The organism is Planotetraspora silvatica, assembly GCF_016863315.1.
In the GTDB taxonomy this organism is placed as follows: Bacteria; Actinomycetota; Actinomycetes; order Streptosporangiales; family Streptosporangiaceae; genus Planotetraspora; species Planotetraspora silvatica.
Genome location: NZ_BOOQ01000030.1, coordinates 114968 through 213292, shown reverse-complemented (window position 1 = coordinate 213292; position 98325 = coordinate 114968). Strand labels below are relative to the sequence as shown.

The following is a 98325-nucleotide window of genomic DNA, read 5'->3' as shown; positions in this document are numbered from 1 at the left end:
ACTAGCAAGGTAACCGACACCCGGGCTATCGGTTCCGATCATGGCCCTTGACGCAGCCGCAGCCCAGGCGGCGGCGCGGCCCCGGGGCTGTGTCACGCCACCGGGAGACGTGACGCGGCGATCCGCACATTGAGGTCTTGTCAGCGATCTGTGCTGATGTTACGTTGCCGAAATCGAATCAGTTCGAAAGCGGGAGACGGCCTTGACGGTGACCATCGCCGACGTCGCGCGGCACGCGGGCGTGTCACGTAGCACGGTCTCGTACGTGTTGAGCGGCAAGCGGTCGATCTCCGCCGAGACCATCAAACGAGTCGAGCGCAGCATCGAGGAACTCCAGTTCCGGCCGCACGCGGGCGCCCAGTCGATCCGGACCCGCCGCACCGGGGTCATCGCGATGGCGCTGCCCCTCGTCCACGGCCCGCACAACCAGGTGCAGATGCCGTACGTGTGGGCGGCCCTGGCGGCGGCGCGGCAGGCCGGCCTCAAGCTGCTGATGTTGCCCGACGACGACGGCGAGACCGCCATCAGGGACGCGGTCGGCACGGCGCTGGTCGACGGCGTCATGGTGATGGAGGTGCAGCAGCGCGATCAGCGGGCGAAGCTGCTGCGCTCGCTGAAGTGCCCGGCGGTCCTGGTCGGCACCCCCGACAACCCGCAGGGCCTGCCGTACGTCGACTTCGACTTCGCCGCCTGCGGCCGATTGTGCGCCGAGCACCTGCTGGAACTCGGGCACTCCCACATCGGCTTCCTGGGCCAGCCGCCCGAGACCTACCGGCGGGGCGTCGCGTACGCCGCCCACGCCCGCGACGGCGCCATGACGGCGCTGCGTGAGCAGGGCGCCCAGGCCACGTGGACCGCGTGCGACCCCTCCTCCGGCGGTGTGGTCGCCGCGCTCGAGGAACTGCTCGCGAAAGACCCCGAGATGAGCGGCCTGATCGTCTACAACGAGTGGGCGCTCCCCCTCGTCGTCGACCGTCTCGCCTCGCTCGGCCATCGGGTGCCCGACGACATCTCGGTCATCGCGATCTGCCCCGACGACGCGGCCGAACGCCTGGCCCATCCGCTGACCACGGTCTCCCTGCCCGTGGAGGACCTGGCCCGGATCTCCGTACAGCGCCTGGCGGACCTGATCAACGGCGAGCGGCCGCCGTCGGTCACCATGCTGGCACCTGAGCTGAAGGTCAGGGAGAGCACCGGCCGGCGCCGCGACGCCGCCGCCGGCACCCGCCGCCCCACGACGAATTAACCCCCTCCGCTCCACAACAAGGCGAACGTTCAATCGCCGTTCGTCGAATCAGTTCGAAAGGCAGTCCACGATGACACGCATATCGGGTCCCTCCGTCCGGTTAGCGCGCCGCGCCGCGGCCGTCACCGTCGTCACCGTCACCGCGCTGTCCGCGACCGCGTGCGGCGACAGCGTCGGGGACACCTCCGGGACCGGCTCGGGCAGTGCCTCGACGCTGACCGAGATCGACTACTACGAGGCCGCGCCGCAGAACACCCAGCTGCCGAAGCTGCTGGACGAGTGCGGCGCCCAGGTGGGCGTCAAGATCGAGCATCAGCAGGTGCCGCGCGCCCAGTTCATGCCCAAGCTGCTGCAGCAGGCGTCGTCGCGCGCGATGCCCGACCTGGCGCTCATCGACAACCCGGACCTGCCCCAGCTGGCCGCGACGGGGGGCCTGCTGCCGCTGTCCGACGCGGGGCTGACCACGGAGGGGCTCTACCCCTCGATCGTCGAGGCGGGCCAGTTCCAGGGCAAGACATATGGGATCGCGCCGGGCGTCAACGGCCTGGCGCTCTACTACAACAAGGACGCCTTCACCGAAGCGGGCCTGACGCCGCCGAAGACCTGGGACGACCTGACGAAGGCCGCCCGCGCCCTGACCAAGGGCCCCCGGTACGGCATCGCGTTCTCCGCGGTGGGGACCGAGGAAGGCAGCTTCCAGTTCGAGCCGTTCTTCTGGACGGCCGGAGCCAGTCTCAAGCAGCTGGACTCGCCGCAGGCCGTCCAGGCGCTGACGTTGTGGAAGGACCTGGTGGACGGCAAGTCGGCGTCCAAGTCGGTGGTCACCTGGACCCAGGCGGACGTCAACGACCAGTTCATGGCGGGCAACGCCGCGATGATGGTCAACGGTCCGTGGCAGCTCCCCACGCTGAACGAGAACAAGGACCTGCACTTCGGCATCGTCCCGATCCCGATCCCGTCACCTGAGGCCAAGCCGGTCACCCCGCTCGGCGGCGAGGTGTGGACCGTGGGCCACAGCGACCCCGCCCGGGAGAAGAACGCGGTCGCGGTCCTGAAGTGCCTGCTGAGCCAGGACAAGAGCCTGGAGTGGTCGACCAACGCCGGATACATCCCGAGCAACCAGGCGGCGGCCGAGCAGATGTCCGCCTCCAATCCGCAGTTGGCCGCGTTCGTCGAGGAGGTGGCCACCGCCCGGGCACGCACCGCCGAGCTGGGAACCGCGTATCCGAAGGCCAGCGAGGCGCTGTTCAACGCGATCCAGGCGTCCCTGGCCGGCGGAACGCCGCCGCAGGAGGCCCTGACCGCGGCGCAGGACGCCGCGGCCTGAGAGGACCCCTCTGATGATGGCCGACATCACCCACAGCCAGGCCGCGCCGGCCGACGTCCGCGTGCGCCCCATCGGAAAGCCGATGGGGCGGAGCGCGGGCGTTCGCGGAGGCCGGGGCGGCACCGGCTGGGCCGCCTTCGGTTTCATCGCGCCGGCCTGGCTGTACGTCGCCGCCTTCTACGTTTACCCGCTGGCGGGCAACGTGCGGATGAGCTTCCAGGACTACACGGTGACCTCGTTCTTCACCGGACGGGCGCCGTTCGTCGGCTGGCGGAACTACGAGGCGGTCTGGCGGGACCCCGCGTTCGCCAAGACCGTGGTGAACACGGTGGCGTTCACGGTGGGTTCGCTGCTCTTCCAGTTCGGCATCGGCCTGGCGCTGGCGGTGTTCTTCCAGCGCCGGTTCCCCCTCGGCGGCGTGCTGCGCTCACTGCTGCTGGTGCCGTGGCTGCTGCCGCTGGTCGTGTCCGGCACGGCCTGGCGGTGGATCATGGAGACCGACTCGGGGGTGCTCAACCAGGCGCTGATGCAGGTCCACCTCATCGACCAGCCGATCCCGTGGCTGGCCAGCACGAGCGTGAGCCTGCTGTCGGTGACGCTGGTCAACATCTGGGTCGGCATCCCCTTCAACATGGTGATCCTCTACGGCGGTCTGCAGGGCATACCCGTCCACCTCTACGAGGCCGCCGCACTGGACGGGGCCGGCGCCTGGCAGCGGTTCCGGCACATCACCCTTCCGCTGCTGCGCCCGGTGACCGCGGTGGTGCTCACCCTCGGGCTCATCTACACCCTGAAGGTATTCGACGTGATCATGGTGCTCACCCAGGGCGGGCCGGCGAACTCCTCGCAGACCCTGACGACCTTCGCCTACGACCTGTCGTTCCAGCGGCTGACGTTCGGTCACGGAGCCGTCGTGGGCAACCTGCTCATCGTCGTCGCCGTGGTCTTCGCCTTCGTCTATCTCCGCGCCACCCGCGACGGCGAGGGGCGGGCCGCCGCATGACGACCGTCCGGCGGTTCGCCACGACGGCGGCAGGGGTGCTGATCCTGGCGGTCATGCTCTTCCCGCTGTACTGGATGGTGAACGCGTCCCTGCTGCCCTCCACCGAACTGGTCGGCAGCGAGCCCGCCTGGCTGCCGATCCACGCCACCTTCGACGGGTACCGCAACGCCCTGTCCAGTCAGGGCGGTCACCTGCTCACGAGCCTGTACGTGTCGCTGGGCACGGTGGCCGTGACGCTGCTGATCGCCGTCCCCGCGGCGTACGGGCTCGCCCAGCTTCGCGCGGCCGGGGGCAGGCTGCTGGTGTTCGCGCTGCTGATCGCGCAGATGATCCCGGGCATCGTGATGGCCAACGCCCTCTACGTCGCCGCGGACGCCCTGCACCTGATCAACTCGCCGCTCGCGCTCGTCCTGGCCGACTCGACGCTTTCGGTGCCGTTCGCCGTCCTGATCCTGCACGCGTTCATGCGCACGGTGCCCGCCGAGGTGCGGGAAGCCGCCGCGATCGACGGCGCGTCACGGCTGCGGACGCTGGTGTCGATCATCCTGCCGGTCAGCCGCAACGCCGTGATCACGGCCGGCCTGTTCTCGTTCCTGTTCGCCTGGGCCGACTTCCTGTTCGGCGTGACCCTCACCTCACGCGACGAGCGGGCGCCGATCACGGTCGGCATCTACCGGTTCATCGGTGCGCACATGAGCGACTGGAACAGCGTGATGGCCACCGGCGTCATGGCGTCCGTGCCGGTCGCGGTGCTGCTGGTGGTGGCCCAGCGCTACGTCGCCGCCGGCATCACCGCCGGCAGCGTGAAGGACTGACCCTCCCGTGGACCCGCCCCTCACCCCACTGACTGCCCCGGACCCACCTCCACGCGTCCACACCGCTGACCGTCGTGGACCGCCCCCACGCATCCACACCTGCGAATCCTCTGATCTTCCTTGACAGGAGAACCCTTGCCTCGTCCGTTCACCGAGTCCGCGCACCAGCTCATCTGGCGGCGCGGACACGAGGTGCTCGCCATCCAGCCGTGGGGCCGCGACAGCGTGCGGGTGCGCGCCGGCGTCCACCACATCCTCGACGGCCTGCCCGGCGCGCTCGACGCGGAACCCCCCGCGCCGGACGGCGCACGCGTCGAGATCGGCGCGGATCAGGCCACGCTGACCTGCGGCATGCTGACGGTCACGGTCACCGCCGAGGGACTGCTGACCGCCACTCGATCCGACACCGGGGCCGAGTTGCTGCGCGAGGAACCGGCCCATTTCTGGTGGCCGGGGTCGCGCCACTTCGAGGCGGCGGGCGGCGGTCACCACCGCATCGAACAGCGGTTCGCCGCCTACGACGACGAGAGGATCTACGGGCTCGGGCAGCACGGGCACGGCCGGTTCGACCAGAAGGGCATGGTGCTGGAGCTGCGGCAGCGCAACGGCGAGGTGACGATCCCGTTCGCCGTGTCCAGCCGGGGCTACGGCCTGCTGTGGAACAGCCCGGCGGTCGGCCGGGTGGAGTTCGCCGCCAACGGCACCCGCTGGGTGGCCGATCAGGCCCGGCAGCTCGACTACTGGCTCACCGCGGGCACGACGCCCGCCGAGATCCTGTCCAACTACGCCGACGCCACCGGGCACGCTCCCCGGCTGCCGTCGTGGGCGTCGGGGTTCTGGCAGAGCAAGCTGCGCTACGAGAGCCAGGAGGAACTGCTGGGCGTGGCCCGCGAGTACGCCCGCCGCGGCCTGCCGTTGTCCGTCATCGTCGTCGACTACCTGCACTGGCGGCACATCGGCGACTGGGAGTTCGACCACGACGCCTGGCCCGACCCCCACGCGATGGTGGACGAGTTGCGACGCCTCGGGGTGGAGCCGGCCGTTTCCGTGTGGCCCTCGGTGAGCCCGCTGTCGGCCAACTACGGCCCGATGCGCGAGGCCGGACTGCTGATCGCCACCGAGAGCGGCGCGGCCGTGCACGCCGAATGGCCCGACGGCGAGTCGGACTCCGACATCGGCGTGGCGTTCTACGACGCGACCGACGAGCGGGCCAGGGACTGGTTGTGGGACCAGTTGTACGAGCACTACTACAAGGCCGGGGTCCGCATCTGGTGGCTCGACGCCTGCGAGCCGGAGACGCGGCCCGGGCACGCGCACAACCTCAGCTTCGCCGCCGGACCGGGCAGCGAGGTGGCCAACCTCTACCCGCGGGAGCACGCGCGCGGCGTCTACGAGCACATGCAGGCGCTGGGCGAGACCGAGGTGCTCTCGCTGTCCCGCTCGGCCTGGGCGGGCTCGCAGCGCTACGGCGTGGCCCTGTGGTCGGGCGACATCCCGGCCACGTTCGACGCCCTCGCGTCCTCCGTACGGGCCGGGCTGAACGTCGCGATGAGCGGGATGCCGTGGTGGACGACCGACATCGGCGGTTTCCACGGCGGCGACCCCGGCGATCCGGCGTACCGCGAGCTGATCGTCCGATGGTTCCAGTTCGGCGCCTTCTGCCCGCTGTTCCGCCTGCACGGCCACCGCGAGCCGCGGGTCAACCGCAGCTTCGTCGGCGTGTCCGGCGGTCCGAACGAGGTCTGGTCCTTCGGCGACGAGGCGCTAGATGCGATCACGGACGTGATGGCCCTGCGCGAGCGGCTGCGGCCGTACCTGCACGATCAGCTGCGCGACGGCGAGCGCACCGGGCTGCCCCTGATGCGCCCGCTGCTGCTGGAGTTCCCCGGCGACTCCGCCGCCTGGTCCGTCGACGACCAGTTCATGTTCGGCCGCGACCTGCTGGTGGCCCCGGTTACCGTCCCCGGCGCCCGCAGCCGCGAGATCTACCTGCCCGCCGGAGCCGCCTGGACGCACACCGACACGGGTGTGGTCCATCGCGGGGGCACCCGGGTCACGGTCGACGCCCCTCTCGACCGGATCCCCCTGTTCGTCCGGGACGACGCCCGGCTTCCCGTCCATCCCTGACCCCACCGTCCACCCTTCCATCCCTGACCCACCCGTCCTCCCGCTCCCCCGGCGCGTCCCCGGTCCGCCCGCCTCTACCCACCCCCCAGGAGGAGTGATGACCCCCCACGCCCGCCTCCACGTCCTCGTCCGCCGATGGCTCGCGCCGGTGCTCGCCGTCGCCGCCATGATGGTGATGACTCCGCTGTTCGCGGCGCTCGACAGCGCCGACGTCACCCGCTGACCCGTCTTCCCCGGTGTGCCGGGCCGTACGGCGCACCGGGGAAGGCCCAGACGCGGCCACGAGCGCGACATCGGTGTGGTGGATCCTCCCGGACTGCGAATCCTGGAGAGATCGTCCGGACAGTGGCTCCCGATGAGATCGGTCGCCTAGCCTCGAGGTCGTGACCGTCCATGAGCTCTCCCGTACCGACGCGCGCCGCATCGCCGTGCAGGCGCAGCTCCTGGACGGCTCTCGGCCTGCCGAGCTGCTCGATGTGGTGCGCCATCTGACTCTGCTGCAGATCGACCCGACCGCCGCCGTGGCACCGAACGCCGACCTCGTCGCGTGGAGTCGCCTCGGATCGTCGTACGCGCCGACCGGCTTGACCACGGCGCTTGAGAACCGGACGCTGCTCGAACTCCGGGCGATGATCCGGCCCAGCGAGGACCTCGCGCTGTACCGCGCCGAGATGGCCGAATGGCCCGGGAGCGGGAAGCTGACCACATGGCGGGAGTACAACCGCGACTGGGTGCGCGCCAACGACGCGTGCCGTCTGGACATCCTCGATCGGCTTCGTTCCTCGGGGCCGCTCCCGTCACGCGATCTGCCGGACACCTGCAAGACGCCGTGGAAGTCGACCGGGTGGACCGACAACCGCAACGTCACACAACTGCTGGAGTTCATGGTGGCGCGAGGTGAGGTCGCCATCGCCGGACGCAGCGGTCGCGAGCGGCTCTGGGACCTGGCGACGCGGGTCTACCCCGACGACCCGGTGGTCCCCGCCGGTGAGGCGCTGCGCATCCGCGACGAGCGGCGGCTGCGGGCTCTGGGCATCGCCCGCGCCCGAGGACCGGCTTATCCCGGTGAGCCCGCGGACGTGGGCGAGGCCGGTGAACCGGCCGTGGTCGAGGGGGTCAAAGGCAGGTGGCGAGTCAATCCGTCCCTGCTGGGCCGGCCGTTCTCGGGGCGAGCGGCGTTGCTTTCGCCCTTCGACCGGCTGTTACACGACCGCAAGCGCGCCGTCGAGCTCTTCGAGTTCGACTACCAGCTGGAGATGTACAAGCCCGCCGCCAAGCGCCGGTGGGGATACTTCGCGTTGCCGATCCTCTACGGCGACCGGCTGGTGGGCAAGCTCGACGCCACCGCCGACCGCGCGGCCGGGGTGCTGCGGGTCGACGCGATCCACCAGGACGTCGCCTTCACCGAGACCATGACCGCGGAGATCGGTCATGAGATCGAGGACCTGGCCCGCTGGCTCGGCCTGGACCTCACACTGCCCCGCTGAACGCGCCCCACGGCTTGTGTGGCCTGAATCACATTCGGCGTCTGTCACATGAGAGCCCGTCCGCCCGTCCTGTCGCCGCAATCGAACTTCCCCGGCCGGCGGCCGGGGCGGAGACATGGAGTGATCATGCGAGTTCTCCTCGCCGGAGCCACCGGAGCGATCGGCCGCAGGATGGTGGCCGGCGGGCCCGGCGGGAACCGGAAGACACAGTCAGAGGAGGAGGGGCAGGACATGCGGACGTCCGCGGAGGTGTTCGAGGAGCACAGGCAGTTACTCCTCGGCCTCGGATACCGGCTGCTGGGCAGCATGTGGGACGCCGAGGACGTGGTCCAGGACGCGTACCTGCGCTGGACTCAGACGGACAGGTCCGAGGTGCGCGAGCCGCGGTCCTTCCTCGTGACGATCGTGTCGCGGCTCGCTCTCGACCAGTTGCGCTCGGCGCGGGTGACCCGTGAGGCCTACACCGGTCCCTGGCTGCCCGAACCGGTGGACGGCCAGGCGTTCGGCCCGCTCGACACGGCGGAACTCCGCGACACCCTCTCGTACGCGACCCTGCATCTGATGGAGCGGCTGTCCCCTCCCGAGCGCGCGGTGTTCGTGCTCCGGGAGGCGTTCGACCTGCCGTACGACGACATCGCCGAGATCGTCGGCAGCTCGGCCGCGACGTGCAGGCAGTGGCACCACCGTGCGGCCGGGCGACTGGCGGACGGCCGGGACAGATTCCACCCGTCGGCCTCGGACCACGACGAGTTGCTCGGCCGGTTCCTGGCCGCCGCGCGGGGCGGAGACCTGGCCACGCTGACCGACCTGCTGGCCGAGGACGTCGTCGCCTACAACGACGGCGGCGGCAAGGTACGCGCCGCGCTGCGCCCGGTCGTCGGCCGCGCCAACGTACTGGCGTTCGTCGCCGGGCTGATGTCCCGCTATCCGATCGAGGACGTGCGCGCGGTCGAGGCCAACGGCGAGCCGGCGATCTGGACGGTGATCGGCGGTCAGCGGCAGCTCGTCACGTTCGACATCCGGGCCGGCCGCATCCACGCTATTTACGCCGTCCTCAACCCCGACAAGCTCTCCCACATTAATCAGGACATCAGCTGATTTATCCATATATCGGCCGAATGTAGTAATACGACCTATTTCTCGCCACCACTGGAATCGATTCACCCAACGGGCAATCTCAATTCATCTGAAATTCAGATCGCACGTCTTACGGTAAGGGGCAATCGTCTCCGATCTTGGAGGGCCCTGTGGCGAACCCTTCTCCCCGAAGGATGCTCCCGCTGTTATCCGCTCCACGCGCAGGCGGGCGCGATGCGATGACATGCCGCTTCCGTTGTGGTGATGCCTGTGCACACGAAGTTCCCAATACCAGTGACAATCCCTATTTCGGCGACATCCTCTCCGGCACGTTCTCCCGACGTGGCGCGCTCCGGGCAGGAGCCCTCGGCACCCTGGTCGCGACCGTCGGCGTCACCGGTGCGGCCGTGCCCGCCGCGGCCGACAGCGGTCGCGGCTCGTCCTCCGGGCACGGGTACCGGGACGGCCTCGGATTCACCCCCGTGGCGCCGAACTCCGCGGACGCGCTGACCGTGGCGGCCGGCTACGTGTCGTCGGTGGTGGTCCGCTGGGGTGACCCGGTCCTCCCCGACGCGCCCACGTTCGACTTCGACAGGCAGACGGCCGCGGCGCAGGCGAAGCAGTTCGGCTACAACTGCGACTTCGTGACCTTCTTCCCGCTGGGACGCGATCGCGGCCTGCTGTGGGTCAACCACGAGTACACCGACGAGAACCTCATGTTCCGCGGGTGGACCACCGGCGACACCGCGCCGCTGGAGCAGATCAAGATCGGGCTGGCCGCGCACGGCGGCTCGATCGTGGAGGTCGAACGGGTCGGGCACAGCGGGCAGTGGAAGCTCGTGACCCGTGGCCGCCGCCGCTACAACCGCCGCATCACCGCGCAGACCCGGATGGCCTTCTCGGGTCCGGCGGCCGGCTCGGCACTGCTGACGACCGCGGCCGACAGGCGTGGAACCACGGTGTACGGCACGCTCAACAACTGCGCGGGAGGCACGACGCCGTGGCAGACGGTCCTCACCGGTGAGGAGAACTGGAACCAGTATTTCGTCGGCGGCAACGGGGTCCCCGAGGCGCAGAAGACCTACCTGACCCGGTACGGCATCAGCACCACCACCGCGATCCCCAGCGGCAACCGCCGCTTCGACCGGGTCGAGGAGCGGTTCGACCTCGCCAAGCATCCGCAGGAGATCAACCGGTTCGGCTGGATCGTGGAGGTCGACCCGTTCGACCCCGACTCCACACCGGTCAAGCGCACCGCCCTGGGCAGGTTCGCGCACGAGGCCGCCACCACCACGCTCACCCGGGACGGCCGCGTGGCCGTCTACATGGGCGACGACGGCCGGTTCGAGTACATCTACAAGTTCGTCTCCAAGGACCGCTACATCCCGGGCTTCGACCGGCACAACCGGGATCTGCTGGACGAGGGCACGCTGTACGTGGCCACGTTCACCGGCGACAGCCCCGCGGCCGAGATCGACGGCTCGGGCACGCTGCCGAAGGACGGCGCGTTCGACGGGGCGGGCACCTGGATCCCGCTGGTCAGCGGTGACAAGTCCTTCGTCCCCGGCATGACGGCCCAAGAGGTCCTCGTCTACACCCGCGTGGCCGCGGACAAGGTCGGCGCGACCAAGATGGACCGCCCCGAGGACATCGAGCGCAACCCGGTCAACGGCGCCGTCTACGTCGCGCTGACCAACAACACCAACCGGACCGCGGCCCAGGTCGACGAGGTCAACCCGCGGACGGCGAACAGGCACGGCCACATCCTGGAGATCGTGGAGAGGAAGAACGACGCGGGCGCGACGTCGTTCGGCTGGTCGCTCCCCCTCGTCTGCGGCGACCCCGCCGATCCCTCGACGTACTTCGGCGGATACGACAAGACGAAGGTCTCGCCGATCTCCTGCCCGGACAACGTCACCTTCGACGCCCAGGGAAACCTGTGGATCTCCACGGACGGCAACGCTCTGGGCAAGAACGACGGCCTGTTCGCGATGCCGCTCGCCGGTTCCGAGCGCGGCCACGTGCGGCAGTTCCTGACGGTTCCCTTCGGCGCCGAGACCTGCGGCCCGCTCATCACCGGAGACCAGCTCAGCGTGTTCGTCGCCGTACAGCATCCGGGTGAGATCACCGGTGCGACGCCCGACAACCCGTCCAGCCACTGGCCCGACGGCGGGGCCGCCCAGCCTCGGCCGTCCGTCGCGGTGGCCTGGCACAAGCAGGGCAAGAAGATCGGCTCCTGAATCCGGCCGGCCGCTCACGATGAGGACCGTGACCCGCCCGGGCCGCGGTCCTCATCCGGTCGTCCAGCCGGCAGGGCCCTGACCTGTCGGCTGAGACGACCGGATCGTTCCGCATCGAGCCTCGATGGTGTCTTATGCCGACCCCCTGCCCGGCGACAGGCTTGGCGGTATGAAACGTGCACTCGTCGTCATCGACGTCCAGGAGTCCTTCCGGCGGCGTCCCATCTGGCAGGCCGTGTCCAACCCCGGCATCGTGGGCCAGGTGAACCGCCTGGTGACCTGGGCCAGGGACCGGGGCGACCTCGTCGTCTGGGTCCTGCACACCGAGCCGGGCACGGGGAACGTCTTCGATCCGGACTCGGGCCACGTCCGGATGATGGACGGGCTGAAGCCGGAGGAGGGCGAGCCCGTGCTGACCAAGACCTCACGCAACGCGTTCACCACCACCAACCTGCAGCAGATCCTCACGACGGAGGGCATCCGCGATCTGGTGGTCTGCGGGATCCAGACCGAGCAGTGTTGCGAGACGACCACGCGCCTGGCGGCCGACCTCGGCTTCGACGTCACGTTCGTCACCGACGCGACCGCGACCTTCCCGATCCCGCACCGCGACGCGCCGCAGGACCGTGAGCTCGAGGAGATCATCGCCGACCCCCGGACCCTGCAGGTGGCCGAGATCATCACCAGGACGGAGTACGCCCTGGCCGGCCGCTTCGCCGCCATCACCAGCACGACGGCATTGGTAGGCTGACCAGATCGTGCCCCGAGTCGTCTTCCTGCTCCTCCCCCGGCTGCACCTGCTGGACCTCGCCGGTCCGGCCCAGGTGTTCTCGACGGCCGCCGATCTCGGGTACGGCTACGAGCTGAGCTACGTGGGTGAGCGGGAGGACGTCCCCACCGCCCAGGGCCTGCCGATCCGGGCCCAGGTCACCTGGCCCGAGCTGGACACGGGCGACCTGGTCGTGGTGCCGGGCTGGCGGGGGCCGACATTCCACGACAGCCCGAGGCTCGACCCGGACAGCTCCCGCAGGCTCGCCGAGCATCACGCGGCGGGCGGCACCGTGGCCAGCGTCTGCGCGGGAGCGGACGCGCTCGGCCGGGCCGGGCTGCTCGACGGCAGGCGCTGCACCACCCACCACGGCCTGCAGGACGAACTGGCCCGCCGGTATCCGCGGGCGACCGTGGTCCGCAACGTGCTGTTCGTCGTCGACGACCGGGTGGTGACCTCGGCCGGAATCGCCAGCGGCATCGACCTCGCGCTGCACCTGGTCGCGGTACGGCACGGGCCGGGGGCCGCCGCGAGGATCGCCCGCGAGATGGTGGTCTACACCCGGCGCAACGGCGACGAGCGGCAGGCGGGGGCCCTGCGCTACCGCTCGCACCTCAGCGACGTGGTCCACCGGGTGCAGGACCTGATCGACTCCCGCTTCACCGAGCCGCTGCCGCTGGGCGGCCTCGCCACCGCCTCCGGGGTCAGCCCGCGCACCCTGACCAGGATCTTCGGCGAGGCGACCGGGATGACCCCGCTGCGCTACCAGCAGACGCTCCGGGTGGAACGCGCGGAGCACCTGATCGGTCGGGGCGCGTCGGTGGAGTCGGCCGCCCGCGCGGTCGGCTTCCAGGACGCCCGCATGCTCCGCCGCCTCAGAGCCCGTACGAACGTCCCCTCTGCCGGAAGCTCTGGAGGGGGCCCGGCCGGGAGCGCGTCCAGCACCTACGACGCCTGACCCCGGCGGAGCCGGCTCCGTCTCTCAGTCGAGCCGGATGTGCTTCACCCCGGTCCAGGCCCGGCGCAGCCGGCCCCGCAGCGCACTGTCCGTGTTCGAGGCGAGGGTGAGCCCGGTGGCGCCGGCGATGTGCTCGGCGACCTGCGAGACCGTCAGCCGATCCGTCCAGATCTGCTCGGCGAACTCGGCGTCGTTCAGGCGCCGCAGGCAGTGGTCGAGCTTCGCGACGGCGAAGCTCTCGCGGCGCAGCGAGGCGTTCTCCCCGGCCACGAACCGCACGACGTGTCCGAAGCCGCGCTCGCGCAGGCGTCGCAGCACCGTGCGGCGGTCGGCCAGGAGTGCGAAGTGCCGGACGTCATGACCTCGCTCCCGAAGCCGGCCGACGGTCTCCCCGAAGTACGCCGGCTCCACGACCGTCATCGGAACGATCACCGTGCCGCTGTGCCGGGTGAGGGCCAGGTCCAGCACCTCGAACACACCCTGTCGCCAGGCCGGCAGGTCCTGGAAGTCTCCGCGCAGACGCGGAGGCATCATCCGGTGCAGGCCGAATCCGACGTGTTCCGGGTCGCAGATGACGCTGCCGGGAAGCCGCCGCCGGATCTCGTGGGCGGTCTGCGTCTTGCCGCCGCCGAAGGGGCCGTTGATCCACAAGAGCATGGGCAGACCCTAACTCTCAGCCGGTCCGCCTCGCCCACGTTGCTGCCGCTCGATGAGGCGGGCGAAGCCGTCGAGCAGGGTCCGCAGGCCGAGCTCGAAGAGCTTGTCGAAGTCGAGGTCGTAGCCGCCGTCCTCGGCGAAGGCGTCAATGAGCCTGGCGAAGGCCGGGTAGCGGCCGGTGGCGGCGATGGAGCCCATGGCCGGGCCGTGGAGCTCCATCCACTGGTCCTCGGACAGACCGGTGACGGCCTGGGCGTGGGTCTCCCGTTCGAGGTGGACGGCCAGTCCCTGGACGTGGCTGTAGAGCAGCACCTGCAGATCGAGCCTGGTGGTCGGGTCGAAGCCCTGCTCGTCCAGCGCGGTGAGGATCCGCTCGCCGTGGACCAGCAGGTTCTGCAGCGGCAGCGGCCTGGTGAGGGCGTTGAACTGGGCGAGCCAGGGATGGCGGCGGTACAGCGTCCACATCGCGCGCGCGCTGTCTTCCAGTTGGGCCCGCCAGCCGGCCGGGGGCGGCTGCGCGTAAGTGTGCTCACCGAACGCCGCGTCCGCCATCAGGAGGATGAGGTCGTCCTTGTCGGCGACGTGACGATAGGTCGACATGGTGGCCACGCCGAGCCGGGCCGCGACACCGCGCATCGACAACGCGTTCAGCCCCTCGGCGTCGGCGATCTCGATCGCGGCACGCACGATGCGCTCGCGCGTCAGTTCCTGTTCGGCCACCGGCGCCGGGCGTGCCCTGCGACGCGGCTCGCCCTGCGCCGGGCGGGCCTCCGCACCGGCGTCCCGTGGTGCCACGACCGTGCCGACGCGGGGCTGGGCTCGCACGAGCCCCTCCTGACGCAGGGTGGCCAGCGCCTTCGTGGCGGTCGCGAGCGCGACGCCCCAGTCCCTGGCGATCTGACGAGTCGACGGCACCCGATCCCCCGGTGCCAGCCGGCCGTCCTCGATCCGCCGGCGGATGTCGGCGACGATGCGCCGGTAGGGCGGTTCGATGGTCTCTGTCACCGGCTCGGCTCCTCCCGCCTGTTCTAGTACAGACCCTACATCAAGCTCATAAGAATCGCCCTGTACTAGGGCAGACTCGCAGGTCAACGCGTTTTCTTATGGATGCGTACGATGTACATTCAGATCTCGCGTACATCGTAGGAGGAGAACAGATGAAAACCGTGCTCATCTCTGGAGCGAGCGTCGCCGGACCGGCCCTCGCCTACTGGCTGCACCACCACGGCTTCGCGCCGACCGTGGTGGAGCGGGCGCCCGCACCGCGTGCCGGCGGCCAGGCGATCGACATTCGCGGAGTCGCGCTCGACGTGGTCGACCGGATGGACATGCTGACCCCGTTGCGGGAGTCGCGCACCCGCATGCGTGGAATGTCCATGCTGGACGGCGACGGCAACGAGATCATGCGCTCGACCGAGTACACGGCGAGCAGCGGCCGCCTGGACAGCGACGACATCGAGGTGCTCCGCGAGGACCTCACCCGGATGCTGTACGAGCGCACGGCCGCGGGCACCGAGTACGTGTTCGGCGATTCCATGGCCGCGATCGAACAGGACGAGGACGGCGTGCGGGTGGAGTTCGAGCGCGGCCGGCCGCGCACGTTCGACCTCGTGGTGGGCGCCGACGGGCTGCATTCGACGGTGCGGCGACTGGCATTCGGCCCCGAGGCCGAGTTCATCCACCACCTCGGCACCTATGTGTCGGTGTTCACCACCGAGAACATCCTGAACCTGGACGACTGGCAGGTCTGGATCCGCGACGGCGACCTCGGCGGCGGCATCTACCCGGCACGGGACAACACCGAACTTCGGGTCAACCTCGGCTTCATGTCCGAGCCCCTGGACTTCGACCACCGTGACCTGGACGCCCAGCGCCGCCTGGTCGCCGACCGGCTCGCCGGAATGCGCTGGGAGATACCGCGACTGCTCAAGGCCATGTGGCAGGCGCCCGACTTCTACTTCGACGCGATGGCCCAGATCCGGATCGACTCGTGGTCGCGCGGACGGGTGACCCTGCTCGGTGACGCGGGCTACTGCGCCTCGCCGCTGTCCGGCCAGGGCACCAGCCTCGCGCTGGTCGGCGCGTACGTGCTGGCCGCCGAACTGGCCGCGGCCGGCGGTGACCACCGGTCCGCGCTGGCCCGGTACGAGCGGCGCATGCGCCCGTTCGCCGAGCTCAACCAGGCCCTGGCCACGGAGAACCCGGGCGGCCCCGCCTCCGAGGAGTCGATCGAACGGGCGAAGAACGCGATCTCCCTGGATGCCTGACCGGCCTGCCCGCGGGTCAGGCCGCGTATCCGCCGTCGACGTTGATGGTGGCACCGGTGATGTAGGCGGCGTCGGGACCGGCGAGATACACGACGAGGCCGGCCACCTCGTCGACGGTGCCATACCGGTCCACGGCGATGTAGGGCTTGGTGATCGCCGCGAACGGCCCGTCCTCCGGGTTCATCTCGGTGTCCACGGGCCCTGGCTGAATGGTGTTCACGGTGATGCCGCGGCCGCCGATCTCCCGCGCCAGTCCCCGTGCGAAGCCCGCCACCCCGGCCTTGGTCAGGGCGTACACGCTTCCCCCGCCGAAGTGAATGCGGTCGGCGTTGATGCTGCCGATGGTGATGATGCGGCCCCCGCTGCCCATGTGCGCCAGGGCCGCCTGGGAGGCGAAGAAGACGCTGTGCAGATTGACCGCGACCGTGTGGTCGTATCCCTCCGCCGTGATCTCCCCGATCGGGCCGACCCCGCCCACGGCGAAGGGTTACGACGGGACCACGATGGCCGACCTGTCCTCGGCGATGAACCTGAAGCCGGGCAGCATCTACGCCGCCAATCGGACGGCGCCCGGCTGGAAACCGCCCGACGGCGCGTGGCCGGGGAGGCGGTGCTCCGCAAGCGGTTCGAGCAGGCGAGAGACGACGGATCGCTGCCCGAGGGGGTCGAGCCGAGAGTCCTGGCCACATACGTCACCGCGCTCTCCCAGGGAATCGCCGTCGAGGCGGCGTCCGGAACTCCCCGAGCCGATCTCGACGCGATGATCGACCTGGCCCTGGAGCGACTACCCTGGGAGTAGGCTCTCCTGAACCTTGGCGCGGCCTGTACGCGAACGGCACCAGTCCCCCGCTGACGCCCGGCCGCCGAACGACGATCCGTCCCCCATGGGCTGGGGACCGCAGAGAGGTGGTGCGGATGCGGCAGGCGGCTGTCCTGGACGTCGGCTGTCACAGCGCTCTGCTGACCGTGGTCCGCCGGCCGCACGGCCAGGCCGGCCTGGAGACGGTGCTGTCCCACAAGGTACGGCTGAGCCTGCACCAGATGCTCGCCCCGGACGGGCAGTTGGACGAGCAGGGGATACGCAGCGTCCAGCAGGCGGTGGCCGAGACGATGGACGCCAACCCGGCCGCGCAGTCCCGCGTCTTCGCCTTCGCCACCTCCGTCATCCGGGACGCGCCCAACCGCGACGAGGTCATCGCCCGGATCGCCGGGGCCACGGGCACCCGGCTCCGGGTGCTGCCCGGCCGGGAAGAGGCGCGGCTGGCCTACGTCGCGGCCCGCCAATGGGCCGGGCACACGTCGGACCCACTGCTGGTCCTGGACATCGGCGGCGGCACCATAGAGATCGCCTCCGGCACCGGCCGGGAACCGCACACCGTGCATTCGCTGCCGCTGGGCGCCAGGACGATCACCCGCAGATGGCTGCCGGGCGGGGCCGCCTCCTCCTCGCGGCAACTGCGCAGGGTCCGGCATCACCTCCGGCGGGCGCTGAGCCGGCAACCCGGTCTGCCGACGCCCCAGCCCGGCGGACATGTCCTCGCCAGTTCGAAGACCTTCACCCAGCTCGCCCGGCTCGCCTTCGCCCAGGGCGAGCCGCCCTGCTCGCGCAGCCGTCTGTCGCTGACCGGCGTACAGGCGTCACTCGCCCTGCTGGCCGACATGGACCCGGCCCACCGTGGAGAGCTGCCGGGCATCAGCACACACCGCGCCGAGCAGTCCCTCGCCGGAGCGCTGATAGCCGAGGCCCTCATGGAGGCCTGCGAGGCCACGAGCGTGGAGATCTGCCCCTGGTCCACCCGGGAGGGGCTCCTGCTCGAACGCCTCGGATCGACCCACTGACGGAGAGCGATGCGTGCCATAAGCCAGGACGCCCTCGGCGGTCCAGAAGTCCTGCGGGAAATACAAGTGGAGCGGCCGGCGCCGGGTCCGACCGAGGTGCTGGTGCGCGTGCACGCCGCCGGGGTCAATCCGACCGACTGGAAGCATCGCGCCACGGGCGGCTTGCTGGGAAAGCCGCCGTTCGTTCTCGGATGGGATGTCTCCGGGGTCGTCGAGTCGGTCGGCCTCGGAACGACACTGTACAAACCGGGTGACGAAGTGTTCGGCATGCTGCGCTACCCGTACGGGCACGGCGCCTTCGCCGAGTACGTGGCGGCGCCGGCCCGCACCTTCGCCCGTAAACCCCGGAACATCGACCATGTGCACGCGGCGGCACTCCCGCTGGCGGCGCTGACCGCATGGCAGGCCCTGAAGGACACCGCGGGGGTGACGGCCGGGCAGCGGGTGCTCGTCCATGCCGCCGCCGGCGGAGTGGGCCACCTCGCGGTGCAGATCGCCAAGGCCCGGGGTGCGTACGTCATCGGCACCGCGAGCGCCGCCAAACACGCGTTCCTGCGCGGTCTGGGAGCGGACGAACCCGTCGACTACCGGAGCGTGGACTTCGCCGAGGTGGTCGAGGACGTCGACGTGGTGATCGACACCATGGGCGGCGACCACGGGCCGCGCTCTCTGCGCACCATGCGCCGAGGCGGCGTCATCGTCTCGCTCGTGTTGTCCAACACGGACGAGGGGCTCCGGGCACAGGCCGAGGCACTGGGCATCCGGGCGGAGTCCATGCTCGTGGAGCCGGACCTCGCCTCCCTGAAGGCGATCGCCGCGTTGGTGGAGGCGGGCAGACTCCGGGTCGAGATCGACACCGTGCTGCCCCTGGAACAGGCGGCCAAGGCGCACGAACGCGGCGAGACAGGCCGTACGACCGGCAAGATCGTGCTCACCGTGAACGACTCCGCGGGAGCCTAGAACCCGGCTGCGCCGCCCACCTGCGCATCCTTTCCGTCGTCGGCGCTCCGGCCCGCACCGCGCCCGCACCGAGCCCGCCCCGCGCCCGCCCCGCGCCCGCCCCGATGCCGGCGCCGATCCGAGGCCACGGACAATGGAGCTCTTCATCGTGTCGAAGCACCCTCGGCTCGGGGCGTCCAAAGTGCCGGGACGAGGGCCAGTAAGATCAAGAATCTCGGTGCTTCCCTGCACCGCCCTACCGGGACGAGGTAACCGTGGTCGCGGAAGACACCGAGCAGGCCGACGAGGGGCGCAAGGGCAGGAAGGGCTCGTTCTTCCGGGAGCTTCCGATCCTCGTCGTCGTCGCCCTGGGTCTGGCGTTACTGATCAAGTCCTTCGTGGTCCAGGCCTTCTACATCCCGTCGGAATCGATGGAGAACACTCTCCTGATCAACGACCGGGTCCTGGTGAACAAGCTCGTCTACCATGTCCGCGACATCGAACGCGGCGACATCGTCGTCTTCTCCGGCGTCGACTCCTGGGATCCCGAGGTCCCGTACGAGGATCCCGGCAATCCCATCGCCCGCGCCCTCCACTGGACGGGCATCCAGTTCGGCCTCGTCCCCGGCGACAAGGACTACATCAAGCGGGTCATCGGCAAGCCCGGCGACACGGTGAAGTGCTGCGACTCCAAGGGGAGGGTCACCGTCAACGGCACCGCGATCGACGAACCCTACCTGTATCCCGGCGACGTGCCGTCCGATCAGCCCTTCTCGGTCACCGTGCCGAAGGACCGCCTGTGGGTCATGGGCGACCACCGATCCGTCTCGTACGACTCCAGGCGCCATACGGGCGACACGGGCGGAGGCACGATCCCCGTGGACAAAGTGGTCGGTCGAGCCTTCGTCATAGCGTGGCCGTTCGATCGCGCGAAGGTGCTTTCGATACCCGACACGTTCGCCCAGCCGGCGCTGAACGCCGCTTCATCGGTCGTGGGGTCGCCGTTGCTGCCGGCTATCGCAGGAACCGTGCCGCTGGCGTTGTGGCGTCACCGCCGGTTCGCCCGGCGTTCCCGGATCCGGCGAAGGACGCAGGACCGGCCCTCGTAGCGTCTACTCGGCGTCCAGCCCGACCGGAACGGAACTCCGCAACGCCTCGGTGATCGCCGCCACGGCCGGATGCCCACCTCCGCCGCTCCGGAAGGCGACCTTGGTGCGCCGCCGGATCGGCACCCGCGTCAGGACCGTGCCCGGCGGGGCGTCGAACGTCCCGATGTGGGGAACGAGCGCGACCCCTTGCCCCGCCGCCACCAGGGCCAGCACCGTGGAGAACTCGTCGATGCGGTGCCGGACCCGCGGGGTGTAACCGGCGGCCTGACAAGCACGGATCGTCATCTGGTGGCACGCCGTACCCGGCGAAGCCGTGATCCAGTCGGCCGCCTCGCACCGGGCGATGACCTGGTCCGGCGGCGCGTCCAGCGGGGACGCGGAGGCCAGATACATCGACTCGGCGCACAGCGGTGCCACGGTCAGGCCCGGTGTGGATGCCTGGGGGACGAAGTCGTAGTCGTGGATCAGCGCCACGTCCAGCTCACCGGCTCTCAGCGCGTCGCCGATCGCGGCCGGGTCGATCTCCGACACCATCGGCTCCAGCGCCGGGTGCCGGCGGCTCAGCTCGATCAGCGCGGCCGGCAGGATCGCCCGGGCCGCGGTCGGGAAGGTGCCGATCCGCAGTGGCCCGGCGAGGCCCCGGCGGGCGTCGATCAACTCCGCGGACGCCAGTTCGAGGCGTTCCAGCAACGCTTCGGCGTGCCGGGCGAGGTTGCGGCCGGCCGGCGTGAGGCGCACGCGGCGGCCGGTACGTTCCAGCAAGGGCACACCGGCTTCCCGCTCCAGAACCGCCAACTGCTGCGACACGGCCGACGGGCTGAAGGCCAAGGCCTGGGCGACCGCCGCGATGGTGCCGCGATGGTCGAGTTCCCGGAGCAGGCGGAGGCGGCGAAGCTCGAGCATCGGCTCAGCTTACGCTTTGAGCCGGAAAAGGTAACTGGACCTGGGCAATTCCACCGGGCCACCATCGATCCCATGAGCCCTGCGACTTTGAGCCCCGACGCCCTGAGCACCGACGCCCCCGGTAACGACACCCTGGCCGGGATCCACGTCCCGCTCATCACGCCCTTCGCCGCCGACGGCACGGTCGCGGCCACCAGCCTCGAAGGCCTCGCCCACGCCGTGCTCGACGCGGGCACGCGCGGCATCGTCGCCCTCGGGACGACCGCGGAGCCGGCCTCGCTCACCGCGGACGAGAAGCACACCGTCATCGAGGTCTGCGTCCGCGTCTGCCGGGAACGCGGCGCCACGCTCATCCTCGGCGCGGGATCCCACGACACCCGCGCGACCGCGGCGGCGCTGGCGGAGCTCGCGCACCTGCCGCACGTGACGGCCGCCCTGGTGCCCGTCCCGTACTTCACCCGGCCGCAGGCGGCCGGCGTCCTCGCGCACTTCACCAGCCTCGCCGCCGCCAGCCCGGTGCCGCTGATCGTCTACCACGTCCCCTACCGCACCGCGCAGCCGCTCAGCGCGGCCTGCCTGCGCGCACTCGGCGCGCTGCCCGGCGTCGTCGGCATGAAGTACGCGGCCGGCGGCGTCGACGAACAGGCCGTCGAACTCCTCGGCGACCTCCCGGAGGACTTCGCGGTCCTGGCCGGCGACGACCTGTTCGTCTCCCCGCTCCTCGCGCTCGGCGCCGCCGGGGGCATCCTGGCCTCGGCCCACCTGGCCATCGAGTCGTTCGTGGAGCTCGCCGCCGCCTGGCACGCCGGGGAGGCGACCCGCGCCCGGAACCTCGGCCACCGGCTGACCGCGCTGTCGGCCGCCCTGTTCAGCGAGCCCAACCCCACGGTGCTCAAGGGCGTCCTCCACGCCCAGGGCCGAATCCCGACGGCCGACGTCCGGCTCCCCCTGGTCCCCGCGTCCCGGGCCACCGTCGACGCGGCGCTGGACCGGCTCGCGGAACTCTGATCAGACGATCCCGCGAGGCCAGGAGCCGAGACCGTGATCATGCACAGGTTCGCTCGTACACGTACTGGCCAGGCCCGACAGGTTTCGTGATCATGCACAGGTTCGCTCGTACACGTACTGGCCAGACCCGATGAGTTTCGTGATCATGCACAGATTCGACGATTGATGTGTTGTTCAGGCCTTATGTGCGCGGTGATCATGCAGATCTGTTCGATTGCATGATCACCACACGTGTAGTGCCAGGTCGCGGCAGCTTTCTCCGAAAGTGTGCATGATCACGGTTGGGAAACCGGCTGCTCAGGGCGGCTGTTTCCGAACCTGTGCATGATCACGCTCAATGGAGCGGCTGGTCAGGGTGCCGCACGCCGCGAGGAGACGGGCAGCGTGAGGATCATGGTGAGGCCGCCGCCCGGTGTCTCGCCGGGAGTCAGCGTGCCGCCCATGGCCTCGATCAGACCCCGTGACAGAGCCAGGCCGAGACCGACGCCGGCGTGGTCATCGCGGTCGCCGAGACGCTCGAAGGGCAGGAAGACCCGGTCGTGCGCCTCCGGCGGGATGCCCGGGCCCCGGTCGACGACACGGATCTCCACGTGGTCGCCGTACCGGCTCGCGGTGATCAGCACCTTCTCCTCGGGCGGGTTGTAGCGGACCGCGTTGGACAGGAGGTTGACCAGGACCCGTTCCAGCAGGGCCGGGTCGGCGACGACTTCGGGCAGGCCTGCCGAGACGTCGCCTTCGACCTGATCTCCCGGCGGCCCGAAATCGTCGATCGCACGGGGGACGATCTCCTCCAGCGAGACCGGCTCGACGGACACTCCCAGGACGCCGGCCTGCAGCCGGCTCATGTCGAGCAGGTTGACGACCAGCCGCTCCAGCCTGGCCAGCGATTCTTCGGCGGTGGCCAGCAACCCCACGCGTTCCTCCTCACTCCACGCGACGTCGGTGGCGCGCAGGCTCTCCACCGCCGCCCTGGCCGACGCGAGCGGGGACCGCAGGTCATGGCCGACCGCGGCGAGCAGCGCCGTACGCATCCTGTCGGCCTCGGCGAGGGGCCGGACCTGTTCGGCCTCCTCGGCGAGCCGCTCCTGGCGGAGCGCGACCACGGCCTCGGCTGCGAACGCCTCGAGCACCCGGCGGTCGGCGGCGTCGAGCAGTCCGCGCGCCGCGAGCACGTGAGTGTCGTCGATGACCACACCGGTGTCGGCCGCATCCGGGCACGCACTCGGTTCGTCCCCGGAGGTGGCGGCGACGTGCCAGGCATCGGGATCGGACTGGTCGCCGGGATTGGGCTCGGTCCCGGGCCGGCGTTCGAGCAGGGTGACCGACGCCAGCCCGAATGTCTCGCGGAGCCGCGCGAGCAGGGACGGCAGAGCCGCCTCTCCCCGGAGCACGTGCCCCGCGAGAGTGGACAGCACCTCTGCGTCCGCGCCGGCCCGGGCGGCCTCGCGGGTACGGCGAGCCGCCAGGTCGACGACGGTGCTGACCATGATGGCGACCAGCACGTAGATCGCCAGCGCGAGCAGGTTCTGCGGATCGGCGATGGTGAACTCGTCGATCGGCGGCGTGAAGAAGTAGTTGAGCAGCAGGAATCCGGCCACGGCCGAGGCGACGGCCGGCCACATGCCGCCGACCAGGGCGACGGCGACGACCATCACGAGGAACAGCAGGATGTCGATGGGCAGGGTCAGGGCGTCCCGCGACGGCCCCAACGCGGCGGTGAGCGCGGGCAGGCCGGCGACGGCCAGCGCCCATCCCGCCAGCCTGCGCGTGAGGGTGAGAGCGGCCCGGGACCGTGAAGGGCGGCTCCTGCCCTTGCTGATCTCGGCATGGGGGACCAGATGGACGTCGATGGAGCCGGACCGGGCCGTGGTCGTCAGGCCGACACCCCGGGAGAACAACTGGGCGAACCGGCCTCTGCGGGACGCGCCGAGCACGAGTTGGGTGGCGTTGACACCGCGGGCGAAATCCAGCAGGGCGCGGGGGACGTCATCCCCGACGACCTGGTGATACGTGCCGCCCAGACTCTCGATCAGGGTGCGCTGGCGGGCGAGCCCGGCGGGGTCCCCGACGGCCGCCCCGTCGGCCCGTGTGACGTGGAGGGAGAGCAGATCCGCGCCCTTGCTGCGGGCGGCGACGCGGGCCGCCCGCCGGATCAGCGTGTCACCCTCCGGGCCGCCGGTCAGCGCCACCACCACGCGCTCACGGGCCTCCCAGGTCCCGCCGATTCCATGATCGGCCCGATATCGGTCGAGTTGCTCGTCGACCTTGCCCGCGACCCAGAGCAGCGCCAGTTCACGTAGAGCGGTCAGGTTTCCGATGCGGAAGTAGTTCGACAGCGCGGCGTCGACCTTCTCCGGCGGGTAGACGTTGCCGTGCGCCATCCGGCGGTGCAGAGCCTCGGGCGACATGTCGACCAGTTCGATCTGGTCGGCCCGCCGTACCACCTCATCCGGCACCGTCTCCCGCTGGGTGATGCCGGTGATCTGCTGGACGACGTCGTTGAGCGACTCCAGGTGCTGCACGTTGACCGTGGAGACCACGTCGATACCGGCGTCGAGGATGTCGTCGATGTCCTGCCAGCGCTTGGTGTTGCGCGAGCCCGGCGCGTCGGTGTGAGCGAGCTCGTCGATCAGCGCGATCTTGGGCCTGCGCGCGATGACCGCGTCGACGTCGAGCTCGGTGAAGCCGGCTCCGCGATGGACGAGCGTCCTCCGGGGGACGATCTCCATGCCTTCGAGCAACGCGGCGGTCCGTGCGCGGCCGTGGGTCTCGACGAAACCCACGACGACATCACGTCCGCGCTCCCGTGCCCTGCGGCCCTCGCAGAGCATCGCGTACGTCTTGCCGACACCCGGCGCCGCTCCCAGGTAGACCCGCAGCCGCCCGCGCGTCATCCGGCCCACCCCTTCACCGCTTCTCGGTCGGCCGGCTCCAGGCGGCCCAGGTTCCGGCCCGCTGAACACGTCGTCGGCCTGACCTCGATCAGCCTTTCTCTCCTTCGGTCTACCACGCGTGGCGGACCTTGCACGCACCGCCACGGACGCGGGCCGTACGGGATGGGCTTTGACGTATGGTGACGGGGGGATACAGAGAGTGACCACGTCCTGGAGCGCAGCCGGCCGGCGCGGCGATCTTCTTGTCCACCCGGAAGGCGGTCGAGCGGTCTTGAGCATTGACAACCTCGTCGGGCTCATCCTGGCCGTCTCCGTGGTGATCTTCCTGGCGGCGGCTCTGCTGTTCCCCGAGCGGTTCTAAAGGAGCGGTTCTAAGGAGCGGTTCCAGATGAGCACGACGATCGCGGCGATCCTGTTCACCGGTTCCCTGGTGATCGCGCTGGCCGTGGCCTACCGGCCGCTGGGCGACTACATGTACCGGGTCTACACCGGCACCGGGCAGTCGCGGGTCGAACGCGGCGTCTTCCGCCTGATCGGCATCAGGCCCGACGCGCAGCAGACGTGGCGCGCGTACGCCCGCAGCGTGCTCGCCTTCTCGGTGGTCTCCGTCCTGTTCCTGTACGGCTTCCAGCGACTGCAGGAGCATCTGCCGCTGAGCCTCGGATTCGGGCCCGTCGTACCGCACCAGGCGTGGAACACCGCGACCAGCTTCGTCACGAACACGAACTGGCAGTCGTACTCCGGCGAGTCCACCATGGGCCACCTGGTGCAGATGGCGGGGCTGGCCGTGCAGAACTTCGCGTCCGCCGCCGTCGGAATGGCCGTCGCGATCGCCCTCGTACGCGGATTCGCCCGGAGGAGGACCGACCACCTCGGCAACTTCTGGGTGGACCTGATCCGCGGCGTGCTCCGGATCCTCCTGCCCTTCGCCTTCGTCGGAGCGCTCGTTCTCATCGCCGGCGGAGCGGTGCAGAACTTCCACGACCCGTACCCGCTCCAGACCCTGGCCGGCGCCAGGCAGGTCATGACGGGCGGGCCGGTGGCCAGCCAGGAGGTCATCAAACAACTGGGCACCAACGGCGGCGGCTTCTACAACGCCAACTCCGCCCACCCGTTCGAGAACCCGACGCCCTGGACGAACTGGTTCCAGATCTTCCTGATGCTCGTCATCAGCGTCAGTCTCCCCCGCACGTTCGGCCGGATGGTCGGCAGCGACAGGCAGGGTTACGCGATCGTCGCGGTGATGGCGACGCTGGCGATCGTCAGCCTGACGTTGATCACCGTGTTTCAGATGAGCCATCACGGCACGGTGCCGACCGCGGTCGGCGCCGCGTCGGAAGGCGTGGAGACCCGTTTCGGGGTGCCGAACTCCGCGACGTTCGCCGGCGCGACCACGCTGAGCTCGACCGGGGCGGTGGACTCCGCCCACGATTCCTACACGAGCCTCGGCGGCATGATCGGCATGTTCAACATGATGCTGGGCGAGGTCGCCCCGGGCGGCACCGGCTCCGGCCTGTACGGCATGCTCGTCCTCGCGGTGATCACGGTGTTCGTGGCCGGGCTGATGGTCGGGCGCACGCCCGAGTATCTCGGCAAGAAGATCGGCAGCCGGGAGATCAAGTTCGCGGCCGCCTACTTCCTCATCACGCCGATCTGCGTGCTCGTCGGTACGGCGGTCGCGATGGCCGGCGACTGGGGGCGGAGAGGAATGCTCAACACCGGTCCTCATGGACTCTCCGAGGTGCTCTACGCGTTCACCTCGGCGTCGAACAACAACGGGTCCGCGTTCGGCGGCCTCACCGCGAGCACCCCGTTCTACGACACGGCCCTCGGGCTGGCCATGGCCATCGGGCGTTTCCTCCCCATGATCCTCATTCTCGCGCTGGCCGGATCGCTCGCCCGGCAGGGCCGGATTCCGGTGTCGGAGGGCACCCTGCCCACGTACCGGCCGCAGTTCGTCGGGATGGTCGTCGGTGTCGCGGTGATCCTGGTCGCCCTCACCTTCCTCCCCGCGCTCGCCCTCGGGCCGCTGGCCGAAGGGATCCGCTGATGGGCGAGGTCGCGTCCGGCGGGCGCGTTCAGGCCGGGCTGCTCGATCCGAAGCAGCTCGTCAGGGCACTGCCCGACGCCGTCAAGAAGCTCGACCCACGCACGATGTGGCACAACCCGGTCATGTTCATCGTCGAGATCGGCGCCGTGTGGAGCACCGTCCTGGCGATCGCCGAACCCAGCTGGTTCGCCTGGCTGATCGTCGTCTGGCTCTGGCTGACCGCGATCTTCGCCAACCTCGCCGAGGCCGTGGCAGAAGGCCGCGGCAAGGCCCAGGCCGATGCCCTGCGACGGGCCAAACGGGACACCACGGCCCGCCGTCTGATCGATTGGAGGCCCGGCGGACCGGTCCGGGAAGAGGCGGTTCCCGCACCTCGGCTCCAGCAGCACGACCACGTCGTCGTCGAGGCGGGCGAGATCATCCCCGGCGACGGCGACGTCGTCGAGGGCATCGCCAGCGTCGACGAGTCGACGATAACCGGCGAGTCGGCCCCGGTGATCCGGGAGTCCGGCGGCGACAGGTCGGCGGTCACCGGCGGTACAAAGGTGTTGTCCGACCGGATCGTCGTGAAGATCACGCAACGGCCCGGTGAGAGCTTCATCGACAAGATGATCGCGCTCGTCGAAGGCGCCAAACGGCAGAAGACGCCCAACGAGATCGCCCTGAACATCCTGCTCGCCTCACTGACGATCATCTTCGTGATGGCGGTCACCACGCTGCAACCACTCGCGATCTACTCCAAGGCGATCCAGCCGGGCGTGCCCGACTCCCTGACGCTGAACGCCCACGGCGTCAGCGGCATCGTCATGGTCGCGCTGCTGGTCTGCCTCATCCCGACGACGATCGGCGCCCTCCTGTCCGCGATCGGCATCGCCGGGATGGACCGGCTGGTGCAGCGCAACGTCCTGGCCATGAGCGGACGCGCGGTGGAGGCGGCGGGAGACGTCGACACCCTTCTGCTGGACAAGACCGGCACCATCACCCTCGGCGACCGCCAGGCATCGGCGTTCCAGCCCGTCGACGGCGTCACCGAGCTCGAACTGGCCGACGCAGCGCAGTTGTCCAGCCTCGCCGACGAGACGCCAGAAGGCCGTTCGATCGTGGTGTTCGCCAAGACCCGGTACGGCCTGCGCGAACGCACCCCCGGCGAGCTCTCCCACGCGACCTGGATCGAGTTCACCGCTCAGACCCGCATGTCCGGCGTCGACTTCGACGGCGGTGGGAACCAGGTCCGGCTGCTCCGCAAGGGCGCGGCGACCGCGGTGATGAAATGGGTCCGCGACAACGGCGGTCACCCGACCGGCGAGGTCGGCCACATCGTGGACGGCATCTCCGCCAGCGGCGGCACACCACTCGTGGTCGGCGAGGTCGTCAAACAGGGCGGGCAGGCCACCGCGCACGTACTCGGCGTCATCCACCTCAAGGACGTCGTCAAGCAGGGCATGCGCCAGCGGTTCGACGCGATGCGCAGAATGGGCATCCGCACCGTCATGATCACCGGGGACAACCCGCTGACGGCCAAGGCCATCGCCGACGAGGCCGGGGTCGACGACTTCCTCGCGGAGGCCAAGCCCGAGGACAAGATGGTGCTGATCAAGAAGGAGCAGGAGGGCGGCCGCCTGGTCGCGATGACCGGTGACGGTACCAACGACGCCCCCGCCCTCGCGCAGGCGGACGTCGGCGTGGCGATGAACACCGGAACGTCGGCCGCCAAGGAGGCCGGCAACATGGTCGACCTCGACTCCAACCCGACCAAGCTCATCGAGATCGTCGAGATCGGCAAGCAGCTCCTCATCACCCGGGGTGCGCTGACGACCTTCTCCATCGCCAACGACATCGCCAAGTACTTCGCCATCATCCCGGCGATGTTCGCGGCGGTCTATCCCGGCCTGGACACCCTCAACATCATGCGGCTCAACAGCCCGCAGTCGGCGATCCTGTCCGCGGTCATCTTCAACGCGATCATCATCGTGGTGCTGATCCCGCTCGCCCTGCGCGGCGTGCGCTACCGGCCCTCGAGCGCGTCCAAGCTGCTGTCGCGCAACCTCTACATCTACGGCCTGGGCGGCATCATCGCGCCGTTCATCGGCATCAAGCTCATCGACCTGCCGGTTCAGTTCCTTCCGGGGATGTCATGACACCCCAGATGATCTTCAGCTCGCGCCGGAGGTGGTGCCGATGTCGCTCATGACGCGCGCGCCCGGCTGGGTGGTGCAGCACCTGGCGGCGGTCCGCGCTCTCGTCGTCATCACGATGATCACCGGGGTGATCTATCCGATCGTCGTCTGGGGTGTCGCCCTCCTCCCCGGCCTCCACGACCGGGCGGAAGGCTCGATGGTCACGATCGGCGGCCGTACGGTCGGCAGCCGGCTCATCGGCCAGCTGTTCACCGACAAGAGCGGCGACCCGCTCAGGCAGTACTTCCAGAGCCGTCCGTCGAATGCCGGGACCGGCTACGACCCCACCTCGACCGGTGCGAGCAACCTGGGCCCGGAGGACGTCGTCGACACGCTGCCGGCGGATCCGGCCAGGAAGGCGGCGGAGATCGCCGCGCACAAGGCCAGGGACAGCCTGCTCACGCAGGTCTGCGCCCGCAGCAAGGCCGTGGGCGCGCTGGAGGGCGTGGACGGCTCCCGGCCGTTCTGCACCCCGGGCGGCGTGGGCGCGGTCCTGTCGGTCATCGGGCCCCGCGACAGGACCGGGCACGTGACGAGACCGACCCGGGTGGTCAGCGTGAACGAGCAGTGCGGCATCGTGGCCAGGCCGTTTCTCACGACCTACGCCGGCCGGCCGGTCGAATGCGCCCGGTACGGCGGCGACTACCAGCCGGGCGAGATCGTGCCGATCCGGGGCCGCGCTCCCGCCACGCCCGCCGTGCCGGCCGACGCGGTGACGGCGAGCGGCAGCGGCCTCGATCCACACATCTCCCCCGCGTACGCACGACTGCAGGCCCCGCGCGTCGCCAGGGCACGCGGCATCCCGGACGACGCGGTGCTCAAAGCGATCACGGCCAATGAGGACGGTCGGGTGCTCGGCTTCATCGGCGAACCCCGGGTCGACGTCCTGCGACTCAACATCGAGCTCGACAAGAGGTATCCCTTCCGCGGGTGAGGTCCACCGGTCCCGGCTTCCTCGACGAGCCGTTAGAGAGGCTGTGCCTGCAGCCCGGAGTCGCGGATCCGACGCAGGAGTGGCAGCTGTTGCCGCCCTCCAGCCAAGGAGCGCAGCCGTTCCAGACTGCGGTTCAGATGCACCTGTTCGTTCCGCTGCGGGAGCCGCCTGAGTACGGCGGGCACACCGAGGAGCCTGGTCTGCACCGAGCAGCGCAATGCGGTTGCCGCACCGATGGCGCGCAAGTCGTAGCGGACGGTCCGTTCGTACTTGTCTTGAGCGAACGCAGGCCGGTAGCACCGGATGAGTATCTGGTCACTCAGTTCCACGACTTCCCCATGAAAGGTGCCCGGGCTGCGTGCGCCACCTCCGTAATCCAGTCTGGTGTGGGCGCCGACGACATCGGGCTGCGAATCGATGAGGGTGACTGCCTCCAGGCCGGCTATCCACCTGCTCATGAGGTCGGGCATCACCAGCCAGCGCAGGACGTCCGCGGAAGGGCACTCCACGGTGACCGCTCCGTCGAAGGCGTACTCGCCCCACTCGTATCGCATCCGGCAACCATAACCAGGCCGTGCCCGGGAAGATCCACGTGGTGGTACGCACCGTTCATCACCCTGTACTGCTACTGGTACGCACTGCACGGCCACCACCCCGGCGACATGGCCGAGAGGGCTATCGGCACCGAGCCGCGCATTTCGAGATCCAGCCCGGCGGTGCCCGCAAGGAAAACGAGCGTTTCGAGGCCGCCAATGGCCGCAATGGCCGCTTCGTCTTCGACCGGCCGCACAACCGGCTCATCGTCTCGTGGGTGTGAAACAACGACCGAGCGAAAGGGCCCCGGTAAAGCCGAAAGGCCCGCGCCTCAAGAGGCGCGGGCCTTTCAGTGACGACTTGTCAGACGGGAACGATGTTCTCCGCCTGCGGGCCCTTCTGGCCCTGCGTGACGTCGAACGACACCTTCTGGCCTTCCTGGAGCTCGCGGTAGCCCTGGGCGGCGATGTTCGAGTAGTGCGCGAAGACGTCGGCGCCGCCGCCGTCCTGCTCGATGAAGCCGAAGCCCTTTTCCGCGTTGAACCACTTCACGGTTCCGGTAGCCATATCAAATCTCCTTCGATGAGGGGGCAGAGCCGGAATCCGCACTGCACGGATTCCGCGTCGCCGCAATGAGCCCATCCGGAGATGACCGGCCAAACAGCAGTGCACCCGTCGGATACATCCCGTCAGGTGCACATAGAGTTCTATGGGTACCACAACTGCAACTGCGGGAGAGCTTACCAGGCATCGGGCCGGTCGCGAAAGCGACCCGTTCCATCACCCACCGTGACCGCTCACTCGCAGTCGTGAGAGGGCCCGGACCAGCCGCCGGCGGCGTACCGCCAGAAGTCCCGCATCACGGCCGGCGGGGTCGGTCCGGCCAGCTCAAGCTGGGTGAGCAGGATGGTGACCATGCCGGTGGACGCGGTGATGTGCGCCGCCGTTCCCGTGCCCCCGACCCAGCCGTAGCGTCCCACCACGTTCCAGGGGTCGACGTCCTCGACGTCGACCGACCCGCCGAAGCCCCAGCCCTGGCCTTCCAGGAACAACACCCCGGCATCGCGCTGGGACCGGGTGAGGTGGTCGGTCGTCATCCGCCGCACCGAGGCGGGGGACAGCAGCGAGCGGCCGCCGACGGTGCCTTCCGCGAGCAACATCCGGGCGAAGGAGTGCCAGTCGTCGACGGTCGAGACCAGCCCGCCCGCGCCGGAGGGGAACGCGGGAGCGCTGCTCCACTGGCCGTCAGGGGCGTCGACCAGCTCGAGGCCGCCCGCCGGATCGGTTCGGTAGTAGGCGGTGAACCGGTCGAGTTCGCCGGCCGGCACCTCGAATCCGGTGTCGGCCATTCCCAGGGGCTCGAACAGGCGCTCCGCCAGGAACTCGGTCAGCGGGAGGCCCGAGACGCGGGCGATCAACACGCCCTGGATGTCGGAACAGGTGTTGTACAGCCAGGCGTCACCCGGCTGGTGCAGCAATGGGATGCGGGACAGCGCCGCCATCCATTCGTCCGGCGCCACGACGTGCTGCGGCTGCGGCGGCCCCTGCCTCAGCTCGCTGAACAACAGCCCGACCGCCGGGAGCGAGAAGTCGGAGGGGAAGCCGTACCCGGCGCGGAAGGTGAGCAGATCACTCACGGTGATCGGCCGGGCGGCCGGGACCACGTCGTCGACCGGGCTCTTCGGCGTGCGGACGACGACGGGCGACGCCAGTTCCGGCAGCCACCGCTCGACCGGGTCGTCCAGCACGATCCGGCCGTCCTCGACCAGCATCATGACCGCCGCCGCGGTGATGGGCTTGGTGATCGAAGCGATCCGGAAGATCGAATCTCTGGCCATCGGGCAGGTGCCGTCCACGCCGGTGGAACCGACGGCCTCCACCTCGACCCGGTCACCGCGGGCCACCAGGCCCACCGCTCCCGGCGCCGATCCTTCGCCGACGTGCCGCAGCAGGATGTCGTGCAGGCCGGTCATCGGTCCACCTTTCGCCTATGCGGTCCGCGCCCGCCTCGACGGAAGAATCACCGTCGGATCGGCTCCGTCGGCTCGCTCGGGCGGCGACGGCTGCGAACTCTTCCGTCTGGGCGCTCGATTCAAACTACGGGGGCGCCCGGTCCCCCGCCTGATGTTTCCGCCGATATGCCGTGCCGCCTCAGCCGAGTGGACGCAGGTCGGCTGCACCCGTCTTCGCCGCTCCACCCACGTCCACTCCACCCACGTCCGCACGGCCGGCGTTCGGCGTGGAGGATTCCTCGATCTCGTGACGATGAGCGGCACGACCGGAGATCATGCTGGGGTCCCAAGCCGAAGATCCATCGGTCTGATCACTGGAGGATGTCAGTGCGACTCCCGCGGTCCCTGTCGGGTTGGACCATGGCGGTGTTCGGGGTCATGGCCCTGGTCCTCGGCCTGATCGGGCTGGTGGCGCCCGACGTGCAGCTGTCCATGCTCGGTTTCGTGCACATCGGCCCCGAGCAGCGCGCGTCGGGCGACTACACGCGCGTCTTCATGGCCGCCTCGTCGATGGCGTCGGTGAACATGGGCGTCTACTACGTCCTCGCCGCAGCCGTCGACTTCCGGGCCTTCTTCTTCTGGACCGTCCCCTTCCGCGTGGTCACCTTCACCCTCTTCACGACGCTCGCGCTGACCGGCGTGGCACCGGGCGCCTTCATCGGCGTCGGGCTCTGGGAGGGCATGGGCGCGCTGATCACCGGTGCGGCGTTGTGGCGGGAACGCCGGGCACGGGCAGCAGGCGACGCCGTTCTCGCGTGACGGCACGTCGTCGCCGACGGCCGTAGTGGCCCCGCCCGTGTTCGGGCGGGGCCACCGCCGGGTTCTACCGGGGCTGCGTCCCTGTCGGCGCCGTGCCGGGCACGGGGGCGTACCCGACGGCCCGGGTGGTGAAGGTCCCCCTGCCATGGGTCCGGCTGCGCAACCGGGACGCGTAGCCGAACATCTCGGCCAGCGGCACGGTCGCGGTGATCACCACCGTGCCCGCCCGCACGGTCGAGCCCGAGACCTGGCCGCGTCGCGCCGACAGATCGCCGAGGACCCCGCCGACGGCGTCGTCGGGCACGGTGACCGTGACCTCGGCCAGTGGTTCGAGCAACGCCATCGTGCTCGCGCGCAGCGCCTCCCGCAGGGCGAGCCGGCCTGCCGTGCGGAACGCCATCTCCGAGGAGTCCTTGGGATGGGTGGCTCCGTCGGTCAGCGTGACCCGCAGACCGGTCACCGGGTGACCGCCGAGCGGGCCGTCCGCCAGGGCGTCCCGGCAGCCGGCCTCCACCGCCCGGACGTACTCCCGTGGCACCCTCCCGCCGACGACGGCCGAGCGGAACACGAACTCCGCCGCACCGCCGTCGTCACAGGCGGCGTCCGGAGACGCGTCCAGCGGCGCCACGTCGAGGACGACGTGGGCGAACTGACCGGCGCCTCCGTCCTGCTTGACGTGCCGGTACAGCAGTCCGGACACCCCGCGGACGACCGTCTCCCGGTGGGCCACCTGCGGCCGGCCGACGTCGACGTCCAGCCCATGGGTACGACGGATCTTCTCCACCGCGACCTCCAGATGCAGCTCGCCCATCCCCGACAACACCGTCTGACCGGTCTCGGGGTCGGTCCGGACCGCGAGCGACGGATCCTCCTCCGCCAGTCGTGCCAGCGCCGACGCGAACCGGTCGGCGTCGGTGCTCCTGCGGGCCTCGACCGCCACCGACACCACCGGGTCGGCCGCCGCCGGCGGTTCGAAGACCAACGGCGCGGAGGGGACGCACAAAGTGGCGCCGGTACGGGCCGCCTTCAGCCCGACCACCGCGACGATGTCCCCGGCCACCGCCCGGTCCACCTCCGTGTGCCGTTCGGCCTGGACCCGCAGGATGCGGCCGATCCGCTCGGTACGGCGTGCGCCGGCGTCCAGCACCGTCTCTCCTCTCTGGACCGTCCCCGAGTACACCCGCAGGTAGGTCAGCCGCCCCGTGGCGGTCGAACTCACCTTGAAGACCAGCGCGGCGAACGGCGCCGCCGGGTCGGCGGCCCGCTCCTGCACCGCGCCGTCCTGGACGCCTCGTACGGCAGGCACATCCAGTGGCGAGGGCAGGTAGGACACGGCGGCGTCGAGCAGCGGTTCGATCCCGCGGTTGCGGTAGGCGGATCCGCACAACACCACCAGTCCCTCACCGGTGCCGGTCAGGTCGCGCAGCGCGGCGGCGAGAGTCCGTGCGGAGATCGCCGACTCCGCGCAGAACTCCTCCAGCGCGATCGGATGCAGTTCGGCCACCGCCTCCTCGAGTTGCCGGCGGCGCCGGTGCGCCTCGTCCCGCAGGTCGTCCGGCACCGGGCCCTCCGTGAACGTGTCACGGCCGTCGGCCCAGATCACCGACCGCATGCGAAGGAGATCCACCACGCCGGTGAAACCGTCCTCCCGCCCGATCGGCATCTGGACCACCAGCGTGGCCACCCGCAGTCGCTCGCGGATCGACTCGACCACCGTGTCGAGGTCGGCGCCCGCGCGGTCCAGCTTGTTGACGAAGGCGATCCTCGGCACGCCGTACCGGTCGGCCTGCCGCCACACCGACTCACTCTGCGGTTCGACTCCCGCGACTCCGTCGAACACCGCGATGGCGCCGTCGAGCACCCGCAGCGAGCGTTCCACCTCGTCGGAGAAGTCGACGTGGCCTGGGGTGTCGATCAGATTGATCCGGTGGCCGTCCCATACGCAGCTCACGGCCGCGGCGAAGATGGTGATGCCACGGTCGCGCTCCTGGGAGTCGAAGTCGGTGACGGTCGTCCCGTCGTGTACCTCGCCACGTTTGTAGGTGGCGCCAGTCACGTACAGGATCCGTTCGGTGATGGTGGTCTTGCCCGCGTCGACGTGAGCGAGGATGCCCAGATTGCGAACGCCGGTCAGCGGGTCGGTGAGATGACGGTGCAGGTTGGTGCGCACGGTCCGTGGCCCTTCAGGGAAATCCGAACAGGACAGCGCGATTCCGGACAGAACGGCCTGAGCTAAGGCCACGCGGAAACCCCTGACGCGGCGTCACCGCATCGGGACGTACCCGACCGGCTCAGTGCCGGGCGGACAAGGGGTCAGGCGTTCGTCACGGACGCCCGGTGCCGGCCGCGCGGCCGGCATCGGTCACCGACGAAGACACCAGGATCACCTCATACTGGGACTGGGGAATGACGACAGCGATGCGGTGACGCATGACCGGCTCCCCTCCGTCATCAAGGTGCGCGCTGCGATGTCGGGGCAACGCGTGATTCGTGGCGAATGTACCGAACCAAGCGTGGACGGGACACCGATTTATTTCCGGACCGGATCAGACCCGTCGGCAGACCAGGCTGACCCGTCACGTCAGCCCGGTGAAAAGCCCGCGCCGATCACACGCGTCGACGCCCGGCTCACAGGCGGCTCAGGTCCGGGTGGACGGCGTCGTCGGCGTCGGTGGAGACGGACAGTGTCTCCCACGCGGCGATCTCGGCGAGTTTGGCCTCGTCGCCCTGCCTGATGAGGGTGACGGCGTCGGTGCCCAGCGGCAGCCGCAGCGGCGGTTCGTCCATGTCCGCCACCTGCAGGATCACCTGGGCCGCCTTGGCCGGGTCACCCGCCGCCTGCATGCCGCTGCGGAAGATGCCGAGCAGGACGCCAAGGGTCTGCTGGTACGCGTCGCCGGGCTCGATGACCGTCATGGACGAGCCGGCCCAGTCGGTGCGGAAGCCGCCGGGCTCGATCAGCGTGACCTTGACCCCGAAGGGCGCGGTCTCGGATGCCAGGGCTTCGGAGAAGCCTTCGACGCCGTGCTTGGCCGCAGTGTAGGCGGCCAGGCCGGGGCCGCCGGCGCGTCGTCCGCCGATGGTGGAGAACTGGATGAACCGGCCGTGTCCCTGCTGCCGGAACACCGGGATCGCGACGCGGCTGACGTTGACGACGCCGAACAGGTTGGTTTCGATCTGGGCCCGGAACCGCGCGGGCGGCGTCTCCTCGATGGAGCCGAAGTCCGCGTAGCCGGCGTTGTTGACGACGACGTCGATGCGGCCGAAGGCCTCGACACCGGCGGCGATCGCCGTTTCGGCGGCGGTCTCGTCGGTGACGTCCAGCGGCACGGCGACGGCGCGGCCGGCGCTCCCTCTGACCAGGTCGTCGAGGAATCTTGTGTCGCGTGCGGTGGCCACGACCGAGTCCCCCCGGTCCAGCGCCGCTTCAGCGAGGGCCCGGCCGAAGCCGCGTGAGGTGCCGGTGATGAACCACACCTTGTTCGCCATGATCTGCTCCATCCCGCTCTTTATTGAGCGCTCGTTTGATAACCGACTTCAGCCGATCACACGATGCGACAAGTTGTCAAACGAGCGCTCAATAAATTATTGTGAGCGGGTGGTCACCCGGGATCCCGACACGAAGAAGCGCAACCTGCTCGACGCCGCCTTGGCGGAGTTCGCCGCGCGGGGCATCGCCGCCACCCGCACCGACGCGATCGCCGCACGCGCAGGCTGCAGCCCCGGCCTGATCTACACCTACTTCGGCAGCAAGGAAGGCCTGTTCGACGCGGTCTTCGACCGCATCGTCACCGAGACGGTGACCGAGATCCCGATCACCCCTGACGATCTCCCCGGGTACGCCGGCAGGTTGTTCGACGGTCACGCGAAGAACCCGGACATCGCGCGGATCGTGGCCTGGCACAGCCTCGAGCGCGGTGGATCCGGCGACCGGATCGCGAGCTCGGACGAGGCGGGCCTGCACAAGATCGACGCCATCCGGGCCGCGCAGGCGACCGGCACGGTGACGACGCGCTTCGACGCCGAGCAGCTCGTCTTCCTCGTCCAGGGCATTGCCCTGGCCTGGACCTTCCTCCCCGACGAGGTCACCGACCTCGTCGCCGATCCCACGGATCTCGCGCGCCGGCGCTCCACCGTGGTCGACGCCGTCCGGCGACTTGTGCAGGTCCCCTGAGTCCACGGGAATGCGGCGCCGCCGCACACGCCGGAACCCGCGGCCAAGCCGTTCAGACGGCCTTCCGAATGATGTTCCGTTCCTGTCCCGAGGCGTTCGTCATCGCCTGATGACCATTGGTGCAGCCAGCTGTCAGCGCTGCACCCCTCATAGGAGACAGGCCCGCCATGACCGGAATTGGTCGTCGACGTTTCCTCCAGCTCGCGGGCGGCACCGCCGCCTTCTCGCTGCTGCCCCAGACCATCGCCCGTGCCGCCGCCATCGCGCCCGCCGTACGAACCGGAACCCTGCAGGACGTCGAGCACATCGTCGTCCTGATGCAGGAGAACCGATCCTTCGACCACTACTTCGGCACACTCCGCGGCGTGCGGGGCTTCGGCGACCCCCGCCCGGTCGTGCTGCCCAGCGGCAAGCCGGTCTGGTACCAGTCCAACGGCACGAAGGACGTGCTGCCGTTCCATCCGACCGCCTCCAACATGGGCATGCAGTTCCTGCAGGACCTCAACCACGACTGGAACGGCGGCCACAAGGCCTGGAACCAGGGCAAGTACGACCAGTGGGTTCCCGCCAAGACGGCTACGACCATGGCCTACCTGACGCGGGCCGACATCCCGTTCCACTACGCCCTGGCCGACGCCTTCACCATCTGCGACGCCTACCACTGCTCCTTCATCGGTGCCACGGATCCCAACCGCTATTACATGTGGACGGGGTACACCGGCAACGACGGCGTCGGCGGCGGCCCGGTGCTCGGCAACGACGAGGCCGGCTACGGCTGGACGACCTACCCCGAACGGCTTCAGCAGGCCGGCGTCTCCTGGAAGATCTACCAGGACGTCGGCGACGGCCTGAACGCCGCCGGATCCTGGGGCTGGACCAGCGACCCCTACATCGGCAACTACGGCGACAACTCGCTGCTGTACTTCACCAAGTACCGCAACGCCCGGCCGGGCGACCCGCTCTACGACAGGGCGCGGACGGGAACCCAGGTCAAGGCCGGCGGCGGGCTCTTCGACATCCTCAGGTCCGACGTCCTCAACGGCACGCTCCCGCAGGTGTCCTGGATCGCCGCGCCCGAGGCCTACACCGAGCATCCGAACTGGCCGGTGAACTACGGCGCCTGGTACATCGCCGGCGTGCTGGCCGCGCTGACGGCCGACCCCGACGTATGGAGCAAGACCGCCCTGTTCATCACCTACGACGAGAACGACGGCTTCTTCGACCACGTCGTGCCGCCCTACGCTCCGGGCTCCGCCGCCCAGGGCACATCGACCGCGGACGTCAGCAGGGAGCTCTACACGAAGGCCGGCAGTTATGTGGCCGGGCCGTACGGCCTCGGCCAGCGCGTCCCGATGTTCGTCGTGTCACCGTGGAGCAAGGGCGGATGGGCCTGCTCCCAGACCTTCGACCACACCTCGATCATCCAGTTCGTCGAGAAGCGGTTCGGCGTGCACGAGCCGAACATCTCGCCCTGGCGGCGGGCCGTCTGCGGCGACCTCACGAGCGCCTTCGACTTCGCGCAGACCGACACCTCCCAGACGCCGCTGCCCGACACCTCCGGCTACGCTCCGCCGGACCGCAAGCGGCACGCCGACTACGTCCCCACACCGCCGGCCACTCCCGTCCTGCCCAAGCAGGAGGCCGGGCTGCGCCACACGCGGCCCCTGCCGTACGACCTGAAGGCCGACGGCAGGACCGACGCCGCCGGCGGGACGTTCGCGGTCGACTTCGCCAGCCGGGGCGCGGCGGGCGCGACGTTCTACGCGACCTCCGCCAACGGGCTCGGCGGCCCGTGGACCTACACGGTGGAGGCGGGCAAGACCCTGACCGGCACCTGGACTCCGCCCAAGAAGAACCAGGGCGCCTACGACCTGGCGGTATACGGGCCCAACGGCTTCCTGCGCACCTTCACCGGGCGCATTCCGGCGAAGGGCACGAACCCGGCGGCCCCCGAAGTCGCCGTCGGCTACGACGCCGCTTCCGGTGACGTCACGCTGACCCTCACCAACCGCGGGGGCGCCTCCTGCCGGGTCACCGTCGCCGACGCGTACGGCGGCGCCACTCCGGCGACGTACCCGTTGGCGCCCAACGCCACCGTGGTGCACTCCGCGGTCCTGGGCGGCAGCTACGGCTGGTACGACCTGAAGGTCACATCCGACGCCGACTCCACCTTCGTTCGCCGCGTCGCCGGGCACGTGGAGACCGGCAGGCCCAGCATGAGCGACCCCAAGACCGTCACCGTCTGAGCGCCCCTCCCCCGCGGATGCCCGCGCCCGCTGCTACCCCGCGGGCATCCGTCACGGGCGTGCCACGACCGTCCGGCGTACTCCGTAGACGGCGGCTCCCACGGCCAGCACCGCGGCCCCGGAGATGACCGAGGAGACCGGCAGAGCGAAGGCCAGCGCCAGGCAGCCGGCCAGACCGAGCGCGGGCACGATTCGGGGCGGCCGGCCCTCGTCCGGGGTGAGGGTCCATGCGCTGGCGTTGGCGACGGCGTAGTACACCAGCACCCCGAAGGAGGAGAAACCGATCGCGCCGCGCACATCCACCGTCGCCGCGAGCACGGCGACGACGACGCCGACCGCGAGCTCGGCGCGGTGCGGCACCTTGAACCGCGGATGGACGGCGGCCAGGACATGCGGCAGATGCCGGTCGCGGGCCATGGCCAAGGTCGTGCGTGACACCCCGAGGATGAGCGCCAGCAGTGAGCCGAGCGCGGCCACCGCCGCGCCGGCACGCACCACCGGCACCAGGCCGGGCAGCCCGGCGGCGCGGACCACGTCGGCGAGCGGCGCGGTCGCCTCGCTCAGCCCGGTCCCGCCCAGTACGGCCAGCGCCGCGATCGCGACCGCCGCGTAGACGGCCAGCGTGATGCCCAGGGCGAGCGGGATCGCGCGGGGGATGATGCGGGCCGGGTCGCGAACCTCCTCACCGAGGGTGGCGATGCGGGCATATCCGGCGAAGGCGAAGAACAACAGGCCTGCCGCCCGCAGCACCCCGCCGAAGGTGACGTCCCCTCCGATGGCCAGGCGCGCGGCGTCCGCCTCGCCGGAGCCGAGACCGCCGGCCACCACCGCGGCGAGCACGGCCAGGACCACCGCGACGATCACCCGGGTGAGGCCGGCGGACTTCCGCATCCCGGCGTAGTCGACCGCGGTCAGCGCCACCACCGCGACCATCGCGACCGCGTGCGCCTGGCCGGGCCAGACGTAGGAGCCGACGGTGAGCGCCATGGCGGCGCAGGAGGCGGTCTTCCCGACCACGAACGCCCACCCGGCCAGATAGCCCCAGAAGTCCCCGAGCCGCTCGCGGCCGTAGAGATAGGTGCCGCCGGAAGCCGGGTACCGGGCGGCCAGCCGGGCGGAGGAGGTGGCGTTGCAGTAGGCGACCACGGCGGCGAGGGCCAGGCCGAGCAGCAGCCCCGACCCGGCGGCCCGCACCGCCGGCGCGAGAGCGGCGAAGATCCCGGCTCCGATCATCGCCCCGAGGCCGATCACCACGGCATCGGTCAGACCCAGGCGACGCTCCAGCGCGGAGTGGATCGGCGTCCCAGCCATTGGCCAACCCTCCACCGGCGCGAAGCGTCTCCGACAGTCGGCGACGATACCCAAGCCGCGTGTGCGGGAACCGGTCGCCCCGGGCCGAGGAGAGATCAGGGGTGAGCCCACGTGGGCGTCGGGGCGAGCCGCGCCCGGCTGTCACCACTGATAGGGGAGGTACTTCCCGTCGAGGGTGATGACGACCCGGTCGCCGGCCGGGTCGGGGACGCGCCGCACGTCGAGGCGGAAATTGATGGCGCTCATGATGCCGTCGCCGCACTGCTCGTGGATCAGTTCCTTGATGGTCGGCCCGTACACCTGGACGACCTCGTGGAGCCGGTAGATGGTCGGATCGACGGGGACGGCGGCGTCGAGCGCCCCGCGAGTGGGCTGCAGTTGGAAGGCGAGGGCCGCGTCCTCCCCGAGTTCGAGCAGAGCAGCGGCCGTGGCCGCCTCGTCCTTGCTCATGGGGTGCTGGCCGAGCAGTGCGGCAGTCGTCCACACCGGCGGCCGCCCGACGGCCTCGGCGAGCTGTGCCCAGGTCACGCCCGTCACCACCTTGGCTTGGCGGACGGCTTCGACTGCTTCGCGCTTGGTGAGCATGATCCCTCTTTCTCATGATCGAGCGTGTTCCATACTGTATACAGTTCCTCTTTCGAGCGATAGCGGTGATAGAACGACCCCATGTCTCAGAAGAGCCCGTCGGCTGAGCAGAGCGACGTCAGGCGTCTGTTGCGTTCGTTGCCGGTCTTCGCGTTCGAACTGCCGCTGTTCCTTCCCGAGACCGCGCCCGGCGATCCGGTCACGTTGTTCGTCGAATGGCTGACCTCGGCGATCGATGGCGGGGTGCCCGAACCCCACGCGATGACGCTCTCCACGGCCGACGAGGACGGGCGGCCGTCGGCACGCGTGCTGATCTGCAAGGACGTCGACACGTCCGGAAACTGGTACTTCGCCTCAAGCGCGTCCAGCCGCAAAGGACGCGAACTGGAGGCCAACCCGCATGCGGCGCTGACGTTCCACTGGCCGCGACAGGGCCGCCAGATCCGCGTCCGCGGAGCCGTCACACCGACCGGCGCCGAAGCGAGCGCGGCCGATTTCCTCGCACGCTCACCCGGTGCCCGGGCCGAGGCGCTCAGCAGTCGTCAGTCGCAGGTCCTCGACGACCCCGCCGAGGCGGAGGCGGCCCTGCAGGAAGCCCTGACCAGGATCGCGGCCGACCCGGACCTGGTCTCCACCGACTGGACGCTCTACGCCCTGGCCGCGGCGGAAGTCGAATTCTGGCAGGCCGACGAGCGGCGTCGTCACACCCGTCTGCGTTATGAGCGCGCCGGCGGAGGCTGGACCCGCCACCGGCTCTGGCCGTAGGAGCGCCGCGAGGCCCGGTCGAGCACATCGAGGAGCAGCGGCCCCAGGAAACGGCGTCCGCCAGGTGGGCGATCCCTTCGGCCGCTGGACACATCGGTCCTGGGGCAGGAGATTCAGATCTCCGCGGATCCCCCGGCCGGAATTCGCGCGTAGTCGGTCCCGCCCTTGAACTCCATCCAGGAGTCGAAGTAATCCTGGCCCAGGTCGTTGAGGGTGGCGTCGTGGATCGGGAACGCCCGCATCGGCTTCACCGCTCGCACGAAGTCCAGCGCCTCCGCGAGCTTGAGCCAGGGGGCCGCGGCCGGCACGAGCAGCGTCCCCACCGGCGATCGTGGGACGAACAGCGAATCGCCGGGGTGGTAGACGTCGCCGTCGACGATGAACCCGACGTTGGCGCAGCCGGGCAGGCCGTCATAGATCTCGGCATGCGCCCCGCCCACGACGTCGACGGTGAACCCCGCCGCGGTGAAACGCCGCCCCACCTCGACGGCGATCGCCGCGCCGCCGAGCTCGGGCGCCTCCTCCACGGCCGACGGCGGCATGTGGACCCGGAACGCGGAGTTGCGTTCGCTCGCCGCCAGAAGCTTTTCCACGTCGAGATGGTCGGGGTGCTCATGGGTCACCAGCACCTCATCGACCCCGTCGAGGGCTTCGGCCTCGGAGAAGGTGCCCGGGTCGATGACGAGCACCCTGCCGCCGACCTCCAGGCGCACGCAGGCGTGCCCATACTTGATCAAGCGCATGCGCCCACTATGTCAGGAAATTTCAGCCCGCTCCGGCTATCGACTCGTTCTTCGGACCGGGCGGCCGCACCTCAGTGGCCGCGCGCGATCCACTCCTCCAGATGGGGAGCCTCGGCGCCGATGGTGGTCGACTCGCCGTGGCCGGTACGGACGCGCGTCTCCGCCGGCAGGGCCAGGAGGCGGTCGCGGATGGAGTCGATGATGGTGGGGAAGTCGGAGAACGACCTCCCGGTGGCTCCGGGTCCCCCCTGGAACAGGGTGTCGCCGGTGAAAACGGTGCCGTGCTCGTCGAGGTCGGGCGCGTGCAGGCACACGGCACCGGGGGCGTGGCCGGGCGTGTGCAGCACGGTGAGCCGGGTGCCGGCCACCGACAACACCTGGCCGTCGGCGAGGTCACCGTCGGGCAGCCGCTCCGCGTGGGTCTGCTTCCACAACGGCAGGTCGCCGGGGTGCAGGAGTATGGGAGCACCCGTACGGCCGGCCAGGGCGGGAGCGGCGTCGATGTGGTCGTTGTGCGCGTGCGTGCACACGATCGCGCGGAGGGTACGCCCGCCGAGCGCCTCAGCGATGGCGTCCGCGTCGTGGGCGGCGTCGATGACGATCGCCTCGGTGTCGTCGCCGACGATCCAGACGTTGTTCTCGACGTCCCAGTTGCCTCCGTCGAGCGAAAACACGCCCGAGGTGACCAGGTGCTCGATACGGGCGGCCATCACTCACTTCTCCTCGTGCTCAGGTTGAGCTGCGTACGGCTCCTGATCATATGAGCCCGGAACCCGGCTCCCGACCTCACGACGGGCGACGCGTGCCCGGTCAGGTCGTGACGACGCCGTCGACGTAGACCCAGGCACCCTCATGCCGCGTGAACCGGCTCCGCTCACGCAGCTCACCGGGCTCCCCGCGGTGGGCGTAACCGGCGCGGAAGGTGACGGTGCCGGTGGTGTGGAAGGGGCTCCCCCCGGAGACCTCCTCGATCTCGAGCCCGGTCCACCGCATGCCCCGCTCGAACTCGACGCGGGCCGGCCGGGTGGTGGGGTGCCAGGTCCGCAGGAGGTAGGCCTCGTCCTCGACCGCGAACGCGGCGTAGCGCGAGCGCATGAGCGCCTCCGCCGACGGCGCGGGCTGCCCGGCGTGGAACCGGCCGCAGCATTCACCATACGCGGCGGGCAGGCCGCAGGGGCAGGGCCCGGCGGCGCGCGGCGATGGACGACGGGGGCGGGATGTGCCGTTCACCCTGCGAGGCTATCCGGTTCCCGGCCGCTCAACCCCGAGGCCGATCTTCGATGGAGTGGCCGTGCCTGCCCGGCGGCATGATCCGGGGTGCATCCTGTACCCGGGTACCGGGTTACCGTCACGTCATGAGCCGTCCCGTCACCTCCGAGATACCGACCGGCCCCGTGCCCGTCCCCGGCGCCGTCTCGGCACTCGCCGGAGGCGACACCGTCACTCCGGTGTGGCGCAACGAACTCGGCGGCCTGACGTTCCGCCTCGGCGGCGGGAATGATGGCACCCGGTACGTCAAGTGGATCGCCGCCGGCACCCCGGAGATCGACCTCCCCGGCGAGGCCGAGCGCCTGGCTTGGGCACGACGATGGGCGACCGTCCCGCGAGTCGTCGGGCAGGGGGCGGACACCGAAGGGACGTGGCTGGTCACGGCGGCGGTACCCGGCCGCTCGGCGGTGGACCCGCACTGGACCGCCGACCCGGCGACCGCCGCGGCCGCGATCGGCCGAGGACTGCGCCTGCTCCACGACGCCCTGCCCGTGGACCGGTGCCCGTTCGACTGGAGCATCGCCCGACGGCTCGCACGCGCCGACGAACGCATCGCCGGCGGCGAGGGACCCGCCGACCGGTTCTCCGAGCACCGGCACCTCGATCTCGCGGAGGCCCGGGCGCGTATCGGCGAACCGCCCGCCGTCGACCGTCTCGTCGTCTGCCACGGGGACGCGTGCGCCCCCAACACCCTGCTTCACGACGAGGGGACGTTCGCCGCGCACGTCGACCTCGGTTCGCTCGGAGTGGCCGACCGATGGGCCGACCTCGCGGTCGCGGCGTGGAGCACGGAGTGGAACTACGGCCCGGGATACGACGGCATCGTCTACGACGCGTACGGGATCACCCCGGACCGGGACCGCATCGCCTACTACCGCCTGCTCTGGGACATGGCCTGACGGTCGCGCCCACGGCCGTCGACCGTCGGACGGCCGGCTTCTCCGCCTCGGCCACGGGTCTGAACGAGCGTGTACTACTCCTTTGCCCATATTTGATGTGAAGGTTTCTAGCCTGTCCGGTATGAGGACCGCTCTTGGTGAGTTCCTCCGCGCCCGGCGGCAGCTCATGACCCCTGATCAGGTCGGGCTGGCGGAGGCCGGCGATCGCCGCAGGACGCCGGGGCTCCGCCGCGACGAGGTGGCCATGCTGGCCGGCGTCAGCACCGACTATTACGTCCGGCTGGAGCAGGGCAGGGACCGCCACCCGTCGGAGCACGTGCTCGACGCCCTCGCGAGCGTCCTGCGACTCGATCTCGAAGCCAGCGCGCACCTGTTCGAGCTCGCACGGCCCCGGAACAAGCTCCCGCCCTCCGAGCAGGCGGATCGCGTCGACCCGGACGTGCGGCGGCTCATCGACCGGTGCGACCACGCGGTCGCGTTCGTGGTGAATCGCTGGTGGGACGTGCTGGCCGCCAATCCGCTGGCGTCCGCCTTCTACGCGGGGCTGGACGGCAACGACAACCTGTTGCGGCTGACGTTCCTCAACCCCGCGGCACGCGAGTTCTACCGCGACTGGGAGCAGGAGGCCCGGGCCAAGGTGGCCCATCTGCGCGCTGTGGCGGGCGCGCACGACGACCCGTCCCTGGTCACGTTGGTCGAGGAACTCTCACGCGCGAGCGAGGAATTTCGCCGGATCTGGGCTCGCCACGACGTCCAGGCCAAGACCAACCCGTCTATCCGCTTCCGTCATCGCGTCGTCGGTGAGATGACCCTTCACTATCAGGTCTTCGACATCACGGGCGACCCCGGTCAGAAACTCATCGTCGGCCAGGCCGCCCCCGGCAGCCCGTCCGAGCGCGCGCTGGCCGCGCTGGCCACGCTCGTCGATGACCGCCCTGCGACGCGGACGCCCCGCCTGCCCGCCGACGGCTGAGCCGTGCAGGTGGGCGGGGCCGTCCCGTCGGGCGTTCCTCAGGCGTTCCACGCCTCCGCGAACTCCGCCAGGTTGATGCGCCCGTCCTCGTCATCGTCGGTGTGCTCGAAGATGGAGTCGAGGTCGTCGGCGCTGACCTCCTCGCGGCGGGCGTTCATGGCGAGCTTGAACTCCGCCGCGGTGATGTATCCGTCGTTGTCGCCGTCGAACTCGGCGAACGTCCGGGTGATCTCGTCGTCGGCCATATTTGTGCCCTTCTGATGCTGCCGTTGATCTCAGGACAGCATGAAACCAGACATGCACTGAACTTGTGGGACAACATACGTTTCAGGTGCCCGAGCGCGCGAGACCGAGCAGCAGGCCGTCCGCGGACACCGCCGGGCTGGTCGTCAGGAACAGGGGCGTACCGGCCTCGGGCGCCCGCACCTCGGCGAACACCTCACCCCAGACGTCGCTCATGGTTCCGAGCAGCCCACCGGCCGGCACCGGCTCCCCCGTCGTCACAGCGGGCTGCCACCAGCCGGCTCGGTCGGTGCGCAGCCAGTGCCAGCCTTCATGCCACTGAGCTTCGCGCGCCGGCCACGGATCACCGTCGAGCACGCCGATGGACCTGGCGATGTTACTCAGCCCCGCCACGTGCCTGTCGATCGCGGCCCGGTCGAGCAGGCCGTTCTGACCGGACTCGGCGATGATGGCCGGGATGCCGGCATCCGCGGCGGCGGCGCAACTGCTGCCGGCCACCGTCCGTGCCACCGCGGCCTGCCGGACGATGTGCCCGGCGCCGTACGCCACGGCGAGGTCGCGCGACGCCGCCTCGACCGGGGACTCCTCGAAGATCGCGAACGGCTCGAGCGCCTCGGGCACGTCGCCGGCGTGCAGGTCGACCACGTAGTCGGCGCCGACCATGAACGAGGTGAACAGATGGTGGGCGAGCACCTCGGTGAACGTGCCGTCGGGGTCACCGGGGAAGTGCCGGTTCAGGTTCTTGCCGTCGGCCGGGACGACGAACGGCGTCCTGGCCCAGAACGCCGGCACGTTGGCCACCGGAACGGCGATGATCCGGCCGGAGACGGTCTCCACATCGAGATCCCGCACGAATTCGCGGACAGCCGCGATCGAGGCGTACTCGGCCCCGTGCACGCCCGAGAGCACCGTGAGCAGGGGCCCGTCCCCGCGACCTCGGATGTCGAAGTACGGGATGTCGAGACCGTCCGGACCGAGTTCGGGGATGCTCAGCGTCCGCCGCGTGATCATCGGGCCGCCGTCCCCGGCAACGCCTCCGCGAGGAAGTCGCGCATCGTCTGCTGGAACAGTTCGGCCTCCTCGATCTGCGGTGAGTGGCCGGACTTCTCGAAGACGACCAGCTTCGAGTTCGGGATGAGCGAGGCGATCGTCTCCGCCGACGACACCGGGGTCACCCAGTCCGTACGGCCCACCGTGACCAGGGTGGGGCAGGTGACGGACGGAAGCTGCGGCTTGACGTCATAGATCGGGGCGTTGTGCTGGAAGCACCAGTTGTGCGCCTCATGACGGTAGATGCCGGCCTCCACCCGCGCCGCGGCGGCCACCGGGTCGTACTCGAAGTCGTACAGCGGGATCAGTTCGGCCCAGCAGGCCTTCAGATCCTCGTCATCGCGGATGTTGCCGCTCCAGTACCGCTCGTAGTTCTCCCAGTTGAGTTCCACCCGGGTCTGCTTGCGGGCGTTCTCCGTGGCGACCTCCAGGTTGGTGCGATCCGGCGAGGTGTCCCTGAGGATCATCGCGCTCACCCGGTCGGGGTAGGCGATGGCGTACTCCATGGCGATGAAACCGCCGTAGGAGCCGCCCGCGATCACGATCTTCTCGGCGCCGGCCCACTCGCGCAGGGCGTCGACGTCGGCGGCCCACTGCGCGTGGGAGTAGGGCGGCACGGCCTCGCTCAGGCCGCAGCCGCGGGCGTCGAACACCACCACGCGGAAGATGTCGGCGAGCGGGCCGAACGTCGACTTCGGCTCGGCCAGCGAACCGATGCCGCCACCGCCGTGGTGGGCGATCAGCACGGGCGCGCCCTCCCGGCCGAGGACCTCGACGTTGAGCTGCGCTCCATTGATCTCTACGAACACGTGCACTCCTAGCTGAAAACAAGTCCGGAGAAGCGGGGGACGGAAGTCTGAAAGGGCAGGCGTCAGGCGGGCACGGTGTCGATCCAGCCGGTGACGATCTGCTCGAGCACCCCGAGCGGGACCGCGCCGTTGCCGAGCACCGTCCCGTGGAAGGCGCGGACGTCGAACCGGGATCCGAGCCGATCCTGCGCCACGCCGCGCAGACGGCGGATCTCGCGCCGGCCGATCATGTAGGCGAGCGCCTGGCCGGGCCACGCGATGTAGCGGTCGATCTCGTTGCGCACGTTGGCCTGGGTGGTCGCGGTGTTGTCCCACATGAACTGCATGGCCTGCTGCCGTGACCAGCCCAGATGATGCATGCCGGTGTCGACGACCAACCGGCAGGCCCGCAGCGCGTCGAACGAGAGCATCCCCAGCCGGGAGACGTCCGAGGTGTACAGCCCCATCTCATCGGCCAGCCGCTCGCTGTACAGGCCCCAGCCTTCGACGTAGCCGCACACCTCGGCGTCCAGGAAGCGCCGGTACTCCGGAAGCTCGGTGAGCGTCTGCGCCGAGGCGATCTGCAGGTGGTGCCCGGGTGTGCTCTCGTGGAAGGCCAGCGCCTCGTACTCGTAGACGAAGCGCTCCTGCGGGTCGGCCGTGAGCACACAGTGTGCTCCGGGCCGGGACCCGTCACCGGCGGGCGGCCGGTAGTACGCCAGCGCCGCGTTGCCCGCCTCGATCGGGTTGATCTCCTCGATGACGCAGTCGGCGATGTCGTAGGCGGGGAACCAGTCGTCGCGGGCGTCCTCCGCGCGCCGCAGCGCGTCGGTGACCGTCTCGACGATCTGACCGGCGTCGCCGAACCGCAGCGACCGGTCCTCCCGCAACCGGGTCATGACCTCCCGCACGTCACCGGTGCCGAGCACCCGGCCGCCCAGCTCGGACCATTCCGGGCGCAGTTCCGCGAGGCAGTCCAGGCCGATCTGGTGGATCTCCTCCGGGGTCAGGTCGGTGGTGGTGTGCCGCCGCACCGCGGCGGCGTAGCCCTCCTCGCCGCCGGGGACGAACCGGATGCCGACCTTGTCGTCGGGCCGGGCGACCGGCAGCAGTTCGTCCCGCAGGCCGTCGAGCAGCCGGCGCAGCGCGGGACGGACGGACTCCTCGACGATCTCGGCCGCGCGGGCCCTGATCCGGTCCTCGTCCACGCCGGCCGGCAGCCGGGGGCTGAGCAGGGTGTCGTCGGACAGGCTGAGCGCGATGTGGCCGGTGAGCTGGTCGATGGCCTGGCCGACGCCGACACGGGTCGGGATCCGGCCGTCCGCCTTGGCCTCCCGGTAGCGGTCGAGTATCGCGTCGAGGAACGGCGGCAGGGCGGACAGCCGCCGGATGTACTGCTCGGTGGCCTCGGCGTCCTTCAGCGGCGCCTCGGGGACCGCCATGAACATCATCCCTTGCGGCGCGGAGTACCCGTCCGCCGACGCCCCCGTCTCCCACAGGGCGTGCTCGAGATCCGACCGCGCGGCCCAGGAGAGGCGGCCGAGCACCGCGTGGTTGACCTGGTCGGCGGGGTTGAGGGTCTCGGGATCGATGTCCTCCAACCGCCGTTCGAGGTCGGCGAACTTCGCGGCGTCGGCGCTCGATCCGGCGCGGCTGACGTCGGGCACCAGGCCGTCGAAGCCGGAGACGCCGAGCAGCGTCGCACTGAACGGGTCGGCCGTGTGCTTGATCTGGAAGAACTCCGCACTCAGCTGAGAGAGCTGGGCGTTCGGCTCGGCTGCGACCTCTTTGTCGGCCACCGCTGGTCCTCTTTCCTGTCGATTTCCCTGTCGGCTTCCCTGTCGACGGGATGGCTGATCTGGCGTCGCGCGGCCGGGACGGGAGGCGGCGCGTACGCCTGGGGGATGCCGCGGGCGAGTCGCCCGCGGAGCAGATCCGGGTTAGACCCAGATCTGCTTGAGCGCTCTGAGGATGTTGCCGCCGAGCACCGCGGTGATCTCGCTGTCGGAGAAGCCTTCACGCACCAGCAGGCCGCAGATGTTGGCGAAGTTCTCGGTCGGGTTCTCCAGGCCGTCCACGTACTCCACCTTTTCGAACGGGGGACCCCCGGGGGCCGCGGCCCCCACCTTGAGCAGGTGCCCGAAGACGGTGTGGAGACCGACGTGATCGCCGTAAAGGGTGTCGGGCCCGAACGCGACATGGTCGATGCCGACCAGATCCAGGCAGTACCGGAAGTGGTCCATCACCGACAGGATGCTGTGCCGCGGATGGGCGTGGGACAGCGTCGTGTGCGGCGCCGCGGACATCCCGATCACTCCGCCGGTCTCGGCCACGGCGCGCAGGACGTCGTCCGGCTTCATCCGCGGCGTGTCCCAGACCGCGCGGGCTCCCGCGTGCGTCATGAAGACGGGCCGCTCGCTGACGGCGCACGTGTCGAGGCCGGTGCGGTCGGAGGAGTGAGAGATGTCGATCGCGAGGCCCAGTCGGTTCATCCGGGCGATCGCACGCCTGCCGAAGTCGGTCAGCCCGCCGTCGGTGGTCTCGTTCAGGCCGCTGCCGAGCGCGTTCGCGTCGGAGTACGCGATGCCGATCTGGCGGAGACCGAGTCCGTAGAGGACGTCGAGCCGGTCGATCTCGTTCTCGATCGGTGTCGCCGCCTCCAGGCCGAACACCAGTCCCACCTTGCCTGTCCGGTGGGCGTGGTCGATGTCGGCCAGGGTCCGGACCACGATGACGTCGTCCTGGTGGGCGATGTCGGCCTGCCGCATGCCCAGATCGGTGATGATGTCCAGCCACCGCCACGGCGCGTTGCCGGTGACGCAGGCGGTGCCGTCCATCATGTTGTCGAACACCACGGTCATGCCGGAGGCGGCGAGCCCGGCGAACGCCGTGTGCTGGCGTCCGGTGCGGTTGTACTCCGGGGTCTGACGCATGTCGGCGGGGAACCGCACCGGATGGTCGTGCAGGCTGATCACGATGGTGTCGCGCAGCAGCCGCTCCGCCCGCGACCGGTCCTCCGCGCCGAGCCCGTCGGTGTACGGCGGAACGCGGCCGAACTCCGGGGCCAGGTCGAAGACGGGAAGGTCGACGCCCGGGGTGAGATAACCGTAGGACCGGTACGGCTCACCGGTCATCGCGCGGGCCCGTCGTGCCGGACCGGAGCCAGCCGGTGGGGTCCGTCGGCGAGCAGCCGCCACAGGTGTTCCCAGGCGCGCATGCCCTCGCGCAGCCGGGAGACGCGCATGAACTCGTTCGGCGCGTGCAGGTTCTCGTCCGCCGTGGAGAAGGAGAAGAAGAGCGTCTTGGCGCCCAGCACCTCCTCGAACAGCGCCGTGGCGGGCAGGGTCCCGGCGATGACCGCCAGCAGGACGTCCTGGCCGGGGTAGACGTGCTCGAGCGCCGCGCCGGCGGCCCGGATCGCCGGGTGGTCGGCCGGGATCGTGTACGCGGGCACCCCGCCCTCGTCGGCGTGGACCGCGACGCGGACGCCGGTGAGCTTGTGCGCGAGCACGTGGTCGGTGATCGCCTGGAGCACCCGCTCCGGGCGTTGTCCCGGTACCAGCCGGCAGGAGATGTGGCCGGTCGCGATGTGCGGGATGACGGTGTACTTGCCGCCGGCTCTGATCCCGTTGATCTCGAGGGTGGGACGCTCCCACAGCCGTTCCAGCGTGCTGTAGCCGGCTTCACCGAAGACGTTGTCCAGGCCGAGGTCGTCGCGGTAGCGGTCCTCGTCGAACGGCACCGCCGCGATGGCGGCACGGCGCTCGTCGCTCAGCTCGGGTATCCCGTCGTAGAAGCCGTCGACCGCGACCCGTCCTTCGGGTGTGTGGAGTCCCGCCAGGATCTCGCTCAGGGCGTGCACGGGGTTGGCGACCGTGCCGCCGAACCGCCCGGAGTGCAGGTCGCCCTCCGCGCCGGTGACCTCGATGTCCAGGGTGACCAGGCCCTTGGAGGCGATCGACAGGGACGGCTCGCTCGGGCGCCACATGGCTCCGTCGGCGGAGATCACCAGGTCGGCCGCGAGTTCGTCCGCGTGCTCCCGCAGATAGGCGGGAAGGTGGGGGCTGCCGATCTCCTCCTCTCCCTCGAAGAGGAACTTGATGTTCAGCGGCAGCGCGCCCTCCTGCTCGAGGAACGCCTGCGCCACCTTGAGCACGATGAAAACCGGGCCCTTGTCGTCGGTGACTCCGCGTCCGCGGATCACGTCGCCGTCGACGGTGAGCTCGAACGGAGGGGTGCGCCACTCGGCGAGGTCGCCGGTCGGCTGCACGTCGTAGTGGCCGTAGACCAGGATCGTGGGAGCGCCCGGAGCTCCGAGCCAGTCGCCCCGCACCACCGGGTGACCCGCCGTCGCGACGACGCGGCCGTCCGCGAAGGACAACTGGGCCGCGAGCCATTCCGCGGCGGACCGCATGGTCTCCTCGGTCGCGTCCCGGCTCACGCTGGGCACCGCGACGTAGCCGGCGAGTTCTTCGAGGTATTCGGCGTCGGTCGAGTTAAAAGAGAGCATGTCCGCCATCAATCGAGAGGGTCTGGCCGGTGATCCAGGACGAGGACTCGGAGACGAAGAACCGGACACCGTGCGCGATGTCCTCCGGCGCCCCGAGCTTGCGCACCGCGATGCCTTCGACGAGCGCGGCCTGTCCCTGCTCGCCGTAGCTCTCCCACTGCTTGATGGTGGTGGGGTTGGACAGGACGAATCCCGGCGCGATGCAGTTGACCGTGATGCCGAACGGGCCCAGTTCGTGCGCCATCTGGCGGGTGAAGCCGATCTGGCCGGCCTTCGAGCTGGCGTAGGCCTGGATGCCGGTCAGGCTGACGCTGCGGCCCGCGCCGGACGAGATGTTGACGATCCGGCCGAAACCCCGCCGCTTCATTCCCGGCGCCACCGCCCTGGTGCACAGAAAGGTGCTGGTCAGGTTGGCCGCGACCACGGCGGACCAGTCCTCGTCGGTGATCTCCTCGATCGGGTGGTGAACCTGGCCGACGACCCCGCCCGCGTTGTTGACCAGGATGTCGACGTCACCGATCTCGGCGAAGTAGTCGCGGACCGCGGACGAATCGGTCACGTCCACCGTGTCCTTGTCGATGCCGTGCACCCGGGCCCCGTCCGCTTCGAGCGCGGCCGCGATGGCCGACCCGATCCCGTGCGCCGTGCCGGTGACGACGGCGATCCTGCCGTTGCCTGTTGTCACTGGTCGAGCCATCCCTTCTCGAGCAGTTCGCGGACCTCGGCCACACCGGCGTCCCAGACGATCTGCATGTCCTCGTCACTGCGCTGATAAGCCCCGCCCAGGCTTCCGTCGGGCGAGAGCGCCCTCATCTCCTGCGCGGTCGCGTTGTTCGCCACCGACCTCGGCAGCACCGGCGCGCTGCCGGTGGGGATCTCGGCTCCGGCGACCCTCGTCCAGGCGAAGTTCTCCAGCCAGGAACCGTGGTACTGGTCCTCGTCGAACCGGGCGGCGGCCTCCGCCGTCTTCGGCGCGTTGTACCAGCTGTGGAACACGACCTGCACGCGGTGCTCCCGCGGCCGGTTGATCCATTCGCGGATGAGGCCGGCGACGGGCGCGTTGCCCCCGTGGCCGTTGACCACCGCGATCCGCCGGAACCCCTGGGAGGCCAGGCAGTCCAGCAGGTCGCGCATCACCTCGATGTAGGTGCTGATCCGCAGGCTCATGCTGCCCGGGTACTCGGTGAAGTACGGCGCCATGCCGAACGGCAGGACCGGCAGGACCGGCACGCCGAGCGGCTCCGCCGCCTCCACCGACACCCGCTCGGCCAGGAGCGCGTCCGTCCCGAGCGAGAGGTACCCGTGCTGCTCGGTCGAGCCGACGGGAAGCACGACGCGATCGTCGTGCTGGAGGTAGGCGGCGATCTGCATCCAGTTGCTGTCGAAGACCCGCACTGGTCTTCACGCTCCGTTCTGCCGGTTCGCGCACCGTCCGGATGAACGGTTCGCGAAGTGAAACCCAAGTCGACCTTCAGGATGGTCATCTGTAAGGAGATCCGAGCTAATACTAACCATTCGTCACTTAATTACCAGTCCGTACCCCTTGGGTGCATCTGCTCCCTCCACCATCACCATGCGGACGGCCCTCTCCACGGCGGCGGCAAGAGAGCGTTGCGCGTTGTGGCGTTCCCCATACGGGCGACTTCGGTGGGAAGTACGCTTTGGGCACTTGCGGCCAGGTAGCCTTCCCGCCATGCCCCCTCGACGCCGAGCCGCCGCACCCAACGCCTCGACAGCTCCGCTGCGCGATCTGACCGACGTTCCCGCGCAGTCGCCGCCGGTCCCCCTCGACGACGTGGATCGGCAGATACTCGTGCTGCTCAGCAAGGACTCCCGGCGCTCCCAGCGGGCGCTGGCCCGTGAGCTCGGGATGTCCGCCCCCGCGGTCGGCGAACGCATCGCGCGCCTGGAGCGCCTCGGCGTGATCCGCGGTTACGGCATAGCCCTGGACTGGTCCGCAGCGGGCTTCCCGATGACGGTGTACCTGACGATCACGGCCGTCCAGGGCTACCAGCAGAGGGAACTCGTCGAGAAACTCGCCCTCATCCCGGAACTGGAGGGGCTCGACATCGTCACGGGCGCCATCGACATGCTCGCCCGGCTCCGGGTACGTGATCACCTGCATCTGCGGCAACTGCTCATGAATCACATCTGGCAGATCGAAGGCGTGCAGCGGACCGAGACGATGCTGAGCCTCGTGGAGATCGCGCCGAAGAACCTGGTGGCCGAGTTGTTGTCGGGCCCGCCCGGCTGACCCGGCCGGAAGGCCCGGCCGGGGCAGCCAGAAGGCCGGAACGGGCCGTCGCGGCCGGACGGTCGGGCCGCGCCGTCGCGGCCGGCGGTCATCCGCCGGTCATCGGTCCATGCGCGGGTCCGAAGCCTCGCCGGTAGACCATCACCGTCCGGTTGAAGGTGATGACGACCGTCCCCTCCTGGTTGGTGCCCGTGGTCCGCACGGTGACGATTCCGACCTCCGGTCTGGAACGCGACTCCCGGAGCGCGAGCACCTCGGAGGACGAGTAGACCGTGTCGCCCTCGAACAGGGGGTTCGGCAGCCGCACCTCGTCCCACCCCAGGTTCGCCATCACGTTGTAGGAGACGTCGTTGACGGACTGCCCGGTCACGAGCGCGATGGTGAAGGCCGAGTTCACGAGTGGCCGGCCGAACTCGGTCTGCGCGGCGTAATGCGCGTCGAAGTGCACTCGAGCGGTGTTCTGGGTGAGCAGGGTGAACCAGACGTTGTCCGCCTGGGTGACCGTGCGCCCCAGGCCATGCTGATACACGTCGCCGACCTCGAAGTCCTCGAAGTAGCGGCCCTGCCATCCGGTGCGTACGGTCATGTCAACGCTCCCCGTCTGACGGCACCGCGCGGAGCCGCTCGACACGGTCCGCGTCGTAACCGAGCAACTCGGTGAGGACGTAGTCGGCGTCCTCGTCGCGCCGGGGACCACGTCTGTACCGGCGCTCCCCCGAACCCACCCTCAGCGGGCTCGCCACCTGCCGCACGGTCCCGAAATAGGGGTGCTCGGTCTCGACCACCATGCCCCGGGCGACGGTGTGCGGATCTCGCAGAGCCTCGGCCACGGAGTTCACCGGGCCGCACGGCACACCGGCCTCCCGGAGGAGGCCCAGCCAGTGCTCGCTGGTCCCGGTCGCGAACACCTCTTCCAGCTCGGCCAGCAGCGCCTCGGCGTTCTCCCTGCGGGCGGCGAAGTTCGCATACCGCGGGTCGCTCAGCCACTCCGGACGCTCGACGGCCCGCGCGAGTCTGCGGAAGAACTTCTCCTTCGGGCAGGCGATGACCAGCCAGCCGTCTCCGGTGGGGAACGCCTGGAACGGGACGAGCGACGGGTGGGCCGAATGATGGGTCCGCTTGGGCTCGAAATCACCGTTGAGCTGCCAGGCGGCCGGATACGTCAGCATCGAGATGGCCGTGTCGAACAGGCTGATGTCGCAGTCCGCGCCGATCCCGTCGCGTCGCGCGGCATGCAGCGCGGCCAGGATCGAGCCTGCCGCCACCAGACCGCCGGCGTAGTCGACCAGCGACAGCCCGGACTTCGTGGGCGGTCCGTCGGGTTCACCGGTGAGGTCCATCCAACCGGCCATCCCCTGCAGCACGTAGTCGTAGCCGGGTTCCGCGCTGCGGGGGCCGGTCATCCCGAATCCGCTGAGCGAGCTGCACACGATCGCGGGGTTGAGATGCTTGAGGTCGTCGTAGCGGATCCTCAGCTTGGCCGGGACGTCCCCGCGCAGGTTCGAGTGCACCACGTCGCTGACCTTGACCAGGTCCTCGAACACGGCACGGCCCTCCGGGGTGGAGATGTCGAGGCCGAGGCTTCGCTTGTTGCGGTTGAACGTCTCGAAGAACAGGCTGTCCTCGCCGTGCTGTTCCGGCACCACGTACCGGCCGACGTCGCCGCCGGACGACGGATCCTCGATCTTGATGACTTCGGCGCCGAGATCCGCCAGGTGCACGCTGCCGAACGGCCCGGCGCCGTACTGCTCTATCGCGATGATCCGGACGTCGGACAGCGGCATCATGGCAGCACCGGCTGCCTGGCGCGACGGGCCGCCGCGATCGCCGTGACCCGAGCCATCTCATTCCCCACGATCATCAATCCCTCATCTACGCCCATACCTGGTTTGGCCAGCACCTGGCCCGCGCCGCAGGCCATCGCGACCTGGGCACTGATCTGCGCCGAACGGTCGGTCTCGTTGCAGGTCCCGCCGCAGTACGCCACGAGACCCCGTTCACGGACCAGGAGCAGCGCCTCGATGGTGTTGTTGATACCGCCGAGATCCGGCGTCTTGACGTGGATCACGTCCGCCGCGCCCTGATCGACGAACATCTCGATGTCCTCAAGGGTGTTGCACCACTCGTCGACGACGATCTTGACCGGTGAGCCGATCCGGTTCAGTGCCGCCCGGAGGCGCACGTACGTCTCGATCTGGGACTGCCGGTCGCCGGCGTCGATCGGATGCTCGATGACCAGTTCGTGCGGCGCGGCGATGTCCCCGAGGCGGGCGAGATAGCGGGCGACGGCGTCGACGTCACCGCCGAACGCCAGGCCCACGGTCCCGTAGGTGTCGAAATGCAGCCGCGGCAGATATCCGCTGACGGGTCGCAGCCGGCTGATCCTTTCGACCAGCCACCGCAGGTACTCCTCCAGCAGTTCGCCCTGGCGTCCCAGTTTGGTGTCGACGTTGTTGATCAGGCCGTGCGGGAGGACGTCCACCTGCTTGAGGATCATCTTCTCCGCGTTGCCGTACCGGTCGTCGCCGGTCTGCGCGAACATCGGCACCGGCCGGAGGTCCACGCCGGTCGCGTATTCGTCGCGCACGACCTCGGCGATGGTGAGCCGTCTGCTCTGCGCGACCGCGTCGAGCACCGCCTGGGTCACCCCGTACCGCACGGCCGTGTGCAGCGGGCCGGTGGCCGATCGGCAGGCGTCCACCCGCGTGGCCAGTTCACGGAACGAGCCGAGTTCCGCACCGGCCAGCAGTGGTGTGAGGTGTTCCTCGACGTCCCGCCGGGCCGCCGCCGCGCTGAAGACCGGATCCCGGCCCCCGGCGCCGCTGTACTGCACCGCGGCGCAGTCCCCATGGGCGACCGAGCCGTCCTCGAGCAGCAGCATGACCGACAGCGCCTCGCCGGCCTGCCGGATGGCTGAGAAGCCCGGAGTGACGGGACTGCCCGCGTAGGAGAACCCGTCATGCTCGGCGCCGGCTCTGATCGCCGCCTGGTCGTCCGCGAAGAATCCGGTGCGGACCGGTTCGGTGAGAACTTCGACGATCTTCATTCGACGAGGCCCCGGCACAGCAGAACGACGGTGATGAACGTCTGGTAGATCCACAGCGGGTCCTCGCCGGTGATCGTCGCCGAAAGGTCGCCGGTCCGCTCGACCCCGGCGATCCTGGCCGCCAGCTCGCAGTAATCACTGCTGCGGAAGGAGATGCCCAAGGTGGCGGGAAGGCTGACGGCCGTCTGCCACGCGGTGGGCAGGTCCTCGATGGCCGACCGGGCCTGCTCGCGGATCAGGTCCCTGGCCGCCGCCGGGTGCAACGATTCGGCGGAGAACCGGGACACGGACGTCTTGACGACCGCGGCCTTGATGCCCGGGCAGAACCGCTCGGTCTCCTCGGCGGTCGTCGCGTCGCCGGTGACCAGCACGATCGGCACCTGGTACGCGGCGGCCACCAGCGCGTTGATCCCGGCCTCGCCCGCGACGACGCCGTTGACGGTGACCTCGGCGAACGCCGTGGGGAAATAGGTGTGCGACAGGACCGAGCCCCGGCTGCCCATCGAACCGTGATAGGACACCAGGAAGATCGCGTCAAAGGTCGCGTCGAGCCCCTGCATCATGTACATCGGCTTGTACCGGCCGGACAGATAACCGGCCCGCCCGGCGAGCGCGTCCGGCTTCAGGTTGGCCATCTTCGAATGCGCGTCGTTGACGAGGAACTCGGTGGCGCCGGCCTGCATCGCGCCTTCGATGGCGGCGTTGATCTCACCGGTCAGCAACTCGGTGTAATACGGGTACTGCGACCCCCCGATGACGCACTGGTCCCAGTCGACGACGCCCGCGGTGCCCTCCATGTCGGAGGAGATGTAGACCTTCACAGCACGCTCCTCGGGTGGAACTCGGGTTCGGTCGAGGTCTCGGTCATCACCGCGTACACCGAACCGGTCTGGCCCGCCGCCGCGCCGTGCCGCCCGTCCGGAGTGAGCGCGAGACAGCGCAACTCGGCGCGGTATTCGTCCGGCAGGGTCGCCGCGTCGGCCAACATCGCCAGACAGGCCGCGGAGGGATCGAGCCCGCGCGCCAGGTCCGCGACGATGCCGCGCGCTCCGAGGGCGCGCATGCTCAGCTCGCCGCGTCCGGTGCAGGCGGCGCCTCCGTAGCGCAGGTCGGCGTAGTTGCCCGCGCCCGGGACGGCCGAGTCCCCCACCCTTCCCGGGTACTTCCAGGGATAGCCGCTGGTGGACACGCCGACGACGAGTTCACCCGAGGAGTCCAGGGCCAGGATGTTGATGGTGCCCCAGGGCCCGTCGTGCGGGGCGAAGTGGTTGACCAGGTCCAGTGCGGTCTTCCGGTACAGCTCGTCACCGGCCTGCGCGGCGGTGCGCTCCCCTTCGACCGACTCGGCCGACGGCTCCAGAGCCGCCAGGAACAGCTTCCTGGACTCCTCCGTCAGCAGTTCCGCCCGCTCGAAACCGTTCTCCTCGGCGAACAACTCGGCGCCCGGGCCGACGAGCAGGCTGTGCTGCGGCAGCCGTTCCAGTACGGCCCGCGCGATCGAGATGGGATTGGGGAACCCCTTCACCGCGCCCACCGCGCCGAAGGCCCTGCTCGAACCGACCATCAGCGACGCGTCGAGTTCGACCACGCCCTGGGCGTTCGGCAGCCCGCCGGTCCCGACATAGTGGTCGTCCAGGTTGTCCTCGCACCGCCGTAACCCTGCCTCGACGGCGTCCAGTGCGGAACCCCCGCGGGCGAGGATCTCCATCGCCGCGGGGAGTCCCGCCTCACTCCGCTCACTGCCGATGACGATGGGGCCACTCACGCGATTACTCCTTCAGCTCGTTCTGGTACGTGGACGCAGGCGGCCGACCGGCTGCCGTCACGTGGATCGATGATCAGGGAGGGCTCGTCGGCGCACGCGGCGACGACGGCCGGGCAACGGTCGGCGTAACGGCACGGACTGGTTCCTTCGCGTGCCGCCGACCGGACGACCTCGTCGAGGACGGGGCTCTGTCCGCTCTCCGCGACGACGGCCTCGGCCACCGCCGCGTCCGGCTCGCCCCGGTCGCCTTCGCCGGCGAGCCTCGGCACCGAGCCGATGAGCAGCTTGGTGTAGGGGTGAACCGGGTCGTCGAACAGGGTGTCGGTGTCACCGGTCTCGACGATGCGGCCCCGGTACATGACCGCGGTCCGATCGCTGATCTGCCGCACGACCGCCATGTTGTGCGAGACGAAGATGACCGACAGGTCGAGCGTCTCCTTGAGATCGGTGAGCAGGTTGATGATGTTGGCCTGCACCGACACGTCGAGTGCCGACACCGGTTCGTCGGCGATCAGCACCGTCGGCTCGAGCGCCAGCGCGCGGGCGATGCCCACGCGCTGCCGTTGCCCGCCGGAGAACTGGCGCGGCCGCTGCGTCAGGGCCCGCTCGGGCAGGCCGACCAGGTGCATCAGTTCCCGGTTGCGCTCCCCCACCTTGTTACGCGGGACCAGTTTGTGGAACCGGAGCAACTCCGACAGCGTTTGCTCGACGGTCATCCGGGGGTTCAGCGAGCTGTACGGGTCCTGGAACACCATCTGTATGGCGCGGTGCTGGGCACGGGTCCGCTTCGCCTGGAGGGGTTCGCCGTCATAGCGGATCTCACCCGCGGTGGGCCGGTAGAGGCCGACGATGGAGCGCGCGAGAGTGGACTTGCCGCAGCCGGACTCGCCGACCAGGCCGAGCGTCTCCCCCTTGTGCAGGACCAGGTCCACGCCGTCGACGGCGCGGTTCACCACCGGCTTCTTGCCGAAGATCCGGTCGGTGACCGCCACCGGAGGGGTGAAGTGCCTGGCCAGGCCTTCGACTGAGAGGATCTCGTTTCCCGCCATTACTGCTGACTCACCGTTTCTTCAGAGACCATCTCGGTCCAGCGCTCCGCGGTGCCGACGCGCAGGCAGGCGCTCTCACGGATCACGGCGCCCGGTGCCGATCCGACCGGCGCCAGCACCGGTTCCCGCTGGTGGCAGGCTTCTTCGGCGAACGGGCACCGGGCTGCGAAGGAACATCCGCTGATGGCCTCGCTGAGGTCGGGCGGTTGCCCGTGGATCGTCAGCAGCCGGGCGACGCGATGATCCGGATCGGGCACCGAACGCAGCAACGAGAACGTGTACGGATGCTTGGGCGCGGTGACCAGGTCGAGCAGGGTGCCGGACTCCACGACCTTGCCGGCGTACATCACATAGAGCCGCGAACAGGTCTGGCTGACCACGGCGAGATCATGGCTGACCAGCAGGAGCCCGACGTTCTCCTCCTGCTTGAGCCGGCGCAGCACGCCGAGGACCTGCGCCTGGATCGTCACGTCGAGCGCGGTGGTCGGCTCGTCGGCCAGGATCAGCCGCGGCTTGGTGGACAACGCGATCGCGATGCAGATGCGCTGGCGCATCCCGCCGGACAGTTCGTGGGGATACAGGCGGTAGCGGCGCTCGGGGTCGGGGATGCCGACCTCCGTCATGAGGTCGATCGCGATCGCCTTCGCCTCGCTGCGCGACTTGCCCAGCTTGCGCAGCGGCGCCTCGGCGATCTGGTCGCCGACGCGCATGACCGGATTCAACGCGGTCAGGGCGTCCTGGAACACCATGCCCATCGTGTCGGTCAGCCGGCGGTGCAACTGCTTGGCCGGCAGCCCGGTCACGTCCTCACCGTCGATCAGCACGGTTCCGGAGGCGATCCTGGCCGGACGTGGCAGCAGTCCGAGCAGCGCGCGCAGCGTCAGGCTCTTGCCCGAGCCGGACTCGCCGACCAGCCCGACCGACTCGGCGACGCCGACCGAAAGGGACACCCCGCGGACCGCGTGCAGCCGTCCGTGCGACATCGGGATGTCCACGTGCAGGTCGCGGACCTCTAGCAGTGGCGCGGTCATTTGTTCGCCTTCTCCACGATGCCGTCCGCGATCAACGCCAGTGCCAGGCCGGTCAGGACGACCGCCAGGCCGGGGATCGTGGACATGTACCACTTGTCCAAGATGAACTGCTGGCCTTCCTGGATCATGGTTCCCCAGTCGGGGGTGGGTGGCGGCACCCCGAGACCGAGGAAGCCCAGGGTCACGATCGCCAGCAGGGTCAGCACGATGTCGCTCATCGAGAAGACGATCGCCTGCAGGACGACGTTGGGCAGCAGGTGCCGCAGCAGGATCCGCCACGTCGGCAGGCCGCTGGCCCTGGCCGCCATCGCGTACTCCTGCTCCTTGGCGATCAGCACCTGGCCGCGCACGATGCGGCAGTACGCCACCCAGCCGACCAGCGTGATGGCCGTGTAGATGCTCGTCGTGCCGGGGCCCATCGCGAACACCAGCGCGATGACCAGCACCAGGAACGGGAAGGCGATCACCATGTCGACGATGCGGCCGATGACGGCGTCGATCCACCCGCCGAACCATCCCGAGATCAGGCCGAGCAGGCTGCCGATCACGAATGGCGAGATGACCGCCAGCACGCCGACCCGGAGGTCGACGCGCGCGCCGTAGAGCAGCCTGGAGAGCACGTCGCGTCCGAGCGAGTCGGTGCCGAGCAGGTGATTCTTCGCACCGGGCGCGAGGAAGGCGTCGTTCAGGTTCTGCTGGATCGGGTCGTAGCTCGTCAGCAGGGGCGCGCAGAGCGCGCACAGGACGATGAGGGCGAACAGCACCAGCCCCGCCACAAGGGGGACGTTCCATCGCCCGCGCCTGCGCCGGGGCGTGCCGGTGACCGCCGGCAGGACGGGACCGACACTCGTCGAAGCGCTCATGCGAGCTTGACCCGGGGATCGAGCGCGGCGTGCGTGACGTCGGTCAACAGGTTCACGACCACGACCATGATCGCGAACATCAAGGTGATTCCCTGCACGGTGGGGAAGTCCCTTCCGAGAATGGAATTGATCATCTGCTGTCCGATGCCGGGCAGCGAGAAGACCCGTTCGACCACGAGCGTCGATCCGGTGAGATAGGCGATGTTCACGCCGAGGACGGTGACCGACGAGACCGCGGCGTTGCGCAGGGCGTGACCGAGCACCACTCGCGAGGTGCTGATCCCCTTGGCGTGCGCCGTCACGATGTAGTCACTGCTCAGCACGTCGATCATGCTGGCCCGCAGGCTGCGGATCAGGATCGGCGAGAGGGTCAGGGCGATCGTGACGCCCGGCAGCACCATGCCGCGCAGGTGGTCCGACAGCGTGTCACCGTACCCGGCGACCGGGAACCAGCCCAGTTTCAACCCGAAGACCAGGATCAACATGATGCCGAGCCAGAACGCCGGCAGTCCCAGTCCCACGACCGGCACCGCCCGGATGATGTTGTCGGCGATCCCGTTTCGCCGTGCCGCGGCCAGGACGGCCAACGGCACAGCGATCAGGAGCGTGAAGACGGTGCCCGAGACCAGCAGCCAGATCGTCACCGGCAGGCTGATCGTGACCAGGTCCAGGACCGAACTGCTGTACACGTACGAGTAACCGAGGTTGCCCTGCAACAGGTGACCGAGAAACGTCAGGTACTGCTTCCACAACGGATCGGTGAGCCCCAACTGGATGCGCAGTTCGCGGATCGCGTCGGGAGTGGCGTGCGACCCGAGCAACGTGGCCGCCGGATCCCCTGGTATCAGGCGGATGAGGAAGAACACGATGAACGAGATCCCCAGCAGCACCGGGATCAGGGACACCAGCCGTTTGAGAATGTAGACCAGATACTTCATCGACTCTGTCGCTCCATGTGTTCGGTCGGCGTACTCCTGATCAGAAGGAGACGTCTTCCATGTGGTAGGAGCCGGTGGGCAGGACCTTGAAGCCCTGGACCTTGCTGGAGGTCGAGTACGGGAACGGCGTGTAGAACAGGAACGCCATGAACGCGGACTCGGCGGCCTTCAGCTGGAGCTGGCTGTACAGGTCCTGGCGCTTGGTCTTGTCGAACTCCTTCTGCGCCTGGTGCACCAGGTCGATGATCGACGGGTCGTTGAAGCCGGTGTCGAAGGAGTGCCCGCCGGTCGTCGGGTCGAGCGCGAACTGCGCCAGTTCGTCGGGGTCGGCGAGGTCCATCGTCCAGTACGAGTGCGCGATCTCGTACTGGAGTTTGCCGGTCAGGTCGTGCTGAGCGCTCGGGTCCACGTTCTGGATGTTCATGGTGATGCCGAGTTCCTTCAGCGACGCCTGCAGGACCTGCGCGATCGCCGCGTCCACCGCGTCGCCGGACATGGCCAGCCAGGTGGTGGTGAAGCCGTTCGGCACGCTCGACTGGCTCATCTCCTCCTTGGCCTTGGCCATGTCGTACTGGATGCCGGGGGTGTTCTTGTCGTAGTACGGCGTGGACGGCATCATGAACGAGTTCGCCGGGGTGCCGTAGCCGAACAGGATGTTCTTGACCAGCGCCTCCCGGTCGACGGCGTAGGAGATGGCGCGGCGCACGTGCACGTCGTCGTACGGCTTCTTGGTGAAGTTCATCATGATGTAGTCCGTCCTGGTGGACGGGAACACATCGACCTTCACATTGGGCGTGTTCTTGAGCTGCGCGATGCTGGAGAACGGCGGAGCCTCGTTGATGTGCGCCTGCCCGCCCTGCAGCTGGAGCGCGCGGGCGTTGCTGTCCGCGACCACCTTCCAGGTGACCGAGTCCAGGTACGGCTTGCCCGGCTGCCAGTAGGACGGGTGCTTCTTCAGTGTGAGAGAGCTGCCCTTCTGCCAGGTGTCCCACATGAACGGGCCGGTCGCGATCGGGGCGGCGTAGAACTCGTCCTTGGTCTTGCCCGCGTAGTCCTTGGGGATGATGCCGTTGTTCGGGCAGCTCAGGTCGGCCAGCAGCGGCGCCCACGGGTACTTGGTGGTCACCACGACGGTGTAGTCGTCCGGGGTGGTCACCTCCTTGATCGCGGAGTTGATGAACTCCCAGCCGCCCTTGGTCTTGCTCGACTCGTCGATGGAGAACTTCACGTCGGCCGAGGTCATCGGCTGGCCGTTGTGGAACTTCACGCCCTGCCTGAGCTTCAGCGTGCAGGACAGGTTGTCCGGCGACATCTCGTAGCTCTCCGCGAGCCAGGGCTTCACCCCTTGGCCGTCGTCCGTCATGGCCACCAGCGGCTCGTACATCTGGTTGTAGATCCAGATCGAGCCGTTGCTGAACACCGTCGTCTTGTCCATGTTCACCGCGTCGTGGTCGCGGACGATGACGAGGTTGCCTCCCTTCTTGGTCCCGCCCGAGGTGGCCTGCGAGGTGGTCGAGGTGGACCCGCAGGCGGCCAGCAGCGGCGCAGCGGAGAAGGCTCCTATGCCGAGGGCGCCCAGTTGGAGCATCCGGCGCCTGCTGATCGCGGGGACCCTGAGGCCCGGGGGTATCTCCGAGTGCGAGGTGTTCAACGCGTCATGGCTCTGGTCAGACATGCCTATCCTTCATGGGTTTCACGGTCGTGCTCTGTGGATCAGAACGGTTCGGAGAGGCCCGGGGGGATCCGATCGGAGGCTGATCGGGCGCGGCCATGAGGTATTCGAGCACTTCTACGTTTCGCAAAGATTACGAGCGAATCAGCTGTCATACGTAAGGTCGCCGTCCCGAGTTCACCAGCAGATGCAGACTAGAGCATTCAAATCGGTTCAGGTAGTGTCCGACGGCAAAGCCCCCCAAGAGCTACCAAACTAGGGCGGATCCCTCATGCAGTTGACCATCATCGGCGCCGGTGCGATCGGCGGAACGATCGGCGCCCACATGATCCGCGCCGGCCATGACGTGCTGTTCTGCGACGCCGACCCGGCGCATGTCGAGGTGATCAACCGGGACGGCCTGTCCATCGAAGGACCGGTCGAGAACTTCACGGTGGCGGCGCGGGCCGTCACCCCCGAAGACCTGCCGGACCGGCTGGACCACGTCGCGATCGCCGTCAAGAGCCATCACACCGCCCAGGCCGCGGAACTCGTCCGCGATCGGCTCGCCCCCGACGGCTACCTGGTCAGCTTCCAGAACGGCCTGACCGCCGACGCGCTCTCCGCCGTGGTCGGCGCCCACCGGCTCCTCGTGAGCTTCGTGAACTTCGGCGCGGACGTGCTCGCTCCCGGCCGGATCATGCAGGGCAACATCGGCACGTTCCGCGTCGGCGAGTCGACCGGCGGCGAGATCACCCCGCGGGTCCGCGAACTCGTCGCGGCGCTCCCCTACGCCGAGGCCACCGGCAACATCATGGGATTCCTCTGGGGCAAGGAGGCCTACGGCGCGATGCTCTACGCCGGCGCGGTCTCCGACCTGTCCATCGCCGACTCCCTGGAGGCGCCGCGGTGGCGTCCGCTCATGCTCGCCATCGCCCGGGAGGTGCTCGCGCAGGCGCCGGTGAAGCCCGAGGGATTCGACGGTTTCGAGCCCGACGACCTCGAGGGCTCACTCGCCCGGCTGGTCACCTTCAACCGCAACAGCGCGAAGTCCCACAGCGGCATCTACCGCGACCTGATGGTCCGCAAGCGCAAGACCGAGGTCGACGACCTGTTGCACGACCTCGCCGGGCCGCTGACGACCTACACCGGGGAGCTCATCAAGGCGATCGAGCGGGGCGAGCGCACCTGCGAGGTGGCCAACCTGGAACTGCTCGCCGCCTACGAACGGTCGGAACGACTCGGCCGGCCGCTGAACGCCGTGGTCACGTTGTTCCACGCGCCCTCGCGCGCACCGGAAGGACCGCTGCACGGCGTGCAGATCGCGGTCAAGGACCTGATCGACATCGCGGGCCACCCGCGCGGCAACGGCAACGCCGCGTCGATGCGCTCAGAACCGGCCACGGCCGACGCCCCGATCATCACGACGCTGCGCTCCGCCGGAGCGGACGTCTTCGCGGCCACGTCGCTGCTCGAGTACGCGGCCGGCGCGGTCCACCCGGACGTGCCCGAGGCGATGAATCCGTACAACCCGAAACGGACCGCCGGCGGGTCCAGCGGGGGCTCGGCCGCTCTGGTCGGAGTGGGCGCCTGCGCGGTCGCGCTGGGCACGGACACCGGCGGCTCGATCCGGATCCCGGCGCACTACTGCGCCACCGTCGGGTTCAAGCCGAGTTATGGCGCGCTGCCCGTGGACGGCGTCGAGGCGCTCGCGCCGACACTGGACCATGTGGGACTGCTCGCCCGCGACGTCGCGACCACGGCCGAGGTCTTCTCGGCCCTGACCGGTGCCGGGCCGCAGACCCTGAGCGGCACGGCGCTGCGGATCGGCGTCCTGCCAGGTCAGCTCGAACACGCCGAGGTTGAGCCGGATGTGGCGGCCGCGGTGCGCGACGCGATCGGCGTCCTGCGCGACGCCGGCTGCCCGATCGCCGAGGTCGACGGATCGGTGTTCGCTGAGCTGGAGGAGACGTTCTCCGACATCCTGCTGTTCGAGGCCTGGCAGCTGCATGGCGCGCGGGTGACGGACGACCCCGGCCACTACGGCCCGGAGACCCTGCGGCTGCTGCGTTCCGGCTCCGGCGTGAGCGAGGCCGACTACCGCGAAGCCCTGGCGAGGCGGGAGCGGCTGCTGCCCGCCGCGGCCGAGGTCTATGCCGGAATCGACGTCCTGCTGACTCCCGCCGCACCCTTCGTCGCGCCGGTCACCACACCTCCGGTCGACACCCCCGAAGGCGCCGCCGAGGGGATGTTCACCGGCGTCCACAACCTCACCGGAGCACCGGCGCTGGTGCTGCCCTGCGGCTGGAGCGCGGACGGCCTTCCGATCGGGCTTCAGCTGTCGTCCCCGCTCGGCACCGACATGGGACTGCTCGCGGCCGCCGGTTACGTGGAGTCGGCGCTGGCCGTCGAGGCCCGCACCCCCGTCGTGCACTGACCCGCTCCCCCGACCCCTACGTCAACCCCCGAACGAAGGCGAACTCTCCGTGCGTGCCGCTCTCTACCTGTCCGCTGGGAACGTCGTCGTCGACGACGTGCCCGACGCGTCGTTGTCCCAGCCCACCGACGCCGTGGTCAGGGTTCTCCGTTCCTGCGTCTGCGGTTCGGACCTGTGGTCCTACCGCGGCGTCATCAACCGCGCCGAGCGATCCCGGCTGGGCCACGAATTCATGGGCATCGTCGAGGAGGTCGGCGACGAGGTCCGGACTCTCCACCCCGGCGACCTCGTCGTCGCGCCCTTCAAATGGTCCGACAACACCTGCCCGGCCTGCGTGGACGGGATCCAGAGCTCGTGCGCCAACGGCGGCACCTTCGGCGCGCCGGGCACCGACGGCGGCCAGGGCGAGGCCGTGCGGGTTCCCCAGGCGGACGGAACCCTCGTGGCCGTGCCGGGCGGCGTGAGCGGAGTCGACGAGTCGCTGTACGCCGCGCTCCTGTCCACCTCCGACGTGATGGCCACGGGGCTGCACGGAGCAGTCATGGCCGGGGTCACCGAAGGTTCGGCGGTGGCCGTCATCGGCGACGGGGCGGTCGGACTGTGCGCGGTGCTCGGGGCGAAGGCCGTCCTCGGGGCCGACCGGATCTTCCTGATGAGCCGGCACGCAGACCGCGCCGCGATCGGCAAGGCGTTCGGAGCGACGGACGTCATCGCCGAGCGGGGCGACGAGGGCATCGCGGCCGTCCGCGAAAGGACCGGCGGCCTGGGCGTCCGCCATGTGGTGGAAGCGGTCGGCACGCCCGAGTCCTGGGCGATGGCCGTCGGCATGGCCCGCGAGGGAGGAGCGATCGGCGCGGTCGGCATGCCGCACACGATGCCGGAGTTGCCGCTGTTCCAGCCCCTCATCCACCATCTGAGCCTGAATCTCGGGGTCGCTCCCGTCCGCAGGTACCTCCCCGACCTGATCTCGCGGATCGTGGAGGGCACCCTCGATCCCGGCCCGGTCTTCGACACCACGCTCCCGCTGGAGGACGTGGCCCAGGGGTATGCCGCGATGGCCTCCCGGGAGTCCATCAAGGTCATGCTCAAGTGAGCGATCACGCCTGAGCGGTCCGGCTGTGGTCACCCCTTCAGGTTCCACAGCCGGACGGTGAGATCGCCGCTCCCGCTGGCCAGGATTCCTCCGTCCGGGCTGAACGCCACCGACAGCACGATGTCGGTGTGACCGGTCAGGACCTTGGTGGGCCTGCTGAATGTCATGTCCCACAGCCGGACGGCGCCGTCGAAGCCGCTGCTGGCGAGCGTTCCGCCGTCCGGGCTGAACGCCAGGCCCGCGACACTGTCCGTGTGGCCGGCGAGGGTGCCGATGAGGCGCCGGCTGTCCACATCCCATAACAGGACGTCGTCGCCGCAGGCGCCGGCGAGAGTCCTGCCGTCGGGGCTGAAGACCACCGCGTCGACCGGCTCCGGCTCCTCGGGGAACACGGCCACGGAACGTCCCGACGAGGTGCCCCACAGCCGGACCGTTCCGCCGTCACTGGTCGCGAGGAGCTCGCCGTCAGGGCTGTAGGCGACTCCGAAGACGCTGTCGTCGGTGGTGAGGACGTCGACGGTGCGCCCGGTCGCGACGTCCCACAGGCGGACGGTGCCGTCCCAGCCGGCACTCGCCAGGGTCCTGCCGTCGGGGCTGAACGCCACCGTCCAGACATAGTCGGTGTGATCGGTGAGGACGGCGGTGGTGCGCCCGGTCGCGACGTCCCACAGCCGGACGGTCAGGTCCATGCTCCCGCTCGCGAGCGTCTTGCCGTCCGGGCTGAAGGCAACAGATCTGACGGAGTCGTCGTGGCCCTCGAAGTCGGCGATGGAACGCTTGGAGGCCACGTTCCACATGCGGATGTCTCCCGAGCCGTTCCCGCAGGCGAGGATCGAGCCGTCCGGGCTGAAGTCCATCTGGGTGACGGAGGGATCGCCGGGAGAACCTTCGTAGGTGAGGATCTCGGCGGGAGGGCTCGCGGCGATCTCGGGCTGGACGGCGAACTCGGGGCGAGCGGTGACTTCGGGTTCCGCGGAGCGGCTGGGCGCCGGGCCGGTGTCGCCTGGGGGATCGTCGGAGGCCGCGACGATGACGATCGCGGGCACGGAGATCGCGGCCGCGGCGGCGAGCCCGCCGATGAGCACCGAGCGGCGCCTGATCAACCGGGGTGCGGGCGGGGGCGGCGGCGCCTCCAGGTGCTCCGTCGCCGTGTGACCGCCGTGATTCTCGAGGGCGGCGCGCGACTGCGACTCCCTCGATGTGATCATGTCGACGACGGTGGGCGGCAGGTCACCGGCGCCGGGTGCGCTCAGCCGGGCCAGGATGTCACTCATGGACGGCCTGGCCGCCGGGTCCTTGGCCAGGCAGGCGGTGATCAGGTCACGCAGCCCGTTCCCCAGGGGCACACCGACGAGGTCGGGAGGCTCACTGATGACGCGGTGCACGACGGCGGCGATGGATCCCGCGTCGAAGGGGCTGTGGCCCGTGGCGGCGTAGGCGAGGACGCAGCCCAGGGAGAAGGCGTCGCCGGCCGGCCCGACCTGCTCCGCCCGGACCTGCTCGGGGGACATGTACGCGAAGGTGCCGACGACGGCGCCGGTGAGGGTCACACCGCCCGCGCCGTCCAGGGCACGGGCGATGCCGAAGTCGATCACGCGTGGCCCGTCGGTGGCCAGGATCACGTTGGCGGGTTTCAGATCCCGGTGCACGAGCCCGGACCTGTGGATGGCGGCGAGGCCTTCGGCCAGACCCGCGCCCAGGGACCGGATCGCCTCCGGAGGCAGCGGACCGTATTGGACGACGGCCTCCTGCAGGGACGGCCCCGGGATGTACGCCGTCACCATCCAGGGCGGGTCGGCGGACGGGTCGGCGTCGACGACCGGCGCGGTGTGGAAACCGCCCACGCTCCGGGCGGCCTCGACCTCCCTGGCGAACCTGGCGCGGAACTGCTCGCTGCCGGCGTGCTCGGGACGGATGAGTTTGACCGCGACCGGGCGTCCTCCGGGCGAGCGTCCGAAGAACACCTGCCCCATGCCGCCCGCGCCGAGACGCCCCAGTAGCCGATACGTGCCGACCTGCGCCGGATCGCCCGGTTGGAGAGGATCCATCCGCGCTCGCCCATCTTCGACAAGAAATCCTCGGCGACATCACTGATGACCGCCCATGTTGGATCTTGTCAGGAAACACGCGGCCCGGGAAGCGCTTCCAGCCCGATCGAGCCTGTGACGTTTTAACTGCCTTTGAGTTAATTGCGCCGCCGTTCGAGGCATCACGGACGGATGACGGCATTGGGCAGGCCGTGACGCCCGCGAGGGCGGCACCCCGGGACTGGACCCAGCGGCGGACGGCGAAGCGGGAGCGGTTGGAGGCGGTGCGCTCCTTCACCTCGGGCCGGGTGCTGGACGCCGGGCGGATGCGCGACGCCCTGCAGTCGCTGCTGCGTCCGGGTGATCGGGTCGCGCTGGAGGGCGACAACCAGAAACAGGCGGACTTCCTCGCCGAGGCGCTGGCCGATTGCGATCCGGGCGTGCTCCACGACCTGCATCTGCTGATCTCCTCGATCAGCCTGCGTGAGCATCTGGACGTCTTCGAGCGCGGCGTGGCCCGCCGTCTCGACTTCGCGTACGCCGGCCCGCAGAGCGTGCGCATGGCGCAGTTGCTCGCCGACGGCAAGGTCGAGGTCGGGGCGGTCCACACCTACGTCGAGTTGTACGCGCGGATGTTCGTCGACCTCACTCCGGATGTCGCGCTGCTCTGCGCCGAGCAGGCGGACCGCGAGGGAAACCTGTACACCGGCCCCGGCACGGAAGACACCCCGACCATCGCGGAGGCGGCGGCGTTCCGCGGCGGGGTGGTGCTGGTCCAGGTCAACGAACTGGTGGAGCGGGTTCCCCGAGTGGACATCCCCGGCGACTGGGTGGACCTCATCGTGGAGAGCCCCCGGCCGTACGTGCTGGAACCGCTGTTCACCCGGGACCCCCGGGAAATCGGCCAGGTGAGCATCCTGATGGCCATGCTGGCTCTGCGCGGCGTCTACGAACGGCACGAGGTGACGACGCTGAATCACGGCATCGGCTTCGACACCGCCGCGATCGAACTCATCCTGCCCACCTACGGCGAGGAACTGGGCCTGCGGGGGAAGATCTGCAGGCACTGGACGCTCAACCCGCATCCGACGCTCATCCCCGCCATCGAGAGCGGCTGGGTCGAGTCGGTGCACTGTTTCGGCGGCGAACCCGGCACGGAGCGCTACGTCGCCGCCCGCCCCGACGTGTTCTTCACCGGCGGCGACGGATCGCTCCGCTCGAACCGGGTGTTGTGCCAGCTCGCCGGTCAGTACGCCGTGGACATGTTCATCGGGTCGTCGCTGCAGATCGACGCCGACGCGAACTCCTCCACCGTGACCGAGGGCCGTCTCACCGGTTTCGGCGGCGCCCCCAACATGGGACACGATCCGCACGGCCGCAGGCACGCCTCCCCCGCATGGCTGAGCCTGCTCACCGGTGAGGCCCCCGCACTGCGGGGACGCAAACTCGTCGTGCAGATCACCCAGACCTTCCGCTCCGGCGGCACTCCGGTGTTCGTCGAGTCGCTGGACGCGGTCCAGGTGGGCAAGGACTCCGGCATGCCGATCCCGCCGATCATGATCTACGGCGACGACGTCAGCCACGTGGTCACGGAAGAGGGCGTGGCCTATCTCTACAAGGCCGCCGGCCTGGCCGACCGGCGGGAAGCGCTGGCCGCGATCGCGGGCGCCACCCCGGTCGGCCGGCGCCTGGACGAGCGGCGCGTCGAGGCACTGCGCCGCGACGGTCTGGTCGCGCTGCCCGAGGACCTCAAGGTCGACGTCCGCCGGGCGCGACGTTCCCTGCTGGCGGCCCGCAGCGTCGAAGATCTCGTCGCCTGGTCTGGAGGCCTGTATGACCCACCCGCCCAGTTCCGGACCTGGTGATCCGCCGGTGATCGCCGGCGGTGACGCGCGGGCGCCGTCCGCGACTCTGCTCGCCGATCTCGCGGTCAGGGCGCTCCATGAGGAGGCCCGGCTGGGTCCCAAGCCCGGCCTGGTCGACCACCGCGGCGGCGGCGCGCACGACGACATGGATCTGCCGCTCCTGCTCGCCTCCGCCGAGGCGCTGCGCCCCGTCTTCAGATCCGCCGCGGACGCGGCGAGTCGAACGGCCATCGGGGTCGGGCTCCGCGAAGAGCTGGGCCGGCTCGGCCGTACGGGCGACCAGGTCATGCTGCGGGTCACTCGGGGGGTGAACACGCACCGCGGGGCGCTGTGGGCGCTCGGACTGCTGGTCGCCGCCGCCGGCGGCTCCCGCGACGAGCGGGAGGCGGCCTGTCGCGCGGCCCGCCTGGCCGCCCTCCCCGATCGGCACGGCCCGGCGCGGACCGTCTCCCATGGCGAGCGGGTGCGGCGGCGATACGGGGGGTGCGGCGCTCGGGGCGAGGCCGAGGCCGCCTTCCCCCACGTCATCGGGGTCGCCTTGCCGCGGCTGCGCCGGGCCAGAGCGGCCGGGCTCGCCGAGGACCTGGCCCGCTTGGACGCGCTGCTGGAGGTGATGAGCCTCCTGGACGACACCTGCGTCCTGCATCGTGGCGGTCTCGGGGGGCTGCGCGTCGTCCAGCGCGGCGCCGCGCGCGTCCTGGGCGAGGGAGGCGCGGGAACGGAATCCGGCCGGGCCGCTCTCATGGAGTTGGACGAGCGGCTCCGGGCACACCGGCTCTCGCCGGGTGGGAGCGGCGACCTGCTGGCCGCCGCGCTCTTCCTCGACATGGTGCCGTGGCCGGAGCATCTCACCGAGGCCGAACGGGGGATGGTCGCGTGCAGACGCTGAACTTCGAGTTCCCGGCCGACCGGCCGCCTCCCCGACGGGCGCACGTCGGGGTGGTCGGCTCAGGAGACCTGGAGATCCTGATGACGCCGGAGCCGCCCGGCACCGCGCGAGTACGTGTACGCACCAGCGTCGACGGGTTCGACACGGTGTGGCGAACCGTGCTGGAGCGGTTCTTCGCCCGGCACCGTGTCGCCGCCGCCTTCGAGCTCAACGACTTCGGTGCCACTCCCGGCGTGGTCACCCTGCGCCTGCGGCAGGCCGTCGAGGAGAGCAGACGATGACGTCCCCTCCACCGGCGGCGGACGGGCCCACGGACTGGACCGCGATACTCGCCCGCACCGGCTTCATCGAACTGGACGCCCGGGCGCGCGCCACGGCGCTGCTCGACGACGGCACCGCCCGCGAGCTGTGCGGCCCCTTCGACCGCATCGAGTCGCCCTGGCTGGAACCCCAGGGCGTGGTCCCGCAGTCCGACGACGGCGTCATCGTCGTCAAGGGAAGGCTCGACGGACGGCCCGCGGTCGTGATCGCCATCGAACAGGCGTTTCAGGGCGGCGGCATCGGTGAGGTCTCCGGTGTGAAGATCGCCGCCGCGCTTTCTCTGGCCGCCCGGGACAGCCGCGACGGCACCCCGACCGTCGCGGTCCTGCTCCTGGAGACCGGAGGCGTACGCCTTCAGGAGGCCAACCTGGGCTTGGCCACGGTCGCGGAGGTGTGCTCCGCGTTGCTGGAACTGCGCGCCCTTCAGCCCGTCATCGGCGTCATCGCCGGGACGCTGGGCTGTTTCGGCGGCATGAGCATCGCCGCCGGACTGTGCAGCACGTTGATCATCACAGCGGAGGGCCGTCTCGGGCTGGACGGTCCCCAGGTGATCGAGTCCGAGGCCGGCGTCGCCGAGTTCGACGCCTCCGACCACACACTGATCTGGTCGATCGACGGCGGCGCGCAACGCACCAGGACCGGCCTGGCGGACGTGCTGGTCCTCGACGACGTCACCGCCATGCGATCCGCCGTGATCGAGGCCATGGAACGCGGGGTCCCGGGCGAACACCGCTCCCGGCGGATCGGCGAGCTGCGAGCGCGCCTCGAAGCCGTCGACCCGACCGACCCGCCGGCGCCGGCGGACCTCGCGGCCGTGTGGGCGCACGCCGTACCCCGGGAGGGAGACCGGCCATGAGCCGCGGTCAGAGCTGGACTCGGGCACTCGCCGACGGCGACGTGACCCATGTGGTCCCCTCCGTGATCACAGCGGACGCCGCGCTGGGCGCCGACACCGCCCGCCTTATCGCCGTCGTGCCGGACCCGCGAAGCCCCTACCGCCGAGCCCGGAAGGGCGAGGTCGGCCTCCGCGAAGGGCTCGCCCTCGCCGAGACGGTGACCGGCGCGGTCACCGAGGACGCGCATCGGGCCGAGGACCGCCGCCGCCCGATCGTCGCCGTCGTCGACCTCCCGAGCCAGGCCTACGGACGCGTCGAAGAGCTGCTCGGCATCCACCATGCGCTCGCCGCCGCCGTGGACGCCTACGCATCCGCCCGTGCGGCCGGACACCCCGTGATCACACTCATCGTCGGGACGGCGCTGTCCGGTGGCCTGCTCGCCCACGGTTATCAGGCGAACCAGATCCTGGCGCTCGACGACCCCGGCGTCGTGATCCACGCCATGCACAAGGAGGCCGCGGCGAGGGTGACCCGCCGGACCTCCGACGAGCTCGACGAGCTGGCCGCCCGCATCCCCCCGCTGTCCTATGAGGTCGCCGACTGGGCGAAGCTCGGCCTGTGCGACGAACTCCTGGACGTGGAGGACGCCGACGACCCGACCGAGACAGACGTGCGGACGGCGAAGGACGCGCTCACCGCCGCCGTCGAACGGGCCCGCCGCGGCCCCCGCGACCTGAGCAACCGTCTCACCTCACCCGGCGCCCGGGTGACCCGGGCGGCCTCCCGTCGCATCCGCGAGGCGCTCGCCGCCCAATGGCACTGACCCCGCGCCCACACGACCTGCTGCGACTCACCGGGAGCGCGGCACTCGCCGTCGCGCTCCCCGGCTGGGCCTCCGCATCGCTCGCCGCCTGCCCCTGGGGCGTCGTACGGCGGGCTCCACACCCGCCCGGCCTGATCCCCGTCGGCCTGCGCGGATCTCAGCGATGGCAACGCCATGCCGTCCTCGTCCCCGCCGGCGCGGTGACCCGCCGCGTGCCGCCAGAGGAACTGAACCGGCTGCGCCCCCGCCTCCCCAGGCTGGCCGTCACCCTGTCCTCCGTCGCCCTGCGGCTGACCGCCGAGCTGGGCGGTGACACCGTCTGGGGTCCGGTCGGCAGCGTCGGCTTCGAACTCGCCACCGGCCAGGCCGCCACTCACCCTGGAAGCGATCTGGACCTGCTGATCCGGACACCGCGCAGGCTGGAGCCGAGCGTGGCCGCCCGGTTGGTGGACGCCTTCGCCGCTCTCGCCGGTACGGTCGACTGCCAGCTGGAGACCCCGTGTGGCGGGGTAAGCCTCATCGAATGGGCCCGTACCGGCGGTCCCGTCCTGGCCCGCACCGGCCACGGCCCCGAGCTGGTGGACGACCCGTGGGTCCTCGCGTGAGAGTCGCCTTCCTCTATCCCGGCCAGGGCACCCAGCGACCCGGGATGCTCCACGACCTCCCCGATCACGCGGCCGTCGCCGCGACCCTCACCGAGGCCGAGCGGATCCTGCCCGGCTCGTCCCGGCAGGACACGGCTCAGGCGCTGGAATCGACCGTCACCACGCAAGTCGCGCTCTGCGTCGCCGGAGTCGCCGCGACCAGGGCCCTCGCCGACGAGGGCGTGACTCCCGACGCCGTGGCCGGGCACTCCATCGGAGCGTTCCCCGCCGCCGTCGCCGCCGGGGTCCTCACCTTCGCGGAAGCCCTCGTGGCCGTGCGCCACCGCGGCGAACTGATGCGTGACGCCTACCCTTCCGGTTACGGCATGGCCGCCGTCCTCGGGCTGAGCGTGTCCCACGTCCGGCGCATGGTCGAATCGATCAGCACCGGGGACGACCCGGCCTACGTGGCGGTCGTCGACACCGACGAGCAGATCGTGGTCGCGGGCAGCACCCTGGCCCTGGAGCGCCTGACCACGACGGCCGCGCACGCCGGCGCCCGGCGTGTGCAGCGCCTGGACATCGGCGTCCCCTCACACTGCCCGTTGCTCGACGGCGTCGCCGGCGCCATGGCGGACCACCTCGGCGCGGTCCCCCGCCGTCGCCTGACCGTCCCCTATGTCAGCGACTCCACCGGCCGCCTCCTCGACGACGCCGGCGCCGTCCTCGACGACCTCGCCCTCGGCATCGCCACGACGGTGAAATGGCGCGACGCCACCGCCATCCTCGGCGAGCTCGGCACGGCCCTGTTCATCCAGACACCCCCGGGACACGTACTCGCCCGGATGGCCGGTGCCGCTCACCCGCACGCCCGCGTCATCGCCCTGGCCGAGACCGGCATCGCCGACACCGCGGAAATCACCCGCCGAGTGCGGACACGCCCGCCGAGCCCGGCGGCAGGAGCGCTGGACGCGGGTACGTGATCCCCGGGGCAGGCCCGGGTAGGGAACGCCCTCGTCCCTGATCCGCTCATGACGCTCCGAGAGCGATTCGCCTTCCCGGTATAGACCGGCTGCCGCAACGGCCATCGTTGTTGCGAATCCGATACATGGCGGTATAGACCAAAACTTTGCCTTCTGTTTACCCTGACAGCCTTAGACCCCTACATAAGGGATCTATCCGCCGCCCAAGGCCGCCAACCGGTATAGACCAGCCACCCCCCAAGAGCAAGGCGGTAATCGAGATGAGCAAGAAGATCGCCGGGATGGTCGGTCTCCTGGCCGCGTGAACTCCCCACCACCACATCAGGAAGCTGCACGGACGCTGCAGCGCCGAACGGGTCGCCGGACATGTCCAACCAATGCCCGGACGCGGCCCGTGCTGGAGGTATGCGGTACCCCGATTTAAGGAGTGACGTGAAGATCTCGTTCCTATCGGCGAAGCGCGAGCAGAGAAGGGGCCGTGGCGGAAGTCGGCGGCCTCGGGCCCGCGCGCTCTCTGCTTTGACAATCGGTGCGCTCCTCGCCACAACCTTCACCGGTGTCACGGCGAACGCCGCACAGGCCGGCACGGCGTCGACGGCGCCGGCATCACCCCAGATCGTTCCTCTCCCGGTTTCGATGAGCACCACGGCCGGGGACGACTTCACTCTCGGCTCCGGTGCCCGCATCGTGGTGGACGACCCCTCCGCCGTCGGGATCGCCGACCAACTGGCAGCCGTCCTGCGCCCCTCCACGGGCTACGCGCTGCCGGTCTCGCAGGGCTCCGCCGCGACCGGCGACATCTCCCTGGCCTTGGGCGACCCGGGCGTCCCCGCCGCCGAGGGCTACAAGCTGGACGTCACGCACAGCGGAATCAAGATCACCGCAGCCAATGGGCACGGCCTGTTCAACGGTGTGCAGACGCTCCGGCAGTTGTTCCCCGTCTGGGTCGAGAGCAAGACGCCGCAGCCGGCCACGTGGGCCGTCCCCGGGGTTCAGATCTCCGACTATCCCCGCTACGACTACCGCGGCGCGATGCTCGACATCGGCCGGCACTTCGAGCCGGTCTCCGTGGTCAAGAGCTACATCGACGAGATCACGGCGTACAAGGTGAATACGCTGCACCTGCATCTCAGCGATGACCAGGGCTTCCGGATCGCCATCAACGGCCGTCCCGAGCTCACCGACATCGGCAGCCAGTACTCCGGCGGCACGAGCAGGGCGTCCGACGGAACCACCAACGCTGACCCGGGCGGCTTCTGGACCCAGGCGGACTACGTCGACGTCGTCAACTACGCCGCGTCGCGTTTCGTCACGGTGGTGCCGGAGATCGACAGCCCAGGGCACAACAACTCGATCATCATGTCGTACGCCTCCGCCGAGGCGCAGGCGTACAAGGGCGGCTCGATCTACGACCCGAGCATCAACTGCAGCAACAAGAAGCCGCCGGTGTGGAACCTCAGCAACGCGGTGAACTACAGCGCGCTCTGCCCGGACAGCCCGTTGACCTGGCAGATCACCACGGACATCATCGAGCAGTTGTCCGCTCTGACTCCAGGGCCGTACTTCCACATGGGTGGTGACGAGGTCTCGACGGCACTCCTGCCCGCCAGCGCGTACCAGTCCTTCATCACCCGCGAGTCCAAGATCGTGAAGGCCCAGGGCAAGATCGCGATGGGCTGGAACGAGATCGGCGAGGCGCCCTTCGGGTCCGACCCGGAGATGCCGCAGGGTGTCGTGCAGTACTGGGGCACCTCTCCCAACGGGTCGGGCGGCGACTCGGGGCGGGTCGCGGTGCAGAAGGGCATGAAGATCGTCATGTCCCCCGCCAACAAGACCTACCTCGACATGAAGTACAACTCGAGCACGCCGATCGGGACCACCTGGGCCTGCACCTGCGACAACGACGTCTTCTACAACTGGGAGCCGAGCACGCTCATCCCGGCGCGCACGGTGTCCGGCAACACGTTGCCCGCGGTCACCGACGCCGACATCATCGGCGTCGAGGCGCCACTGTGGACGGAGACGGTCAAGAACCTCGCCCAGATCGAGTTCATGGCCTTCCCCCGGCTCACCGCCATCGCGGAGATCGGGTGGTCGCCGAAGGCGGGGCCGGATCACCCCGACCGCACCCTGGCCTCCTTCAAGGTCCGTGACGCCGCGCAGGGCGGACGCTGGCAGGCGCGGAACCAGAACTTCTACGCCTCGCCCAACGTGCCCTGGGGTCTCGATCTGGTCGCCGGCGAACAGTCGCTGAGCGACCGGAACGCGATCACCGGGCCGCTGGCGACCCTGGCCGCTCCCGGCAAGACGCTCGGCGCCCTGTCCGCCACGATCGAATGGGGCGACGGCACCACCTCGGCGGGCACGCTGAGCGGCAGAGAGGCCACCAACCAGATCGTCAACGGCCTCTACACGATCAGCGGCGATCACACGTACGCCGGATCCGGTCTCTACGAGGCGAAGGTGACCGTGTCCGGCGCCACCGCCAGCGTGGTCGCCGGCTTCACCGTCAGGGCGACCGGCGTCCCCGCGTGCACGACCACGGTCACCGGGACCCACTCCGGTCCGCTGACCGTCTCCTCCGGTGTCACGTGCCTGGACGGCGCGACGGTCAACGGACCCGTGACCGTGCGGACCGGCGCCGGGCTGTACGCGTCCGGTTCCCAGGTGCGCGGACCGCTGTCAGCGTCCGGTGCGGTCGACGTCCTGCTGTGCGACACCACGGTGTCCGGACCCGCCGCCCTGACCGGCGGGGTTCGGGTCTGGATCGGCAACGGGAACGGGGACTGCGCACCGGCCACGGTCAAGGGCCCGGTGACGGTCACCGGCACCACGGGTCAGGTGACGATCGACGGCGCGACGGTGAGCGGCCCGCTCGTCCTGCAGAACAACAATGTGCAGGCGGCGCCGATCGTCGCCGGCAACCACGTCGGCGGGCCGCTGTCGTGTACCGGGAACTCCCCGGCACCGAGCAACGGCGGCACGCCCAACACCGTGTCCGGCCCGAAGGCGGGACAGTGCGCCACCCTGTAGGCGGACGACACGATCGGCGGGACGTGCGGCCCGGCAGGTGAGGGCGGCGGCACGCCGATCGTGAGACACGGCCGGGTCCCTCGCGCTCCGCAAGGAGCATCCGAGGGACCCGGCTCATGTCATTTCTGCCAGTTTGGTATCACCACCGGGAATCCCAGGCCGTTGACTCGCTGCGTGATGCATTTTACTTTTGTGTCACTTCCACATGGACGTGCGTGATGTCCCCCTGATCACGCGAGGTGACGCGAATGGCGCTGCACAAGGCAGGGACCGCATTCCTGAGACGAACCGCAGCCAGTAGCGGGAAGCCGCCGCACGAGACGACCTCCGGCCGGGCGCACGGACCGGCCGCCACGCATGAGAACCTCGGCGCCTTCCGCCACGACATGCCGCGAGCCGCGGTCGGGGCCCACGCCCCGCGGCTCGGCGAAGCCGCCGTACCCCTGTAACTCGGACGCTCCCCTGCCACGCACCGAACCGGTCGGCGACGCCGGCACCGGACCGTTCTGAGCCCACGGGCAAGACCCGTACACACCCCGCTGTCCCGATGAGCGGGCGGCGAAGGAGATCGCCTGCCGCCCGGCGATGGCGCACGCCCTCATGGCCGGGCGACGCCGTGAGGCCGGCGACGTCCGCGCCGCGCACACCCGTACGTCGTGTCCACCGCCCCCAGGAGGACCAATGTCCGCCACCAGCAACGACATCCCGTCCGACTCACGCACCGTGCCCGCCTCCGTGGACGTCGTCGTCGTCGGAGCCGGCTTCTCGGGCATGTACCTGCTGCACAGACTCCGCGAGATGAACCTGTCCGCCGTCGTGTTCGAGGCCGGCACCGACGTCGGCGGCACCTGGTACTGGAACCGTTACCCCGGCGCCCGGGTGGACGTGGAGAGCCTCGCGTACTCGTACTCGTTCTCGGAGGAGCTCGAGCAGGAGTACGAGTGGCAGGAGCGCTATCCGACCCAGCCGGAGATCCTCCGATACGCGCAGCACGTCGCCGACCGGTTCGACCTGCGCAGGGACATCTTCTTCAGGACGCGCGTGACGGCCGCCGCGTACGACGACCGCGATGAGACCTGGCTCGTGCGCACGGACCACGGCGATGCCGTCACCGCCCGCTTCCTCGTCATGGCGACCGGCTGTCTGTCGCATTCGAAGCTGCCGGAGATTCCCGGCCTCGACCGCTTCACGGGCGCCACCTATCACACCGCGCACTGGCCGCACGACGACGTGGACTTCACCGGCATGCGGGTCGGGATCATCGGCACCGGGTCCTCGGGTGTGCAGTCGATCCCCGTCATCGCCGCGCAGGCCGCCGGTGTCACCGTCTTCCAGCGCACCCCGGCCTACAGCCTCCCGGCCCGTAACCGGCGGTTGCGCCCGGACGAGATCGCCGACATGAAGGCGAACTACCGGGCCTTCCGCAAGGCCCAGAGGGAGTCGGGATTCGGCGTCCCCACGGCGCCCGCGACGAAGTCCGCGCTCGAGGTCTCCGACGAGGAGCGCGATGCCGCCTTCGAGGTGGCCTGGGAAAGCGGCAGCCTCGTCAACCTCCTGACCGCGTTCACCGATCTCGCCGTCGACCAGGAGGCCAACGACACGGCGAAGCGATTCATCCACCGCAAGATCCACCAGATCGTCGAGGACCCGCGGACCGCCGCGGACCTCTGCCCCGAGTACCCCGTCGGGACCAAGCGCCCCTGCCTGGACACCGACTACTACGAAACGTACAACCGGGAGAACGTGCACCTGGTCAACCTGCGGCGCACGCCCTTGGTGGAGGTCACGGAAAAGGGCGTCCGCACCTCCGACAAGGAGTACGCGTTCGACGCGATCGTCTACGCGACCGGATTCGACGCGATGACGGGGGCGCTGACGAACGTCGACATCTGCGGCCGAGGCGGGGTCTCCCTCAAGGAGACGTGGCGCGCCGGCCCCCGCACCTACCTCGGGATCAGCTCCGCGGGATTCCCGAACATGTTCATGATCACCGGACCGGGCAGCCCCTCGGTGTTGTCGAACATGGTCGTCTCGATCGAGCAGCACGTCGACTGGGTGGCCGACGCCATCGAGTACCTCGACCGCCACGGCATCACGACGATCGAACCCGTCCAGCAGGCTCAGGACGCCTGGGTGGACCACGTCAACCTCATCAGCGGCTTCACCCTCTACCCGAAGGCGAACTCCTGGTACATGGGCGCCAACGTGCCCGGTAAGCCGCAGGTGTTCATGCCCTATGCCGGCGGTGTCGGGGAATACCGCAAGAAGTGCGACGAGGTCGCCGCCCACGGCTACGAGGGCTTCTCCCTCTCTCCGAAATCGCCGGCGTCGCCGGCCGCTCCCGCGGGATCCCATCGCCCGCCCGCCGGGTGACACCCGCATCGCGACCGCTCTACGCCGCGTCCCACCGGATTAGTGACCCAATGGAGGGCTCATGTCCCGTCGTGATCTGATCGACCCCGAATGCCGCGTCCCCCTGGACGCGCTGCTCGAAGTGATGCCCGGCGGCTTCAACGCCATCCCCGACATCGTCCAGCGCCGCACCGCCGTCGAGGGCATGCTGGGCGCCATCGAGGTGCCCGACAACCCCAACGTCGCCAAGGAGGATCGGACCGTCCCCGGCCCCGCCGGGGAGCCCGACATCACCGTACGGATCTACCGGCCGGTCGGCGCGTCCGGGACCCTGCCCGGCGTCTACTACATCCACGGCGGAGGCATGATCCTCGGCAGTGTCGAGGGCGAGGATCCCAATGCGACGATGATCTGCGACCAGGTCGGCGCCGTCGTGGTCTCCGTCGAATACCGTCTCGCCCCCGAGCACCCCCATCCCGCCCCGGTCGAGGACTGCTACGCCGGTCTGGTGTGGATGGCGAAGAACGCCGCCGAACTGGGCGTCGACCCCCATCGCCTGGCGATCTACGGGGCGAGCGCGGGCGGCGGACTGACCATCGGCACGGCGCTCCTGGCGCGGGACCGCGGCGGCCCGGCGCTTTCGTTCATGATGCCGATCTATCCGATGATCGACGATCGCAACGAGACGCCGTCCAGTCACGAGATCACCGACATCGGGATCTGGGACCGCGCGGGCAACGTCGAAGCCTGGGCCTGGTACCTCGGCGGCAAGCAGGCCGACCAGTACGCGGCCCCCGCGCGCGCCGTGGACCTGTCCGGCCTTCCCCCGGCCTTCATCGACGTCGGCACCGTCGACCTGTTCAGGGATGAGGACATCGCGTTCGCGCAGCGGCTCATGCAGACGGGCGTCCCGACCGACCTCCACGTCAACCCGGGCAGCTACCACGCCGCGGAGACGTTCGCGCCCGAGGCGGCGCTGTCCAGGCGGATCTGGGCGGCTCGGATCGACCGTCTCAAGCGGGCCCTCGCCTGAGCGAGCACACATCGGCGCCGTGGGCGGGCAGATGGTTCCGCCCTCGGCGTCGGCGTGGGCGCTGCGACGGACCCGGATGGGCCGATAGCCGATGGCCGGTGGCCGGCAGGCGGCCAGGCGGCCAGGCGGCGCGCAGCGGTGAGCGGCGGTGAGCGGCGGGCGGCCCATCCGGGAACCACCGGGAACTCGAGCGGGAGATCGTAGTATGGCCGCGTCAGCTCCCCCTGACCGAGAGCAACGCCATGTCCTTCGCGGTACCGCTGACGCGGAAAGAAGCCGTCCTTCGCCGACTGCGCGAGGAGATCATCACCGGCCTGCTGAAACCGGGCGCGCCGATCAAGGACGCGGAGATCGCGGCGCGGCTGGGCGTCAGCATCACCCCGGTGCGGGAGGCGATCACCCAGCTCGCCGCCGAAGGCCTGATCGACATCTCGCCCAACCGGACCCGGCAGGTCACCCAGGTGACCCAGAAGAGCGCGCTCGAGCTGATCGACGTGATGATGGTGCTGGCCTGCGCCGGTTTCGAGTGGGGCGTGGACAACATCACCGACAAGCACCTCGCCACCCTGCACGTGAAGCTCGACGAGTTCGCCGACAACCTGCGCCGGGGCAATCTGACGGCCGCCACGGCCGCGGGGGCGGACTTCAGCACGGTCGTCATCATGGCGAGCGGCAACAGGGAACTGCAGACCCACGTCGACCTCGTGGTCGCCCGCACCCTGCGGGTGCTCGCCCTCACCACCGAGAGCGACGTGTGGACCGTCTGGCTGGACGGTTACCGGCAGACCCTTGAACTGCTCGAACAGGGCGACCGTACCGGGGCCGTCGAGCGTTACCGGCAGATCTATCACGACTACCGGCGGCGGGTGGAGACGATGCTGTTCGACGACCCGGGCGAGGATCGCTGACGCGGGCACCACTGACAACGAGCCTTGACGGGTCATGAGGCGGCCCCCATGCTCAGGGCATGCCGGGCACCCCGATGGAGTCGGTGTTCAAGTTCGTTTCAGTGCGCCCGCCGCAACCGGTGGCCGAGACCTCTCTCCCTGACGTGCTCATTCCGTATGACGGGCCCTTCTACGACGGATCCCTGATCGAGCGGGTGATCCAGCGCACCGACTGGGAGTCCGCGAAGGCACTGGCGGAACAGGCCGTCCTCGAAGCGCCCGCGGTGCTCGATTTCCAGGATCTGGCGCACAGCTCCGGATTCGCCGCCGTCCGCGCCGCACTCGGCAGGGGCCTGCCGGCGAACATGACCACCGCCGACGTCGAGCGCCTTCTCGGCGGGTCGCTCGGCGCCGCGGTCGGGCAGAAGCCGTACCCGTTGGCCAAGGCGAAGATCCTCGACGTCTACGCCGCCCACAGCCTGTTGCCCGGGAACCTGCCCGAGCAGCGGGAGAAGGCCCTCCTCTCACTGCGCACGCTGCACCTTCTCCAGGCTCTCGATCGCGACGCGGCCATTCTCGGCGATCGCCGCCGGCTCGGACGGGTGTCGCGGGCGCGGGTGATCCTCCCGGGTGCGTTCCTGCAGAAGAAGTCGATCGGACGCGGGGAGGCACCGCAGGCTCGGTCCGCGTCCGCACCGGCCCCTCCCCCGCCGCTGCGCGGCACGCCCGGGTTCCACGAGGCCGGGTTCGAACAACTTCGTGACCTCTACGCCGTCCGGCGCGAGTTGCGGGCGGCGAGACGGCGGAACCGTCAGGAGCGCACGGTCCGCCGCGGCCCGCCCGCACGCCCCTCGAGCGGATCGGCCGGATCGGCCGGATCGGCCGAGCAGTCGGCCGAGGACGGCGTGGCGTCGTCGTCGACGGCCCCGTCCCCTCGTGTCCTGCTGCCCGCGGTCGCCAAGACGATCTCGGCACGGACGTTGGGCTTTCTCACGGGCGAGGGTGTTCCCACCGATCGCCTGAACGTCGACGAGGGGCTGCGGGCCGTCGATTCCCGGATCCGCGCGTCGCGCACACGGTTCTTCGAGGGCATTCCGACACCGGTGATGGTGACCGTCGATCGGCTCGCCGACCCGGGTGGCCCGGGAACCGGCGTGCAGGGGCTCCCCTCGGGACTGTTCGGCACGACGGCCTCCCCGGGCTCGGTGGGGACGACGCCGCAGGAGGGTGTCGGGCCCGTACGGCCACTCGGGATCGGAGAGCTGCTCGTCGTGGAGCAGACCCTCCAGAGGTACGAGGCCGGAGAGATCTCCTACGTCGAGAACGTCCTGCAGACCGAGCACCTGAGCCGGAGCTTCCGCAGCCTGAACCGCACGGAGCAGACGGTCTTCACCGCGACCTCGACGACGGAACAGAGCGAGCACGATCTTCAGGCGACGGACCGCTTCGAGCTGTCCACCCAGGCACAGAAGACCATCGCGCAGGACCAGAGCATCCAGGCCGGCGTGACCGTGAGCGCCTCGTACGGCCCGGTGAAGGTCGGCGCGTACGGCGACTTCGCCACGAGCACCTCCACCACCGAGTCCACGAGCTCCGCCACGACCTTCGCCCAGGACGTGACCGAGCGGTCCGTCTCGACGATCACCACGCAGGTCCGCGAGGAGCAGACGACGAGGATCCTGCAGGAGTTCGAGGAGCGCAGCGAGCACGGGTTCGACAACACCCGCGGCACGGCCAACGTCGCCGGCGTCTACCAGTGGCTCGACAAGAAGTACCGGGCGCAGATCTACGACTACGGACAGCGCCTCATGTTCGAGTTCCTCATCCCGGCGCCGGCCTCCTACTACCTCCACGCCCTGGCCAACCAGCCCAGGGCGGGGGTGACCCTGAGCGAGCCGGAACCGCTGGGAGACCTCCGGCCCGCGGATCTGAACGAGACCAACTACCAGGACTATGTGGCCAGGTACGCCGTGGCCGGCGTGAGCCCGCCGCCGCCCGAGACGACCGTCCTGTCCACCGTCTTCGAGCAGACCGGTCTGAACGCGACCACGCTCGTCTCCAAGTCGAACGCCGCCCTCCAGGTCCCGGCCGGCTATCGCGCCGTCTCCGGCCGCTTCGTCGACTACCACGCGTGGAAGGGCGGCGGCGGCCACTACCTCATCGTCCTGATCGGAACTCAGCAGCTGGACTCCGCGAACGGCGAGAACGCCGACGTCGCGCTGGACGGGGAGGACACGGTGGTCCCCGTCGGGGTGTTCGCCCTCGTCTGGGGCTACCTCGTCACGATCGAAGTGGAGTGCGAGCTCACCGATACCGCGTTCGGACAGTGGCAGCAGGAGACCTACGACGCCGTCGTCGCCGCCTACCAGGCGCAGAAGTCGGCCTACGACGCGCAGGTGAGCGGCGCCGGGTTCACGGCCGGCTCCGCGACGTACGGCGGCAGCGAGATCGAGAACCGCCGCATCCAGCTCGATGAGCTGAAGAAGGGCAGCCTCACCATGCTGGCGCGGCAGTACTTCGAGGACTTCGACGCCATGAGCCTGACGGGCACCGCGTCGGGGTTGCCGGAGTTCGACGTCGACGAGGCGGCGAGCGAGGGCGGCTACGCCCAGTTCTTCGAGCAGGCCTTCGAGTGGGGCCAGATGACGTATCTCTACTATCCGTATTTCTGGATGAACAAGACCGGATGGCTGGAGCGTTCGGCCCTCGTGAGCGGGGACGCGCTCTTCGGGGAGTTCCTGCGCGCCGGCTACGCGAGAGTCGTGGTGCCGGTGACTCCGGCGTACGACGACGCGGTGCTCTTCTTCCTCAGCTCCGGCGGCCGGATCTGGAACGGCGGTGAGCCGCCGACCATCGACGACCCCCTCTACGTCTCGATCGCCGCGGAACTCGCCGACGCGACGGAGGGCCGGACGGCGTACGGGGAGCCGTGGGATGTGACCATCCCGACCACGCTGGTCTACCTGAAGTCCGACAGCACGCTCCCGGACTGGACGACCGGTGCCCCCTGAGACGGCCGGCCGAGAATCGCGACGCCGATGAGGCGGCTGGTCAAGAGCCAGATCAACTACCTGTCGTTCGAAGGCGGGGGCGGTGCGGGCAACGCCTACCCCGGCGCCCTCACCGCCCTCGAGTCCCTCGGTGTGCTCCAGTACGACCCGCGGCGGGCGAGCCTGGCCCCGCAGTCGAGCCTGACCGGGTACTTCACCGGCATCGACTGGCGGATCCGGGGACAGATCAAAGGCATCTCGGGCGCCTCGGCGGGCGCGATCAACGCGCTCTTCCTGTCTCTCGGCTACACCCCGGCCGAAGTGGAGCACATCCTCAAGGCCAACGACTTCGACGCGTTCTTCGACGACGTCACGCCCGGCCTGAACCCGCATGTCGGCGGATTCCGGGTCGACTACACGACGTACGACATGGCCGGCTTCGTCGAGGAGGTCAGCGCGACGACGGCGGGAAAGGTCCTCAACGCGCTGACGGGGACCGCTCCCCTCAGGTATGCCCGGTTCGCGGAGTGGGCGACGAATGTCCAGGGATCGTTCCTGGCGACGATGTGGACGTTCTACCTCAGTCTTCTGGTGGACTTCCCCGAAAAGGCGGCCGAGAAGGTCTTCGCCAATGTGCCCACAGGTAAGCTCGCCGCGTCCGTGGTGGCCGACTACGGCATCTTCCCCGGCCTCGAGATCCGCAGGTTCTTCGCACGCTACATCTCTCTCGCCGCCGAACGGATGATGCGGGCGGATCCCCGCTACCGGCTCACGAACACGGCGGCGGGCCGGTACGGCCCAGGTGGCGCAGTCGTCTCCGGCACCGGGCAGTCGTTCTACGACGCGCCGACCGGAACCATGGTGCAGACGAGCGAGATCACCTTCCGGCAGCACCTGCAGATCTTCGGCACCCGGCTCGCCGTGACCGGAACGAACCTGGAGACCCAGAAGAGCCACATCTTCTCCGCTGACACGACGCCGAACTTCCGCGTCGTGGATGCCGTACGGATCTCGATGAGCCTTCCCATGATCTTCAAGCCGATGGTCATCAAGGACGACGCCGACCTCAAGACGGTGATCAACCCCGGCGAGACGACCCCCGAGCATCCCCTCAAGGGGGTGTGGGTGGACGGGGGTCTCCTCAACAACATCCCCGTCGGGGCCTTCGACGAGCTCGCCGGAGGCCAGGAGCACACGCTGGGCCTCATGGTGGGCGCCGAGGGCCGGACGGAGATCAACAGCATTCTCGGCTATTTCTCCGCGTATCCGATGGGCTTTCTCATGGGCACCGGCGGAAGCCAGGTGTCCGCGACGACCTCGGACGTCGACCGGATCATCGTCATCGGCACCACGGACCCGGCCACCGGCGAAAGCATGGGGCTGCTCGACTTCACGGTGGATCCCACCGTCTACGCCGGCGTCAACACCCAGTCCCGCAAGACGGTCGAAGAATTCTTCGCCACGCGCGTCGACTGACGATCAGCGGCGGCCGAGTGCGCGCAACTGCTGGGGGCTCAGGGAGGAGACGTTCTGGTCGATGGGGGTGTCGGTGTACTGGTGGATGGTCCAGGTCTTCCAGTCGGCCGGCGGAGTCACGTCGCCCTTGGCCCGGCCGTAGTAGGCCACCCACAAGGGATAGCCGCCCAGGCCGTGGCCGTAGGTGTCGGCGAAGTCCCAGCCGCTGTAGAACATGGGGGTGACGCCGGTCTTGGCCTTCACGTACTCCAGCCACCTCTTCGCCCACGTGTTGACGTCGGCGACCGACTCCCCGTCGGTGGTCTCCAGGTCCAGCACCAGCAGGTCTCCGGGCTTGGCGGGCTGCTGGTTCACCACGGAGAGGAAGTAGTCGGCCTCGGCGATGGGGTCGTTGCCGGGATGGCCGTAGTGGTACGCCCCGCGCACGATGCCCTTCTTGTCCAGCTCCTGCCAGTGCCGGGCGAAGGCGGGATCGAGGAAGCTCAGGCCCTCGGTGGCCTTGACGATGCCGAACTCCGCCGAGCTGGCGCTCCAGTCATGGTCCGCCTCGTAACCGGAGACGTCTTGCCCATAGGTGAACGCGGCGGCGTGCGCCGGGACGGCGTGGACGAGGGGGGCCGTGACGACAGACGCGGCCGCGGTCGCACCGGCGACGACGACGCACAGTCGCCTGCCGGCGAGGTTCAGCCGGTGTCTGAGAGAGGTCGGGGAGATCCGATGGGTGGGCATCAAGGGGTTGACTCCTTGCTTCCATGCCGCCTACCGGGTTAGCTGACGGGTTCGGGCAGGAAGTGCCCTACGGTGCGGCCGACTGGGGGTCAGCGCTCCGATTCACCCCGGAATAGTGGGTCCCCGGCTCCGTGAGGTACGGACTCGACGGCCGTACGCTCCTGACGGGACGGGTCCCGCCGGACGCACGGTCTGGCCAACGAACCGGCAACGGAAACGACGATGGGAGTCATCGTTGTGCGTGCCGTGGAGGCTAAAGGTACACACAGCACCATAGGGGTGTAAATAGGACAAAGTTCCCCAGTTTCCGCCCTGCGCTTTCGCCGGGCGTGATCATGCATGGATTCGAGGAAGGGTCCGTCGACCTGGGCGTTCATCCGGCGTGATCATGCACAGGTTCGCTGAGAAGCGGGTGGACCAGGCAAAGCGTCTTTCACGATCATGCATTTGTCCTTGGGTGACTTGTTCATCGAAAGGCGTGCCGGACCGGGGGGTTGTTCGATGGCCGTGCGGCGAACCCGGTCAATGCATGATCACGCAGCCCGAAAGCGCAGGTAGGCGGGAGTGGAAGCGAACCTGCGCATGATCACGATTCGAGAATGCCCAGGTCGGCGCACACTTCCCCGAATGTGTGCATGATCACGCCGGGGGATGGCCGGCCCTCCGGTAGGTATCGGATAAACGGTCGATTAGTTATAGATCATTGCAATCTGATCATTTCCCCTGAAAGATCTCAGCGCAGGTGTCACCTTCAGCGGAGAAGTACGGACCGGGAGGGCATGTGCGCTTACATCGAGCGTTCTCCATCTTGACCCTGACAGCATCGGTGATCGCGGGCTCGGCGGCGCCCGCGCTGGCCGCGCCCACCGCCTCGGCCACGCCCACCGCCTCGGCCGGATCCACCCCGTCCACGTCTCCGCCCGGCTCCGGATGCGATCCCATCGCCGGGACCGACTGCCTGCTCCCCTTCCCCAACGACTGGTTCACGACGAGCGCCCACACGCCGACCGGGCTCCGCCTCGACCTCACCAGCGCGATGACGCCCAAGAACGTCGCGGGCAAGGGCATCGACCCGGCGGCGTGGAACCTCTCCGACGGGTTCTCACCGGGCTCGATGCTGCTCGCCCATGTTCCCGGCCTCGATCTCGGCGCGACCGGCGCCGCTCCGGTGACGGACGTCGCGAGGTCCCTGAAGCGGGACGCCCCGATCGTCATCGTGGACACCCGGACGGGCGAGCGCTGGCCGTACTGGGCGGAACTCGACGCCAACGCGACCGACCCGGCGCGGCAGGCCCTGATCATCCGCCCTGCGAAGAACTTCCGTGAGGGCCACCGCTACGCCGTCGTCCTCAGGGACCTCAAGAACGCCTCCGGATCCCGGATCGCCGCCCCCGGGACGTTCACCCGCCTCGCCGGGAGGACGCTCCCCGCGAAGGACCCGCTGGCCGGGCGGCAGTCCGCGCTCCGGCGGACTCTCCACGACGTCGCCCGCGCGGGGGTGAGCACCAAGAATCTCTACCTGGCCTGGGACTTCACCGTCGCCAGCGAGCAGGGGCTCGCCGGACCCGTGCTGCGGATGCGGGATCAGGCACTCGGCCAGTTGCGCGGCCGGTCGCCGAAGTTCACCGTCACGACCGTCACCGACTTCACCCCCCAGCAGGACGCGAACATCGCCCGCGAGGTCACGGGCGAGTTCCTCGTGCCCAACTTCCTCAACAAGGCGGGCGGCCCGCCCGGATCCGTGCTGAACCGCGACGCCTCCGGCAGGCCGAAGCCGCTCGGTGACGACCTGCGCGCCCAGTTCCAGTGCGAGATCCCGCGTGCCGCGTTCAGCAGGCCCGCGCGCCCCTCCCTGTACGGGCACGGCCTGCTCGGCAAGGCGACGGAGGTCCGGGCCTCGAATGTCAGGGCCATGGCGGGCGAGCACGACTTCCTGTTCTGCGCCACCAAATGGATCGGCATGGCCGATGAGGACATCCCGAACGTCAGTGGGGTGTTCGCCGACTTCTCCCGCTTCGACACCGTGGCTGATCGGCTTCAGCAGAGCCTGGTGAACTTCGTGTTCCTCGGCCGCATGATGATCACCAAGGACGGGCTCGCCGCCGACGAGGCGTTCCAGGACGACAGGGGACGCCCGCTGATCGACCGGCATGCGGACCTGGCCTACGACGGCAACAGCCAGGGCTCCATCGCGGGCGGCGCGCTGGTCGCGGTGTCGCCGGATGTGAGCAGGGGCGTGCTCGGGGTCTCCGGGATGAACTACAGCACCTTGCTCAACCGGAGCGTCGACTTCCAGCCCTTCCAGCAGGTCATGGACGGCTACTACCCCGACAAGCTGGACCAGCAGCTCTGCTTCGGGCTGATCCAGATCCTGTGGGACCGGGCCGAGACCGACGGGTACGCCCAGCATCTGGGCGACGACCCGCTCCCCGGCTCACCGCGTCACCGCATCCTGATGCACGTGGCGTTCGGTGACCACCAGGTGTCGACGGTCACCGCCGAGGTCGAGGCGCGGACGATCGGCGCCCGCATCCACCGGCCCGCGATCGCGGCGGGCCGCAACCCCGACGTCGCCCCCTACTGGGGCATCCCGGCGCTGCCGGGCCGGCCGTACCAGGGGTCGGCGATGGTCGTCTGGGACAGCGGCACGCCCGCTCCCCCGGTGACCAACACGCCTCCGCTGGGCGAGCAGTACGGCACCGACTCCCATGAGGACCCGCGTGCGGACGCGACGGCCCGCCGTCAGAAGGCGGACTTCCTGAAATACGGCGTGGTGGTCGACGTCTGCGGCGGCCGTCCCTGCACGGCGCAGCACGCCGGCTGAGAGACACCGACTGAGGGACAGCCGGCCGAGAGACCAAGGTCCCCGCCTCGCTCGTCGCGAGGCGGGGACCAGGCTTCACCGTGATGCTCGGCGCACGCTCGCTGGAACAGCCGGTGCGGTCAGGACGTCGCCGGCCGCGCCGGACCTGGAGCCGCGGACGGTTGCGGTGCGGGCTCCGGCGGCTGTGGTGGAGCACCTGGCGGTGGCGGTGGGGCCGCGGGCGGTTGCGGCGGGACCGCGGCGGCATGTCTCGCTCGGATGAGGGCCACGATGACGGAGGCCACGGGCGCGGCAAGGAACGCGCCGATGATGCCGGCGACGACGCCGCCCACGGCGATGACGACGAGGATGACCGCTCCGGGCAGTTCGAGCGCCCTGCCGTAGATCTGGGGCGCCAGCACGTGCCCCTCGAGCTGCTGGACCAGAACGGTGACGGCGATCACGATAACCGCCACCAGCCAGCCCTTGGCCACGAACGCGACCACCGCCGCGAGCAGCCCGGCCAGGAACGCGCCGATGACGGGGAGGAAGGCCCCGACGAAGGTGAGCACGGCCAGCGGCAGCGCGATCGGCACACCCAGGATCCACAAGGCGCTGCCGATGAAGAACGCGTCGACGAAGCCCACGATCGCCACACCGCGGATGTAACGGCCGACGACGTCGAACACCACCCGGCCCGTGGCGAGAATGGGCTCCCGATGCTTCGGGGTCAGGTCGGTGACCCAGGTGGCCAGCCGGTCGGCGCCGTGGACCAGGTAGATGGCCAGGATGAACGCCAGCACCGCGCCGACGACGATCTCACCGACCGTCCGCGCCCCGGCGAGGGCTCCGGAGGCGATCTGCCCGCTCTGATGGCTGATGTACTCGCGGGCCTGCGTGACCAGGTCGGCGAGCTTGGCCTCGTCCAGGCCGAAGGAGGCGGCGAGGGACTGCAGATTGGCGGTCGCCTTGTCGACGCTTTCACTGAGCTCGGACAGACCGCTCACAGTGGGCGGCACGAGCAGCGCGAACAGACCGGCGACGAACACGAGGCCGCCGAAACTCACGGCGGTGGTGGACAGCGCGCGGTTGAGGCCACGCGCCCTGAGCCAGCGAGCCGGAGGGAGCAGCAACGCCGAGATGAAGATCGCGAAGACCACGGATATGGCCACCGTCTGGATCACGGAGATCACCCAGAGGATCACCGCGAGCAGCGCGATCACCACGAGCAGCCGACCGGCCGTGACACTCACTCGACGCAGTGCTCCGCCGTCTTCGGCGTCCGGCACGAGAGGCATCCGTGCTCCTCCTGTTGGTGATCCCATTCAGTGATAATCGCAGAGTCACCGGGATCACTGATAGGCGCGCTCCCCCGTGCCCCCAGGCGGGGGCCGCACCTGCGCCCCAGGAATCCCCGTCGCGGCGAGCCCCCGGACGCAGGGTGGGCCGGACGCCGCGTAGACGTGCCCCGTTCGGAGCTCGATTTCCGCATTCGATGATTCGACGAGTAAGGACCGCCGACCGAAAGGTACGGATCACGACAAAATCATCTCGAACGGCTTTTGATGAGATAGATGCAGGCCATCGGGGCTGGGCTCGTGACCGAAGTGGCCCCTACGTCACCGTCCGCTGTGCTTTAGTGGCCAAGAGTTCAGTCAGTCGAGGCGGAGAGGGGCTCTGGCGCCACTGCCGATCAATTCGCAGAAGCTGCTCTGGTCGCTGCCGTTCGCCGTCATGGCCGTGGTGGCGCTGATCGACCTACTCAACGGCCCTACTCTCGGCTTCCTGTCCCTGCTCACGCTGGGCCCGACGTTCGCCTCGGTCTCCGGGAGCGTACGGCGCACCGCCCTGGTCGGCGTGGTGGCGCTCGCGCTCTCACTTCCGCTCGCGGCCTACAACCACCTGCTCGGCAGAACGCAGAACTACGTCACCCTCACCACGATCATCGCCATCACCGGGGCGAGCATGCTGGCGAGCCACCTGCGGATCGGGCGTGAACGAGAGCTCGCCAACGTCCGTCTCGTCGCCGAAGCCGCCCAGCGAGTCCTGCTGCGCCCTGTTCCTCGTCAGGCCGGGAACATGCGCGTCGCCCTCTCCTATACCTCCGCCGCGGCGGAGGCGCAGATCGGCGGAGATCTGTACGAGGTGGCCACCACGCCTCAAGGTGTGCGGCTGCTGATCGGCGACGTCCAGGGCAAGGGGCTCGACGCGGTGGAGACCGCGGCGTGGGTGCTCGGCGCGTTCCGCGAAGCCGTCTACGACAAGGACGAGTTACCCGCCGTCGCCGATCAGATGGAGACCAGCATCGTCCGTCACCTGACCGGCGAGAAGTTCGTCACCGCCATACTCGCCGAAGTCCGCGACGACGACACGATCTCCCTCCTCAACTGGGGCCACCCCTCCCCTCTCATCCTCCGCGGCGACGGCACGGTCCACTCGGCCGAGCCTCCCGAGGAGGCCGTGCCCCTCGGGCTGACCTCATTCGGGCACACCAGGCCCAAGCCGTACCAGGTCCCCTTCGCCGACGGCGACCAGATCCTCTTCTACACCGACGGCGTGATCGAGGCGCGCGACGGCCGCGGCGCCTTCTACCCACTCGGCGAACGGATGTGCCTCCTCCAGTGCGAGGATCCGCAGGCGGGGCTGGAGGTCCTCCGGGCCGATCTGCTGCACCATGTCGGCGGCCCTCTGGACGACGACGCGGCCATGTTGCTCCTGCGCAGGTAGCGGCCCTCGCGCCGGCGAGAGGCTCCCGCACCGCACGAAGCGTCACGGCGGCGTCCTCAACGACCCGGTGGTGCGGCTGATCTTGATGACGTCGACTCCGCGTTCGGCGTGGGCGCGGACCGCTGCCCGAGTCGCGGACGGCGAGGCTCCCTACCGGGTCCGAACCGGCGTCGAAGGCGAGATGCACGTGGGCGTCGATCAGCCCGGGGAGCAGCGTCACGTCGCCGAGATCGACCAGGTCCGCGCCGGACGGGACGGCGCCGCCATGCCGTACGGACACGATGCGGCCCCCTTCGACGACCACGATGGGATCCCCGCCGGGAAATGCCTGGTCGCCGTCGAACAGACGAGCCGCTCGGATGGCCTTCATCGGGTCGTCCTCTTCTGTGGGTGGCCGGTCTGACTTCGTGTCGGGTCACAGTGCGAGACCCAGGTCCGCGAGGAATCGGGCCAGGCCGACGCGCTTGCGGAAGAGCTCGTGCGACCGCGGCGTGACCGGGTCGCCGAGCCGTTCGACGGGGATGGCGGTGAACGCGCTGCGGAGCACCATGGTGGTGACGTAGCCGGCCGCCAGGTGGTCGTCCGCCATCCCCTCGTCGGCGAGGCCGCGTGCGTAGGAGGCCTGGATCGCCCGATGGATGGCGGGCAGTTCGCCGGGCTCGATCGCGCCTTGATGGGCGAGACCGACGAGCAACTGGCCGAGGTCGAACCCGACGGGAACGGGGGTCTGCCAGCCCCAGTCGATGGCGACGAACTGGTCCGGGGCGTCGGCGGGCACGAGCAGGTTCTGCGGACTGGCGTCGCCGTGCGCCATGGTGTGCGGCAGGCGATCGACCGCGTCGAGCATCGCGGGGATCCGGTGACCCAGGATGTCGAGATCCATCCGCAGCAGGCCGTCGGCGTACGGTGCGACGAGCGGGTGCCGCCAGAGCGAAGGCTCGCGCAACGCGGGCAGGACACCGTTCATGACCCTGTTCTGGACGTACATCCGCAGCCCCGGCTCGGCGCCGGGGCCATCGGCCGGCCGCTGGGCGGCCAGCCTTCCCAGCGCCCTGGCCGCCGCCGCGTACCGGGTCAGGTCCCATTCGACGGGCGCGGCCTGGACGTCCTCCAGCCACAGGTCGAGGCGGTCGTCACCCAGGTCGTCCACGAAGTACAGGCGCGGCAGTCGCAGCCCCTCGGGAAGCGGCCGGCGGGAGTTGTAGACGTCGGCCTCCACCCTCCAGGGGAAATGGGCGTCGAACGTCGCCCGGTCGGCCTCGGGAATCACGCCGATGTTCGGCCAGTGCCGGACCGCGTGGATGGACTTCACGAAGAAGGACCAGTGGCGGCCGCAGGTCGTGGTGCCGGATATCCGGCGCAGACCTCCCGTTGAGGGCGTGCCGAGAACATGGTCGATGGTCTGCATCCGGACGTCGTCGACCTCAGCATCTTCCTTATCCAGATATATCCGGATGAGGCTGGCCAGGTCGACGTTCGGCGAGAGCGTGGTCATGTCATGACTGTCTCCGCGGAGGCCATGCTCGGCATGAGTACAGGCCTACTCAACATTCCGGCCCCGGCTTACCATGCCGCTGCGCGAACCCTCTGGCCTTAGGTTCGCGGTGCGGGCCCCGTTCCCGGCGGTAGCGTGCCCCCGCGAGCGCCGGCATGGGAAACGTCCGCCGACCGCGGCGGTGAAGCGGCCACGGTCGGCGGACGTCACGGTGTTACTGCACGGTGATCGTTACTGCACGGTGATCGCCACGGTGGCCGCCGTCGCGGGCGTGGAGGTCACATCCTGGGCCGTCGCGGTGAGCGTGTGCTGTCCCGCGCCGAGGGTGGCGGACGAGGAGCAGGTCCACGTGCCGTCGTCCGACGCGGTGGCCGTGCAGACCGGCGCGCCCTCCGCCGTCACGGTCACCTTCGCGTCCGGCTCGCTCGTTCCCGAGACGGCCGGGGTGCCGGTCACGGTGGCGCCCGCCTCAGGCGAGGTGATCGTCACCGGCGGAGCGAAGCGGGTGACGCTGGGCACGCCGTCACCGCTGACCTTCACGACGACGCTGTGCACCGTCACCTGGCCGCCGCCGTTGCGGAGCCGGAAGTCGGCGCCGGAGTGCTGCTGGCCGCCGAAGTAGGCGTCGGAGGCGCTCACCGTCGCGGTCTTCCAGGTGTTGGTCCCGGTCAGCTGGATGCCGGCCGTCGACTTGTAAGGGTCGGAGCTGCCGTTGTCGTAGTGCACGGCGAACGACCCGGAGCCCTGGTCGTAGTAGGAGATGGTGAACGTCGCCGAGTAGAACCCGGCATGGGCGATCGAGTCGTCGATGTCGAAGTAGATGTTGCTCTGCGTGCTGGTGCGCGCGGTCAGGCCGTCGATCACCGAAGCGGTCGTCGGTCCGTCGAAGCCGCCCGACGGCTTCTCGTCCTCGCTCATGCCGTACGCGTAGTTGGTCGGTCCGACGACCGAGCCGACCACGGCCGTGCCGGGCGGCAGGTCGGAGGCGTTGAAGCTGACAGCCGCCGAGGCGTCACCGGTGAGTCCGCTCGGGTCGGTCACCGTGGCGTTGATGGTCTGCTGTCCCCGGGCCAGTCCCCCGTCGGGGGCACAGCTCCAGGCGCCGGCGTCGTCCGCCGTCCCGCTGCACACGACCGCCTGTCCCTTGCGGACGGTCACGACACCGTTCGGGATCGTCGTGCCCGAGATGGAGGAGGCGAGCTTGACCGTCGCACCGGTGCGCGGCGTGACGATCGCCGGTGCCGGCGGGAACGCCCGCCGGTTCGGCACCCAGGGCCCTGTGACGGTCACGCCGACACTGTGCACGGTGATGCCGTGGTCGGCGTGCAGACGCAGGTCTGCCCCGGCGTTCTGCAGTCCGCCGAAGTAGGCGCCGGTGAGGGGCACTTCGGCGCTCTTCCAGGTCTGGCTGCCGGTCAGCGCGATGGTGCCGGCGACGTGGTATCGGTCCGCGGACCCCGCGTCGTACTGCACCGAAATGTCACCCGTGCCGGCGTCGAAGTACGACACCGCGACCTTCCCGTTGTACGACCCGGTCGCGGCCACGTCGTTGTCGACGTCGAAGTACATGTCGCCGCCGTCGGTCCCGCTGCCGGTCGTGCGCGCCGTCAGGCCGTTCACGTCGCCGGGTGTGGTGGTGGCGCCGGCCGAGCCGCTGT

General features: G+C 69.7%; 85 protein-coding genes, 1 pseudogene and 1 riboswitch (1 of these 87 running past the window's edge). Of the genes and pseudogenes, 48 read left to right on the top strand and 38 right to left on the bottom strand.

Features of this window, described 5'->3' with window-relative positions:
- The first annotated feature begins 172 nt into the window (after positions 1-172).
- The 11 genes from Psi02_RS23420 to Psi02_RS23375 all read left to right on the top strand — a co-directional run bounded on the left by Psi02_RS23420 (position 173) and on the right by Psi02_RS23375 (position 13049).
- Positions 173-1246 (top strand): LacI family DNA-binding transcriptional regulator, encoded by a 1074-nt coding sequence (locus tag Psi02_RS23420; RefSeq protein ID WP_275415237.1) that lies wholly within the window; start codon positions 173-175, stop codon positions 1244-1246.
- A gap of 70 nt (positions 1247-1316) precedes the next feature.
- Entirely contained in the window at positions 1317-2573 is a 1257-nt protein-coding gene (locus Psi02_RS23415; protein WP_203977596.1) for an ABC transporter substrate-binding protein, read from the top strand.
- Positions 2574-2586: 13 nt separating this feature from the next.
- A complete protein-coding gene (locus tag Psi02_RS23410; protein WP_239095094.1) occupies positions 2587-3576 on the top strand; it encodes a carbohydrate ABC transporter permease in 990 nt (329 codons plus the stop codon).
- On the top strand, positions 3573-4391 hold the full coding sequence (locus tag Psi02_RS23405; RefSeq protein WP_203977594.1) for a carbohydrate ABC transporter permease: 819 nt from the start codon (positions 3573-3575) through the stop codon (positions 4389-4391). Before Psi02_RS23410 ends, Psi02_RS23405 begins: the two co-directional genes overlap by 4 nt.
- 135 nt (positions 4392-4526) lie before the next feature.
- A complete protein-coding gene (locus Psi02_RS23400) occupies positions 4527-6518 on the top strand; it encodes a glycoside hydrolase family 31 protein (protein ID WP_203977592.1) in 1992 nt (663 codons plus the stop codon).
- 97 nt (positions 6519-6615) lie between these two features.
- Positions 6616-6741, top strand: coding sequence for a hypothetical protein (locus Psi02_RS40775; RefSeq protein WP_275415236.1), 126 nt, complete (start codon positions 6616-6618; stop codon positions 6739-6741).
- A 160-nt stretch (positions 6742-6901) separates the two neighbouring features.
- A complete protein-coding gene (locus tag Psi02_RS23395; protein ID WP_203977590.1) occupies positions 6902-8005 on the top strand; it encodes a DNA glycosylase AlkZ-like family protein in 1104 nt (367 codons plus the stop codon).
- A gap of 126 nt (positions 8006-8131) precedes the next feature.
- The gene (locus Psi02_RS23390) at positions 8132-9103 is read left to right on the top strand and encodes an RNA polymerase sigma-70 factor (protein ID WP_239095093.1); all 972 of its coding nucleotides are present in this window, start codon (positions 8132-8134) and stop codon (positions 9101-9103) included.
- Positions 9104-9252: 149 nt separating this feature from the next.
- Complete coding sequence (locus Psi02_RS23385) at positions 9253-11322, top strand: PhoX family protein (RefSeq protein WP_373317665.1); 2070 nt, start codon at positions 9253-9255, stop codon at positions 11320-11322.
- Positions 11323-11491: 169 nt separating this feature from the next.
- On the top strand, positions 11492-12073 hold the full coding sequence (locus tag Psi02_RS23380) for a cysteine hydrolase family protein (RefSeq protein ID WP_203977586.1): 582 nt from the start codon (positions 11492-11494) through the stop codon (positions 12071-12073).
- A 7-nt stretch (positions 12074-12080) separates the two neighbouring features.
- Complete coding sequence (locus Psi02_RS23375; protein WP_203977584.1) at positions 12081-13049, top strand: GlxA family transcriptional regulator; 969 nt, start codon at positions 12081-12083, stop codon at positions 13047-13049.
- Positions 13050-13073: 24 nt separating this feature from the next.
- On the opposite strand, the gene Psi02_RS23370 is transcribed toward Psi02_RS23375, so the two are convergent.
- Positions 13074-13706, bottom strand: coding sequence for an AAA family ATPase (locus Psi02_RS23370; protein ID WP_203977582.1), 633 nt, complete (start codon positions 13704-13706; stop codon positions 13074-13076).
- Between the two features lie 9 nt (positions 13707-13715).
- On the bottom strand, positions 13716-14711 hold the full coding sequence (locus Psi02_RS23365) for a TetR/AcrR family transcriptional regulator C-terminal domain-containing protein (RefSeq protein WP_203977580.1): 996 nt from the start codon (positions 14709-14711) through the stop codon (positions 13716-13718).
- Positions 14712-14863: 152 nt separating this feature from the next.
- Between Psi02_RS23365 and Psi02_RS23360 the strand changes: the two genes are divergently transcribed.
- Positions 14864-15973, top strand: coding sequence for an FAD-dependent monooxygenase (locus Psi02_RS23360; RefSeq protein WP_203977578.1), 1110 nt, complete (start codon positions 14864-14866; stop codon positions 15971-15973).
- 16 nt (positions 15974-15989) lie between these two features.
- Here the strand turns inward: Psi02_RS23360 and Psi02_RS23355 are convergent, their stop codons facing one another.
- Positions 15990-16451 carry an SDR family oxidoreductase gene (locus Psi02_RS23355; RefSeq protein WP_203977577.1) on the bottom strand — a complete coding sequence of 154 codons (462 nt, stop codon included), beginning with the start codon at positions 16449-16451 and terminating at the stop codon, positions 15990-15992.
- Between the two features lie 117 nt (positions 16452-16568).
- On the opposite strand from Psi02_RS23355, the gene Psi02_RS23350 reads away from it, so the two are divergent.
- The 4 genes from Psi02_RS23350 (at position 16569) to lepB (ending at position 19860) form a co-directional block, all read left to right on the top strand.
- Positions 16569-16772: a hypothetical protein gene (locus Psi02_RS23350; protein WP_203977575.1), complete on the top strand. Its 204-nt coding sequence runs from the start codon at positions 16569-16571 to the stop codon at positions 16770-16772.
- Positions 16773-16888: 116 nt separating this feature from the next.
- A complete protein-coding gene (locus Psi02_RS23345) occupies positions 16889-17812 on the top strand; it encodes a Ppx/GppA phosphatase family protein (protein ID WP_203977573.1) in 924 nt (307 codons plus the stop codon).
- 9 nt (positions 17813-17821) lie between these two features.
- Positions 17822-18772: an NADP-dependent oxidoreductase gene (locus tag Psi02_RS23340; protein ID WP_203977571.1), complete on the top strand. Its 951-nt coding sequence runs from the start codon at positions 17822-17824 to the stop codon at positions 18770-18772.
- A 254-nt stretch (positions 18773-19026) separates the two neighbouring features.
- The gene (gene lepB, locus Psi02_RS23335) at positions 19027-19860 is read left to right on the top strand and encodes a signal peptidase I (RefSeq protein WP_203977569.1); all 834 of its coding nucleotides are present in this window, start codon (positions 19027-19029) and stop codon (positions 19858-19860) included.
- 3 nt (positions 19861-19863) lie between these two features.
- Here the strand turns inward: lepB and Psi02_RS23330 are convergent, their stop codons facing one another.
- Positions 19864-20763: a LysR family transcriptional regulator gene (locus Psi02_RS23330; protein ID WP_203977567.1), complete on the bottom strand. Its 900-nt coding sequence runs from the start codon at positions 20761-20763 to the stop codon at positions 19864-19866.
- A gap of 72 nt (positions 20764-20835) precedes the next feature.
- Here Psi02_RS23330 and Psi02_RS23325 point away from each other — a divergent pair, with 72 nt between their 5' ends.
- Positions 20836-21771, top strand: coding sequence for a dihydrodipicolinate synthase family protein (locus Psi02_RS23325; protein ID WP_203977565.1), 936 nt, complete (start codon positions 20836-20838; stop codon positions 21769-21771).
- A 350-nt stretch (positions 21772-22121) separates the two neighbouring features.
- On the opposite strand, the gene Psi02_RS23320 is transcribed toward Psi02_RS23325, so the two are convergent.
- Positions 22122-24665 carry a DUF4118 domain-containing protein gene (locus tag Psi02_RS23320; protein WP_203977563.1) on the bottom strand — a complete coding sequence of 848 codons (2544 nt, stop codon included), beginning with the start codon at positions 24663-24665 and terminating at the stop codon, positions 22122-22124.
- Between the two features lie 271 nt (positions 24666-24936).
- Between Psi02_RS23320 and Psi02_RS23315 the strand changes: the two genes are divergently transcribed.
- From Psi02_RS23315 to Psi02_RS23300, 4 genes are read left to right on the top strand one after another with little or no spacing between them, the layout of a single operon-like run.
- Positions 24937-25026, top strand: coding sequence for a potassium-transporting ATPase subunit F (locus Psi02_RS23315; protein WP_203977562.1), 90 nt, complete (start codon positions 24937-24939; stop codon positions 25024-25026).
- Between the two features lie 27 nt (positions 25027-25053).
- On the top strand, positions 25054-26715 hold the full coding sequence (gene kdpA / locus Psi02_RS23310) for a potassium-transporting ATPase subunit KdpA (protein ID WP_203977560.1): 1662 nt from the start codon (positions 25054-25056) through the stop codon (positions 26713-26715).
- Positions 26715-28853: a potassium-transporting ATPase subunit KdpB gene (gene kdpB / locus Psi02_RS23305; protein ID WP_203977558.1), complete on the top strand. Its 2139-nt coding sequence runs from the start codon at positions 26715-26717 to the stop codon at positions 28851-28853. The genes kdpA and kdpB overlap by 1 nt, the downstream gene beginning before the upstream one ends.
- 40 nt (positions 28854-28893) lie before the next feature.
- Positions 28894-29826 carry a potassium-transporting ATPase subunit C gene (locus tag Psi02_RS23300; protein WP_239095092.1) on the top strand — a complete coding sequence of 311 codons (933 nt, stop codon included), beginning with the start codon at positions 28894-28896 and terminating at the stop codon, positions 29824-29826.
- Between the two features lie 32 nt (positions 29827-29858).
- On the opposite strand, the gene Psi02_RS23295 is transcribed toward Psi02_RS23300, so the two are convergent.
- Positions 29859-30380 (bottom strand): SRPBCC family protein, encoded by a 522-nt coding sequence (locus Psi02_RS23295; protein ID WP_203977556.1) that lies wholly within the window; start codon positions 30378-30380, stop codon positions 29859-29861.
- Between the two features lie 20 nt (positions 30381-30400).
- Here Psi02_RS23295 and Psi02_RS23290 point away from each other — a divergent pair, with 20 nt between their 5' ends.
- Positions 30401-30643 carry a hypothetical protein gene (locus tag Psi02_RS23290; RefSeq protein ID WP_203977554.1) on the top strand — a complete coding sequence of 81 codons (243 nt, stop codon included), beginning with the start codon at positions 30401-30403 and terminating at the stop codon, positions 30641-30643.
- Positions 30644-30723: 80 nt separating this feature from the next.
- Here the strand turns inward: Psi02_RS23290 and Psi02_RS23285 are convergent, their stop codons facing one another.
- Positions 30724-30927 carry a cold-shock protein gene (locus tag Psi02_RS23285; protein ID WP_203954033.1) on the bottom strand — a complete coding sequence of 68 codons (204 nt, stop codon included), beginning with the start codon at positions 30925-30927 and terminating at the stop codon, positions 30724-30726.
- Between the two features lie 230 nt (positions 30928-31157).
- The gene (locus Psi02_RS23280) at positions 31158-32333 is read right to left on the bottom strand and encodes a serine hydrolase domain-containing protein (RefSeq protein ID WP_203977552.1); all 1176 of its coding nucleotides are present in this window, start codon (positions 32331-32333) and stop codon (positions 31158-31160) included.
- 366 nt (positions 32334-32699) lie between these two features.
- On the opposite strand from Psi02_RS23280, the gene Psi02_RS23275 reads away from it, so the two are divergent.
- Positions 32700-33131 (top strand): hypothetical protein, encoded by a 432-nt coding sequence (locus Psi02_RS23275; protein WP_239095091.1) that lies wholly within the window; start codon positions 32700-32702, stop codon positions 33129-33131.
- A gap of 64 nt (positions 33132-33195) precedes the next feature.
- Here the strand turns inward: Psi02_RS23275 and fusA are convergent, their stop codons facing one another.
- Entirely contained in the window at positions 33196-35301 is a 2106-nt protein-coding gene (gene fusA, locus Psi02_RS23270) for an elongation factor G (protein ID WP_239095090.1), read from the bottom strand.
- A 458-nt stretch (positions 35302-35759) separates the two neighbouring features.
- On the bottom strand, positions 35760-36620 hold the full coding sequence (locus tag Psi02_RS23265) for an SDR family NAD(P)-dependent oxidoreductase (RefSeq protein WP_203977550.1): 861 nt from the start codon (positions 36618-36620) through the stop codon (positions 35760-35762).
- Here Psi02_RS23265 and Psi02_RS23260 point away from each other — a divergent pair.
- Together Psi02_RS23260 and Psi02_RS23255 are read left to right on the top strand one after the other, a co-directional pair.
- A complete protein-coding gene (locus tag Psi02_RS23260; RefSeq protein WP_239095089.1) occupies positions 36598-37305 on the top strand; it encodes a TetR/AcrR family transcriptional regulator in 708 nt (235 codons plus the stop codon). The genes Psi02_RS23265 and Psi02_RS23260 overlap by 23 nt on opposite strands.
- Positions 37306-37472: 167 nt before the next feature.
- A complete protein-coding gene (locus Psi02_RS23255; protein WP_203977541.1) occupies positions 37473-39551 on the top strand; it encodes a phosphocholine-specific phospholipase C in 2079 nt (692 codons plus the stop codon).
- A 51-nt stretch (positions 39552-39602) separates the two neighbouring features.
- Here the strand turns inward: Psi02_RS23255 and Psi02_RS23250 are convergent, their stop codons facing one another.
- The gene (locus Psi02_RS23250; protein WP_203977539.1) at positions 39603-40862 is read right to left on the bottom strand and encodes an APC family permease; all 1260 of its coding nucleotides are present in this window, start codon (positions 40860-40862) and stop codon (positions 39603-39605) included.
- A 141-nt stretch (positions 40863-41003) separates the two neighbouring features.
- Entirely contained in the window at positions 41004-41447 is a 444-nt protein-coding gene (cynS, locus tag Psi02_RS23245; RefSeq protein WP_203977537.1) for a cyanase, read from the bottom strand.
- 81 nt (positions 41448-41528) lie between these two features.
- Between cynS and Psi02_RS23240 the strand changes: the two genes are divergently transcribed.
- The gene (locus Psi02_RS23240; RefSeq protein WP_203977535.1) at positions 41529-42212 is read left to right on the top strand and encodes a pyridoxine/pyridoxamine 5'-phosphate oxidase; all 684 of its coding nucleotides are present in this window, start codon (positions 41529-41531) and stop codon (positions 42210-42212) included.
- 113 nt (positions 42213-42325) lie between these two features.
- Here Psi02_RS23240 and Psi02_RS23235 read toward each other — a convergent pair whose 3' ends face one another.
- The 3 genes from Psi02_RS23235 to Psi02_RS23225 form a co-directional block, all read right to left on the bottom strand.
- A complete protein-coding gene (locus tag Psi02_RS23235; RefSeq protein WP_203977533.1) occupies positions 42326-42955 on the bottom strand; it encodes an MBL fold metallo-hydrolase in 630 nt (209 codons plus the stop codon).
- A gap of 71 nt (positions 42956-43026) precedes the next feature.
- A complete protein-coding gene (locus tag Psi02_RS23230; RefSeq protein ID WP_239095088.1) occupies positions 43027-43668 on the bottom strand; it encodes an MBL fold metallo-hydrolase in 642 nt (213 codons plus the stop codon).
- A gap of 97 nt (positions 43669-43765) precedes the next feature.
- Positions 43766-44122: a YchJ family protein gene (locus Psi02_RS23225; RefSeq protein WP_308442258.1), complete on the bottom strand. Its 357-nt coding sequence runs from the start codon at positions 44120-44122 to the stop codon at positions 43766-43768.
- Positions 44123-44310: 188 nt separating this feature from the next.
- Here Psi02_RS23225 and Psi02_RS23220 point away from each other — a divergent pair, with 188 nt between their 5' ends.
- Entirely contained in the window at positions 44311-45123 is an 813-nt protein-coding gene (locus tag Psi02_RS23220; protein ID WP_203977527.1) for an aminoglycoside 3'-phosphotransferase, read from the top strand.
- 121 nt (positions 45124-45244) lie between these two features.
- Positions 45245-46096 (top strand): helix-turn-helix domain-containing protein, encoded by an 852-nt coding sequence (locus tag Psi02_RS23215; protein ID WP_203977525.1) that lies wholly within the window; start codon positions 45245-45247, stop codon positions 46094-46096.
- Positions 46097-46134: 38 nt separating this feature from the next.
- Here the strand turns inward: Psi02_RS23215 and Psi02_RS23210 are convergent.
- The 8 genes and pseudogenes from Psi02_RS23210 to Psi02_RS23175 form a co-directional block, all read right to left on the bottom strand.
- Positions 46135-46356: pseudogene (locus tag Psi02_RS23210) on the bottom strand (EF-hand domain-containing protein); the annotation flags it as partial.
- 67 nt (positions 46357-46423) lie between these two features.
- Positions 46424-47350: a succinylglutamate desuccinylase/aspartoacylase family protein gene (locus tag Psi02_RS23205; protein WP_203977521.1), complete on the bottom strand. Its 927-nt coding sequence runs from the start codon at positions 47348-47350 to the stop codon at positions 46424-46426.
- The gene (locus Psi02_RS23200) at positions 47347-48198 is read right to left on the bottom strand and encodes an alpha/beta fold hydrolase (protein ID WP_239095087.1); all 852 of its coding nucleotides are present in this window, start codon (positions 48196-48198) and stop codon (positions 47347-47349) included. Before Psi02_RS23200 ends, Psi02_RS23205 begins: the two co-directional genes overlap by 4 nt.
- 62 nt (positions 48199-48260) lie before the next feature.
- Complete coding sequence (locus Psi02_RS23195; RefSeq protein ID WP_203977517.1) at positions 48261-49976, bottom strand: DUF885 domain-containing protein; 1716 nt, start codon at positions 49974-49976, stop codon at positions 48261-48263.
- A 141-nt stretch (positions 49977-50117) separates the two neighbouring features.
- Positions 50118-51311: a dipeptidase gene (locus Psi02_RS23190; RefSeq protein ID WP_203977515.1), complete on the bottom strand. Its 1194-nt coding sequence runs from the start codon at positions 51309-51311 to the stop codon at positions 50118-50120.
- Positions 51308-52687 carry a dipeptidase gene (locus Psi02_RS23185; RefSeq protein ID WP_203977513.1) on the bottom strand — a complete coding sequence of 460 codons (1380 nt, stop codon included), beginning with the start codon at positions 52685-52687 and terminating at the stop codon, positions 51308-51310. The genes Psi02_RS23190 and Psi02_RS23185 overlap by 4 nt, the downstream gene beginning before the upstream one ends.
- The gene (locus Psi02_RS23180; RefSeq protein ID WP_203977511.1) at positions 52674-53372 is read right to left on the bottom strand and encodes an SDR family NAD(P)-dependent oxidoreductase; all 699 of its coding nucleotides are present in this window, start codon (positions 53370-53372) and stop codon (positions 52674-52676) included. The genes Psi02_RS23185 and Psi02_RS23180 overlap by 14 nt, the downstream gene beginning before the upstream one ends.
- Positions 53369-54082 (bottom strand): creatininase family protein, encoded by a 714-nt coding sequence (locus Psi02_RS23175; RefSeq protein ID WP_203977509.1) that lies wholly within the window; start codon positions 54080-54082, stop codon positions 53369-53371. The genes Psi02_RS23180 and Psi02_RS23175 overlap by 4 nt, the downstream gene beginning before the upstream one ends.
- Positions 54083-54380: 298 nt before the next feature.
- Here Psi02_RS23175 and Psi02_RS23170 point away from each other — a divergent pair, with 298 nt between their 5' ends.
- Complete coding sequence (locus Psi02_RS23170) at positions 54381-54941, top strand: Lrp/AsnC family transcriptional regulator (RefSeq protein ID WP_203977507.1); 561 nt, start codon at positions 54381-54383, stop codon at positions 54939-54941.
- A gap of 88 nt (positions 54942-55029) precedes the next feature.
- Here the strand turns inward: Psi02_RS23170 and Psi02_RS23165 are convergent, their stop codons facing one another.
- Genes Psi02_RS23165 through Psi02_RS23120 form a run of 10 tightly spaced genes read right to left on the bottom strand, consistent with a single transcriptional unit; the run spans position 55030 to position 65308 of the window.
- Positions 55030-55527 (bottom strand): MaoC family dehydratase, encoded by a 498-nt coding sequence (locus tag Psi02_RS23165; protein ID WP_203954056.1) that lies wholly within the window; start codon positions 55525-55527, stop codon positions 55030-55032.
- Position 55528: 1 nt separating this feature from the next.
- Positions 55529-56728 carry a CaiB/BaiF CoA transferase family protein gene (locus tag Psi02_RS23160; RefSeq protein WP_203977505.1) on the bottom strand — a complete coding sequence of 400 codons (1200 nt, stop codon included), beginning with the start codon at positions 56726-56728 and terminating at the stop codon, positions 55529-55531.
- Entirely contained in the window at positions 56725-57987 is a 1263-nt protein-coding gene (locus tag Psi02_RS23155) for a methylaspartate ammonia-lyase (protein WP_203977503.1), read from the bottom strand. The genes Psi02_RS23160 and Psi02_RS23155 overlap by 4 nt, the downstream gene beginning before the upstream one ends.
- Complete coding sequence (locus Psi02_RS23150; protein ID WP_203977501.1) at positions 57984-58808, bottom strand: M55 family metallopeptidase; 825 nt, start codon at positions 58806-58808, stop codon at positions 57984-57986. The genes Psi02_RS23155 and Psi02_RS23150 overlap by 4 nt, the downstream gene beginning before the upstream one ends.
- The gene (locus Psi02_RS23145) at positions 58805-59752 is read right to left on the bottom strand and encodes a glycosylasparaginase (RefSeq protein WP_203977499.1); all 948 of its coding nucleotides are present in this window, start codon (positions 59750-59752) and stop codon (positions 58805-58807) included. The genes Psi02_RS23150 and Psi02_RS23145 overlap by 4 nt, the downstream gene beginning before the upstream one ends.
- Entirely contained in the window at positions 59749-60801 is a 1053-nt protein-coding gene (locus Psi02_RS23140; protein WP_203977497.1) for an oligopeptide/dipeptide ABC transporter ATP-binding protein, read from the bottom strand. The genes Psi02_RS23145 and Psi02_RS23140 overlap by 4 nt, the downstream gene beginning before the upstream one ends.
- Entirely contained in the window at positions 60801-61832 is a 1032-nt protein-coding gene (locus tag Psi02_RS23135) for an ABC transporter ATP-binding protein (RefSeq protein ID WP_203977495.1), read from the bottom strand. The genes Psi02_RS23140 and Psi02_RS23135 overlap by 1 nt, the downstream gene beginning before the upstream one ends.
- Positions 61829-62695 carry an ABC transporter permease gene (locus tag Psi02_RS23130; protein ID WP_203977493.1) on the bottom strand — a complete coding sequence of 289 codons (867 nt, stop codon included), beginning with the start codon at positions 62693-62695 and terminating at the stop codon, positions 61829-61831. Before Psi02_RS23130 ends, Psi02_RS23135 begins: the two co-directional genes overlap by 4 nt.
- The gene (locus Psi02_RS23125; protein ID WP_203977491.1) at positions 62692-63633 is read right to left on the bottom strand and encodes an ABC transporter permease; all 942 of its coding nucleotides are present in this window, start codon (positions 63631-63633) and stop codon (positions 62692-62694) included. Before Psi02_RS23125 ends, Psi02_RS23130 begins: the two co-directional genes overlap by 4 nt.
- A 40-nt stretch (positions 63634-63673) precedes the next feature.
- Positions 63674-65308, bottom strand: a complete 1635-nt coding sequence (locus Psi02_RS23120) for an ABC transporter substrate-binding protein (RefSeq protein ID WP_203977489.1) — start codon at positions 65306-65308, stop codon at positions 63674-63676.
- A 268-nt stretch (positions 65309-65576) separates the two neighbouring features.
- Between Psi02_RS23120 and Psi02_RS23115 the strand changes: the two genes are divergently transcribed.
- On the top strand, positions 65577-67721 hold the full coding sequence (locus tag Psi02_RS23115) for an amidase family protein (RefSeq protein ID WP_203977487.1): 2145 nt from the start codon (positions 65577-65579) through the stop codon (positions 67719-67721).
- 49 nt (positions 67722-67770) lie between these two features.
- On the top strand, positions 67771-68814 hold the full coding sequence (locus Psi02_RS23110) for a zinc-binding dehydrogenase (protein ID WP_203977485.1): 1044 nt from the start codon (positions 67771-67773) through the stop codon (positions 68812-68814).
- Between the two features lie 29 nt (positions 68815-68843).
- On the opposite strand, the gene Psi02_RS23105 is transcribed toward Psi02_RS23110, so the two are convergent.
- Positions 68844-70862, bottom strand: coding sequence for a WD40 repeat domain-containing serine/threonine protein kinase (locus tag Psi02_RS23105; RefSeq protein ID WP_239095086.1), 2019 nt, complete (start codon positions 70860-70862; stop codon positions 68844-68846).
- 191 nt (positions 70863-71053) lie between these two features.
- Here Psi02_RS23105 and mdcA point away from each other — a divergent pair, with 191 nt between their 5' ends.
- The 14 genes from mdcA (at position 71054) to Psi02_RS23035 (ending at position 88913) form a co-directional block, all read left to right on the top strand.
- Positions 71054-72706, top strand: coding sequence for a malonate decarboxylase subunit alpha (mdcA, locus tag Psi02_RS23100; protein WP_203977483.1), 1653 nt, complete (start codon positions 71054-71056; stop codon positions 72704-72706).
- Complete coding sequence (locus Psi02_RS23095) at positions 72675-73595, top strand: triphosphoribosyl-dephospho-CoA synthase (RefSeq protein WP_203977481.1); 921 nt, start codon at positions 72675-72677, stop codon at positions 73593-73595. The genes mdcA and Psi02_RS23095 overlap by 32 nt, the downstream gene beginning before the upstream one ends.
- Positions 73583-73876, top strand: coding sequence for a malonate decarboxylase subunit delta (locus Psi02_RS23090; RefSeq protein ID WP_203977479.1), 294 nt, complete (start codon positions 73583-73585; stop codon positions 73874-73876). Before Psi02_RS23095 ends, Psi02_RS23090 begins: the two co-directional genes overlap by 13 nt.
- Complete coding sequence (locus Psi02_RS23085) at positions 73873-74772, top strand: biotin-independent malonate decarboxylase subunit beta (RefSeq protein ID WP_203977477.1); 900 nt, start codon at positions 73873-73875, stop codon at positions 74770-74772. The genes Psi02_RS23090 and Psi02_RS23085 overlap by 4 nt, the downstream gene beginning before the upstream one ends.
- A complete protein-coding gene (mdcE, locus tag Psi02_RS23080; RefSeq protein WP_203977475.1) occupies positions 74769-75575 on the top strand; it encodes a biotin-independent malonate decarboxylase subunit gamma in 807 nt (268 codons plus the stop codon). Before Psi02_RS23085 ends, mdcE begins: the two co-directional genes overlap by 4 nt.
- A complete protein-coding gene (locus tag Psi02_RS23075) occupies positions 75566-76180 on the top strand; it encodes a malonate decarboxylase holo-ACP synthase (RefSeq protein ID WP_203977473.1) in 615 nt (204 codons plus the stop codon). Before mdcE ends, Psi02_RS23075 begins: the two co-directional genes overlap by 10 nt.
- Positions 76165-77142, top strand: a complete 978-nt coding sequence (locus tag Psi02_RS23070; RefSeq protein ID WP_203977471.1) for a malonate decarboxylase subunit epsilon — start codon at positions 76165-76167, stop codon at positions 77140-77142. The genes Psi02_RS23075 and Psi02_RS23070 overlap by 16 nt, the downstream gene beginning before the upstream one ends.
- A 366-nt stretch (positions 77143-77508) precedes the next feature.
- Entirely contained in the window at positions 77509-80175 is a 2667-nt protein-coding gene (locus Psi02_RS23065) for a beta-N-acetylhexosaminidase (protein ID WP_308442257.1), read from the top strand.
- 248 nt (positions 80176-80423) lie between these two features.
- Complete coding sequence (locus Psi02_RS23060; RefSeq protein WP_203977467.1) at positions 80424-80624, top strand: hypothetical protein; 201 nt, start codon at positions 80424-80426, stop codon at positions 80622-80624.
- Positions 80625-80856: 232 nt separating this feature from the next.
- Entirely contained in the window at positions 80857-82548 is a 1692-nt protein-coding gene (locus Psi02_RS23055; protein WP_203977465.1) for a flavin-containing monooxygenase, read from the top strand.
- A 61-nt stretch (positions 82549-82609) separates the two neighbouring features.
- The gene (locus Psi02_RS23050) at positions 82610-83560 is read left to right on the top strand and encodes an alpha/beta hydrolase (RefSeq protein ID WP_203977463.1); all 951 of its coding nucleotides are present in this window, start codon (positions 82610-82612) and stop codon (positions 83558-83560) included.
- A 242-nt stretch (positions 83561-83802) separates the two neighbouring features.
- Positions 83803-84468, top strand: coding sequence for a GntR family transcriptional regulator (locus Psi02_RS23045; protein WP_203977461.1), 666 nt, complete (start codon positions 83803-83805; stop codon positions 84466-84468).
- A gap of 59 nt (positions 84469-84527) precedes the next feature.
- Positions 84528-87458, top strand: coding sequence for a hypothetical protein (locus tag Psi02_RS23040; RefSeq protein ID WP_203977459.1), 2931 nt, complete (start codon positions 84528-84530; stop codon positions 87456-87458).
- A gap of 27 nt (positions 87459-87485) precedes the next feature.
- A complete protein-coding gene (locus Psi02_RS23035; protein ID WP_203977457.1) occupies positions 87486-88913 on the top strand; it encodes a patatin-like phospholipase family protein in 1428 nt (475 codons plus the stop codon).
- Positions 88914-88916: 3 nt separating this feature from the next.
- On the opposite strand, the gene Psi02_RS23030 is transcribed toward Psi02_RS23035, so the two are convergent.
- Positions 88917-89642, bottom strand: coding sequence for a glycoside hydrolase family 25 protein (locus tag Psi02_RS23030; protein WP_203977455.1), 726 nt, complete (start codon positions 89640-89642; stop codon positions 88917-88919).
- 12 nt (positions 89643-89654) lie between these two features.
- A riboswitch (cyclic di-AMP (ydaO/yuaA leader) is annotated at positions 89655-89802 on the bottom strand.
- 648 nt (positions 89803-90450) lie between these two features.
- On the opposite strand from Psi02_RS23030, the gene Psi02_RS23025 reads away from it, so the two are divergent.
- Complete coding sequence (locus tag Psi02_RS23025) at positions 90451-92466, top strand: hypothetical protein (protein WP_203977453.1); 2016 nt, start codon at positions 90451-90453, stop codon at positions 92464-92466.
- 119 nt (positions 92467-92585) lie between these two features.
- Here the strand turns inward: Psi02_RS23025 and Psi02_RS23020 are convergent, their stop codons facing one another.
- Positions 92586-93743 carry an AI-2E family transporter gene (locus Psi02_RS23020; protein WP_203977452.1) on the bottom strand — a complete coding sequence of 386 codons (1158 nt, stop codon included), beginning with the start codon at positions 93741-93743 and terminating at the stop codon, positions 92586-92588.
- 436 nt (positions 93744-94179) lie between these two features.
- On the opposite strand from Psi02_RS23020, the gene Psi02_RS23015 reads away from it, so the two are divergent.
- Positions 94180-95172 (top strand): PP2C family protein-serine/threonine phosphatase, encoded by a 993-nt coding sequence (locus Psi02_RS23015; protein ID WP_203977450.1) that lies wholly within the window; start codon positions 94180-94182, stop codon positions 95170-95172.
- 70 nt (positions 95173-95242) lie between these two features.
- Positions 95243-95575, top strand: a complete 333-nt coding sequence (locus tag Psi02_RS40770; protein WP_203977448.1) for a hypothetical protein — start codon at positions 95243-95245, stop codon at positions 95573-95575.
- A gap of 12 nt (positions 95576-95587) precedes the next feature.
- Here the strand turns inward: Psi02_RS40770 and Psi02_RS23005 are convergent, their stop codons facing one another.
- Together Psi02_RS23005 and Psi02_RS23000 are read right to left on the bottom strand one after the other, a co-directional pair.
- The gene (locus Psi02_RS23005; protein ID WP_203977446.1) at positions 95588-96667 is read right to left on the bottom strand and encodes a phosphotransferase; all 1080 of its coding nucleotides are present in this window, start codon (positions 96665-96667) and stop codon (positions 95588-95590) included.
- A 231-nt stretch (positions 96668-96898) separates the two neighbouring features.
- Positions 96899-98325, bottom strand: partial view of an Ig-like domain-containing protein gene (locus Psi02_RS23000; RefSeq protein ID WP_203977444.1) — the end only. It continues 2554 nt past the right edge of the window; only the last 1427 of its 3981 coding nucleotides appear in the window; the start codon falls outside the window, past its right edge; its stop codon occupies positions 96899-96901.

What these genes read in the sequence shown, in the direction of transcription:
- Psi02_RS23415 (WP_203977596.1), top strand. Translation starts at nt 1,317, where the DNA reads ATGACACGCATATCGGGTCCCTCCGTCCGGTTAGCGCGCCGCGCCGCG.
- Psi02_RS23410 (WP_239095094.1), top strand. Translation starts at nt 2,587, where the DNA reads ATGATGGCCGACATCACCCACAGCCAGGCCGCGCCGGCCGACGTCCGC.
- Psi02_RS23405 (WP_203977594.1), top strand. Translation starts at nt 3,573, where the DNA reads ATGACGACCGTCCGGCGGTTCGCCACGACGGCGGCAGGGGTGCTGATC.
- Psi02_RS40775 (WP_275415236.1), top strand. Translation starts at nt 6,616, where the DNA reads ATGACCCCCCACGCCCGCCTCCACGTCCTCGTCCGCCGATGGCTCGCG.
- Psi02_RS23390 (WP_239095093.1), top strand. Translation starts at nt 8,132, where the DNA reads ATGCGAGTTCTCCTCGCCGGAGCCACCGGAGCGATCGGCCGCAGGATG.
- Psi02_RS23380 (WP_203977586.1), top strand. Translation starts at nt 11,492, where the DNA reads ATGAAACGTGCACTCGTCGTCATCGACGTCCAGGAGTCCTTCCGGCGG.
- Psi02_RS23370 (WP_203977582.1), bottom strand. Translation starts at nt 13,706, where the DNA reads ATGCTCTTGTGGATCAACGGCCCCTTCGGCGGCGGCAAGACGCAGACC.
- Psi02_RS23360 (WP_203977578.1), top strand. Translation starts at nt 14,864, where the DNA reads ATGAAAACCGTGCTCATCTCTGGAGCGAGCGTCGCCGGACCGGCCCTC.
- Psi02_RS23345 (WP_203977573.1), top strand. Translation starts at nt 16,889, where the DNA reads ATGCGGCAGGCGGCTGTCCTGGACGTCGGCTGTCACAGCGCTCTGCTG.
- Psi02_RS23340 (WP_203977571.1), top strand. Translation starts at nt 17,822, where the DNA reads ATGCGTGCCATAAGCCAGGACGCCCTCGGCGGTCCAGAAGTCCTGCGG.
- Psi02_RS23330 (WP_203977567.1), bottom strand. Translation starts at nt 20,763, where the DNA reads ATGCTCGAGCTTCGCCGCCTCCGCCTGCTCCGGGAACTCGACCATCGC.
- Psi02_RS23325 (WP_203977565.1), top strand. Translation starts at nt 20,836, where the DNA reads ATGAGCCCTGCGACTTTGAGCCCCGACGCCCTGAGCACCGACGCCCCC.
- Psi02_RS23320 (WP_203977563.1), bottom strand. Translation starts at nt 24,665, where the DNA reads ATGACGCGCGGGCGGCTGCGGGTCTACCTGGGAGCGGCGCCGGGTGTC.
- kdpA (WP_203977560.1), top strand. Translation starts at nt 25,054, where the DNA reads ATGAGCACGACGATCGCGGCGATCCTGTTCACCGGTTCCCTGGTGATC.
- kdpB (WP_203977558.1), top strand. Translation starts at nt 26,715, where the DNA reads ATGGGCGAGGTCGCGTCCGGCGGGCGCGTTCAGGCCGGGCTGCTCGAT.
- Psi02_RS23300 (WP_239095092.1), top strand. Translation starts at nt 28,894, where the DNA reads ATGTCGCTCATGACGCGCGCGCCCGGCTGGGTGGTGCAGCACCTGGCG.
- Psi02_RS23295 (WP_203977556.1), bottom strand. Translation starts at nt 30,380, where the DNA reads ATGCGATACGAGTGGGGCGAGTACGCCTTCGACGGAGCGGTCACCGTG.
- Psi02_RS23285 (WP_203954033.1), bottom strand. Translation starts at nt 30,927, where the DNA reads ATGGCTACCGGAACCGTGAAGTGGTTCAACGCGGAAAAGGGCTTCGGC.
- Psi02_RS23280 (WP_203977552.1), bottom strand. Translation starts at nt 32,333, where the DNA reads ATGACCGGCCTGCACGACATCCTGCTGCGGCACGTCGGCGAAGGATCG.
- Psi02_RS23260 (WP_239095089.1), top strand. Translation starts at nt 36,598, where the DNA reads ATGAACCACACCTTGTTCGCCATGATCTGCTCCATCCCGCTCTTTATT.
- Psi02_RS23265 (WP_203977550.1), bottom strand. Translation starts at nt 36,620, where the DNA reads ATGGCGAACAAGGTGTGGTTCATCACCGGCACCTCACGCGGCTTCGGC.
- Psi02_RS23255 (WP_203977541.1), top strand. Translation starts at nt 37,473, where the DNA reads ATGACCGGAATTGGTCGTCGACGTTTCCTCCAGCTCGCGGGCGGCACC.
- Psi02_RS23250 (WP_203977539.1), bottom strand. Translation starts at nt 40,862, where the DNA reads ATGGCTGGGACGCCGATCCACTCCGCGCTGGAGCGTCGCCTGGGTCTG.
- cynS (WP_203977537.1), bottom strand. Translation starts at nt 41,447, where the DNA reads ATGCTCACCAAGCGCGAAGCAGTCGAAGCCGTCCGCCAAGCCAAGGTG.
- Psi02_RS23240 (WP_203977535.1), top strand. Translation starts at nt 41,529, where the DNA reads ATGTCTCAGAAGAGCCCGTCGGCTGAGCAGAGCGACGTCAGGCGTCTG.
- Psi02_RS23235 (WP_203977533.1), bottom strand. Translation starts at nt 42,955, where the DNA reads ATGCGCTTGATCAAGTATGGGCACGCCTGCGTGCGCCTGGAGGTCGGC.
- Psi02_RS23220 (WP_203977527.1), top strand. Translation starts at nt 44,311, where the DNA reads ATGAGCCGTCCCGTCACCTCCGAGATACCGACCGGCCCCGTGCCCGTC.
- Psi02_RS23215 (WP_203977525.1), top strand. Translation starts at nt 45,245, where the DNA reads ATGAGGACCGCTCTTGGTGAGTTCCTCCGCGCCCGGCGGCAGCTCATG.
- Psi02_RS23205 (WP_203977521.1), bottom strand. Translation starts at nt 47,350, where the DNA reads ATGATCACGCGGCGGACGCTGAGCATCCCCGAACTCGGTCCGGACGGT.
- Psi02_RS23190 (WP_203977515.1), bottom strand. Translation starts at nt 51,311, where the DNA reads ATGACCGGTGAGCCGTACCGGTCCTACGGTTATCTCACCCCGGGCGTC.
- Psi02_RS23185 (WP_203977513.1), bottom strand. Translation starts at nt 52,687, where the DNA reads ATGCTCTCTTTTAACTCGACCGACGCCGAATACCTCGAAGAACTCGCC.
- Psi02_RS23170 (WP_203977507.1), top strand. Translation starts at nt 54,381, where the DNA reads ATGCCCCCTCGACGCCGAGCCGCCGCACCCAACGCCTCGACAGCTCCG.
- Psi02_RS23165 (WP_203954056.1), bottom strand. Translation starts at nt 55,527, where the DNA reads ATGACCGTACGCACCGGATGGCAGGGCCGCTACTTCGAGGACTTCGAG.
- Psi02_RS23160 (WP_203977505.1), bottom strand. Translation starts at nt 56,728, where the DNA reads ATGATGCCGCTGTCCGACGTCCGGATCATCGCGATAGAGCAGTACGGC.
- Psi02_RS23155 (WP_203977503.1), bottom strand. Translation starts at nt 57,987, where the DNA reads ATGAAGATCGTCGAAGTTCTCACCGAACCGGTCCGCACCGGATTCTTC.
- Psi02_RS23140 (WP_203977497.1), bottom strand. Translation starts at nt 60,801, where the DNA reads ATGGCGGGAAACGAGATCCTCTCAGTCGAAGGCCTGGCCAGGCACTTC.
- Psi02_RS23135 (WP_203977495.1), bottom strand. Translation starts at nt 61,832, where the DNA reads ATGACCGCGCCACTGCTAGAGGTCCGCGACCTGCACGTGGACATCCCG.
- Psi02_RS23130 (WP_203977493.1), bottom strand. Translation starts at nt 62,695, where the DNA reads ATGAGCGCTTCGACGAGTGTCGGTCCCGTCCTGCCGGCGGTCACCGGC.
- Psi02_RS23125 (WP_203977491.1), bottom strand. Translation starts at nt 63,633, where the DNA reads ATGAAGTATCTGGTCTACATTCTCAAACGGCTGGTGTCCCTGATCCCG.
- Psi02_RS23120 (WP_203977489.1), bottom strand. Translation starts at nt 65,308, where the DNA reads ATGTCTGACCAGAGCCATGACGCGTTGAACACCTCGCACTCGGAGATA.
- Psi02_RS23115 (WP_203977487.1), top strand. Translation starts at nt 65,577, where the DNA reads ATGCAGTTGACCATCATCGGCGCCGGTGCGATCGGCGGAACGATCGGC.
- Psi02_RS23105 (WP_239095086.1), bottom strand. Translation starts at nt 70,862, where the DNA reads ATGGATCCTCTCCAACCGGGCGATCCGGCGCAGGTCGGCACGTATCGG.
- Psi02_RS23095 (WP_203977481.1), top strand. Translation starts at nt 72,675, where the DNA reads ATGACCCACCCGCCCAGTTCCGGACCTGGTGATCCGCCGGTGATCGCC.
- Psi02_RS23085 (WP_203977477.1), top strand. Translation starts at nt 73,873, where the DNA reads ATGACGTCCCCTCCACCGGCGGCGGACGGGCCCACGGACTGGACCGCG.
- mdcE (WP_203977475.1), top strand. Translation starts at nt 74,769, where the DNA reads ATGAGCCGCGGTCAGAGCTGGACTCGGGCACTCGCCGACGGCGACGTG.
- Psi02_RS23075 (WP_203977473.1), top strand. Translation starts at nt 75,566, where the DNA reads ATGGCACTGACCCCGCGCCCACACGACCTGCTGCGACTCACCGGGAGC.
- Psi02_RS23065 (WP_308442257.1), top strand. Translation starts at nt 77,509, where the DNA reads ATGTCCAACCAATGCCCGGACGCGGCCCGTGCTGGAGGTATGCGGTAC.
- Psi02_RS23060 (WP_203977467.1), top strand. Translation starts at nt 80,424, where the DNA reads ATGGCGCTGCACAAGGCAGGGACCGCATTCCTGAGACGAACCGCAGCC.
- Psi02_RS23055 (WP_203977465.1), top strand. Translation starts at nt 80,857, where the DNA reads ATGTCCGCCACCAGCAACGACATCCCGTCCGACTCACGCACCGTGCCC.
- Psi02_RS23050 (WP_203977463.1), top strand. Translation starts at nt 82,610, where the DNA reads ATGTCCCGTCGTGATCTGATCGACCCCGAATGCCGCGTCCCCCTGGAC.
- Psi02_RS23045 (WP_203977461.1), top strand. Translation starts at nt 83,803, where the DNA reads ATGTCCTTCGCGGTACCGCTGACGCGGAAAGAAGCCGTCCTTCGCCGA.
- Psi02_RS23040 (WP_203977459.1), top strand. Translation starts at nt 84,528, where the DNA reads ATGCCGGGCACCCCGATGGAGTCGGTGTTCAAGTTCGTTTCAGTGCGC.
- Psi02_RS23035 (WP_203977457.1), top strand. Translation starts at nt 87,486, where the DNA reads ATGAGGCGGCTGGTCAAGAGCCAGATCAACTACCTGTCGTTCGAAGGC.
- Psi02_RS23030 (WP_203977455.1), bottom strand. Translation starts at nt 89,642, where the DNA reads ATGCCCACCCATCGGATCTCCCCGACCTCTCTCAGACACCGGCTGAAC.
- Psi02_RS23020 (WP_203977452.1), bottom strand. Translation starts at nt 93,743, where the DNA reads ATGCCTCTCGTGCCGGACGCCGAAGACGGCGGAGCACTGCGTCGAGTG.
- Psi02_RS23015 (WP_203977450.1), top strand. Translation starts at nt 94,180, where the DNA reads ATGGCCGTGGTGGCGCTGATCGACCTACTCAACGGCCCTACTCTCGGC.
- Psi02_RS23005 (WP_203977446.1), bottom strand. Translation starts at nt 96,667, where the DNA reads ATGACCACGCTCTCGCCGAACGTCGACCTGGCCAGCCTCATCCGGATA.